The sequence below is a fragment of the Sphingopyxis panaciterrulae genome, from assembly GCF_014199295.1.
GTDB classification, from domain to species: Bacteria; Pseudomonadota; Alphaproteobacteria; order Sphingomonadales; family Sphingomonadaceae; genus Sphingopyxis; species Sphingopyxis panaciterrulae.
This window is the reverse complement of record NZ_JACIJH010000003.1, coordinates 1-111,297: the sequence shown is the minus strand read 5'-3', so window position 1 is coordinate 111,297 and position 111,297 is coordinate 1. Positions and strand designations below refer to the sequence as shown.

Sequence of the window (111,297 nt, the reverse complement as noted above, 5' to 3'; positions counted from 1 at the left end):
CTGTATCGTCTATAACAAGGACGTGTTCGAGGATTTCGCCGCGCCCAAGGGTGCCGAGGACCGCCAGCTCTGGCTGAAGCAGGGCGAACCGATGCTCTTTGCCAAGGGCGCGAAGGGCATCGCGCTCGACAATGAAGCCCTCGAGCTCAAGGTCGTAGACGTGATCGACGGCGACTGGCAGACCGCGGGCGTGATCGTCCATGACGCCACCAACCGCAGCGTCGCGCACATGCTGGTCGAAATGCGCTTCGGCGAATTCCCGATGGCGCTCGGCGTCCTCTACGACGACCCGCGCCCGACCTTCGAAGCTGACGTCTGGCGGCAGAACGAGGCGGCGGCCGAAGGCAAGACCGCCGACCTCCAGAGCCTGCTCAAGAAAGGGCAGACCTGGACAGTGAAAGAGGGCGGACCGGACCTCTGAGCTTGTTGCGGCGGCTGGGTGATCGGCACGATAGGCGGCGATGGATAATCTGACGCACAGCCTGGCCGGTGCGGCGCTGGGGCAGATGGGGCTCAAGCGCCGGACCGGATTGGCCATGCCGACGCTGATCCTGGCGGCCAATCTGCCTGATATCGACGCGGGCTGCGCCGTCTATGGCATCGAATCGCTCGCGATGCGGCGCGGGATCACCCATGGACCGGTCGCATTGCTGGTGCTGCCGTTGCTGCTGTGGGCAGCGATGCTGGCGTTCGACCGCTGGCAGGTGCGGCGCGGCAAGCGGCCAGCGGATCGCTTGCCGATCCACAAGGGCTGGCTGCTCGCGCTCGCCTATCTGGGTTGCCTCAGCCATCCGGCGTTCGACTGGCTCAACAATTACGGCATCCGTCTGCTCGAACCGTTCAGCTCTCGCTGGTTCTACGGCGATATGCTGTTCATAATCGACCCGTGGATCTGGATCGCGCTCGGCCTGTCGGTCTGGCTGTCGCTGCGCCGCGAGCGCGCCGGGATGGCCCGATGGACCCGGCCGGCGTGGACCGGCTTCGCCGCGGTTTGCGCCTATATCCTCGCCAATGGCCTGATCACCGGGCGCGCCGAGGCGCAGGTCGCCGATCTGCTGCGCCGACAGGGGCAGGGCGATGCGCTCGTCGTCGCCAGCCCGCCGCCGCTCGCTTTCTGGAAGCGCGATGTCTTCTGGCGCACCAGTGGCCGGTACGGCAGCGGCACCTACGTGCTCGGCGCGGGCGGCACGGTCGAACCCGGCGTGCCCACCGGCATGGGCGACCTGCGGCTTCGCCTGTGGGCAAGCACGAATCCCGCTGCGCGTGCCTTCCTGTTCTGGGCGCGGATGCCGGTGGCGACGCGCGACGGCGACGCCTTTGTCCTCCACGACCAGCGTTACATGCAGCCGCTCGCCCGCGACCGCTTCATGGTGCGGGTGACCGCGCCGCGCCCCAGCACCGCGCTCGACGAGATGTGACGCCACGACGCCGCGCGACAGGTGATTGTCACGCCGCGATATTTGCGGCAGGAAGAGGCTATGAACACGCATGTCAGTCCCCGGCGCGGCAACGAACTGCTGCGCGCGGACCGGGCATATCGCTCGGGCGGCGGACTGGCGTGGCTGCTGGCGCGCGCGCCCGCGGGGGTCTTCCACCGCATGCTCGACCGAATCGACGCCGGCCTCGCGCTCGGGACGATCGAGGGGCATCTGCCCGACGGCGGCATTCGTATTCTCGGCGGGCGCGGCAAGGGGCCGGTTGCCATCGTGCATCTTCATCACTGGGCGGCGCTGGTGCGGCTGGCACTGTCGGGCTCGGTCGGCTGGTATCGCGCGTGGGAGAAGCGCGAATGGTCGTCGCCCGACCCGGTGCCGCTGTTCGACCTGTTCATGCGCAACGGCCGGTCGCTCGGCCGCGTCGCTCGCGCGCGGGGCCCGTGGCGCTGGGTGAACGGAGCGGTCCATGCCTTCAACCGCAACAGCCGCAGCGGAGCGAAGCGCAACATCCTTGCCCATTATGATTTGGGCAATGATTTCTACCATTTGTGGCTCGATGCGGGGATGAATTATTCAAGCGCGCTTTTTGTCCACCCCGACCTGACGCTCGAAGACGCGCAGGAAGCGAAGGTTGATGCGATCCTCGACCGGCTCGACCTGCGCTCGGGCGGCCGGCTGCTCGAGATCGGTTGCGGCTGGGGCGCGCTGGCCGAACGCGCGATCGAACGGCACGACGTCCTCTATACCGGCATCACCCTGTCACCCGCGCAGGCCGAGGTGGCGGCTGCGCGTGTGGCGGCGGTCGACCTGGGCGGCCGGTCGCGGATCGCGCTTTGCGACTATCGCGATGCCGAGGGCCCCTATGACGCGATCGCCAGCGTCGAGATGGTCGAGGCGGTGGGCCAGGCCTATTGGCCGGCCTATCTCGACGCGATCGCACGCCTGCTGCGCCCCGGCGGCCGCGCCGCGATCCAGTATATTCTGATCGACGACGCGCTGTTCGATGCCTATGCGGCGGGCAGCGATTTCATCCAGGCCTATATCTTCCCCGGCGGCTGCCTGCTCTCGGAAAGCCGCTTTCGCACGCTCGCCGAGGAGCGCGGACTCGCCTGGCGCGACGTGCGCCGCTTCGGCGGCGACTATGCCGAAACGCTGCGCCAGTGGCGCGAGCGGTTCGACACGGTCGTCGAGGCAGGCAAATTGCCCGCGGGATTCGACGAACGTTTCGTGCGGCTCTGGCGCTATTATCTGCAATATTGCGAAGGCGGCTTTCGCGGCGGCGGGATCGACGTCGCGCAGGTCACGCTTGAAAAGACGGTCTGAAAGAAAAGGGGGAGGAACTATGCGACACTATCTGGCGGCGGCGACGCTGCTGTGCGCGGCGATGGGCGGCATCGGCCCCGCCGCGGCCCAGACCGCCCTAACATCGACGCAAATGACCACCCCCTTGCCGGAGGATTTGAACGTGCTGTTTTGGAGCCAGGACCAACGCGACGCCGCTTTCCGGACGATGGAGACGGTTCCGAAGGTGGTCGTCCACACGATCGAGGCAGGCGGCACCGCCTATCCGCTAACCGAAGGCAAGCCGATCGCCCTCGACCTCGATGTCGATGCCTATATGGCCGCGCAGCGCAACGCCGGGCTCATCATCATCCAGGACGGCAAGATCCGGCTGGAGAAATATAAGCTCGGCTATGGCCCTGAAGGACGCTGGACCAGCTTTTCGGTCGCGAAGAGCTTCACCTCGACCCTCGTCGGCGCCGCGGTGAAGGATGGCTATATCAAGAGTCTCGACGACAAGGTGTCGGCCTATATCCCCGGCCTGAAAGGGTCGGCCTATGACGATGTCAGCGTGCGGCAACTGCTCACCATGACCTCGGGCGTCAAATGGAACGAGGATTATACCGATCCCAAGTCCGACGTCGCGCAGTTCAACCTGCAGGCGCCGGTGCCCGGCGAGGACATAACCGTCAGCTATATGAAGCGCTTGCCGCGCGAAGCGCCCGCGGGATCGAAATGGGTGTACAAGACCGGCGAGACCAATCTGATCGGCGTGCTGGTATCGAGCGCGACCGGCAAGACGCTGTCGGCCTATCTGTCCGAAAAAGTCTGGAAGCCCTTTGGCATGGAAGCCGACGGTGTGTGGATGCTCGGACCGACGGGACACGAGATCAGCGGCTGCTGCATGTCGGCGCGGCTACGCGACTATGCGCGCTTCGGCCAGTTCATCCTCGGCGGCGGCGTCGCGGGCGGCGAGAAGGTGCTGCCCGACGACTGGCTCGCCGCGGCGACGACGAAGCAGGCCGACATCGACCTGCCGGACCGGGGCTACGGCTATCAATGGTGGACCAACGATGACGGCAGCTTCGCCGCACAGGGCATCTTCGGCCAGGGCATCTTCGTCGACCCCACGCGCAAACTGGTGATCGCATCGAACGGCAACTGGCCGACCGCGACCGACCCTGAAGGTGTCGGGACCGCGCGCGAAACCTTTTACAAGGCGGTGCAGGCGGCGGTGGACCGGGAGGCGGCGGACTGAATTCCAATCCGTTCGGCCCGACCTGATCCGGGGTTGTCGAAGCACAAACGAATTTTGCTGAACGCGGCCTGTGCGTTGTCAGGCCGTGGCCTCGACCGCAGCCAGCCCGGTGGCTCGCTGGGCCGTCCAGGCGGCGACTAGTGGAGCGACGACGCCGAGTACCATCATCCACCAGCTATCGGCGAGCGTCGCGGCGCGATAGAGGCCGGCGCCGATCACCGCGCCTGCGACGATCCATCCCGGTCCCGGCCGTGTCGAGGTGCGCATTGCGAGCCAGCCGCCGGCGAAGGTGCCGACCAGCCAGCCGACGATCAGCGCGACGGTCGCCCCGACAGGGATCAAAATTTCACCGGTTGCGGGATCATAGGCCTCGGGCGCCAGTTCGCCGCCCGCATATTGCGCGAGCAGGATCAGCGCGAATGCGACGAGGATGCCGATCGCGGTCGCGACGAGGGAGCGGAGAAATGTGCTGGCCATGCCGATGCCTTTTGCAGAATGCGAAACCGGTCGCCCTTCTACGCCAGGAAAGCAAAGATCGCGTTAAGCCCCAGAACGGGCCTCAGCCCATCACCTTGGGCAGCGCGTGGAAATCGGTGCTGTCGAATCCCTCGACCATCAGGTTGGCGACGAATTCGCCGACCGCCGCCGGCTCCTTGATGCTCTGCGGGTCCTCGCCGGGATAGGCGCGCGCGCGCATCTGGGTGCGGGTGCCGCCGGGATCGAGGATCGCGATGCGAACATTGGAGATATTGCGCATTTCGGCGCCATAACTCGTCACCAGCACCTCGAGCGCCGCCTTCGACGCCGCATAGGCGCCCCAATAGGCGCGGGGGGTCCGCGCGACGCCCGTCGACAACGCGAGCAGGCGGCCGTTCGCGGCGCGGCGCAGCAGCGGGTCGAAATTGGCGATCAGCGCCTGCTGCGCGATCAGGTTCAGCGTCAGCAGCCGGTTGAATTCCTTGCCGTCGATCGCCGCGACCGGGGTTAGCGTGCCCAGCATCGCGGCGTTGAGCACCAGCATGTCGAGATGCTGCCAGCGTTCGGCCATCGCGCTCGCCAACCGGGCGATGCTGTCGCCGTCGGTCAGGTCGAGCGGCGCGATCGTCGCGCTGCCGCCGATGCCGTGGATGCGATCCTCCAGGTCCTCTAGTCCGCCCGCCGTGCGCGCGGTGACCACGACATGCGCGCCGCGCGCCGCCAGCGAATAGGCGATCGCCTCGCCGATGCCGCGGCTCGCCCCGGTGACGAGCGCCACCTGGCCCGCCAGTTCCTCACTCAATTTGCTCATATTGTCAGACAACCCGTTCGGCCAGCAGCGAAAATTGATCCTCCAGCGCATGCTCGTCGAAATCGGTCAGCGTGGTCGGATAGGCGCCCGTGAAGCAGGCGTCGCAATATTGCGGAACATCGTCGTTGCGCTTCGCTTCGCCGAGCGCGCGGTAGAGGCCGTCGATGGTCAGGAAAGTCAGGCTGTCGGCATTGATGAAATTCGCCATCTGGCCGATGGTCATCTGCGCCGCGAGCAGTTTGGCGCGTTCGGGCGTGTCGACGCCATAGAAGCAGCTATGCTGCGTTGGCGGGCTGGCGATGCGCATATGCACTTCGGTCGCGCCAGCATCGCGCATCATCTGCACGATCTTCAGGCTGGTGGTGCCGCGGACGATCGAATCGTCGATCAGTACGACGCGTTTGCCGTGGATCAGCGCCTTGTTGGCATTGTGCTTGAGCTTGACGCCGAGGTGACGGACCTTGTCGCCGGGCTGGATGAAGGTGCGCCCGACATAGTGCGAGCGGATGATGCCGAGTTCGAAGGGAATGCCCGATTCCTGAGCATAGCCGATCGCCGCCGGGGTTCCCGAATCGGGTACGGGGATGACGAGATCGGCCTCGACCGGGTTTTCGCGCGCCAGTTCGGCGCCGATTGCCTTGCGCACCGAATAGACGCTGGTGCCGTCGACGATCGAATCGGGGCGTGAGAAATAGACATATTCGAAGATGCACGGGCGTGCCGGCCGTTCGGCGAACGGATGGTGCGAGGTCAATTCGCCGTCGCGGACAATGACGAGTTCGCCCGGTTGGACCGAACGGACGAATTCGGCGCCGACGACATCGAGGGCGACCGTTTCCGACGCGAAAATATAGCCGTCATTGAGCTTGCCGATGACGAGCGGGCGGATACCGAGCGGATCGCGGCAGCCGATCATGCCTTCGGCGGTCAGGACGATCAGCGAATAGGCGCCCTCGACCTGCTTCAGCGCGTCGATGAAGCGGTCGAGCAGGGTGCGATAATTGGACGTCGCGACGAGGTGGATGATGACCTCTGTATCGCTGGTCGACTGAAAGATCGAGCCGCGGCGGACGAGCAGCTTGCGAAGCGCCATCGCATTCGAGATGTTGCCGTTGTGCGCGACCGCGAAGCCGCCGGTGGCGAGGTCGGCGAACAGCGGCTGGACGTTGCGCAGTGCGGTCTCGCCGGTCGTCGAATAGCGGACATGGCCGATCGCCGAGGCGCCCGCGAGCTGACGCATGATGTCGTCGCGGTCGAAATTGCCCGCGACATGGCCCATCGCGCGGTGGGTATGGAATTCCTTGCCGTCGAAGCCGGTGATGCCCGCGGCTTCCTGTCCGCGATGCTGCAGTGCGTGGAGGCCGAGCGCGACCACCGCAGCGGCGCTGTCGGCGCCATGGATGCCGAAGACGCCGCACTCCTCGCGGAGCTTGTCGTTGTCGAAAGGATGGGTCGTCAGCATGATGATCCGGGGTGTTGGAGCGGCAACTGGCGCGCATATAGGAGCGCTGGAGGGAAATGTCGCCCCCTTGTTTGGACTCTATTTCCGGCAGCCCCTTTGCACGTCCGGTTTCGCTGCCCTAAAGCGGCGCCATGGACCAGCCGCGCGACACCACCGACCGCTTCGCCCCGCGCTTCGACGTCGCCGGGCTCGTCACCGCCATCGTCGTCGATGCCGACACGCGCGCACTGCTGATGGTCGCGCACATGAATGACGTGGCGATCCGGCTGACGCAGGAAACGGGACAGGCGCATTTCTGGTCGCGCTCGCGCGCCGCGCTGTGGCGCAAGGGCGAGACCTCGGGGAACGGGCTGGCGCTGGTCGAGATGCGCGTCGATTGCGATCAGGATGCGCTGCTGCTGCTGGTGCGGCCCGCTGGCCCAGCGTGCCACACGGGGCGTCGGTCCTGCTTCTATCGCCGGGTCGACGCCGACGGAGCGCTGACCTTTCTGGACGACGATGCGCAGAATTAGCGCCCTTCTCGCGGTCGGCCTGCTGCTCACCGGCTGCAACCGGCCTGCATCCCAAGCGGCCGACAGCCCGATCGACGCGCGCAACCCGCTTGAGGTCGCGGCGCGTCAGCGCGGGGTCGTGCAGGCCGAGGCGAGCGACCCGACCGGTGTGTTCGAGCGCCGGCACGAACTCGGCCGCGACGCGATGTGCGTCGTCCCCGACGGCGCCGGACAATGGCGTTTCGCGCTGGCCGCGGCGTTCGGCAGCGCGCTGTCGTGCCGGGCCGAAGGGCGCATCGCACGCGAGGGCGACGGCTGGCGCTTCACCTTTGCGGGCGTGCAGGATTGCAGCGTACTTCTGCATGAGGAAGAGGATGAACTGCGCCTGCCCGGCATGCTGCCGACGCAGTGCGACAGCCTTTGCGCCGGCCGCGTTTCGTTGGCGGGTTTGCGACTGCCGCGCGCGAGTTGGTCGGCGGCGGACGCGAAGAGCTTGCGGATGCGCGACGAAGCGGGCAATATGGTCCGGCCGTGCGGTGGCTGATCCCGCCGGTTTCGCCCAAGGGCGAGCCTTGACGTTCACGTCAACGGAAACTAATCCTGTCATTCATGTCAGACGAATACGGCCACGCCCATATCGACACGCCCGATCATCTTGGGCGCGAGCAATATAGTATTACCGATTTGTCGACCGAGTTCGGCGTCACCGCGCGCGCGCTGCGCTTCTATGAGGACGAGGGGCTGATCAGCCCGTCGCGCAAGGGTCTGTCGCGCATCTATTCGAAGCGTGACCGGGCACGGCTCGCCTGGATATTGCGCGCCAAGCGCACCGGCTTCAGCCTCGCCGACATCCGTGAGATGATCGACCTTTACGACGTCGGCGACGGCCGCAAGCTGCAACGCCTGGTCACGATCGAGAAATGCCAGGAGCGTATCGCGCTGCTGCGTCGCCAGCGCGATGACATCGACAGCGCGGTCGAGGAATTGACGCGCTTCATCGATACGGTGAAAAAGGCCGACGCCAAGGAAAAGGCCGGCTGACCCGGAAACACCCTCCCCGGGCAAGACAATTCGCTGCTTCCCTCTGATTTTATCGGAAAGATTTTGCATGCTCGTCTATCACGCGCCCGTCAAAGACACGCTGTTCCTACTCAACGAAATGCTGGGGATCGAGCGTTACGCCAACCTCCCCGGCTTCGCCAACGCGACCCCCGATCTGGTCGAGGCGGTGCTGAGCGAGGCCGGAAAATTCTGCGAGGAAGTGCTGTTCCCGCTCAACTATTCGGGGGATCAGCAGGGCTGCACCCGGCAGGACGACGGTAGCGTGACGACGCCCGACGGCTTCAAGGAGGCCTATAAGGCCTATTGCGAGGCGGGCTGGACGCTGCTGACCCAACCCGAGGAATTCGGCGGGCAAGCGCTGCCGCACGTCGTCGGCTTTCCGGTCGAGGAATATCGTATGGCCGCCAACCAGGCCTTCGCCATGTACCCCGGCCTGACGCAGGCGGCGGTCGCCGCGATCCTGGTAAAGGGATCGGACGAGCAGAAGGCCACCTATGTCCCCAGAATGGTGTCGGGCGAATGGGGCGGCACGATGAACCTGACCGAGCCGCATTGCGGCACCGACCTCGGCCTGATCCGTACCCGCGCGGTGCCGAACGGCGACGGCAGCCATGCGGTCACCGGCACCAAGATCTTCATCTCGTCGGGCGAGCATGACCTGACCGACAATATCGTCCACCTGGTGCTCGCGAAGACCCCCGACGCGCCCGATAGCGTCAAGGGCATCTCGCTGTTCATCGTGCCCAAGTTCCTCGTGAACGAAGACGGCTCGCTCGGCGAGCGCAACAGCCTTTCCTGCGGCTCGATCGAGCACAAGATGGGCATCCACGCCAATGCGACCTGCGTGATGAATTACGACGGCGCGAAGGGCTGGCTGGTCGGCGAGGAGAACAAGGGACTCGCCGCGATGTTCGTGATGATGAACGCCGCGCGCCTCGGCGTCGGCATTCAGGGGCTGGGGCAGGCCGACATCGCCTGGCAGAATGCGGTCCAATATGCACAGGACCGCCGCCAGGGCCGCGCGCTGACCGGCCCCGCCGACCCGCAGGAAAAGGCCGATCCGTTGTTTGTCCACCCCGACGTGCGTCGCATGCTGATGGACGGAAAGGCCGTGGTGGAGGGACTGCGCGCACTGTGCCTGTGGGGCGCCTTGCAGGTCGACCTGTCGCACATGGCGGAGAGCGAGGAGGAACGGCAGCAGGCCGATGATCTCGTCAGCCTGCTCACCCCCGTCATCAAGGGCTATGGCACCGACAAGGGCTATGAGGTCGCGACCAACGCGCAGCAGGTGTTCGGCGGCCACGGCTACATCGAGGAACAGGGCATGAGCCAATATGTCCGCGATGCCCGCATCACCATGATCTATGAAGGCGCCAACGGGGTTCAGGCGATGGATCTCGTCGGGCGCAAGCTCGCGCAGAACGGCGGCCGCGCGGTGCAGGCTTTCTTCGCGGTCGTCGACGCCGAATGCGCCGCAGCGAAGGACGGCGAACTCGCCGATTTCGCGAGCCGGCTCGAAAAGGCGAACGGCGAACTCAAGGCCGCAACGATGTGGTTCATGCAGAACGGCATGACCGATCCGAACAATGTCGGCGCGGGCGCGCATCATTACATGCACATCATGGGCATCGTCGCACTGGGCCTGATGTGGCTGCGCATGGCAGAGGCGGCGCAAAAGGCGTTGAACGAAGGGCGCGGCGACAAGGCCTTCCTCGAAGCCAAGCGCGTCACCGCGCGCCACTTCGCCGAGCGCTTCATGCCCGACGCGGGCGCGCTCCGCCGCAAGATCGAGGCGGGCAGCGAGGCTATGATGGCGCTGACCCCCGAACAATTCTTCGCCGCCTGATGGTCTGGCCACGCAACTATTGTCGTCGCCATGCGTGGCGTCGGCGATGAGCGAGGCCGACCTTACCCCCATCGTCGAGACGGGACGCAATTGCTGGCGGATCGAACGCGCGAGCAAGGCGCGGATGATCGTCGACGCCGCCGATTATTATGCGCTGCTCGCCCGGCTGATGGAGGGCGCGAAGGAACGCATCCTGCTGATCGGCTGGGATTTCGACCCGCGCATCGCGCTGACCCCGGATGAGGACGGTCGCGGCGAGGCGCTCGGCCATTACATGCTGCGGCTCGCGAAGAATTGTCCCGACCGCGACATCGACATCTTGCGCTGGAATTTCGGCGGATTGAAGCAACTCGTCATGCCGCGCATCGTCGCGATGCTGCTGCGCTGGAAGGTAACGCGCTCGATCAGCTTCCGGCTCGACAGCGCACATCCCGTCGGGTGCAGCCATCATCAGAAGGTCGCGGTGTTCGACGACCATCTCGCGGTGTGCGGGGGCATCGACGTCGGCGCGCAGCGTTGGGATACGCGTGGGCACAAGGACGGCGATCCGCGCCGCTGCACCCCCAGCGGCAAACCCTATATGCCGTGGCACGATTCGACGATGATCCTCGCAGGGCCCGTCGGCGAGGCGCTCGCCGACCTGGGCAACGAACGCTGGCAGCGCGCGACGAACAGGCCGCTGCGCGACCTGAGCGGCGTCGGGGAAAGCTGGCCCGACGACCTCGACCCCGATTTCCGAGACGTCGAGGTGGCGATCTCGCGCACCCGCGCCGAATATGACGGCTTCCCCGAAATCCGCGAGATCGAGCGCCTCTATCTCGACCTCATCGCGGGCGCCCGGCGCTTTATCTATTTCGAGAATCAATATTTCACCTGCGGCAAGATCGCCGCCGCCATCGCCGAACGGCTGGACGAGGACGATCCGCCCGAATTCGTGATGGTCATGCCCAAGACCGCCGACGGCTGGCTCGAGCAGATGGCGATGGATGCCGCGCGCGTCGAACTCGTCCGCGCCATCGCGAAATCCCGGCACGGCGACCGGCTGCGCATCTATGTGCCGCACACCGAACAGGGCGATCCCATCTATGTCCACGCCAAGACCGCGATCGTCGACGACCGATTGATCCGAGTCGGATCGGCGAATCTGAACAATCGCTCGATGGGGCTCGACAGCGAATGCGATGTCACCATCGACGCCGCCCTGTCGGCGAACCGCGGCGTCGAACCGACGATCCGGCGCCTGCGCGAATCGCTGATCGCCGAGCATCTGGGGGTGGAGCCGGGGGGCGTTGCGCGGCTGTTCGACCGCAGCGGTTCGCTGATCGAAACGATCGAAGCGCTGCGCGGCGATGGCCGCTCGCTGGAACTGCTCGACCTCGTCGCACCGGGGCCGTTCGACGAATTCATCGCCTCGAACGAACTGCTCGACCCGACCAGCCCCGATGCGATGTTCGAGGGCATCGCCGAACGCGGGCTGAAGAAAAGCTGGCACCGCGGCAGAGCCTGGATGGCGCGTCGGCGCCCGTTTCGGCGACATGGGTAGCAACAAACCGTAGCCCTGAGCCTGTCGAAGGGTGCTTCTCTGACAAGCGCCCTTCGACAGGCTCAGGGCTACGGTATTGATCGAACCTCAGTCCGCCAGCGACAGGATATGCCGCGCCTGCTTCAGGTGCGGCGCGTCGACCATCTTGCCGTCGATCTGCAGCACCCCGGCGCCGGGGTTGGCGGCGAAGGCGTCGACGGTCGCCTGCGCGCGCGCGACCTCGTCGGGCGAGGGGGTGAAGGCGGCGTTGATCGGCGCGACCTGCGACGGGTGGATCGCCATCATGCCGGTGAAACCGTCGCGCCGCGCGCGGGTTGCATAGGCCGCTAGCCCCGCTTCGTCCTTGATCGCCGGAAACACCGTGTCGATTGCTGCGACGCCCGCGGCGTGGGCGGCGAACAGCGTCAGGCTGCGCGCGACCTGATAGGGCTCGGTATAGCGCCCGTCGGCTTCGCGGCTCGCCGCGGCGCCGATCGCCGCGGGCAGGTCCTCGGCGCCCCAGGTCAGGCCGACGAGGCGGTCCTTCGCTTCGCGATAGCTGCCGAGGGTGAAGATCGCCGCCGGCGTTTCGGTCGCAATCGGCAGGATGGCGGGCAGCGAAGCGCCGTCCTTCGCTTCGCTGCGCAGGATGGTGTCGAGTTGCGCGATGCTCGGCGCGCCCTCCGCCTTCGGCAGCATGATCGCGTCGGGCCGCGCGCCGACGACCGCGGCGACGTCGGCGGCGGTCATATGGCCATCGAGCGGGTTGACGCGCACCAGCGTCACCACTTCGCGCGGTCCCGCCAGATAGTCGGCGACGGCGGCGCGCGCCGCCTCCTTGTTCGCGGGCGGCACCGAATCCTCGAGGTCGAGGATGATCGCATCGGCGCCCGACGTTGCCGCCTTGGCAAAACGTTCGGGGCGGTCGCCGGGGACGAAGAGCAGGGAACGGAGGCGCATCAGGCGTCTTTCTTCTTTATCAGCGCCGATCGTTCGCATTGGCAGACGATCTCTTCGCGCTGGTTGATGCAGCGGTGCAGGAACGTCACGATACCCGCATTCGGCCGTGACCGCGATTCCTTCAGACCAATGATCTCGCTGGTTGCACGCAGCGTATCGCCCAGGAACACAGGTTTCGGCATCACCAGCTTGTCGTAACCGAGGTTGGCGACCAGCGTGCCGAGCGTCGTGTCGCCGACCGACAGCCCGACCATCAGGCTGAAGGTGAAGGTGCCGTTGACGAGAATCTGCCCGAACTCCGACGCCTTCGCCGCCTCGATGTCGAGGTGCAGCGGCTGTGGATTGTGCGTCATGGTGGTGAACAGCAGATTGTCGGTTTCGGTCACCGTGCGCCGGATGTCGTGGGCGATGCTGTCGCCGATCTGCCATTCGTCGAAAAATTTGCCTGCCATGGTCAGTCCCTCAGATGCAGTTTCATGCCGACATGGCTCTGGACGAAGCCGAGCCGGGCGTAAAAGCGGTGCGCGTCGGTGCGGCTCGCCGACGAAGTGAGCTGGACCAGCTTGCAATCGCGCGCGCGGCACTGGTCGACCGCCCACAGGATCATCCGCTCGCCGAGCCGCTGGCCGCGCAGGTCGCCGACGATACGCACCGCTTCGATCAGTCCGCGCCAGCTTCCGACGAAGGATAGGCCCGGCAGAAAGCCGAGTTGCATCGTGCCGACGACGCGGCCGTCCAGTTCGGCGGCGATCAGGCGCTGGTTGGGATCGGCCTCGATCGCATCGAACGCCGCCAGATAGCGCGGGTCGCCGGGGTCTGCCTTGCGGTCTGGCGGGATGGTCTCCTCGGCAAGCATCGCGAGGATGGCGGACAGGTCCGCCCGCGTCGCATCGCGCAGGATGAGTTCGCTCATTCCGCCGCCTCGATCCGCGCCAGCAGCGCCTCGACCTGCACCTGCTCGCCGGGCGATGCGTTGAGTTCGGCGACGATTCCGTCGAAGGGCGCGGTGAGCGTATGCTCCATCTTCATCGCCTCGAGCGTCAGCAGCCTCTGCCCCTTGGTCACCGCATCACCGGCGGATACGTCCACCGCGATGATCTTGCCGGGCATCGGCGACAGAATCGCGCCGTCGCCTGCGACACTTCCGGCGGCGCCTACGGCGCGCCACGGCGACAATTGCCAGACCGAGCCGCTCTCGGCGACGAGCATGGCGGATGCCGGTTCGTCGGTTCCGGGACCGTGGAGTGCGACATCGACGCGCTTGCCGTCGAGCAGAAAGGGAGTGGTGCGGACATCGGGCGCATTGAGCCGGAAGCCTGCTTGGAGCGAGCGCGGCACCATCGCCATCGCCGCGTTGGTCAGCGCTTGCGGCGACGGCTCGGGCTCGGCCGTCATCGCGTCGCCATCGCGGCCGATCAGTCCGGTATCGACCTTACCCGCGACGAAATCAGGGTGATCGAGCGCGCGGATCAGGAAGGCCGAATTGGTTTTCACCGGCCAGACCGCGCTATCCTCCAGCATCTCTGACAGCGTTTCGCGCGCTTCGTCGCGGGTCTCGCCATGCGCGATGAGTTTGGCGATCATCGGGTCATAGAAAGGCGATACTTCGGTGCCTTCATGAACGCCGGTATCGACGCGGCCGAAATCCTCGGGAAGCTGGAACAGCTCCAGCGCGCCGGTCGAGGGCAGGAAGCCCTTCGCTGGATCTTCCGCATAAAGGCGCGCCTCCATCGCCCACCCATCGATCGCCAGCTCGTCCTGCGCCAGCGGCAGCGGCTCGCCGCTCGCGACGCGAAGCTGCCATTCGACCAGATCGACGCCGGTGATCTCTTCCGTCACCGGATGCTCGACCTGTAGCCGCGTGTTCATTTCCATGAACCAGATGCGGTCGGCGCGCAGGCCTTCGGACGCATCGGCGATGAACTCGATCGTCCCCGCGCCGACATAATCGACCGCCTTCGCGGCGCGCACCGCGGCGGCGCACAGTTCGGCGCGGGTCACCTCGTTCATGCCGGGAGCGGGGGCTTCCTCGATCACCTTCTGGTGGCGGCGCTGCAGCGAACAGTCGCGCTCGAACAGGTGGACGACATTGCCATGGGTGTCGCCGAATACCTGTACCTCGATATGGCGCGGGGTCAGGATATATTTCTCGATCAGCACATGGTCGTTGCCGAACGACGCCGTCGCCTCGCGCTGGCACGAGGCGAGCGCGTCGGCGAAGTCGGCCGCCGCATCGACCTTGCGCATCCCCTTGCCGCCACCGCCCGCGACGGCCTTGATCAGCACCGGATAGCCGATCTCGGCCGCTTGTTCGGCGAGGAAGGTCGCGTCCTGATTTGCGCCCATATAGCCCGGCGTCACAGGGACGCCCGCCTCGGCCATCAGCGTCTTGGCGGCGTCTTTCAATCCCATCGCGGTGATCGACGCAGGTTTCGGTCCGACCCACACCAGCCCGGCATCGATCACGGCCTGCGCGAACTCCGCATTCTCCGACAGGAAACCGTATCCGGGATGGATTGCCGCGGCGCGGCTCGCCTTCGCCGCAGCGATGATCTTCTCACCAACCAGATAGGATTCGCGCGCCGGCGACGGCCCGATGTGCACGACCTCGTCGGCCTCACGCACATGCAGCGCCTTGGCGTCAGCATCCGAATAGACCGCAACGGTCCTTATGCCCATCTCGCGCGCGGTGCGGATGATACGGCAGGCGATCTCGCCGCGATTGGCGATGAGGAGGGATTGGATCATTGCCCCGGACATCCCGTTTTGCGCTGCGTCCAGGTGATATTGAGGACGCGCCAAGCCCCGTTCTGCTTCACCAGGTCGACGTGATTGACGCCGCAGTGCGACAATTTTCCGTCGAGCATGAAGACATAGGGCGACCATATCATCGCGATCGGCCCCTCGACATGGACGTGGGGATCGACCAGCTTTTCGACCGGGGCGCCCGGGATACCGGGCAGGCGGCCGGCGAATTCGCTCCAGGTGCTGAAGTGCAGCTTTTCCTTGCCGTCGGCGCCGATGGTCGCAGCCGTCGCACGCCCGTCGGCGATCGTGACGGCTGCCATCGCCGAGGGGTCCTTGGCGGCAAGAGCGTCGAACATGCGATCAACGGTATCGAGCACGGCCTGCGCTTCAGCATCGGCGCCGTGCTTCTCATGCTGCGCGAAGGCGGGCGTGGCAGCGCATAGCGCGAGTGCAAAAATCGTTTTGAGATACATCGTCCGTCCCTTCACATCCTGAACACGCCGAAGCCGCGATCCTCGACCGGAGCGTTCAGCGTCGCGGCGAAGGCCAGCCCCAGCACGTCGCGCGTCTGCGCGGGGGCGATGATCCCGTCGTCCCACAGGCGCGCGGTGGCGTGATAGGGGTTGCCTTCATCCTCATAGGCCTGGCGGATCGGCGCCTTGAACGCTTCGGCCTCCTCCGGCGTCCATGTGTCGGCGTCGCGGTGGACGGTTGCCAGCACCGACGCCGCCTGCTCGCCGCCCATCACGCTGATCCGCGCATTGGGCCAGGTGAAGAGGAAGCGCGGGGAGTAAGCGCGTCCGCACATGCCGTAATTGCCCGCGCCGAAGCTGCCGCCGATCAGCACGGTGATCTTCGGCACCGTTGCCGTGGCGACCGCGGTCACCAGCTTCGCGCCATGCTTGGCGATCCCCTCGGCCTCATATTTGCCGCCGACCATGAAGCCGCTGATATTCTGGAGGAAGAGCAGGGGGATGCGCCGCTGCTGCGCCAGTTCGATGAAATGCGCGCCCTTGACCGCGCTTTCGCTGAACAACACGCCATTGTTCGCGAGGATCGCGACCGGGATGCCCCAGATATGCGCGAAGCCGCAGACAAGCGTCGCGCCATAGGCCGCCTTGAACTCGTGGAACTCGCTGCCGTCGACGATCCGCGCGATGACTTCGTGCACGTCATAGGGCGCGCGCACGTCCTGCGGGATGATGCCGTAGAGATCTTCGGCATTATATTTGGGCGGGCGCGGGTCCTTCATTGCCACCTCGAACCCGTTTTCGACGCCGAAGGTCGAAACGATGTCGCGGACGATCGTCAGGGCATGTTCGTCATTCTCGGCAAGATGGTCGACGACGCCCGATTTCCTGGCATGCAGGTCGCCGCCGCCGAGATCCTCGGCGCTGATCTCCTCGCCCGTCGCCGCCTTCACCAGCGGCGGGCCGGCGAGGAAGATCGTACCCTGATTACGGACGATCACCGTCTCGTCGCTCATCGCGGGAACATAGGCACCGCCCGCGGTGCAGCTTCCCATCACGCACGCGATCTGCGGGATGCGCTTCGCCGACATGTTGGCCTGATTGAAGAAGATGCGCCCGAAATGGTCGCGGTCGGGAAATACCTCGGCCTGATGCGGCAGGTTCGCGCCGCCGCTGTCGACGAGGTAGATGCAGGGCAGGCGGTTCGCCTCGGCGATCTCCTGCGCGCGAAGATGCTTCTTCACCGTCATCGGATAATAGGTGCCGCCCTTCACCGTCGCGTCGTTGCAGACGATCATCGCCTGCCGGCCCGACACGCGGCCGATTCCGGCGATCATCCCGGCGCCCGGAACCGCACCCTCATACATATCGCAGGCAGCAAGCTGACCGATCTCGAGAAAGGGTGAACCGGGGTCGAGCAGCCGCTCGACCCGCTCGCGTGGGAGCAGCTTGCCACGGCTGGTGTGTCGCTCGCGCGACTTCGCGTTACCGCCGAGCGCGGCTTCGGCGACCCGCGCGTACAACTCGTCCCTCAGCGCCCGGTTGTGCGCGGCATTGGCGTGAAAGCCCTCGCTTTCCGGCTGGATCATGGTTTGCAGGACCGGTGCGCTCACTGACGTCTCTCCTGTTGTTGGCTGCGGGTTAGACGGCCGCCTGTCGATTGAAAAGCGTCGCAGGCCGAAAATGGTTGGCATTGAAACCGGATCGTCACAGGCCTATTCCCCATCGCACAATTCCAGACATTGAGGTTCCTGCCCATGAAAAAAGCCGCTCTCATCGTCCTCCTGTCCGCCGCCACCGCGCTGGCCGGGCCCATCGCCTGCTCGAGCGGCAAGGACAAGTCGTCGGCCACCTATACTCTCGGCACCGAGCTCGGCATCAACAAGGCCGCGATGGACACGGGCGTGAAGCCGGGCAACGACTTCTATGCCTATGCGAACGGAAACTGGCAGAAGACGACGGAAATCCCGGCCGATCGTGCGTCGACCGGCGCTTTCTACACGGCCTTCCTCGAAACCGAGAAACGCAACCGCGAACTGATCGATTCGATCGTCAAGGGGCCGGTCGACAAGGGCAGCGACCAGGCCCGCATCGCCAATTTCTACAAGGCCTATATCGACACGAAGGCGATCGACGCAGCGGGCATGAAACCGGTGCAGGCGGACCTTGCGCGCTTCGATGCGATCGCCGACAAGACCGCGCTGTCGAAGGTGCTGGGCGAGCAGGTCCGCGCCGACGTCGATCCGCTCAATGCGACCGACTATCGCACCGAAAATCTTTTCGGCATCTTCGTGACGCAGGGTCTGGCGACGCCGGGCGAGGTGCTGCCCTATATGCTGCAAGGCGGCCTCGGTCTGCCCGAGCGCGAATATTATCTGTCGTCCGACCCGAAGATGGCGGGCATCCGCGACGATTATAAGGCCTATATCGCCAAGCTGCTGACCGCTGCGGGCATCGCCGATGCCGATGCGAAGGCGGCGCGCGTCTATGACCTCGAAATGAAGATCGCCAAGGCGCACGCGACGCGCGAAGAGAGCGAGGATTTCACCAAATCCGCGACGGTCTGGGCCAGGGACGACTTTGCGAAGAAGGCGCCGGGCATCGACTGGCCGGCCTTCTTCGCGGCGGCGCAGCTCGACGGCGCGTCGAAGGTCGCGGCCTATCATCCGGGCGCGATCACCGGCCTGTCGGCGCTCGTCGCGTCGCAGCCGCTCGACACCTGGAAGGACTGGCTGACCTTCCACCAGATCAACAGCCATGCCGACGTGCTGCCGAGCGCGATCGACAACGCCCATTTCGCTTTCTATGGCACGCGGCTTGCGGGCACGCCGCAGCAGCGCAGCCGTGACAAGCGGGCGCTCGCGGCGCTCGACACCTATCTCGGCGACGCGGTGGGCCGCGCCTATGCCGAGAAATATTTCCCCGCCTCGGCCAAGGCCGAGGTCAGCGACATGGTCGACGGGATCAAGGCGGCCTTTGCCAAGCGCGTCAACACGATCGACTGGATGGCGCCCGAAACCAAGAAGGAAGCGCTGAAGAAGGTCGAGACCATCGTCGTCGGCGTCGGCTATCCGGAGACGTGGCGCGACTATGGGAGCTACAGCGTCGCCGCCAACAGCGCCTATGCGAACGAGATCGCGGGGCAGAAGGCCGAATATGCGCACCAGCTTGCCAAGATCGGCAAGCCGATGGACCGTGCCGAGTGGTGGATGACGCCGCAGACCGTCAACGCGGTCAATCTGCCGGTGCAGAATGCGCTTAACTTCCCGGCTGCGATCCTGCAGCCGCCCTTCTTCAATCCTCAGGCCGATCCCGCCTATAATTACGGCGCGATCGGGGCGGTCATCGGTCACGAGATCAGCCACAGCTTCGACAATAACGGCGCGGCGTTCGATTCGACCGGTGCGCTGCGCAACTGGTGGACTGCGGCGGATCTCAAGAAGTTCGAGGAAGCGGGGACGGCGCTTGCCGACCAGTTTGACCAGTATAAGCCTTTCCCGGACCTCGCGGTGAACGGCAAGCTGACGCTGGGGGAGAATATCGCCGACGTCGCAGGGCTTCAGGCGGCCTATGACGCCTATCGCGCGTCGCTGGGCGGCAAGGAGGCGCCGGTAATCGACGGCTTCACGGGCGACCAGCGTTTCTTCATTGCTTATGCCCAGACCTGGGCGACGAAGACGCGCGACGCGGCGCTGCGCCAGCAGGTTGCGACCGACGGCCACGCGCCGGGCATGTACCGGGCGCTGACGGTGCGTAACCTCGATGCGTGGTACAAGGCGTTCGACGTCAAGGAAGGCGACGCGCTCTACCTGCCACCCGAAAAGCGCGTTCGCGTCTGGGGTTGATCCACGGAGCATGGCGGGGCGGTCAGTCCGTCCCGCCGTCGCCGGGCGCCGCCGGCGGCTTTTCCTTCAGGATCAGGTAGCGATAGACGCCGACGCAGTTGATGATCAGCAGCGCGATATTCTGCCATCCGATGCCTTCGCTGTCGGACTGGAGGAAGCCCCATGCGATCAGCGCGATGCTGCTGGTGACGAAGATCACGAACGCCCAGCCGGTCCAGCGCCGCCCGAGGTTCAGCGAGACGAGCAGCGCCGCCAGCGTCGCGGCGCCGGCGCCATAATATTGCAGCGCGTCGAGCAGCGTGTCACTCATGAGCCGGCCCCGATCAGCGCGAACAGGCCCGCCGCGCTCAGCACCGGCCAGGCGATGTGGCGCCCCCGCGTATAGGCCGCGTTGAACAGGCCGGTTGCGAGCCAGGCGCCGCCGATCACGGCGATCAGCGGCTTCGGCGTTCCCGGCCAGGCAACCGCGGCGGCCGAGACCAGCATCAGCACGGACGTCGCATGCCAGGCGAAACGCAGGATGCTGCGAACCAAGGCGTCGCCCAGCACGCCCTCGCGCATCTGCAGCAACGGCACGATCAGTCGCCGCGTCCCGAGGACCGAATGCACGAAGGCGGCGGTCGTCATCGCTCCGGCCGACAGCCAGAGCCAGATCACGCGCCGGCGCCGATCAACTCGCGCCCGATCAGCATCCGGCGGATCTCGTTCGTCCCCGCGCCGATGTCGAGCAGCTTGGCGTCGCGCCAGTAACGCTCGACCGGCCAGTCCTTCGTGTAACCCGCGCCACCGAGCGCCTGGATCGCCTCGCCCGCGACCTTCACCGCGCTCTCGCTTGCGAGCAGGATCGCGCCCGCGGCGTCGAAGCGCGTCGTCCGCCCCGCGTCGCAAGCCTTGGCGACATTATAGACATAGGATCGCGCCGACTGCAGCGCGACATACATGTCGGCGACCTTCGCCTGCATGAGTTGGAACGAGCCGATCGGCTTGCCGAACTGCTTGCGCTCGCGGACATAGGGAATGACGGTATCGAGGCAGGCCTGCATGATGCCGAGTTGAAGCCCCGCGAGGACGACGCGCTCATAATCGAGCCCCGACATCAGCACGCCGACGCCGCCATTCTCCGGACCCATGATCTGTTCCTCGCCGACTTCGCAGTCGGTGAACACGAGCTCGGCGGTGGGTGAGCCGCGCATCCCCACCTTGTCGATCTTTTGCCCGATGGCGAAACCCGGCATGTCCTTCTCGATCAGGAAGGCGGTGATGCCGCGCGATCCCGCTTCGGGGCTGGTCTTGGCATAGACGACCAGCGTGTCGGCATGGCTCGCGTTGGTGATCCAGAATTTCGTGCCGTTGAGGACGTAGCCGCCCTGTACCTTCTCGGCCTTCAGCTTCATCGACACGACGTCGCTGCCCGCGCCGGCTTCGGACATGGCGAGGCTGCCGACATGCTCGCCGCTGATCAGTTTCGGGAGATATTTCGCCTTCTGCTCTTCATTGCCCCAGCGGCGGATCTGGTTGACGCACAGGTTCGAGTGCGCACCATAGCTGAGGCCGATCGCGCCCGAAGCTCGCGACACTTCCTCGACCGCGATGACATGTTCCAGATAGCCGAGCCCGAGTCCGCCCCATTGCTCCTCGACCGTGATGCCGTGGAGGCCGAGTTCGCCCATTGCCGTCCACAATTCATCGCGCGGAAACCAGTCCTCGCGGTCGGCGCGGTCGGCGAGCGGAGCGATCTTTTCGTCGGCGAAGCGAGCGGTGGTCTCGCGGATCATATCGGCGGTTTCGCCGAGCGCGAAATCGAAATCGGGGGTGGCGCGCATGGTCAGCCTTTCGGTCGAGGCGGCAAGGATGCCGCACTCATGCCCGAAAGTCGAACCATATGAAAATTGAAATCCCATGCGACAAGACATAAGAAAAATTTATGATAAAGCGATCGCACATCCGCCAGTTCCTCGCCGTCGTCGACGCCGGCAGCTTCACCCAGGCGGCCCAGCATATCCGCGTGACCCAGCCCGCGCTGTCGATCGGCGTGGCCGAGCTCGAGCGGCAGGTCGGGGCGCCGCTCTTCATCCGCAGCCGACGCCAGATCCGGCTGACCGAGGCGGGCGGCCGCTTTCTCCTCATCGCGCGCGATCTGGAACGCGGTTTCCGCGCCGCCGACGGCTTCGGGCGCCAGACGGAAACGATGGTGCCCCTGTTGCGGATCGGTGTGATCCGGTCCGCGCCGGGGGAGTTCCTGCAGCGGCTCGTGGCCGAATTCGCCCGGAGCTTTTCGATCGAGATCGTCGAGGGCAGCGATGCCGAACTGCGCGCGGCGCTCGCCGGCGGACGCATCCAGGCGGCGCTCGTCCCGCTCCGGGCGGGAGAGGGCGGGGCGCAGTCGGCGATGGCGCTTTACGAAGAGCCGCTGGTGATGCTGGTGTCCGACAGTCATGCTCTGGCCGGGCGCGGCGAGGTCACGCCCGAGGAACTGGCCCCCGAAACGATGATCGCACGCCGCTCGTGCGAATGGCTCGACGCGACGAGCCGCTTCTTCACGCGCCATCGGGTCCGGCCGCGCTTTTCGCTGCGCAGCGACAGCGACGACCGCTGCCTCCGCATGGTGGCGGCGGGGATCGGTATCACCACCGCCCCGCTGTCGCTGGCTATCGAGGGGACGGTGCCGCTCCGTATTGCCGGATATGATTTCCGGCGCGAACTGGGATTGCTGCTCGCGCCCGACTGGATGGCGCTTCCCGATATCGTGGATCGTCTGGCCGCGCGGCTACCGGCGATCGAGGCGCTCGCGCGCGACTGGCACCACGCAAGGGTCGAACGGGCCGCGTGACGCTGCAAGCCTGTCTTGGCCGGGGGAAAGGCCATAGTGTTTGCGTCGCCCGGCATGGCATTGCAAGGCGATACGGTCGGGACCGTCGAGGGCTGCCGGGTTCCCATTTGGGAATTCTGCCCGCCGCGCAAGCGGCTATAGCGGCGGTGTCGTGGACAGAAAGGACCAAAACGTGCCGTTCCCTGCTTCGGCGGAATTGACTCATCTGGACCGGCTGGAGGCCGAGAGCATCCACATCATGCGTGAGGTGATGGCGGATGCGGCGCATCCGGTGATGCTCTATTCGGTGGGCAAGGACAGCGCGGTGATGCTGCATCTGGCGCGCAAGGCCTTTTATCCGTCGCCGCCGCCCTTTCCGCTGCTGCATGTCGACACGACATGGAAGTTCCGGGCGATGTACGAACTGCGCGACCGGATGGCCGCGGAGAGCGGGATGGACCTGATCGTCTATCAGAACCCCGAGGCGAAGGCGCGGGGCATCAACCCATTCGACCATGGCCCCTTGCACACCGACATGTGGAAGACCGAGGGACTGAAGCAGGCGCTCGACCTCCACGGCTTCGATGTCGCCTTCGGCGGCGCGCGGCGCGACGAGGAGAAGAGCCGGGCGAAGGAGCGCATCTTCTCCTTCCGCACCGCAAGCCACGGCTGGGATCCCAAGCAGCAGCGGCCCGAGCTGTGGAACCTCTACAACGCCCGGAAAGCCAAGGGCGAGAGCATCCGCGTCTTCCCGATCAGTAACTGGACCGAACTCGACATCTGGCAATATATCGCACGCGAGCAGATCCCCATCGTGCCGCTCTATTTCGCGGCGCCGCGTCCGACGGTGGAGCGCGACGGGCTGCTGCTGATGGTCGACGACGACCGCTTCCCGCTGCGCCCCGGCGAGGTGCCGGTGGAGCGCTCGATCCGCTTCCGCACGCTGGGCTGCTACCCGCTTACCGGTGCGGTGGAGAGCGAGGCGGCGACGCTGCCCGAAGTGATCCAGGAGATGCTGCTGACCACGACGTCGGAGCGGCAGGGCCGGGCGATCGACAAGGACGGCGGCGACGCGTCGATGGAGAAGAAGAAGCAGGAGGGGTATTTCTGATGGCCCTGCGCTGCCTTCCTTTTTCCGTTCGCCCTGAGCTTGTCGAAGGGCCGCTCTTTCTTTCAGAAGAAAAGAACAGGGCTTCGATAAGCTCAGCCCGAACGGCATTTGTGTGCGGAACTAGCCAATGACCGACCCTGTTTATGTCACCGACGCGTTGATCGCCGAGGATATCGAGGCCTATCTCGCGCGGCACGAGCAGAAATCGCTGCTGCGGTTCATCACCTGCGGCTCGGTCGACGACGGCAAGTCGACGCTGATCGGGCGGCTGCTCTATGACAGCAAAATGATCTTCGAGGATCAGCTTGCGGCGCTCGAGGCCGACAGCAGGCGCGTCGGGACGCAGGGGCAGGAGATCGACTTTGCGCTGCTCGTCGACGGCCTTGCCGCCGAGCGCGAGCAGGGGATCACGATCGACGTCGCCTATCGCTTCTTCACGACCGAGAAGCGCAAGTTCATCGTCGCCGACACGCCGGGGCACGAACAGTACACGCGCAACATGGTGACCGGCGCGTCGACCGCCGATCTTGCGGTGATCCTGATCGATGCGCGCAAGGGCGTGCTGACCCAGACGCGCCGCCACAGCTTCCTCGCGCATCTGCTCGGTATCAGGCATATCGTGCTCGCGGTGAACAAGATGGACCTCGTCGGGTACGACAAGGGCGTTTTCGACCGCATTACCCTTGCTTACCGCGCCTTTGCGAGCGAGATCGGCATCACGAATTTCACCGCGATCCCGATTTCGGGGTTCAAGGGCGACAATATCGCCGCGGCGTCGGCCAACACGCCCTGGTACAAGGGGCCGGCGCTGATCGAGCATCTGGAAGGTGTCGAAGTTGCCGCGCAACGTGAGGTCGAAAAAGAATTTCGTATGCCGGTTCAATGGGTTAACCGGCCAAACCTTGATTTCAGGGGATTTTCCGGGCTGATCGCGGGCGGGCGCGTCCGGCCCGGCGACGCGGTGCGCGTCCTGCCGAGCGGCAAGACGACCCGGGTCGGGCGGATCGTGACGCTGGACGGCGATCTGGACGAGGCCGCCGCCGGCCAGTCGGTGACGCTGACGCTGACCGACGAGATCGACTGTTCGCGCGGCGATGTCATCGCTGCCGCCGACGCGCCGCCCGAAGTTGCCGACCAGTTCGAGGCGACGCTCGTCTGGATGGCCGACGAGGCGATGATTCCGGGCCGCGCCTATTGGCTGAAGCTGGGCACCCAGTCGGTGTCGGCGACGGTGCAGGCGCCCAAATATGAGATCAACGTCAACACGCTCGACCATCTGGCGACCAAGACGCTGGACCTGAACGGCATCGGCGTGGTCGAGGTTTCGACCGACAAGCCGATCGTGTTCGAGGCCTATGCCGACAACCGCGCGCTCGGCGGCTTCATCCTGATCGACAAGCTGACCAACGCGACCGTTGCGGCGGGGATGCTGCACTTCAGCCTGCGCCGCGCGCAGAATGTCCATTGGCAGGCGACCGACATCGACCGCGACATGCGGGCGGACATGAAGAACCAGCGGCCCGCGCTGCTGTGGTTCACCGGGCTTTCAGGGTCGGGCAAGTCGACGATCGCCAATCTGGTCGAGAAGAAGCTGCACCGGATGAACCGCCACAGCTTCCTGCTCGACGGCGACAATGTCCGCCACGGGCTCAACCGCGATCTGGGCTTCACCGAGGCCGACCGGATCGAGAACATCCGCCGCGTCGGCGAGGTGGCAAAGCTGATGAGCGATGCCGGCCTGATCGTCATCACCGCCTTCATCTCGCCGTTCAGGGCCGAGCGCGAGATGGTGCGCGCGATGCTGCCCGAGGGCGAGTTCCTGGAAATCTTCATCGACACCCCGCTCGAGGAAGCCGAGAAGCGCGACGTCAAGGGGCTCTACAAGAAGGCGCGCGCCGGGCAGCTCAAGAATTTCACCGGCATCGACAGCCCCTATGAGGCGCCCGAGAACCCCGAAATCCGCATCGACACCACCGCGATGACGCCCGAACAGGCCGCCGATGCGATCATCGACCGGCTGTTGGGGTAGAGAGGCTTGCGTTCGTCATTCGGGCGGAGACGGGGATCCGCGTCCTTCCCGTCCCCCATGTCACCCTAAACTCGTTCGGCGATTATCTCCGCGACAGCCCGTAATTCCCCCTTCGTCATTGCGAGCAGCGGTGCGACGAAGCAATCTCCAGCCATCGACAAGGCAGGACGACTGCTGGAGATTGCTTCGCTCCGCTCGCAATGACCGCCCCCCCATTGCCACACCGCCGTGGCTCGCCTAGTCCGTTGCATCGAGAAACCGAATAACGGGAGATGCGCGATGACCGACCTGCCTGACACCAATTTGACCATGCTGACCCTCGCCAAGCCCGAGGGCGAGCTGGAAGTGTCGTTCGAACGCCGACCCATGCCCGACCCCGCGCCGCACGAGGTGCTGGTCCGGATATTGGCGACCCCGATCAACCCTTCGGACCTGGGTCTGCTGTTCGGGGCGGCCGACATGACGAGCGCGCGCGCCGCGACGCGCGACGGGCTGCCGGTGGTCACCGCCGACATTCCCGCGCCGGGCATGCGCGCGATGGCGGGCCGCGTCGGCGAGGCGCTGGCGATCGGCAACGAAGCGTGCGGCGAGGTGGTGAAGGCGGGGTCGTCGCCCGAGGCGCAGGCGCTGCTCGGCAAGACGGTCGCGCTGATCGGCGGCGAGATGTATGCCGAGTATCGCTGTCTGCCGGCACAGATGTGCATGGAACTGCCGGGCGGCACCGACCCGAAGGACGGGGCATCCTGTTTCGTCAACCCGCTGACCAGCCTCGCCTTCACCGAGACGATGCGGATGGAGGGGCATAGCGCCATCGTCCATACCGCGGCGGCGTCGAACCTTGGGCAGATGCTGGTGAAGATCTGCGCCAAGGATGGCATCCCGCTCGTCAACATCGTGCGCAGCGAAGCGCAGGTGGAAATATTGAAGGGGCTGGGCGCCGCGCATGTCGTCAACAGCAGCGACGCCGATTTCCTCGACCGGCTGACCGCCGCGATCGTCGAGACCGGCGCGACGATCGGCTTCGACGCGATCGGCGGCGGCAAGCTGGCGAGCCAGATTCTCGCCTGCATGGAGGCGGCGGCGGTCCAGCGGATGACGACCTACAGCCGCTATGGCTCGGACTCGTTCAAGCAGGTCTATATCTATGGCGCGCTCGACGTGGGGCCGACGGTGCTGAACCGCAGCTTCGGTTTTTCCTGGTCGCTGTCGGGCTTCCTGCTGACGCCTTTCATGCAGAAGGCGGGGCCGGAGGTCGTGGGGCGGATGCGCCAGCGCGTCGTCGATGAGCTGACGACGACCTTCAAGAGCCATTACAGCCACGAAATCTCGCTGACCGACGCGCTGTCGCTTGAAACGATCGCGAACTACAATGCCAAGCGGACGGGAGAGAAATATCTGATCCGGCCATAGGCGGAGGGGGCCGTCGGGAGCGATCGGTTGCGGACATATGCCATGTGATCCCCGGCCGAAGGCCGGGGTCCGGAGTGCGACTGCATAGCGCCGGCTCTCCGACGCCCTGGACCCCGGCTTTCGCCGGGGATCACGAGAGGATTTCCGATAGAAACGCCATTCTTCTTTCATCGTCACCCCGGACTTGATCCGGGGTCCCGCTGGATGGCGAAACCAGTCGATGCCTTGAAAAAGCGGGATCCCGGATCAAGTCCGGCATGGCGAATGTCAGGACGCGGCCGGTTGACGACGATCGGCATTTCATAACTTGTCATTCCCGCGGAAGCGGGAACCCAGAGCGTGCGTCGGCTGACCCCACTCTGGGTTCCCGCTTTCGCGGGAATGACAAAGGTGGGGGATGGCCGCTTACCGCTCCGAAACGGTCGCTCGCTTTTACCGCTTCATGCACTGGCGCGTGTCGTCGCGCTGATATTCGGCGCAGTTCCACAGCGCCTTTTCGAATCCGGCCTTGTCGTCGCGCAGATAGGAAAAGGTCATCGCCGCGCGCTGGGTCGCGCTCATTGCGTCGCCCTCGGGCTTCAGCACCGGGTTGGTCCAGCCCATCAGCTTGCAATATTCGCGTTCCCCGCACAGCCGCAGGGCGAGGGTGACGAAGCTTTCGGGCGGCGCCCGGCGGTCGAGCTGGATATAGATGCTGTCGCGCGGCGCGTCGCTCGCGTCGCTCTGGCCGGAGACGATGCGCGGCTCGCCGACCCCGGCATCGGTGTCGACGCCGGCCAGTTCGATCGGCGGGCCGCCGGCGTGGGCGAGCGAGATCGCCGCCAGCGGCGCTTCGACCGGGTCGCGGCCGAGCACCGCGCCGCGGAAGGCGCCGGGCGTGCCCCAATAGCCTGGCCAGCGGAAGAAGAGATGGGTGTCGACGATCGCGATCTTTTCGAGGCTGTCGCTCCAATAAGGGCGCACCCAGTCGGTATGATAATGGGTGGCGAGGCCCACCGCCGGATCGACGAGGCCGGCGAGCATCATGCCGGCATTGTCCTGCGCCCGCTTCCACGCTGCGTCCGAATAGCGGCGCGCGAGCGCGCCGTCGCAGGTGAAGGTGAACTGGCAGCCGGTCGCGCGGTCCGACCCCTGAAAGACCACCTCGCAGATGCTCTTCGGGAAAGCGGGATGGCGGACGCGGTTGATGACGACCTGCCCGACCGCAAGCTGGCCTTTGCTGTCGTCGCCCGCTTCGTAAAGCATCGCCGCCGCCATGCAGTCGCGGGCGCGGGCGCGATTGCCGGGGTCGCCCGGATAGACGAAGGGACGGGCCGGCTTGAAATCCTTGGCGATCAGCGGGACGCGCGCATTGGCGGTCCGCGCATCCTCGACCGTGACCGGCGCCAGCTCCATCGGCGCGACCTCGGGAACCACCTCTGCCGGCGGCGCGACCGGATGCTGCCGGCTCCGCGCATCCTTGCCGCCGCTACCGGGCGCGCTTGCGTAGAGCACGCCGGCGATCGCTGCCAATGCCAGCAGCGCGAACAGCCAACCCGATCCTTCGCGCCACAGGGGCAACGTCGCTGGCGCCTCGTCCGGACGCATGGCGGGAATCAGATCTCCGGCAGGAAATCGGGCACCGACAGATAGCGTTCGCCGGTATCGTAGTTGAAGCCGAGGATACGGCTGCCCTGCGGCAGGTCGGGCAGCTTCTGCGCGATTGCGGCAAGCGTCGCGCCCGACGAGATGCCGACCAGCATGCCCTCCTCGCTGGCCGAGCGTAGCGCCATCGCCTTCGATTCGGGCGCGTCGACGGTGATGACCCCGTCGAGCAGTTCGGTGTGCAGGTTGCGCGGGATAAAGCCGGCGCCAAGGCCCTGGATCGGGTGCGGCCCCGGCTGCCCGCCCGAAATGACGGGCGAGGAGACGGGCTCGACCGCATAGACCTTCAGATTGGGCCAATGCTGCTTCAGCAACTGGGCGCAGCCGGTGATGTGCCCGCCGGTGCCGACGCCGGTTATCAGCACGTCGATCGGGCTGTCCTTGAAATCGGCGAGAATTTCCGCCGCGGTGGTGTGCAAGTGGACGTCGACATTGGCGTCATTCTCGAACTGCTGCGGCATCCAGGCGCCGGGCGTGGTCTCGACCAGTTCGATCGCGCGCTCGATCGCGCCCTTCATGCCCTTTTCGCGCGGCGTCAGGTCGAAGGTCGCGCCATAGGCAAGCATCAGCCGCCGCCGCTCGACCGACATGCTTTCGGGCATGACCAGGATCAGCTTGTAACCCTTGACCGCGGCGGCCATCGCCAGACCGATGCCGGTGTTGCCCGACGTCGGCTCGACGATGGTGCCGCCGGCCTTCAGCAGGCCGTCGCGCTCGGCCGCCTCGATCATCGCGAGGCCGATTCGATCCTTGATCGATCCACCGGGGTTGCTGCGTTCCGACTTGATCCACACCTCCGCGTCGGGGAACAGCCGCGCGACGCGGATATGCGGGGTATGGCCGATGGTCTCGAGGATCGAATTGGCTTTCATCGTCGCTGTACACCTTCTTGATAGTCGGACCGGGCTTGATAGCCGAACCGGGGATCGCGCCGCGCAAACCGGTGCGGCCAGTCGCCCGATCGCGCCCAGAGCCGTTCGTTCGCGAGCGCCGGGGGCGGCGCGGGTTGTAACGAGGCGAGCAGATACTGTCCATAAGGCCAGTCGCCGAGCGCGGAGTCCGCATTGATATGGCCGAAGGGTCCGGCATTGACGAAGCGCGCGCCCCACTGGCGCGACAGGCGCCAGACGTGGGCGGTGGCGGCGTAGGGATCATTCTCGCTCGCCACGGCGATGAAGGTCTGGCGCGGCATCAGCATCGGTGCGGCGGTGAAGCTCTTCAGCCGCCCGCGTTCGGGAAGCCGCGCCAGATCGGGCGGCGCGACGAGCAGCGCGCCCGCGATCCTCGCCCGCGCAATGCCGCCCGCCTGCGCGAACCAGTGCGCGAAGGCATGGCAGCCGAGGCTGTGCGCGGCGACCAGCACCGGTGCGCTTTCGGCGTCGATCGCGTCGGCGATGCGCGCGACCCATTCGCCTTGGTCGGGATCGTCCCACGCGCCGAGATCGACTCGCTCGCTGTCGGGGAATTTCCGTTCCCACAGGCTTTGCCAATGGGTCGGGCCGCTGTTGTGAAGGCCCGGAATCGTCAGGATTTTATGATGGATGCTGGAAGCATGCATGGCGGTCGCTCCATATCGGAATGAAGAGGAAACCGCGGTGACGGGTAGGGGAGATATAATTCAACTAAAAAAATTGACAATAGAATTCAGGCGAACGGAAGCGAACGCGCGGCGAGCCGATGGCCTATTGGAATTGCGGCTCGAAGGTTCGTGCGCGGCGCAGTTCGGGAAACAGCCACGACCAGAGCGCGGTCACGCCGACCGCCGCCGCGCCGCCGATCACCACCGCGCCGATCGGGCCGAGCACGGCCGCCATGGCGCCGGCGCGCATCTCGCCGAGCTCGTTCGAGGCCGACACGGCCAGACCCGACGCCGCGCTGACGCGGCCGCGCATATGGTCGGGCGTGTTGAGCTGGATCAGCGTCCCGCGCACGAAGACCGAGAACATGTCCGCCGCGCCCATCACGACGAGCAGCGCGAGCGACAGGGCGAAGCTGTTCGAAAGGCCGAAGCCGACGGTGACGGCGCCGAAGACCGCCACCGCCCACAGCATCTTGACCCCGACGTTGCGCTCGATCGGACGGATGGCGAGGCCGAGCGCGACGAGCGCCGCGCCGACCGCCGGGGCGGCGCGCAGGAAGCCGAGCCCCTCTGACCCGACGTGCAGGATATCGCGCGCATAGACGGGCAGCATCGCCGTCGCGCCCGCGAGCAGCACCGCGAACAGGTCGAGGGTGATGGTGCCGAGCAGGAAGCGCTCGGTCCAGACGAAATGCAGCCCGTCGATCATCTCGCGCAGCGGGTGTCGCCGGACCTCGGGCGGTGGCGGCTGGACCGGGCGGACGCGGCTGAGGGTGAAGGCCGATACCGCGAGCGAGGCGACCGCGAAAACATAGACCGAGGTCGGGTGCGCGGCATAGATCAGCCCGCCGGCAGCGGGACCGATCACCGACGCCGACTGCCAGGCGATGCTGCTCATCGCGATCGCGCGCGGCAGCACGGCGGGCGGCACGATATTGGGCGCGATCGCGCTCATCGCCGGGCCGGAGAAGACGCGTGCGACGCCGTGCAGCGCCGCGAGGCCGAACAGCAGCGGCAGCGTCAGCCCGCCGATCCAGGTGAACCAGCCGAGCATCGCGGCGATGCTGATGTCGATGAGGTTGGAGAAGATCGCGACGCTCCGCCGCTCGAAGCGGTCGGCCGCCCAGCCGGCGATCGGCGTCAGCACCGCGAGCGGCACGAACTGGACGAGGCCGAGCAGCCCGAGCTGGAACGACGCCTCGCGAATCGTCATGCCATAGTCGCTGCGCGCCGTGTCGTAGAGCTGATAGCCGATCACCACGACCATCGCGATCGTCGCCATCACCGCGGTGAAGCGCGCGACCCAATAATAGCGATAGTCGGTGAAAGCGAGCGGGGAAGGCGCGCTGGACGGAGTGTCGGGCGGCAGCACGGGGTCGACGGAAGGGGGAGGGGGAATGGTCGCCATCGCGGCTTCGCCTTAACGGCTTTTTTGCGCCGCACCAGAGGCGAATGGCCTGCCGTTCGTCGATTATCGGATGCGGCGGGGCGGGCGGGATGGCAGAACCCGGCCATCGAACAGAGGGAGAGAATGGGATGACAGGCAAATTCGCCCGCTTCGGCGGGGCCGCGCTGGCGAGCGCCTTGCTGGTGCTGACGGCGTGCAATGCCAGCGGCAACAAATCGGCAAGCGCGCCGGGCGCCGAAACGTGGAGCGAATTCCGCGACGATTTCCTCGACGGCTATTTTCCGCTCAATCCCACCTTTGCCGTCTATCAGGGCAAGCATGAATTCGATGGCCAGCTTCCCGACTGGTCGCCCGAGGGGATCGAAAAGCAGGCAGCATTCCTGGAGAAGACGATCGCCGACGCCAAAGCCTTCGACGGCGCCATGACCGACCGCGAGCGGTTCGAGCGCGACTATCTGGTCCATGTCGCCCAAGGGCAGCTCTTCTTCCTGCGCGATACCGATTTCGCGGAGAAGAACCCCGCTTTCTATGTCGGCGCGCTCGACCCCAACGTCTATATCGCGCGGCCCTATGCCGACCCCGCGACGCGGATGAAGGCCTTCATCGCCTATGCCGAAAAGATCCCGGCGGTCGCCGCGCAGATCAAGGCCAACCTCAAGCTGCCGCTGCCGGCGACCTATGTGAAATTCGGTACCGCCGGTTTCGGCGGTTTCGCGGACTATTATACCGGCGATGCCAAGGCCGCCTTCGCCGAGGTCAAGGACGAGGCGCTGCAGAAGCGGTTCGACGAGGTCGCGGGCGAGGCTGCTGCGGCGATGAAGGATCTGGCGACCTATGTCGGCTCGCAGCCCGGCACCACCGGCGGCTATGCCCTTGGCGCCGATAAATTTTCGAAGATGCTGCTGACCAACGAAGGCGTCGACACGCCGCTCGACGAACTGGAGCGCATCGGCGAGGCCGACCTCAAGCGCAATCAGGACGCGCTCAAGGCCGCCTGCGCGACCTATGCCGCGGGGGCGACCATCGCCGACTGCATGAAGAAGATGAACGCCGACAAGCCGGCCGACGGCCCCGTCGCCGAGGCGCGGCGCCAGCTTCCCGAACTGCGCGCCTTCCTGGTTGAGAAGGATCTGGTGTCGATTCCCGGCACCGAACAGGCACAGGTCGAGGAATCTCCCCCCTATAACCGGCAGAACAGCGCCTATATCGACATTCCCGGGCCCTATGAGAAGGGCCTGCCTTCGGTCTATTACATCTCGCCGCCCGACCCGAGCTGGGACAAGGCGACGCAGGATGCGTTCGTGCCGGGCAAGAAGGACTTGCTGTTCACCTCGGTGCATGAGGTGTGGCCCGGGCATTTCCTGAATTTCCTCCACTCGAACCGCGCGGATAGCATTTTCGGCAAGCTGTTCGTCGGCTATGCCTTTGCCGAGGGCTGGGCGCATTATGTCGAGGAAATGATGTGGGATGCGGGGCTGGGCAACGGCGATCCCGAAACGCATATCGGCCAGCTATCGAACGCGCTGCTGCGCAATTGCCGCTTTCTGTCCGCGATCGGCCTGCACACCAAGGGCATGACCGTCGCCGAGAGCGAAAAGATGTTCAAGGACCAATGCTGGCAGGACGAGGGCAATGCCCGGCAGCAGGCGGCGCGCGGTACCTATGATCCGCTCTATCTCAACTATACGCTGGGCAAGCTGATGATCCGCAAGCTGCGCGACGACTGGACCGGGGGCGACCGGACGAAGTGGAAGGCCTTCCACGACGAATTCCTGTCCTATGGCGGCCCCCCGATCCCGATGGTGCGCCAGGCGATGATGAAGGAGGACGCGCCGCACGCGGTCTTCTGAAGAAGAGGGATTCAGGCGGCCGGCGCGCGCAATCGGGCGATGAAGAAGCCGTCGAGCCCGCCCGCTTCGGCCAGCATGCCGGGGAGGGGGCGGACGAAACCGCTTGCGTCGGGCGCGATGCCGGGCGGCAGTTCGTCGGCGCGGGCGGGGTCGACCGACCAGCCCTTGTGAGCGGCGAGGAAGGCGGGGATCTGCTCCTCGCCCTCGGCGCGCTCGAGTGAGCAGGTCGCGTAGACGAGCGTACCGCCGGGCTTCACCCATGCCGCGGCACGGGCAAGCAATTCGGCCTGCAATTCGGCCATGTCGGCGATCTGCCGCGCCTCGATGCGGTGCAGCACGTCGGGATGGCGGCGGAAGATGCCGGTCGCCGAGCAGGGCGCGTCCAGCAGGACCGCGTCGGCGGGCGCGTCGGGCTGCCAGCGACGGATGTCTCCCTGCACGACGTCGGCGGCGAAGCCGGTGCGCGCGAGATTGTCGCGCAGGCGCGCAAGGCGCCTGGCGCTCGCATCGACGGCGATCACATCCCAGCCCGTCGCGGCGAGTTGCATCGTCTTGCCCCCCGGCGCGGCGCAGAGGTCGAGAATGCGGCGGCCCTTGCCGTCGCCCAGAAGGCGCGCCGCCAGGCTGGCGGCGAGATCCTGCACCCACCAGCCGCCGTCCCGAAAGCCCGGCATGTCGGCGACCGCGCGGCCGCGCGGCAGGCGGCGATGCCGGGGCGCCATCACGCGAGCCTCGTTCCATTCCGCGGCTGCCGGCTCCGCGGCGAAGCTGAGGTCGATCGGCGGCGGCGTGCTCCACGCCGCGGCGGCGGCATCGACCATCGCCGTGCCCCATTGCGCGGCCCAGCGTTCGGCGGCGGGTGCGGGAAGGCGCGCCGTCGCGGGCAGGGTCCAGTCTTCCTTCTGAGCGCGCGACAGGAGAGCGTGGACCAGTCTTCGCGGCCCGCCGGCGACGAGCGGCAGCGCGGTCGCGACGACGGCGTGGCCCGGGCTTTTCAGCACGAGCAGTTGCGCGAGCGCGAGCCGCAGCACGGCGCGCGCCTTCACATCCTCGGGCAGGATCTCGCTGGTTGCCCCGTCGATCAGCGCGTCGATATCGACCATCCAGCGCATCGCTTCCGACACGATGGCGATCGCGAAGGCGCGGTCGGCGGGCGCCAGCCCCTGCGTCGCGGCATGAGCGGCGATGTCGAGCGGCTCGCCGCGGCGCAGCACGGCATCGAGCAGGCGCAGCGCGGCGCGGCGCGGCGCGGTGCCGGGCGGGTCGGCCTGCGGACCCTGCTGGCGCCGTCGGTCAGCCACGGGGCATCCGCTCCCAGCGGTTGGCGCGGGGCGCAAAAGCGTCTATTCGAGTCACCGATTATTCCTTTTTCGGGCGCCAGCATATGACCGACCAGAATGACAGCAGCATCGGCGGCACGCCGCGCGCGACCCGGCGCCCGACGCATGTTCGCGCGCCGGCGGACTGGACCGCCACGCCGATCCCGAAGCCGGAGCCGATGCGCGAGGAGGCCGATGAGGCGCAGCCCGGCGGGCGCAATCCCGTGCGCTATGGCGACTGGGAGTATAAGGGACTCGCGATCGATTTCTGACGGACGACGCGGCCCGGTTCAAAAGGGATTCATTCGCGCGTTCACGCCACTGCGGTCGACGAACTGGTGTTTGAGCGCCGCAAGAATGTGGACGACGACCAGTGCGAGCATGGTCAGCCCCATCAGTTCGTGCCTGTCGTGCATTGTATCGGCGAGCGCCTTGTCGGGGCCGACGAGCGACGGGAGATCGAACAGGCCGAAATAGTCGATCGGACGATCGGCCGCCGACATCCACAGCCACCCCGACAGCGGCAGCAGGATCAGCAGCGCATAGAAGAGGAAGTGCACGATCTTGCTGAGCGGTCGTTGCCACGCGGGCACGGCATCGGGAAGTGGCGGGACCTTGTGGCCGAGGCGCCAGACGATCCGCACGATCGTCAGCACCAATATGGTGACGCCAAGCGCCTTGTGGACGCCCATTGCCGCCATATGCGTGGGGCGTGGCAATCCTTCGGTCAGCATGGCGAGACAGATGTTGGCGATGACCGCCAGGCCGATCAGCCAATGGAGCCATATGGCCACCTTCGTATAGCGCGGACTGGCGGTCGTTCCCGCGCCCAATGCGATTGCGTCAGTGGCCATATCTCTCCCCTCAGACGGTCGGAGCCTCCGTCACGAGCTGCATCTTGCCACTTTTTACCTGTTCGGCAAACACTTCGCGCATCAGTTGCAGCGAGAAGAGGTGCGCGAAGATCAGGCCGAGCATCCCGCTCTGCATCATCTTGCGCAGCACGTCGCCGCGCAGATCGCGCAGCTTGGTCTCGTCGACCATCTGGAAGCCGCGGTAGATATAGGGCTGCTGACCGCCGTCGCCGGGGGTGATGCTGACCTCGCCGTCCATCAGCAGGTCGGCCTTTTTCAGCTCCTCGACGAACATGCCGGTGCGCTGACCCGCTTCCTCGAAATTCTTGCAGAATTCGAGGATGCCGTTGGTCGCCTCCGACGGCTTGCCGTCTTCGAACAAGAGGTCGCCCTCGTCGAACTTGCCGATGGCGCCCGAGGTGGGATCGAAGCAGAGCGACAGTTCGTCCGAATCCGGGCGCAGGCGCGCGAGCAGGAACGGATAGCGGCGGATATAGGCGGGAACATAGACCGGGTTGAGCAGCTTGCCCTCGTCGTCGACGAAGGTGTTGATACCCTCGTTAAGCCCCATGAGCGCGAGCGGTACCGGGTTGTCGCCGGCCGAAAAGACGATCGGATAGAAGCGGCACGCCTGCGTGAACTCGTCGGTGGTCAGCGGCACGGCGTGCTGGCCGACGAGGAAATTGGCGTTGTCCATCATGCGGACGCGGAAGTCGGCGTGATCGACGCTCGAGAGCGGCGCGAGGTCCTGATAGAAGAGCGGCAGATTGGGGTTGGCGGGCGCGGTGGCCATGATCGAACTCCGAAACGGGGACCCGCCAGCCGGGTCCGAAAAAGCGAATGCCGCGCCTTATTGGGCTGCGCGCGACGGCGCAAGGGGGCGATGCGCTTTTCCGCGGCTTTCCGCGCTCGCGCGGTCAGCCGATCAGCTTGCCCGGATTGAACAGGCCGGCGGGATCGAGGCCTGCCTTCACCCCGCGCAGCGCCGCCAGGCGAGCGGGGCTGTCGAGCTCGGCGAGCAGGTCGCGTTTCAACTGTCCGATGCCGTGTTCGGCCGAGATCGATCCCCCGAGTTCAAGGACATGGCGGTAGACGAGGCGGCTGGCATCCTCGCCATGCGCGGCCAGCCACGCCGCACCGTCCACGCCCTCGGGCGGCTGGACATGGTGATGGACGTTGCCGTCGCCGAGATGGCCGAAGGACAGCGCGCGGATGCCGGGGAAGGCGGCGGCGAGGCGGCCCGGATTTTCGGCAATGAAGCGCGGCATCAGGTCCACCGGGACGCTGACATCGTGCTGGAGCGCCGGGCCGTCGGCGCGCTCCGCCTCCGAAATCGAATCGCGCAGGCGCCAGAAGGCATCGCTCTCCGCCTCGTTCTTGGCCAGGACCACGTCGCCGATCAGCGCGGATTCGAACGCTGCGGCCAGTTCGGTTTCGAGACGCGCGTCGAGATCGTCGTCCGCTTCGCCCGCGAGTTCGACGAGCGCGTACCAGGGATGCGGCGGGTCGAGCGGCGCGCGGGTCTGCGGGATATGGCGGAGCACGGCGTCGAGGCAGCGATGGGGGATAAGCTCGAACCCTTCGAGCGAAGGGCCGAGCGCCGCGTCGAGGCGGCGCAGGAGTTGCAGCGCCACGTCCGGCGACGCGAGGCCGATCCATGCGGTCGCGCGCGCGGCGGCGGCGGGGACGAGCCGCAAGCAGGCGGCGGTCACGATGCCGAGCGTTCCCTCCGCGCCGCACAGCAATTGCTTGAGATCGTAACCGCGGTTGTCCTTCTTGAGCGGCGCGAGGCCATCGAAGACCGAGCCGTCGGGCAGCACGGCCTCGACCCCGGCGACGAGCGCGCGCATCGTGCCGTGGCGCAGTACCTGGGTTCCGCCGGCGTTGGTCGAGACGAGGCCGCCGATGGTGGCAGAGCCCTTGCCGCCGAGGGTCAGCGGAAAGCGCAGACCGTGGTCCAGTACCGCGTGATGGAAATTTTCGAGGATCATGCCCGCTTCGACGACCGCGAGCTGCGCCTGCTCGTCGATCGCGCGCAGCCGGTTCATGCGCCGCAGGCTGAGAAGGAGCTGCGTTCCGCTGCTGTCCGGGGTCGCGCCGCCGACCATGCCGCTGTTGCCGCCTTGCGGGACAAGTGCGGCATCCTCCTGAGCGCAGAGGCGAACGACGGCGGCGACCTCCCCGGTCGTCGCAGGCGACAGCATCGCGGCGGCGCGGCCGTGATATTTGCCGCGCCAGTCGGTTAGCCAGGGTGCCATCGCATCCGCGTCGTCGCTGAAGCCCTTGTCACCGAGCAGCGCCTGCAAGCGGTCGAGAAGCTGGGGAGAGGGCGGGCGGGGCATGGCGATCTGTTCCAATCGGGTCGTCGCGGCTTGACAGCGGCGAGAGGAGGCAATTCATTTCTTGTTCAAGCGCGCATGTTAAGGGGGCGATGAACGAATAGCATCTATTCGTCCAGCGGGCATCGGGTGTGGGAGCCAAGGGTGAGGGATTTCGACTGGATCGGCGCGAAAGGCGCTACCCCGCGCAGGTGCTGAGTTCCGCCATCCTGATTCTGGCGGCCGCGGCGCCGGTCGCGGACAGCGATGCGTCGATCGCGCCGCCGCCGCCCGTCGCCGTCGCCCTGTCGCCGGCGGTGCCGCCCCCTCCGGCGCCCTATTTTCAGGTCGTGATCGAGCAGCAGCTCATCATCCGGGTGCCGGCGCGGCGGTCGCCGCTGACCAATTTCTCTGCCGCCCCCGAACCGCGGACGCGCCTGCGCGACATGCCGGTCGAGTGGAAGGAGAAGAAGGCGCCCAAATGCGTCGCGATGCGCGATATCCGGGGGATGCAGGCGGTCCAGCGCGACAGCATCGACCTGATCACCCGCCAGAACCAGCGGCTGCGCGCCCAGCTCAACCGCGGTTGCCGGGCGCTCGATTTCTATGCCGGCTTCTATATGAAGGGGAACAAGGACGGCCGGCTTTGCGAGGATCGCGACGAAATCCACGCGCGATCGGGCGCGCGCTGCGAGGTCGACAAGTTCCGCTTGCTGGTTCCCGTACCGCGCGACGACGACTGACGCGAAGACGGCGGGCGCGAAAATTCATCCCTTTTCCTTGACTTTTACGCGCCCTTTCCCCAAGGGCCGCGACAGCGACGGCCTGCGTGGGGTGCCGTTGCGACACCAACTCCGGACAAGTTGATCCTATGAAATTTGCCGACCTCGGCCTTTCCGACGAACTTTTGCGCGCCGTTTCCGAAGCGGGCTACGACGAACCGACGCCGATTCAGGCGGGTGCGATCCCGTCGGTGCTGATGATGCGCGACATGATCGGCATCGCCCAGACGGGGACGGGCAAGACCGCGTCCTTCGTGCTGCCGATGATCGACATCCTCGCCCATGGCCGCGCCCGCGCGCTGATGCCGCGCTCGCTGATCCTCGAGCCGACGCGCGAACTCGCGGCGCAGGTGGCCGAGAATTTCGAGAAATACGGCAAATATCACAAGCTTTCGATGGCGCTGCTGATCGGCGGCGTCCAGATGGGCGACCAGGTCAAGGCGCTGGAACGCGGCGTCGACGTGCTGATCGCGACGCCGGGCCGGTTGATGGACCTGTTCGAGCGCGGCAAGATATTGCTGACCGGCTGCAATCTGCTCGTCATCGACGAGGCCGACCGGATGCTCGACATGGGCTTCATCCCCGACATCGAAAATATCTGCACCAAGCTGCCCGCGAATCGGCAGACCCTGCTTTTCTCGGCGACAATGCCGCCGCCGATCAAGAAGCTGGCCGACAAGTTCCTTTCGAATCCGAAGACGATCGAGGTCGCGCGTCCGGCGAGCACCAATGAGAATATCGCCCAGTTCCTGGTCAAGACCAGCGAGCGCGGCAAGCGCGAGACGCTGCGCCGGCTGATCGAGGACGAGCGGATCGCAACCGCGATCATCTTCTGCAACCGCAAGACGACGGTGCGCGAACTCGCCAAGTCGCTGCAGCGTCATCGCTATCGCGCCGGCGAGATTCATGGCGACATGGACCAGTCGAGCCGCATCGCCGAACTCGACCGGTTCAAGACGGGCGACATCAACATTCTCGTCGCCTCCGACGTTGCGGCGCGCGGGCTCGACATCAAGGGCGTCAGCCACGTCTTCAACTTCGATGCGCCGTGGCACCCCGACGATTATGTCCACCGTATCGGCCGCACCGGCCGCGCCGGGGCGAAGGGACGGGCGTTCACGCTGGCCACGCCGTCGGACGACGAGGCGATCGACAATATCCAGAAGCTGACCGGATCGAAGATCGAGGTGCTCGGCCGCAGCGAGCCGGAGGGCGGCGGGGCCGCGCCGGCCGAGGAAGAGCGGGCGCCGCGCGGCAAGCGGAAGGACGAGCGCAAGCGCGCGCCGAAACGCGACGAGGCGAAGGCGAAACCCGCGCGCGACGAGGGTCGCAAGACCGCGCCAAAACCGCGCGACGACCAGGACGGCCCCGACGACGGCTGGAACGGGCCGATGCCCGGTTTCCTGTCGGTCGGTTTCGGCAGCTAAACGGCTTTCCCGGCCTTAGAGCCGGACGAGCATCTTTCCGATATTGGCGCCCGAGAAGAGGCCGAGGAAGGCGTCGGGCGCCGCTTCCAGCCCGTCATGCACGGTTTCGCGCATGGTCACCGCGCCGCTGGCGATCAGTCCGGCCATGTCGGCGTAGAATTCCTCCATGCAGTCGAAGAACTGGTCGGTGTAAATGAAGCCTTCCATGCGGATTCGCGCCGGAATGGCGCGGACCAGATAGTTCATCTGTTGCGGATGGCCGTCATTGTAGACGTCGATCATGCCGCAGATGGCGAAGCGGGCGAAATCATTGGCCGTCGCGAAGGCGGCGTCGAGATGGTCGCCGCCGACATTGTCGAAATAGACGTCGATTCCCGGCTTGCCGAGCGTATGGAGCGCGGCCGCCAGCCCGTCGAGCACCGGCCTGGCCTTGTAATCGACGGCAGCATCGGCACCCAATTCCCTGACCCAGGCGCATTTTTCAGCGCCGCCCGCTGCGCCGATCACGGTCATCTCGCGCGCCTTGGCGATCTGGACCACCGCCGAGCCGACCGCGCCGGCGGCGGCCGAGACGAAGACGGTGTCGCCGGGTTTCGCGGCGGCGATGCGGAGCAGGCCGATCCAGGCGGTGCCGCCGGTCAGTCCCATATTGTGGAGGAAGGTCTGCGGCGGCATGCCGGCCGCCAGCGCTTCGGCGGGCAGTTTGAAGGGCGACATGTCGAGGCCGATGACCCCGCCGTCGCGCCAGCCGCCCATGTGGAGGATCAGGTCGCCGGGCGCGAAGCCATCCATCCGGCTTTCGACCACCTCGCCGATCGCGCCGCCGGTCATCGGCTGATCGAGCTGGAAGCTGGCGGTATAGCTTTTCGCGTCGTTCATCCGGCCGCGCATATAGGGATCGACCGAAAGCCAGCGGTTGCGGATGCGGAGCTGGTCGCGTTCGAGCGGAGCGTCGGGCAGGTCGCGCAGCGCGAAATCGCTCACCGTCGGGAGTCCTTGCGGACGATTCAGCAGATGCCAGGCCCTCGCCATATGATCTCACCCCCACTTTTTCTTCGGCGGACGGCTCTTTGGTCAGAAAAGCCGTTGCCACTGTCAAGCTGGCTCGTTAAGAGGCCGCCGGTCGCGGGGCCGTAGCTCAGATGGGAGAGCGCTGCAATCGCACTGCAGAGGTCAGGGGTTCGATTCCCCTCGGCTCCACCACGACCCTTTCTCCTTCCTTATCGAACCGTGCCGACCGGGGACAGATTGCGCCGTCCCCGGCCTGTCGTCGTCATGCCGCTGGTGGGGGTGCCGCTTTGCCGCGGCCCGCGAACCAGCTTCGCACCTTCAGCACCGGTCCCGTACGCCAGAGCAGGACCAGCAAGGCGAGGAGCAGCGCCCAGGGCAGGAGCGCGGCGCCGACGACCAGCACGAGGGACAGGAGCAGGCCGCCGCTGCGGGCCAGCATGTTGGCGGCGTCGCTGAACGGGTTGCCATAGCCGATGCCCGGCAGGCCGCCGGTACCGACATAGTCAAAGACCATCGGCGTCGTGGCGAGCATCGCTTCGCCGCTGCGGCGTAGGGTGCGCTCGCTGTCGAGTCGTTCGCGCAGCGCCGCAAGCTGCTGCTGCAATTCGGTGCGTTCGCGATCGCCGAGGCCGCCCTGCTTGAGCCGGGCCTCGAGACGGGCGATTTCGGCGCCGATGTCGGCACTGCGGTGCTGCGAATCGTCGATCTGCGTTCCAACGTCCTCGCCGCTGATCCGCGCCTCGGCGAGCACGCCCTCGGCCTTTTCGACGCTGGCAAGGGCGTCGCGGCCGAACTTGCGGGCGATGGCGGGGTCGAGCTTGAATTCCAGCCGTGCCTCGACCTCATTTTCGCGGACGAGTCGATAGGTCATGCCGGTGATGCGGCAGCGGGCCGTGCCGAGCGTTTCGCAGGCGGCGGCGTGGGTTTCCTGAACCCCAGCGATGCGGTCATCGTCGAGGCGGAAGGCATAGGCATAGTGGAAGGCGACGCCCGGTGCGGCGGTGACCGCGACGTCGGGGCCGCCGGCCGCATCGGCGGCGACTTCGGCCATGGCAGGAGCCTCGTCGGACATCGCATCGTCGGCGCGCCGTTCCGAGCAGCCGATCAGGGCAAGCGCCATCGCGCCCGCCAAGAGCTTGTTTTTCATGAAGACTCTCCCAACTCGCGACTCGTTGGCCGCGGGTGAGGCATATCATAACTTATATGGTAGACAATAGCCTGCCTCCGCGAAGGCGGGGGACGAACGCGGATGGGTGGTGCCGATTTAGAGCGGCGTGCCGTAAACCTGCGTCACTCATCCCCGTTCGCCCTGAGCTTGTCGAAGGGCTGTTCTTTCTTTCAAGCGTAGCAAGAAAAAGGACGGTGCTTCGACAAGCTCAGCACGAACGGAAGAAAGGGTGATGCCGATTTAACCCAAGCTGCCCTAATCCGCCGGAACGAACGGCAGCCAGCGTCGATCCACCTGTTTCAGGCCAGCCGGACGAAGCTGTCGAGGACGCGCTTGGTGCCCGCCTGCTCGAATTCGACCTCCAACTTGTTGCCGTCGATGTCGAGGATCGCGCCATAGCCGAATTTCTCGTGGAAGACGCGCATGCCGATCGCGAGGTCGGCGCGTGGCTTCGCGCCGACCGATGCGGCGGGGGCGCCCTCGGTGGGGGCCGGGGCGCGGGTGATGGTCGAGGATTTCGCCGCGGCGCGCTGCCACGCGGGACCGCGGGTCATCGCGCGGGCGGGGCTGCGTTCGGCGACATGGGCGAAGGGGTCGCCCTGCGCCGACCAATTGGCGCGCCACAGACTCGCGCCGCCGCCGAAGCTGTTTTCGCTGTCGACATGTTCGGGCGGGATTTCGGCGATGAATCGGCTGGGAATGCTGCTCATCCACTGGCCGTAGATGCGGCGGTTGGCGGCGTGATAGATGCTCGCACGCTGCCGGGCGCGGGTGATCGCGACATAGGCGAGGCGGCGCTCCTCCTCGAGGCTGGCGGTGCCGCCCTCGTCCATCGCGCGCTGCGACGGGAAGACGCCGTCCTCCCAGCCGGCGAGGAAGACATGATCGAATTCGAGGCCTTTGGCGGCATGGATCGTCATGATGGTGACGGTCTCGGCCTGATCGTCGTTGTCGCGGTCCATGACGAGGCTGACATGCTCGAGGAAGGCTTCGAGCGATTCATAGTCCTCCATCGCGCGGACGAGTTCGGACAGGTTTTCGAGCCGCCCAGCGGCATCGGCGCTGCGATCGGCCTGAAGCATCGCGGTATAGCCCGATTCGTCGAGGATGAGTTGGGTCAGCTCGGGATGCGGCAGCTCGTTCGCTTTGCTCTGCCAGCCGCGCATCTGGGCGACGAAGTTCGCGAGCTGGCGGCGCGCCTGCGGGGTCAACTCGTCGGTTTCGGTGATCCGCGATGCGGCGTGGAACAGCGGCGCTCGCTCGATCCGGGCGAACTGGTGGATGCGCGCCAGTGCCTTGTCGCCGAGCCCGCGCTTGGGCGTGTTGACGATACGTTCGAAGGCGAGGTCATCGGCAGGCGACTGGACGAGGCGGAGATAGGCGAGGGCATCGCGGATTTCGGCGCGCTCGTAGAAGCGGAAGCCGCCGACGATGCGGTACGGCATGCCGATCGCGATGAAGCGATCCTCGAACTCGCGGGTCTGGAACTGTGCGCGGACGAGGATGGCGGCGCGGTCGAGCGATATACGCTGGCGCTGAAGGTCTTCGAGTTCCTCGCCGATGTGTCGCGCTTCCTCCGGCCCGTCCCACACGCCGACGACGCGCAGCTTGTCGCCCGCGTCGAGCTCGGTCCACAATGTCTTGCCGAGCCGGTCCGAATTCTGGGCGATCAGCGCCGAGGCGGCGGCAAGGATCTGCGGGGTCGAGCGGTAATTCTGTTCGAGTCGGATCACCGTCGCGCCGGGGAAGTCCTTTTCAAAGCGCAGGATGTTCGCGACCTCGGCGCCGCGCCACGAATAGATCGACTGATCGTCGTCGCCGACGCAGCAGATGTTCTTGCGGGCCTGCGCCAGCAGGCGGAGCCAGAGATACTGGCTGGCGTTCGTGTCCTGATATTCGTCGACGAGGATGTATTTGAAGCGCTGCTGATATTGTTCGAGCACGTCGCGGTGGGTTTTCAGGATCACCAGCATGTGGAGCAGCAGGTCGCCAAAGTCGCAGGCGTTCAAGGTCTTCAGCCGCGCCTGATAGAGGGCGTAGAAATGCTGGCCCTTGCCGTCGGCATAGGCCTCGCGGTCCGCGGCATCGAGGTCGGGCGGGGTCAGGCCGCGGTTCTTCCATTTGTCGATCAGCCCCGCGAGCTGGCGCGCGGGCCAGCGTTTCTCGTCGAGTCCCTCGGCCTGGATGAGCTGCTTGAGGACGCGGAGCTGGTCGTCGGTGTCGAGGATGGTGAAATTGCTCTGCAATCCGACGAGTTCGGCGTGGCGGCGCAGCATCTTGGCGGCGATGCTGTGAAAGGTGCCGAGCCACGGCATCCCCTCGACCGCGTCGCCGATCATCCGCCCGATGCGCTCGCGCATCTCGCGCGCCGCCTTGTTGGTGAAGGTCACGGCGAGGATTTCGGACGGCCAGGCGCGCCGCGTCGCGATGATGTGCGCGAGGCGCGCGGTGAGCGCCGCGGTCTTGCCGGTGCCGGCGCCCGCGAGCATCAGCACCGGGCCTTCGGTCGTCAGCACCGCCTGCCGCTGCGGCCCGTTCAATCCTTGCAGATAGGGCGGGTCCGACGGGTGCGGCGGCGGGATGTCGGGCGGCGAGGCGGGGAGGCTGTTCACGCGCGAACGATTAGGGAACAGCGCGGGTGCTGTCCAGTGCGGGACGCAGCGCCCGGCGCGCGTCCGAAGGGGCGAGCCGGTCCAGTTCGTCGAGGGTCGCGAGCGCCATGGCGCGATAGGCGGGAAGCAGGTCGGGGGTGTTGGCGGCCAGCGTCTCGACATGCTCGCCGATCGTCCGGGCGTCGCCGCGCAGCAGGGGGCCGGAGAGGGCGGCGAAGCCACGGCCGAGGCTGTTTTCGAGCGCCGCGCGGACGAGCGGGGCGAGGAGCGCCGCGGGGTCGTCGACGCCGGCGTCGGTGAGCGCGTGCGCGGCGCCGGCGATCAGCGTGACGAGATGATTGGACGCATGGCAGAGGCCGGCGTGGTAGAGCGCGCGGCGCTCCTCCGCGATCTCGACCGCGATGCCGCCGAGCAGCGCGACGAGCCGCGCCGCCTGCTGCGTCGCGGCGTCGGTCGCGCCGGTGATCGCGAAGCGCGCCTGCGCCATGCGGCGGACCTCGGCCGGAGGATCGCCGGTGAAGGTCATCGCGGGGTGGATCGCCGCGGTCGCTGCGCCCGCGGCCTGCAAGGGCGCGAGAATCGCGGCGCCGCTGCGGCCGCTGACGTGGAAGGCGAAGGGGGCATGGCCCGCGGGCAGCGCCGTGGCGAGATCGGCGGCGACCGCGGCCACGGCGTCGTCGGACACGGCGAGGACGAGCAGGTCGGCCGCGGCGAGCAGCGACTCGACCCGCGGCGCGGCGACGGCGCGGCCGATCCGCGCGGCGACCGCCTGCGCCTTGTCGGACGAGCGCGCCCAGAGCAGCGGCGGCGCGGCCGAATGCGGCGCGAGGGCGAGCGCGAACGCCTGTGCGACGCGGCCCGCGCCGATCAGGCCGATCTGGTGATAGGCGGTCATGGGTGGAGGTTTAGTGCGGTTGCGGGGGGTAGCCAATGGGGGAGGCGTCGATCTCCCCTCCCGCTTGCGGGAGGGGTCGGGGGTGGGCCAGCGGCGTTGCAAGAACCCACCCCGCTGCGAGTAGCGAGCAAGCTCGCAACTCTCGCTGCCCCTCCCGCTTGCGGGAGGGGAGATGGGAGTTTCCTTCAAGCGCCTTTCGCATTCCCGCTTGCGCCCGCCTGCCCGATCCGGTCAAAGCGGCGGCGGTTTTCATGACGGAAGGGCGGGGTTTCGTGGATCTGGCACCCTATCGCGCGCATCGGCGCATCCTGGTCGCGAGCCTGGTCGGCACCGCGGTCGAATTCTATGATTTCTATATCTATGGCACCGCGGCGGCGCTGGTATTCGGGCCGCTCTTCTTTCCCTCCGAGTCCGAATCGGCGCAGTTGATGCTGAGCTTCATGAGCTTCGGGCTCGCCTTTTTCGCGCGGCCCGTGGGTGCTGTCGTCTTCGGCCATTTCGGCGACCGGATCGGGCGCAAGTCGACGCTGGTGGCGTCGCTGATGCTGATGGGCGCCTCGACGCTGCTGATCGCCTTTCTGCCGACCTATGCGATGGCGGGGTGGATCGCGCCGCTGCTGCTCTGCACGCTGCGCTTCGGGCAGGGATTCGGGCTGGGAGGCGAGTGGGGCGGGGCGGCGCTTCTCGCGGTCGAGAATGCCCCGCCGGGCTGGCGCGGGCGGTTCGGCATGGCGCCGCAGCTCGGCGCGCCGGTCGGCTTCATCGCGGCGAACGGGCTGTTCCTGCTGCTCGGCCTGTGGCTGAGCGATGCCGAGTTCGCGGCGTGGGGGTGGCGGATTCCCTTCCTGGTCTCCGCGGTGCTGGTCGGGCTGGGGCTGTGGGTGCGATTGAAGATCCACGAGACGCCCGCCTTTGCCGAGGCAATGGAGAGGGAGCCGCCGGTCGGGGTGCCGCTGGGCGCGGTGCTGCGCGATCACGCGCGCGCGCTGCTCGCGGGCACCTTCGCGGTCGTCGCCTGTTTCGCGATCTTCTATCTCGCGACCAGCTTCGCGCTCGCGCACGGGACGACCGCGCTCGGCTATCCGAAAGAGGAATTCCTGCTGATCCAGCTCGGCGCGATCCTGTTCATGGCGGCGGGAATCGTCTTCGCCGGCTATTGGAGCGACGCGGCGAGCGCGCAGCGGGTGCTGAGCTGGGGCTGCGCGGCGACGGTGGCCATCGGCTTCCTGTTCGGGCCGTCGCTGGCCTCGGAATCGTGGGTCGTCGTTGGGCTGGGGCTATCGGCGTCGCTGTTCGTGATGGGGCTGGTCTATGGGCCGCTCGGCGTGTGGCTGCCGGGGCTGTTCCCGGTTCGGGTGCGCTATACGGGCGCGTCGGTGGCGTTCAACGTCGGCGGCATATTGGGCGGCGCGGGGGCGCCGATCGCGGCGCAGTGGCTGAGCGACCGGGGCGGGACGAGCTTCGTCGGGCTGTATCTGGGGGTGGCGGGGCTGCTTAGCCTGCTTGGGCTGTTGCTGGTCCGGGCGCGGGTCGATTGATCCGTCAAAAATGGCGAAGAGGTGCGACGTTACATCGACACTACCTCCTCTTCCGTGGCTATTATGTCGTTTGCAAACACCTGCTTTGGACAAGGTCCGTCTTCTATGACTCGTCACCCTGAACTTGTTTCAGGGTCCATGGCCTGCCCTCGAATTTGGCGCCGCGTGCAAAGAGAGACCTGGCCATGGATGCTGAAACGAGTTCAGCATGACGAAGGCAGAGAGGAAGGGCTGCCTGCGGCCAGCTTTGTATTTGCAAACGATAGGTTCATCTCTTCCGTTCGTGTCGAGCGAAGTCGAGACACGAACGTGGTGGGTCGGATTGAGAGTGCTTGCCCTAGACGCGATGCAGCAGGGTGAGGCGGGCTTTACCGACCTTGCGTTCGGCGTCGATTTCGAAGCCGGCGACCGCGACCGCTTCCCTGTCGGCGGTTTCGATCGAGACCCAGCTTTCGGGGCCGACCCAGCCGAGGCGGGTGAGCTTGTCGAGCGCGACGCTGCCGGCGCCGGTGCCATAGGGGGCGTCGAGGAGCAGCAGGTCGAAGGCGCGCGGCGCGGGGCCGAGGGCGAGGACCGAGCCGGCGCGGACGTCGGCGCGGCTCGCGGCGCCGAGCGCGGCGAGATTTTTCCTGAGCGCGTCGAGCGCGTCGCGATCCTGCTCGCCGAACAGGCAGTGCGCGGCGCCGCGCGACAGCGCCTCGATGCCGAGCGCGCCCGACCCCGCGAAGAGATCGGCGACATACAGCCCCTCGAAGTGGCCGAGCCGGCTCGCGAGCATCGAGAAGAGCGTTTCGCGCGTGCGGTCGGCCGTGGGACGGGTGGCGTCGTTTTTCGGCGCGAGCAGCTTGCGGCCGCGCCATTCGCCAGAAATCACCCTCATTTTTCGAGCCGGCGGCGGAACTGGAACAAGGCGTCGCGTGGGACGATCTCGACCTGCCCCGTGTCGAGGCCGGCAATGCTGAACTCGCCGTAGCGAGTGCGGATCAGGCGGCTGACCTGGAGGCCGAGATGTTCGAGGACGCGGCGCACCTCGCGGTTCTTGCCTTCCGTCAGCGTCAGCTCGATCCACTGGTTGCGTCCGGTACGGCGTTCGAGGTTGGCGTCGATCTTGCCGTAGCGGATGCCGTCGATGGTGATGCCCTCGACCAGATCCTCGAGCTGCGTCTGGCTGATGTCGCCGAAGGCGCGCGCGCGATAGGTGCGCTCGACCCCGCTCGCGGGCAGTTCGAGCTGGCGCTTGAACGCGCCGTCGTTGGTGAGGAGCAGCAGCCCTTCGGTATTATAGTCGAGTCGACCGACCGGCATCAGGCGCGGCAGGCCCTTCGGCAGCATGTCGTAGATCGTCTTGCGCCCCTTGGGGTCGCGGGCGGCGGTCAGGCAGCCGGCGGGCTTGTGGAAGCGGTAGAGACGGGTCGAGACGGGTTTGGCGACCGGGTTTCCGTCGACGGTGAGGCCGTCGAGCGAGGCGAGCAGCGGCGCGGGCTGGGCGACGGTTTCGCCGTGGAGCGCGATGCGCCCCTCCTCGATCATCCGCTCGACGTCGCGGCGCGAGCCGACGCCGGCGCGCGCGAGCAGCTTGGCGATGCGTTGCGGGCCGTCGTCGGCTTCGGGCTCGGCGGGCGGTTTGCGAGGAGGCTGGGCGGCGCGCGCGGCGCGGCGGCCGCGCGGGGCGGGGCGGTCGGGCGCGATCCGGGGAGGGCGGCGGGTCGTCATCGGAACGGAAAGGCTTTCTGCGTCGTTTTTCGGGAAGAAGGTGTTGCGCTGAGGCCACGCTCATAGCCGGAAAAGCATCGCTTCGTCGATGGCAAGTCGAAGCGATATTGCACCACCGGCGGGAGCGCGTCATGGCGCGGTGGAACGGAGTTTCTATGCTCTTTGCGTCTCGCCCGTCGTGCATCAAGCGGCTGCTGGTCATCGAGGATGATCCGCTGGTCGCGTTCGATTACGAGCATACGCTGCAACATGGCGGCTATGATGTCGTCGCGACGGTCGATTCGGGCGAGGCGGCGGTGGCGGTAATGGCGGCCGAGGCGGTCGACGCGATCGTGCTCGACCTGGGCCTCGCCGGCCATTTGAGTGGGCGCGAAGTGGCGCGGCTGGCGCGCGATCGCGGCGTCGCGGTGCTGCTCGTCACCGGCCAATGTCCTGATGATGCGGGCGAGATCGCGCTCGCCTGCCTGAACAAGCCGCACAGCCCCGCGGCGCTGACCGGCGCGCTGCGCGCAATCGAGACGATGATCTGTAAGAACAAGGCGCCGCGCAAGGTGGCGGGGTTGCAGACCTATTGGCAGCCGAAGGCGGCTTAGGCTCCGTACTCAATTGCAGCGGCGTCGAGGCGCCCAAATGGCGAACAGATCGGGCCGAAAGACGCGCCGCGAGGGCTGGTTGCCCTTGCAAGCGGCTTTCGGGCCGAGATGGAAGCCATTTGGGCGTCCCGAAGGAATTTGATCAAAATGGCCCATTGCTTCGTCGAGAAGTCTTGAAATATCGACATATGTCTTCGCCTTCTCTCCTCGCACTGGGCCATTTTGCTTCAAACCTCGACGACGCTGCAATTGAGTACGGAGCCTATAGGTCCTGTCCCTCCCCCTTGATGGGGCAGACAGCGAAACTTGCCAGCTTGCTGGCTAGTTGCAGCAGAGGGGGTGTGGTCGCGGGCTGAAGCGACGGTGCGATGACGCACCTCACCCCCATCCAACTGCGCCTAATCGCTTCGCGACAAGGCTTCGTATCCTTCTCCCATCAAGGGGGAAGGACAGGCTCTCGTCCCCGCGGCTTGTTTCGGGGGCGCGGGCGATGTTATTCGCCGCTTGCGACGGGGATGGACGGGAGATGAGGGGATGCGAGTCCTGCTCGGCGTGGGAGGCCTGCTGCTGCTGGCGGGGGCGGTGCTGATCCTGGGCCTTTCGCATATCGCGGCGACCGCGAATCATGCGCACGCGGCGGCGCCGCGGCTGGTGCTGGTCGAGCTGTTCACGAGCCAGGGCTGTTCGTCCTGCCCGCCCGCCGACGCGCTGCTCGCCCGGCTCGACGCGGCGGGCGAGGTGGTGGCGCTGAGCCGGCCGGTGACGAGCTGGGACGAACTGGGGTGGACCGACACGCTGGCGCGCGGGGGCAACGACCGGTTGCAGCGCGACTATGCGGCGCGCGATATTCCCGGCAGCGGCGCCTATACGCCCGAAGTGGTCGTCGGCGGGACGGCCGCCGCGGCGGGCGCCGATGCGGCGGCGCTGCGCGGCCTGATCGCGGCGCAGCGCAAGGCGGGCGCGATGACGCTGGCGCAGGAGGGCCGGGAGGTCGTCGCCTCGGCGGCGCGCGCCAATGTCGAGCTGCGCTTTCTCGCCATCGCGCACAAGGCCGCGGTGGCGGTGGAAAAGGGCGAGAATCGCGGGCGGACGCTCGGTTACACCAATGTCGTTCTGGGCGAGGCGATCCGGCCGTGCGACCCGTCGCTCGCCTGCCGCGCGCCGATTCCGCAATGGATCGCGCGCAAGACCGCCGCCGACCGCTGGGCGGTCGTGCTGCAGGACCGCGACGGCGGCGCGGTGCGCGCCGTGCGCTGGATACGCCCGGCCGCCGAATAGCGGCTTTCCAATTCGGGATCGGGGCTTTAGGCCGGTTGCCGTGCAGAGGAGAGCCGCCCCGAAGGCGCGGCCGAGGGAGGAATGATGCAGCTTGGCCTCGACAGCCTGATCCTGGTGGCGGTGATCGCGGCGATCGTCGGCCTGGCCTTCGTGATTCCGTCCTTCGCACCCTATCGCAAGCCGATGCCGATCGTTGCGCTTCTGCTCGGCATTTCGAGCGGCTTTCCGTTGACGCTGCTGCTCGGCACCATGGCCTATTGGCTGTCGAAGGTGGGGATCGATAAATCGACCATCGGTTTCGCGATCGGGCTGACTACGCCCTATACGCTGAAATTCCTGTGGGCGCCGCTGGTCGACCGGCTGCCGATTCCCGTGCTGACCCGGCTGTTCGGGCAGCGGCGAAGCTGGTTGTTCGTGATCCAGGCGCTGCTGGTCCTCGCGATCTGGCAACTGGGTGCGAGCAATCCGACCAACGACCATCTGGCGCCCTTTGCGCTCTGGGCGATCGTCGTCGCCTTTCTGTCGGCGACGCAGGACATCGTGATCGACGCCTATCGCATCGAGATATTGAGCGACGCCGAACTGCCGCACGGCACGGCGATGAACCAGTTCGGCTATCGCACCGGAAACCTGATCGCGGGGGTCGGCACGATCGCGCTGGCCTCGCCCGAAGGGTTCGGATTGGGATGGGCGACTGCCTATGCCTTTACCGGGCTGGCCGTGCTGCCCGCGGTGATCGGCGCGCTTTTCGCGGGGCCGGGGCGCTTTCACCCGTCGCAGGCGCGCGGCGGCGCCCAGGGGTTCGCCGCGTGGCTCAACGAAACGGTCATCAGCCCGTTCCGCGAGTTTCTGGGCCGGCACGGTGCGGTGCTGATCCTGCTCTTCGTCCTGATCTACAAGGTCGGCGACGCGATGGGGCAGGGGATGCTCAACCCGATGATCGTCGAGCTGGGGTTCAGCGACACCGAATTCGTCGCGATCAACAAGGGCGTCGGCTTTGTTGCCCTGATCATCGGCTCGGCGTGCGGCGCGCCCTTCATCGCCTGGCTGGGCATGGGGCGGGCGCTGCTCGTTTCGGGACTGTTGATGATGTTCAGCAACCTGCTGTTCGCGGTGCTGGCGTCGGTCGGCCATTCGCCGCTGATGCTTGCGCTGGCGGTGGGGACCGAGAATTTCACCAGCGGGATCGGGCTGACCGTCTTCGTCACCTATCTGTCGGGCCTGTCGAGCCTGGCCTATACGGCGACGCAGTTCGCGCTGCTGTCGTCCTTTGCCGCGGTCGGGCGGACGTGGCTCGCGGCGCCGGGCGGCTATGTCGCCGAGACGCTGGGATGGGTGGGCTTCTGGCTGTTCACCGTCGCCATCGCCGCGCCGGGCATGGTCCTGCTGTGGCTGCTGTGGAAGCGCGGCTTCGTCGTCCAGACGGTGCGCCAGCCGAGCACCGAAGACGACGGGCACGAGATCGCGCCGGGCGAGAACGAGCCTATTCCGGCAGTTCCCCGTTGAGGGCGAGCACCGCGCCCGCGAGGTAGAGCGAGCCGGCGATCAGGACGATTTCCGTGGCCGGATCGACCGTCAGGCCGCTTAGCGCCGCCTCGACCGACGCCGCCGGCCGCGCATCGGGGCCGAAGGCAGTCGCGACGTGGTGGTCGTGGCCGGGGACCGGGACGACGGCGATCGAGGCGAGGCGGGGCGCGAGCGGGGCGAGAATCGCGTCGGGATGTTTGTTGGCGAGCATGCCGGTGACGAGGTGGATGCGGCGCGGCTCGGTCGCGAAATGACGGGCGAGCTGGACGCCCGCGTCGGCATTGTGGGCGCCATCGAGCCAGACCTCGGTCGCGGGGGGAAGCAGACCGGTGAGCGGACCTAGCGCCAGCCGTTGCAGGCGCGCGGGCCAGAAGGCGACGGCGACGCCCTGCGCGATCGCCTCGGCGTCGGGTTTGTCGCCCGGCGCGAGGTGGAGCATCGCGATCGCGAGACCCGCGTTGCGCATCTGATGCGCGCCGGCCATGCGGGGGCGCAGCAGGCCAGGCAGCGCGCCGTCCATCGAGGTCCAGCGGAACGCGTCGCCGACCGGCTCGACCGACCAGGCCTCGCCCTCGACGAAGGGGGCGACGCCGGCGGCTTCGGCGCGCGCGGCGATGACGTGGCCGAGCGGCGGCGGATAGGCGAGGGTGGCGAGCGCGGCGCCCGGCTTGACGATGCCGGCCTTTTCCCATGCGATGCGCATCGCGGGCTCGGACGGGGTGCCGTCTTCGGGCGCGAGCAGGAAGGCTTCGTGGTCGATGCCGAGCGAGGCGATGCCGCACACCGCGGGCGGCGGGATGATGTTGGTCGCGTCGAGGCGGCCGCCGAGCCCGACCTCGATGATGCAATCGTCGGCGGGAATGCGCGTAAAGGCGAGGAAGGCGGCGGCGGTGGTGACTTCGAAGAAACTCGCTTGCAGGTCTTCGGCCTTGTCGAGCACCTCGGCAAGGAGCGCGGCGAGGAGGGTGTCGTCGATCAGTTCGCCCGCGAGGCGGATGCGCTCGTTGAAGCGGACGAGGTGGGGGCTGGTGTAGGCGTGGACGCGGCGCTCCTGCGCTTCGAGGATCGCGCGGAGATAGGCGCAGGTCGAACCCTTGCCGTTGGTGCCCGCGACGTGGAAGGTGCGGGGCAGGCGGTTCTGCGGATTGCCGAGACGGTCGCACAGTTCGGCGATGCGTTCGAGCCCGAGGATGTCGCGGCCCGGCGACAGCGCGGCAAGACGGTCGAGCTGGGCCTGGACGGCGGGGTCGGTGCTATGGGCGTGGTCGGGCATTATACAGCTTCGTCATTCCCGCGAACGCGGGAATCCATGGTCGATGTCATCGGTTGAGATCGAACCACAGATCGCGCCAATCGGGATTCTGCGTCTCGATCAGTTCGATTTTCCACGCGCGATTCCATTTCTTGAGCCGCTTTTCGCGTTGTATCGCATCGCGGATATCCTGAAATTGTTCGTAATGGACGAGATGCTTCACCCGGTATTTTTGGGAAAAGCCGGCAAATTGCCCCTCGCGATGTTCGCAGGTTCGCCGGATGAGGTCGTTGGTTACGCCAATATAGATCGTGCCGTTCTTTTGGCTGGCCATGATATAGACGTAATACAATCACGGCACCTCGGGTCATGGATTCCCGCGTTCGCGGGAATGACAAGGTGAGGAGAACGTCCGGGGTCAGGCCGCCTTTTCAGGCGCCAGATAGGCGATCAGGCGGCCGAGCGTCGCGGGCAGGTCCTTGCGATGGACGACCATGTCGATCATGCCGTGTTCGAGCAGATATTCGGCGCGCTGGAATCCTTCGGGGAGCTTTTCGCGGATCGTGTTCTCGATCACGCGCTGGCCCGCAAAGCCGATCAGCGCCTTGGGTTCGCTGATCTGCACGTCGCCGAGCATGGCATAGCTGGCGGTGACGCCGCCCGTGGTCGGATCGGTCAGGAGAACGATATAGGGCAGGCCGGCGCGGCGCAGGCGGGCGAGCGCGACGGTCGCGCGCGGCATCTGCATCAGCGACAGCGTGCCCTCCTGCATCCGCGCGCCGCCGGCGGCGGTGATCGCGACATAGGGGCAACCGCGCTTGATCGCCTGCTCGACCCCGGCGACGAACGCCTCGCCGACCGCGACGCCCATCGATCCGCCCATGAAGGCGAAATCCTGCACGCCGATGACGACCGGGCGGCCGTCGATGCGGCCGAAACCGTTCTGCCAGGCGTCGCGGTCGCCGGTCGAGGCGCGCGCCGCCTTGATGCGGTCGACATATTTCTTGGTGTCGCGGAACTTCAGCGGGTCCTCGGGCGCCGCCGGGGCGGGGAGGATTTCGTGCAGGCCGCCGTCGAAGAGCTGCGCGAACCGCTGTTTCGCGCCGATACGGTCATGATGGTCGCAGCGCGGGCAGACGTTCAGATTCTCTTCCCACTCCTTGACGAAGACCATCTGCTGGCACTGACGGCACTTGTGCCAGAGGTTGTCCGCGGTGTCGCGCTTGGCGGCGAAGGGCAGGGCGTTGCGGACGCGGTCGAGCCAGCTCATGCGGCGTTCTCCTTTGCGCCGTGGATAGCATCGGCGAGGGTGCGGGTGAAGGCTTCGAGCGGGGCGGCCGCCGCCTCGCCATGCCCGGCGATGATCTCGACCAGCGCCGAGCCGACGACCACGCCGTCGGCGACCTTTGCGATCGCGGCGGCCTGTTCGGGGGTGCGAACGCCGAAGCCGACCGCGACGGGCAGGTCGGTCGCGGCTTTCAGGCGCGTCACGGCTTCCTCGATGCTCGCCTGCGCGGCCTGCTGGAGGCCGGTGATGCCGGCGACCGAGACATAATAGAGGAAACCGCCCGCGCCGTTCAGCACGTCGGGCAGGCGCGCGGCGTCGGTGGTCGGGGTGGCGAGGCGGATCGGGGCGACGCCCGCGGCGCGCAGGCTCGGCCCAAGTTCGGCGTCCTCCTCCGACGGGATGTCGACGCAGATGACGCCGTCGACGCCAGCCTTCGCGCATTCGGCGGCGAACCAGTCGGCGCCGCGGATCGTCATCGGGTTGGCATAGCCCATCAGGACGAGCGGGGTATCGGGGTGCCGGGTGCGGAAGGCGGCGGCATGGGCGAAGATGTCGGCGGTCGTCGTGCCCTTGCCGAGCGCGCGCAGGTTGGCGGCCTGGATCGCCGGGCCGTCGGCCATTGGATCGGTGAAGGGCATGCCAAGCTCGATCACATCGGCGCCCCCCGCGACCAGCGCGTCGAGGTTCGCGGCGGTGTCGCCGTCGCCCGCGGTGATGAAGGCGACGAGCGCCGGGCGCGGCTTGGCGAAGGTGGCGGCGAAGCGGGTCATTCGGCCCATCCCTTGTTGGGTTTCGGCCATTGGCGATCGAATATCGCGCCAGCCTTTATGACAGCAAAAGCAATGCCCACGATCATGCCGAGATATTTGCTCCAGAGATGCGGTATTACAAAGCTCGCAAGAAGGAAGACGAGCACAGCCAACCCTAACCCGACGCCGACTTTGAAAATGAACCGAAGGATATTGCGGCTCACAGTTCCACCCCCAGCGCATCGGCGACCGTGAAGATATCCTTGTCCCCCCGGCCCGAGCAATTGACGATGATGACCTTGTCCTTGCCCAGCGTCGGCGCGATGCGTTCGGCGGCGGCGATGGCGTGGGCGGACTCCAGCGCGGGGATGATGCCTTCGAGCCTGGTCAACTTCTGGAAGCTGGCGAGCGCTTCCGCGTCGGTGACGGGTTCGTAGCGGACGCGGCCGATGTCGTGGAGCCAGCTATGTTCCGGCCCGATGCCGGGATAATCGAGGCCCGCCGAGATGCTGTGCGCCTCGGTGATCTGGCCGTCCTCATCCTGTAGCAGATAGGTCTTGTTGCCGTGGAGGATGCCGGGGCGGCCGCCGGCGAGGCTGGCGGCGTGCCTGCGGTCGAGGCCCTCGCCCGCGGCCTCGACGCCGACGATTTCGACCCCCGCATCGTCGAGGAAGGGATGGAACAGACCGATGGCGTTCGAGCCGCCGCCGACGGGGGCGATCAGCATGTCGGGCAGGCGGCCCTCGGCCCGGAGAATCTGTTCGCGCGCTTCGTTGCCGATTACCGACTGGAAGCCGCGGACGAGTTCGGGATAGGGGTGCGGACCGGCGACGGTGCCGATGATGTAGAAGGTGTCGTGGACGTTGGCGACCCAGTGGCGCAGCGCCTCGTTCATCGCGTCCTTGAGCGTCTTCGCGCCGCTCTCGACCGCGATGACTTCGGCGCCGAGCAATTTCATGCGGAATACGTTCGGCTGTTGCCGCGCGACGTCGACCGCGCCCATGAAGATGGTGCAGGGCAGGCCGAACAGCGCCGCGACGGTGGCGGTCGCGACGCCGTGCTGGCCGGCGCCGGTCTCGGCGATGATGCGGGTCTTGCCCATCCGCCGGGCGAGCAGGATCTGGCCGATGCAATTGTTGATCTTGTGCGCGCCGGTGTGGTTGAGATCCTCGCGCTTCAGATAGATTTTCGCGCCGAAGCCTTCGTTGGCGCTCGCGCACAGATCGGCGGTCAGCCGCTCGGCGAGCCACAGCGGGCTGGGGCGGCCGACATAATGTTCGAGCAGATGGTCGAATTCGGCCTTGAAGGCGGGGTCGGCCTGCGCTGCGCGATATTCGCGTTCGAGGTCGAGGATCAGCGGCATCAGCGTTTCGGCGACATAGCGGCCGCCGAAGGCGCCGAAATGGCCGCGCTCGTCGGGGCCGGTGCGGAAGCTGTTGGGAAGGTCGGTCATCGCCCCGCCGCTTTAAGGAAAGCCGCCATCTTGTCCACATCCTTGACGCCGGGCGCGCTTTCGACGCCGGTCGAGACATCGACCAGCGGCGCGCCGGTGGCGGCGATCGCCGCGGCGACATTGGACGGATCGAGCCCGCCGGCGATGCCCCAATCCATCGTGTGGCGATGGTTTTTCAGCAGCGACCAGTCGAAGCGGGTGCCGGTGCCGCCCGGAAGCGCCTGGGCGGGCGCGTCGAACAGGATGCGGTCTGCGATGCCGCGATATTTCTGCATCCGGTCGAGCGTGCCCGCGTCCTTGAGGCCAATCGCCTTCCACGCCTCGATCGGCAGGCGCTGCTTGACCGCGGCGATCCATTCGGGGGTTTCGCTGCCGTGGAACTGGATGATGTCGGGCCGCACGGTCGTGATCGCATTGCCGGTCAGTTCGGGCTGAGCGTTGACGAGCAGCAGCGCGACCTTGACCGCCGAACCCGCGCGCTGGCGCAGCGCCGCGGCGGTGGCGAGGTCGACGTGGCGCTGGCTCGGCTCATAGTGAACGAGGCCGATATGGGTGGCGCCGAGGCGGATGGCGGCATCGACCGCGTCGGGGGTGGTGAGGCCGCAGATTTTCACGAATGGAGGCATAGGTTTCCAACGGTTGCTTTTGCCGTTCGCATCGGGCGAAGTCGAGATGCCCATCGATGGTGCGCAAGGCCGACGGGTGTGTCGACTTCGCTCGACGCGAACGGGTTTTGAGGCGGCTTTCCGGTCCTAAAGCGTCGCTTCGATTTCGCGCGCGGCGAGGTCGGGGTCCTGGGACTGGCTGATCGGGCGGCCGACGACGAGGATCGAGGCGCCGTCGGACAGCGCCTGCGCGGGAGTGACGACGCGCTTCTGGTCGCCGGCCTTGCCGTTCGCCGGGCGGACGCCGGGGACGACGAAGAAGCCGCCCGGCCACGCCGCGCGCGCCGCCTTCACCTCCTGCCCCGAACAGACGATGCCGTCGAGCCCCGCGTCATTGGCGAGGGCGGCGAGGCGGACGACCTGATCGTGCGGGGTGCCGCCGACGCCGATGTCCAGAAGGTCGGGTGTGTCGAGGCTGGTTAGAACCGTGACCGCGACGACCTTTGTATTGAGGCCCGCGGCCGCCTTCGCCTGTTCGAGCATCGCACGGCCGCCCGCGGCGTGGACGGTGAGGACTGCGGGTTCGAGGGGGCGCAACGCCTGAATCGCCTTGGCGACGGTGTTCGGAATGTCGTGGAGCTTGAGGTCGAGGAAGATCGGCAGGCCGAGCTTCGCCATCTCATGGACGCCGTGATGGCCGTTGGCGCAGAAGAATTCGAGCCCGAGTTTGAGCCCGCCGACGTGATGGCGCACCTTTTGCGCCAGCGTCTGCGCGGCGTCGAGGTGCGGGGTGTCGATGGCGAGATAGAGCGGCGATGTCATGGCGCGTCCGTCATTGGGTGTCGAAGGGCGAAGGCGGAATATCGTTGACCGGCGTGGCCTGCGTCGGTGCGGGCGGCGGCGGGGCGGGAACCGGGTCGGCGGGGCGGTTGGCGAGGGCGCGCATGTCGGCGAGCTGGCGCTCGCTGGTGTCGAGCCGCCGCTTGAGCGACCAGCGCGTCGTGCGCAGCGCGATCCACATCGGCAGGCTGCCGAGCAGGAAGGCGACGACGATCAGCACCGGCAATTTGGTGTCGAGCACCTGGCCGGGCCAGATGGTGACCGTCACCGGATTCCAGTTCGCCATCGCGAAGATGACGATGATGATGGTCACCAGGACCCAGATGATCGTGCGAAGATATCCCACTTCGTTGCTCCTCGGTCGCCCCGGCTTTAGTCAGTAGGCGAGTTTTTCGTGCGTTTCCAGTCGGAGTGAATGGTGCTTCGCTGGCGGGCGGAGCCAAGCAAGCTCTCGTCGTTCCCGCGAAAGCGGGAATCTCGCTCTTCTCGGGCCTTCGGGCTTTTGTGTGAACCGGAGAATCCTGCACAAACGCACGAATACGCGAGAGGAACCGGAAGAATCAGGGGGACTCCCGCTTTCGCGGGAATGACGAATGGAAAAATTCAAACGCCTGCTATTCTTCGCCGAACACGCGGGCGAAGATCGTGTCGACCTGTTTCATGTGATAGCCGAGGTCGAACAGATCGGTGAGCTGGTCGGCCGACAGGCGGGCGGTGACGTCGGGGTCGGCCTTGAGCAGGTCGAGCAGCGACAGCTCGCCGTCCGATTCCCACACCTTCATCGCGTTGCGCTGAACCAGCGCATAGCTGTCCTCGCGGCTCGCGCCCGCCTGCGTCAGCGCGAGGAGGACGCGCTGCGAGTGGACGAGGCCGCCCATACGGTCGAGATTCTTCTGCATCCGCGCGGGGTAGACGAGCAGCTTGTCGACGACCCCGGTGAGCCGCGCGAGCGCGAAGTCGAGGGTGATCGTCGCGTCAGGGCCGATGAAGCGCTCGACCGACGAATGGCTGATGTCGCGCTCGTGCCACAGCGCGACACTCTCCATCGCGGGGATGGCCGCGCTGCGGACCATGCGCGCGAGGCCGGTCAGATTCTCGGTCAGCACCGGGTTGCGCTTGTGCGGCATCGCCGACGAGCCTTTCTGCCCGGGCGAGAAATATTCCTCCGCCTCGAGCACCTCGGTGCGCTGGAGGTGGCGAATTTCGACCGCGAGCCGCTCGATCGACGAGGCGATGACGCCCAGCGTCGCGAAAAACATCGCGTGGCGATCGCGCGGGATGACCTGGGTCGAGACGGGTTCGATCGCGAGACCCAGCTTTGCGGCGACATGCGCCTCGACGCGCGGGTCGATGTTGGCGAAGGTGCCGACCGCACCCGAGATGGCGCAGGTCGCGATCTCGGCGCGCGCGGCGATCAGGCGCGTCTTGCAGCGCGAAAATTCGGCATAGGCCTCGGCGAGCTTGAGACCGAAGGTGACGGGTTCGGCGTGGATGCCGTGGCTGCGGCCGATCGTCGGGGTCAGCTTGTGCTCGTAAGCGCGGCGCCGGATCGCGGCGAGCAGCGCATCGAGGTCGGCAAGCAATATATCGGCCGCCTGCGTCAATTGCACCGCGAGGCAGGTATCGAGCACGTCGCTCGACGTCATGCCCTGGTGCATGAAGCGCGCTTCCTCGCCGACATTTTCGGCCACCCAGGTCAGAAAGGCGATGACGTCGTGCTTGGTCACCGCCTCGATCGCATCGATCGCGGCGACGTCGATCGCGGGATTCGTCGCCCACCAGTCCCACAGCACCCTGGCGGCGGATCGGGGCACCGTGCCCAGTTCGGCGAGCGCGTCGGTCGCGTGCGCCTCGATCTCGAACCAGATACGATAGCGATTCTCGGCCGACCAGATCGCGGTCATGTCCGGTCGGGCGTAACGCGGAACCATTGAATTTCCTTCCTTCTGTGGCGCTTTACCGGAAAATCGCACCAGATCACGGCAGGGCGCGCCCTAGCAGGGGCGAGGCGTTTTTCCAATCGGGCGTGGCAGGCAACTTTTGCCGCGCCCGTCCGGTTGATCCCATGCCCCTTCGATAAACAGAGCCGGCGGCGGATCGCAGCATTGATCGTCTGCCGGATATCAGGAGATTATCCATGTTGAAACAGATGCTTTTGATCGGTGCGGCCGCGATGAGCTTTCCGGCACTGGCGCAGGAAACGCCGCCCGCCGGCGACGACATGACGACGCCGGGCCAGCCGGTGCCGACCGACCCGACCATGCCGCCGAGCGATCCGACGACGACTCCGCCGACGGACCCGACGACGCCGCCCACCGATCCGACGATGCCGCCGAGCGATCCCACGGCTCCGCCGAGCGATCCGAGCACGCCGCCCAGCGACCCGACCGCGCCGCCCCCGGGCGACACGGCCACGCCGCCGGCCGATGACAGTGCTTCGTCGAGCGGTGCCGCGACGCCCGAACAGGTCGCGCAGATCGTGAACCAGGAATTCCCGACCTATGACGCCGATACGTCGGGCGATTTGAGCGAAACCGAATTCGCGACCTGGATGACCAAGCTGCGCACCGCCACCGACCCGACGGTCGATCCGCAGTCGGAGCAGGTCAAGACCTGGATCGGTCAGGCTTTTGCCGCCGCCGATGCCGACAAGTCGGGCGCGGTGAGCAAGGAAGAGCTGACCGGCTTCCTGTCGCGGGGCGCTTAAGCGCCTTGGACGGGGTGGTGCAGCCGTCGGGCATGGTCCGGCGGCTGCATCCGCGTTTCGCCCTCAGTCCTGTGTCATTGCGAGCGAAGCGAAGCAATCCGGCACGGTTTACGCCACCCTGGATTGCTTCGCTTCGCTCGCAATGACGTTTCCGTGTGTCAGACCGGACCTCACCCCGCGATGGCGGAGCGGGTTACCTTGACGATCGACAGGCGGCGCTGTTGTCCGTCGCGGTCGGGCCAGAGGATCGACTGACCTTCGCGCATGCCGATCAGGCCGGCGCCGATCGGGGTCATGATCGAGATACGGCCGGCCGCGATATCGGCATCGACAGGGTAGACGAGTTCGACCGTGCGCGACTGGCCATTGCCTTCGTCGACGAACTCGACGCGGCTGTGCATGGTCACGATATCGGCTGGAATCTTGGCCGCCGTATAGATTTTGGCCCGGTCGATTTCCTGCAGCAGCAATTCGGCCAGCGCCGGCGACTGGTCCTGCCGAGCGAGCGCGAGGTCGGTCAGCGTGTCGGCTTCGCTGTCGATCATGTGGATGGGCGGCCGCTTGGCCGGGGCACGCTTGGTCATCGCAAAAGGCTTTCGAACGAGGGCAGCACGCGCTGCCGCATCAAGAACATGTCTGAAGATACTGTGGCAGTCGGACCCCGGGTTCGGGGCGCAACGCTCCGGACCCGGGGCTAAAGGCCCGCGAGCATTTGACCCGCATGCGAGTGGAGGCGGGAGGAGGAAGTGCGACTCTGCATCGCGGCATGATGTGCGCCTTTGCAGGGCAAGTCAAACGGATCGCGCGAAGGCTCGTTCACTTCTTCGTCACCTCGAACTTGATCCGGGGTCCCGCTTTTCGGGCGTCGCTGAGCGGAATCCCGGATCAAGTCCGGGGTGACGATGCCGGTCAAACACGTGGCGTTGCCGCCGCCACAGGCGTCAGAGCAGGCCGAGGGCGCGGAGGCTGCGGTAGCCGGTGCCGCCGATGATGATATGGTCGTGGACGGCGATGCCTAGCCTGGCCGCGGCCTCGGCGATGTCGCGGGTGATCGCGATGTCCTGGCGGCTCGGTTCGGGATTGCCGCTGGGGTGATTGTGGACGAGGATGAGTGCGGCGGCGCCGAGTTCGAGCGCGCGCTTCACCACCTCGCGGACATAGATGGCCGACTGGTCGATCGAACCTTCGCTCACCAGCTCGTCGCGGATCAGCATGTTGCGCGAGTTCAGATAGAGGACGCGTACCCGCTCGACCTCGATCGGCGCCATATCGGCGCGCAGCCAGTCGAGCAGCGCATCCCAACTTGAGAGCAGCGGCTTGTCGCGGAACTCGCCCTTCAGCATCCGCAGGCTGGTGGCCTGGACGATCTTGAGCGCCGCGACCGCGGTGTCGCCCATGCCGGGGACGCGGCGGAGCGATTCGGGGTCGGCGGCGACGAGCTGCGCGAGCGAGCCGAATTCGCGCAGCAGCGCTTTCGCCAGCGGCTTGGTGTCGCGGCGCGGGATGGCGAGGGCGAGCAGATATTCGACGAGTTCGTAATCGGCCATGCCGTCGGCGTCGCCGCCGAGCAGCCGCGCGCGCAGCCGGGCGCGGTGGCCGGCGTGGTCGGGTGCAGGGGCGTCGGGCGCGTCGGCCATGGTCCGGGGCATAACCAGCTTGTCGGTGACGCTCAACGGTCATAGACAGGAAAGACGGCAATGCGGACCCATTTCGTGCAGCGAAATCCGGCGCCCGGCGTTGCCGTCCCGAACGGGGCTTCGAAGGCGGACAGATTGCACCTCATGACGTCATCGGCAGCTTTTCGTTTCCTTTTCCCGATTTTTCGCCCGATCGATCGCAGGGTGGCGCGGTGGTGAGCGAGGCCGCCGACCGGCCGCGACCGAAGCGGCTGTTCAGGAAGCGCTGGCTGACCGCCGGCGCGGTCGGCGTGCTCGCGCTCGGGCTGTGGATGGGGCGCGTGCCGCTCGCCGACCGCTTCATCCGGGACCAACTCGACAGCCGCGACATTCCGGCGCGCTATACGATCGACGCGATCGGCTTTCGCACCGAACGGCTGGTCGATGTCGTGATCGGCGATCCGAAGCGGCCCGACCTGACCGCGCGGATCGTCGAGGTGTCGATCGGCTATGGCTTCACCGGCCCCTATGTGTCGGAGATTCGTGCCGACGGGGTGCGGCTTTACGGGCGCTTCGTCGATGGACAGCTTTCGCTGGGCACGCTCGACAAATTCCGCGATCCCACCGACACGACGCCCTTCGCCTTGCCCGACCTGTCGGCGGTGCTGACCGACGCGCGGGCGCGGGTCGAGACGCCGTGGGGCGATGTCGGCGCGGCGCTGACCGGACGCGGTAATCTGCGCAAGGCCTTTGCCGGCAAGCTCGCGCTCGTTGCGCCGCGGGTGCGTGCGGCGGGGTGCAGCGCCGAAGGCGTGAGCTTCTATGGCGACGTACGGATACGCGATGTGCGGCCGCAACTCGCTGGCCCGCTGCGCGGGGCGAGCCTGTCGTGCGGCGATGGCGGCGTGACCGCGGCATTGCCGCAGATCGCGCTCGACCTGTCGCTGTCCGAGGATCTGACGAACTGGCGCGGTAGCGCCGACGCCGCGATCGCGCGCCTGGCGGCGGGCAGCGCCGGGGCCGAGCGGCTGGGGGTGCTGGCGCGCTTCGAGGGCGATGCCGAGCGTACCGCGCTCGACGTCGAGGCGCACATGGCGCGGCTCGGCGCCGGCGCGTTCGCGGCGGACAGCGTCGACCTGACCGCCAAGGCGACTGTCGGCCGCGCGGCGCCCAGCGTCGCGGGCGAGGTTCGCTTTGCAGGGGCGCGGGCGAGCGAAGCGTGGCGGCGCTCGCTGGCGGTCGGCGCGAAAGGGCTGGCGGGCAGTCCGGTCGGCCCGCTCGCGGACAAGGCGGCGAAGGCGGCGGCGCGGCTGTTCGCGGACGCCGGCGGCGAGGCGAAATTCGCGCTGACGGGGGCGGGCGAGGCGGCGCGGCTCGACCTGATCGCGCCGGCGCTGACGAGCGCGAGCGGCGCCTATGTGACCGGCGATGACGACAGCCGTATCGGCTGGCTGTTCGCGGCATCCCGGCCCGCGATGGTCGCCGCAGGCGGCTGGCGCTTCGGCGGCGGCGATCTGCCGACCGGATCGCTGACGCTCGCCGCGCGCGCCGACGGAAGTGTGAGCGGCGAGGCACGCTTTATCCCCTATACCGCCGACGGGGCGCGGCTGGCGCTCGATCCGGTGCGCTTTTCGGGCGGCAAGGGCGGCGCGATGCGCTTCGCGACGCGCGCCGAACTGTCAGGGCCGCTCGCGGACGGCCGCGTCGAGGGGCTGGCTTTGCCGCTGGCGGGCGTGATTGCGCCGACCGGCGATATCGCGCTCGCCAGCGGCTGCACGCGGGTGACGGCGGCGCGGGTCACGGTCGCCGGCTTTCGCCTCGCGCCAAGCCGCATCGACCTGTGCAGCCGGCCCGGCACGCCGCTGCTCAGCGCCGGTGCGGGGGGGCTGAAAGGCGTGATCCGGGTGCCGGGTGTCGCGCTGCGCGGAACGAGCGGCACGACGCCCTTCGCCTTCGACGCGGGACGCGGCGAAATCGACCTTGCCGCGATGCGCTGGGCGCTCGCGGAGGCCGAGGTGCGGCTGGGCGAGGGCGACAGCGTCACCCGTTTCGCCGCCGGGCGGATCGACGGGCGCGCGGCGGCGGGCGGCATGGCGGGTACGCTGAGCGAGGCCGAAGGAAAGATCGGCGCGGTGCCGCTGAATCTGTCGCGAATCGCGGGCGACTGGCGCTGGGCGGGCGGCGCGCTGACGCTCGACGGCGGACTGCGGCTGACCGACACCGCCGCCGACCCGCGCTTCTTTCCGCTCGTCGGCCAGGATGCGCATCTGCGCTTCGCGGACGGCGCGATCGACGCGATCGCAGGCTTCGGCGAAGAGAAGACGGGCCGCAAGGTGCTCGACACGGTGATCCGCCACGAACTGGGCGCCGGGACCGGCTTCGCCGACCTGAAGGTCGATGGGCTGCGCTTCGACGACGGGTTTCAGCCCGACCAGCTCACCCGCCTCGCGCTCGGCGTCGTCGCCGACGTTCAGGGCGCAGTCGTCGGCAGCGGGCGGATCGACTGGACCCCCGAGGGCGTGACCAGCCGCGGCACCTTTGCCACCGCCGATGCCAATCTCGCTGCCGCCTTCGGCCCGGTGACGGGGCTGACGACGACGCTGACCTTCGAGGATCTGATCGATCTGCGCAGCGCCCCGTCGCAGGTCGCGACGGTGGCGGAGATCAACCCCGGCGTTCCGGTGACCGGCGGCACGATCGAATATCGGCTGCTCGGCGACAATCGCATCCGCATCGAGGGCGGGCGCTGGCCGTTCGCGGGCGGCGAGCTGGTCCTGCATCCGGCGACGCTCGACTTCAACGCCGACGAGCCGCGCCGCCTGTCGTTCGATCTGGTCGGGGTCGATGCCGCGGTGTTCCTGCAGCAATTCGGGTTCGAGAATATCAACGCGACGGGCAAGTTCGACGGCACGCTGCCGGTCGAGTTCGGCGGGCTGGGCGGACGGATCGTCGGCGGGCGCATCGATTCGCGCGGCGGCGGCACGCTGGCCTATGTTGGCGAATTGTCGAATCACGACCTGGGGACGATGGCCAATTTCGCATTCGGCGCGCTGCGCTCGCTGAAATATGACGATCTGTCGATCCTCCTGAACGGGGACCTCGACGGCGAGATGGTGACCGATATCCGCTTTGGCGGCGTGGGGCAGGGCGAAGGCGCGACGCGCAATTTCCTGATCGACCAGGTCGCGAAACTGCCCTTCGTCTTCAACGTGAAGATCCACGCCCCCTTCCGTCAGCTCATCACCTCGGCCAAGGGGTTTTACGACCCGACGGTGGTGATCGAACAGAATTTGCCGACCCTGCTGCGCGTGCAGGAGCAGGTCGACGCCGCCAAGGCGGGCGCGGAAACGCCCGTTCAGCCTTCAGAAAGCGAGCCAGTGCCATGATCTTATCGAACAAGGACGAAAGGAGGCTGACCATCGGTGGCCGAACTCTGGCGATCCTCTGCGCCGCGGCGGGCCTGTCCGCCTGTGTGCAGGTCGATACGCCCGACAAGCCGATCGAGATCAACCTCAACATCAACATCAAGCAGGAAATCGTATACAAGCTTGATGGCGATGCGAAGAAACTGATCGAGCAGAATGGCGACATTTTCTGACCGATCGCGACCATGGGGTAGAATGACGATGCGTTGGAACAAGGGAAATATCGGGCTGGCGATGGCCGCGGTCGCAGCGACCGCCGCGGTGGCCGTCCCCTCGGCAATGGCGCAGCGCGATCCCGCCTATGAGCAGGCGCGCGCGAGCGGCGAGGTCGGGGAGCAGCCCGACGGCTATCTGGGATTCGTGACGACGCCGAACGCGCAGGTCCGCGCCCTCGTCACCGACATCAACATCAAGCGCAAGGCCGCCTATACCAAGGGCGCGCCGCAAGGCAGCACGGTCGAGCAGTTCGCGTTCGCCACCGGCTGCAACCTGATCGCCAAGACCAGGCCGGGCGAGAAATACAAGGCGCCCGACGGACGCTGGCTGACCCGCGACAGCGCTCCGCCGGTCCGCGACACGCGCTGTCCCTAAGCTTTATCGTTTTTCAAGGACGCCCGCGGGCGTCAATGCCGCCGCGCCCCTAAACGCGGCGGCATTTTTTGTTGGGCGTGTGGAGTGCGAAGGGGAGAGCCGGCTGCAAATCTACGTCACCCCGGACTTGATCCGGGGTCCCGCTTTCTACCGTTGCTGAGCGGGACCCCGGATCAAGTCCGGGGTGACGATGGGTTCCTTTCTTTGCGTCTTCGCGTCTTTGCACGCAATTCGGCGCCTTCCGGCCGACGGCTTGCCGCAGCGCAGCAGAGCATTGACTTCATGGGGCGGCATTCCTAAACGGGCCGCGCCTTAGGGGTCCCCCGATTTTTCGGGCCTTTTTTCGCAGGCGGAATCGGGTAATTCCGATTTCGTTTCAGGAGGATGGCGGGAAGATGACGGGGAATGGCAGCGATCCGGAACCAGCTTCGGAGGATTCGCGCCTGGTCTCGCTCGAAGAGCGATTGGACCGGGCCGAAGCCGCAGAAGCGAAACGGAGCGGGGTCAAGGCGCCCGAATCCGATGCCAATTACCGGCTCGGAAACCGGGTGCTGGCCGAATTGCTGGGCGGAATGCTCGGCGGGGCGTTGATCGGCTGGCTGATCGACCGCTTCGCAGGGACCGCCCCCTGGGGTTTGTTGGTGATGCTGGCCCTCGGGGTCGTCGTCGCCTTCAGGAATATCTTCCGGATCGCCAATGCGGCCTCGCGCGGCAAGAACGGTTCGGAATAGGTCAGGTTCAGCCCGGCGGCGCGATGGCCCCAGGGATAGTTTGGAGTGACGCGCGTGTCTGCTGAGGCCGGTAAATTCGACCCGATGCACCAGTTCACCGTCGAACCGATCGCGAAGCTGTTCGCGGCGGGCGGGAACGAGGTGTGGCTGACCACCAGCGCGGTGTGGATGGGCGCGGCGGCGATCATCCTGTGGCTGTTCATGCTCGGCGGCATGAAGCGCCAGCTCGTCCCCGGCCGCTGGCAGATGGCGGTCGAAGGCTTCACCGGCTTCGTGTCGTCGATGATGGCGACGAACATCGGGCCGGAAGGACGCAAGTACACGCCCTACGTCTTTTCGCTCTTCATGTTCATATTGTTCTGCAACATCCTGGGAATGGTGCCTTTTGCGCTGGGCGGCGTGCATCCGCTGACCGTCACCAGCCACTTCACCATCACCGGCGTGCTCGCGGTGCTGTCCTTCTCGATCGTGCTGGTCGTCGGCTTCTGGCGCCACGGGCTGCACTTCTTCTCGCTGTTCGTGCCGCACGGCACCCCCTGGCCGATGATCCCCTTCATCGCGCCGATCGAGTTCGTGTCCTTCATGGTGCGCCCGTTCAGCCTTGGCCTGCGGCTGTTCGTCGCGATGACCGCCGGGCATGTGCTGATGGAGGTGTTCGCGAACTTCATCGTCCAGAGCTCGGCCGCCGGCGTCGCGATCGGCCTGCCCGTCGGCCTTGCCAGCATGGCGCTGATGATCGGCATCAGCGCGCTGGAGCTGCTGGTCGCCGGCATCCAGGCCTATGTTTTCGCCCTGTTGACCTCGCTCTATATCAACGACGCGGTCAACCTTCACTAATCGTTTAAAATCCAATCTTTATCGCAAGGAGTTAAGTTCATGGACGCACAAGCAGCGACGCTCATCGGTGCCGGTCTCGCCGCGATCGGCGCCGGCATGGCCGCGATCGGCGTGGGCAATGTTTTCGGCAGCTTCCTGGAAAGCGCGCTGCGCAATCCGGCGGCGGCCGACGGCCAGCAGGGCCGCCTGTTCATCGGCTTCGCCGCGGCGGAGCTTCTGGGCCTGCTGTCGTTCCTGATCGCCATCCTTCTCTATCTGAAGGCGGCCTGACGCTGGCGCCGCGCGCGTCCGGTTCCGCCGGAAGCGCGCCGCCGCCCGTTCGATGCGCGCTTGCGCGCATCGGTTCGTCGTCAATCGGAAGAAGTCAAATGCCACAGATCAACCAGCTCGCGGAAAACTGGTATTTCGCCTCGCAGCTCTTCTGGCTCGCGCTGATTTTCGGCGCGGTCTTCGTGGTGATCGGTCTCGGCATGTATCCGAAGATCGAGGCGACGGTCGACGCACGCGATCGCAAGGTCGCCGACGATCTGGCTGCCGCCAAGGCGGCGCATGCGGCGGCGGACCATCTGGAAGACCAGTATCGCCAGCAGAACGACGCCGCGCGAGCCGCGGCGCAGAAGGCAGTGCAGGACGCGAAGGACAAGGCGGCGCGCGACGCCGAAAAGCGCCTCGCGAAGATCGATGCCGAGCTTGGCGGCAAGATGGCGGCGGCCGAGGCCGACGTCGCGGCGGCGCGCAAGTCGGCGATGGCCGAGATCGAATCGGTCGCGGCCGAAGCAGCGGGCGACCTCGTCGCCAAGCTGTCGGGCGTGACGGTCGCAGCCACGGACGCCAAGGCGGCGGTGAAGGCGGTGCTTCATGGTTGAACTGATCCTGTCCGAGGCCGCAGGCGCGGCGCACGGCGGCGGCGCCCTGTGGTCGTCGCCAAGCTGGTGGGTCGCGTTGGCGATGACCATCTTCCTTGCGGTGCTGATCTGGAAGAAGGCGCCGGCCGCGCTGGGCGCGATGCTCGACAAGCGCATCGCGGAGATCAAGCAGCAGCTCAGCGAGGCTGAGCAGCTTCGGCTCGACGCCGAATCGCTGAAGGCCGAGTATGAGGCGAAGCTGGCCGACGCCGCGAAGGAAGCGGGCGAACTGCGCGCCCGTGCCGAAGCCGAGGCCGAGGCGCTCGTCGCCAAGGCGAAGGACGACGCAACCGCATTGATCGCGCGCCGCAAGCAGATGGCCGAGGACCGCATCGCCGCGGCCGAAGCCCAGGCGCTGAGCGAAGTCCGCACCGCGGCTGCGAAAGCCGCGACCGACGCGGCGGCGAAGCTGATCGCCGACAAGCATGACGCCAAGGCCGACAAGGCACTGGTCGATCAGGCGATCGCGGCGGTTGCCAAGGGCTGATCGTCTCGTCAGGCGCGGCCTGAAAATATTGCTGACACAGGCGCCCGCGGATTTCCGCGGGCGTTTTGTTTTTGGGAGTCCGGGCTCACCCTCTCTCCCTTGAAGGGGAGAGATACGGAGGCTTGTCGGCTTGTCCGAGCGGCCCCCCTGATGGGCTTGAACCGAAGCCCTGAGCTTGTCGAAGGGCGCCTATCGACGAGAAGCGCCCTTCGACAGGCTCAGGGCTTCGGTGAGGACCGATTCAACCTGAACGGGACAGACTTTAGCCGCAGTTGAGAGGGGAGGCGGTGCCATCATGGCCCCCTCTCCCAACCCTCTCCCCTGAAGGGGAGAGGGCTAACTGGTTTCAAATCCCTCGACCCTATGGCGACCCGCATCGGCTTCGCCTACATGCGACATCATGGTTCGCCCCAATGCTCCCGACCGGTTCAACGAAGAGAAGGCCACCTACGTGATCCGCGGCAGCGGCGAGGAGGGGGACAAGCCCGACCTCGAGCGCGGTGCGGGGGTCATTCGCGGGGTGGTGCGGAAGCTGCCGGTGCGGCCCGGCGTCTATCGCATGCTCGATGCGCGCGGCGATGTGCTCTATGTCGGCAAGGCGCGGGCGCTGAAGAATCGCGTGACCAATTATACGCAGGTCGCGCGGCTGCCGCAGCGGCTCCAGCGCATGGTCGCGCAGACGCGGGCGATGGAGATCGTCACGACGAACAGCGAGGCGGAGGCGCTGCTGCTCGAGGCGCAGCTCATCAAGCGCTATCGCCCGCCATACAATGTGCTGCTGCGCGACGACAAGAGCTTTCCCTTCATTCTGCTGCGCGCCGACCATGACTTTCCGCGCGTCCAGAAGCATCGCGGTGCGCGGCGCGCCAAGGGGCACTATTATGGACCGTTTGCGAGCGCAGGGTCGGTGAACCGGACGCTCAACGCGCTGCAGAAGACCTTTCTGCTGCGAAGCTGCACCGACAGTTTCTTCGCCAACCGCTCGCGGCCGTGCCTGCTCTACCAGATTCGTCGCTGCTCGGCGCCGTGCGTCGGGCGGATCGGCAAGGATGAGTATGCCGAACTGGTGAGCGACGCGCAGGATTTCCTCGAAGGGCGCTCGACCGCGGTGCAGAAGCGGCTCGGCGATGCGATGACCCGCGCGGCCGAGGCGATGGATTATGAGCTGGCGGCGGTGCTGCGCGACCGGTTGAAGGCGCTGACCTTCATCCAGGGCAGCCAGTCGGTCCACGCGGACGGGCTGGGCGACGCCGATGTTTTCGCGCTGGCGGCGAAGGGCGGGCAGCTTTGCGTCGCGGGCTTCTTCATCCGCGGGGGACAGAATTGGGGGCATCGCAGCTTTTTCCCCGCGCATATCGCCGGGGTGCCCGAGGACGAGGTGATGGCGAGCTTCCTGATGCAATTCTATGAAGGCGTGCCGCCGCCGAAGCTGATCCTCGTCGACCGCGAGCCCGCCGAATGCGCGCTGCTCGCCGAGGCGCTGGGCGAGACGGCGGGGCGCCGGGTCGAGATCAGCGTGCCGCAGCGCGGCAACCGGCGCCGCCTGCTCGAACAGGCGGTGCGCAACGCGGGCGAGGAGCTCGACCGGCGGCTCGCGGAGAGCAGCAGTCAGGCGAAGCTGGGGCGCGAGCTGGCCGAGCTGTTCGATCTCGACGAGGCGCCGCAGCGCATCGAGATATATGACAACAGCCATATCCAGGGCACCAATGCGTTGGGCGCGATGGTCGTCGCGGGGCCGGAGGGCTGGATCAAGGGCGCCTATCGCAAGTTCAACATCAAGCGCGCCGAGACGCAGCCCGGCGACGATTTCGCGATGATGCGCGAGGTGTTCCAGCGCCGCTTCGCACGCGCGCTGGAGGAAGATCCCGAACGGACGAAGGGCGAATGGCCCGATCTGGTGCTGATTGACGGCGGCAAGGGGCAGGTGTCGGCGGTGTCGGCGGTGTTCGCCGAGCTGGGGATCGACGATCTTCCTTATGTCGGGGTCGCCAAGGGCCCCGACCGCAACGCCGGGCGCGAGACTTTCTATCTGCCCGACGGGCGCGAGTTCACGCTGCCGCCGAACAATGCGGTGCTCTTCTATATCCAGCGGCTGCGCGACGAGGCGCACCGCTTCGCGATCGGCGCGCACCGGCAGAAGCGCGCGAAGGCGATGGGATCCTCACCGCTCGACGAGGTGCCGGGGATCGGCCCGGCGCGCAAGAAGGCGCTGCTGATGCATTTCGGCACCGCGCGCGCGGTGCGCGGGGCAAGCCTGGAGGATCTGAAGCGTGCGCCGGGGGTGAGCGCGGGCGTCGCGCAGGCGGTGTATGATTATTATCATGCGGGGGGATGAGAACGGTTAAGCCCCTCCTCTTCAGAGGAGGGGGCAAAAAGGGAAGGATAGCTTATGGACTTCGCCGCCATGATGCCGCTGGCCGGGACGCTGGGCGTGACCATCCACGAGGGCAGCAAGGAATGTGTCGCCGGCAAGCTTCCCGTGCGGGTCGACATCTGCACCGCGGGAAACATCGTCCACGGCGGCGCGATCATGGCCTTTGCCGACTGCCTGGGCGCGGTCGGGGCCTTCCTGACGCTGCCAGAGGGAGCCAGCGGTACGACGACGGTCGAGAGCAAGACCAATTTCCTGGGCGCCGGGCCGGTGGGATCGGTGCTGGTCGGCGAAGCCACGCCGGTGAAGGTCGGCAAAAGGCTGTCGGTCTGGCAGACGCGCATCCGCACCGAAGAAGGAGCCGAGGTCGCGCTGGTCACCCAAACGCAGATGGTGCTTTGGCCGTCCTGAATGCCGAGGCGATCGTCTGCGCGGTGCGCCCGCATGGCGAGCATGGCGCGATCCTGCGCGCGCTGACCCGCGAGGCGGGGCTGGTCGCGGGCTATGTGCGCGGCGGGCGATCGCGGCGGCTGCGGCCGATCCTGATGCCGGGTAATCTGGTCGCGCTGGAACTGCGGGTGCGGACCGAGGAGCAACTCGGCGGAGCGACGGCCGAACTGCTGGCGAGCCGCGCGCCGTTGCTTGCGGAGCCGCTGCCCGCGGCGGCGATCGACTGGGCGGCAAGCCTGACAGCCGCGACGCTGCCCGAGGGGCAGCCCTATCCGGCGCTTTACACCGCGCTGTCGGCGCTGCTCGATGCGATTGCGGTGGCGCCCGCGGCGCGGTTGTGGGCGGCCGCACTGGCGCGTTACGAGCTGCTGCTGCTCGCCGATCTGGGCTTCGGGCTGGCGCTCGACGCCTGCGTAGCGACGGGCGGGACCGACGATCTCGCCTTTGTCAGCCCGCGTTCGGGGGGTGCGGTGAGCCGCGCGGCGGCTGCGGGTTACGAGCCGCGCCTGTTCCACCTGCCGCCCTTTCTGCGCGGGGCAGACGCCGATCCGACGCTGGGCGACGTGCTCGACGGGCTGGTCGTCACCGGGCATTTCCTGGGCCGCGACCTGCTCGACGGGCGCAACCGGGACTTGTTCGCCGCGAGGGAAAGATTGGTCGATCGGCTCAACAGGGCGGTTGCGTGACTCGGTCGGGCTGCCTAGAGGGGCAGCGTCAAACCAAGGCCATCCGTCCTTTCCGTTTGTGCTGAGCTTGTCGAAGCACCGTCCTACCCTGGCGGCGTTGGAGACAAGAGCGGCCCTTCGACAAGCTCAGGGCGAACGGGCATTTAGTCCCGTGGCGCTTGAAGGTGAAAAGGGCGAAGCGTTGAATATCCTGCTGCTGGCCGGCGACGGCATCGGTCCCGAAATCATGGCGGAGGCGGAGAAGGTGCTGGGCGCGCTCGCGCTGCCGGTGACGCTCGACCGCGCGCTGGTCGGCGGGGCAGCCTATGAAGCGACCGGGCACCCGCTTCCCCCCGAGACGCTTGCCAAGGCGAAGGCGACCGATGCGCTGCTGTTCGGGGCGGTCGGAGATCCGCGCTTCGACAATGTCGAGCGGCATCTGCGGCCCGAGCAGGCGATCCTGGGGCTACGCGCCGAACTTGGCCTGTTCGCCAATCTACGGCCCGCCAAGCTGTTCGCGGGGCTGGAGGACAGCTCGGCGCTGCGCCCCGAGGTCGCGTCGGCGATCGACCTGCTGATCGTCCGCGAGCTGAACGGCGACGTCTATTTCGGCGAGAAGGGCACCCGCACGACGCCGGGCGGCGAGCGTGAGGGCTTTGACGTCATGTCCTACAGCGAAAGCGAGGTGCGGCGGATCGCCCATGTCGCTTTCCAGGCGGCGCAGGGACGGGCGAAGCGGCTGTGCTCGGTCGACAAGGCGAATGTGCTGGAGACGTCGCAGCTCTGGCGTGACGTGGTGATCGAGGTGGCGAAGGATTATCCCGACGTCGCGCTGACCCATATGTATGTCGACAATGCCGCGATGCAGCTTGTCCGCAACCCCGGCCAGTTCGACGTCGTCGTCACCGGCAATCTGTTCGGCGACATCCTGTCGGATCAGGCATCGATGTGCGTCGGGTCGATCGGGCTGCTCGCGTCGGCCTCGCTGGGCGAGGGGCGGCTGGGGCTATACGAGCCGATCCACGGCAGCGCGCCCGATATCGCGGGCAAGGGCATCGCCAATCCGCTCGCCATGATCCTGTCGCTCGCCATGCTGCTGCGCCATTCGGGCGGCGACGAGGCGAGCGCGGCGCGGATCGAGGCGGCGGTGGCCAAGGTGCTGGCCGACGGGTGCCGCGGCGCCGACCTGGGCGGCACCATGGGCACCGCGGCGCTGGGCGATGCGGTGGTGGAGGCGCTGGGCCAGAATGATCCCTGACTACCGTCAGCCCTTCGACAGGCTCGCAGGCTACGGTAGGTTTCCGATGGTGATTTGCAGGACACGGACAGGATCATGAAGAAAAAGACGGGTTTCGATCGCGACACGACGCGTAACTGGCACCCCGCGACGCGGGCGGTGCGCGGCGGGACATGGCGCAGCGAGCATGGCGAGACGTCGGAGGCGCTGTTCCTGACCTCCGGCTACAGCTATGACAGCGCCGAGAGCGTCGCGGCGCGCTTCAGCGGCGACGAGGTCGGCATGACCTATTCGCGGCTCCAGAACCCGACCGTCCAGATGCTCGAGGAACGGATCGCGCTGATCGAGGGCGCCGAGGCGTGCCGGGTACAGGCGAGCGGCATGGCGGCGATGACCGCGGCGCTGCTGTGTCAGCTTTCCGTCGGCGACCATGTCGTCGCGGCGAAGGCGGCGTTCGGGTCGTGCCGCTGGCTGGTCGATACGCTGTGCCCGCGCTTCGGGATCGAATCGACCGTGGTCGACGGCCGCGATAATGACGCCTGGGAAAAGGCGATCCGGCCCAATACCAAGGTCTTCTTCTTCGAGACGCCGGCCAATCCGACGCTGGATATCGTCGATTTGCAGCATGTTTGCGGCCTCGCGCGCGCGCATGGGATCACCAGCGTCGTCGACAATGCCTTTGCGACCGCGGTGCTTCAGCGCCCGCTCGATTTCGGCGCCGACGTCGTTGCCTATTCGGCGACCAAGCTGATGGACGGGCAGGGCCGGGTGCTCGCCGGCGCGGTGTGCGGCAGCGCGACGTTCATCAACGACGTGCTGCTGCCCTTTCAGCGCAACACCGGGCCGAATCTGTCGCCGTTCAACGCGTGGGTGGTGCTCAAGGGCCTCGAAACGCTCGATCTGCGCGCGCGGCGCCAGTCGGAGAATGCGCTGGCGGTCGGCAAGGCGATCGAGGGGCGCGTCGCGCGGATGCTGCACCCGGGGCTCGCCAGCCACCCGCAGCACGAGCTGGCGATGCGCCAGATGGAGGCCGCCGGGCCGATCTTCGCCTTCGAGCTGCCGGGCGGCTCCGAGCAGGCGATGGCCTTCCTCAACGCGCTGGAACTGGTCGATATCAGCAACAATATCGGCGACGCGCGCAGCCTGTGCTGCCACCCGTGGACCACGACCCATTATGGCGTCAGCCCCGATGTGCGGCGCGACATGGGGGTCGACGAGGGCCTGCTGCGGATCAACATCGGCCTGGAGGACCCGCGCGATGTCATCGCCGACCTCGACCGGGCATTGACCAGCGTGGGGCTATAGGCGACCTTATGGGTGTGATGATCGACTCCTTCTTCCCCTTCGCGGCGACGACCGGGCCGATCACCGTGCGCGTCTCGGTCAGCTATCTGCCCGAACAATCGCACCCGGCGCTCGGGCGCTGGTTCTGGGCCTATCATGTGCGGGTGGAGAATGAGGGCGACGTCGCCGCGCAGCTCATCAGCCGTCATTGGCGGATCAGCGACGGGCACGGCCAGGTCAGCGAGGTCGAGGGCGAAGGCGTCGTCGGCGAACAGCCGCTGATCGCGCCGGGCGGGTCGTTCGACTATGTGTCCGGCTGTCCGCTGGCGACGCCCGAGGGGGCGATGGTCGGCAGCTATATGATGGAGATGGGCGACGGGTCGCAGATGCTGGTCGCGATCCCGCAATTCCCGCTCGTGGCGCCCGCGACCGCGTCATGAAGCGTACCCATCTGCCCCTGAACGCGCTGCGCGTCCTCGATGCCGCTGCCCGGCACCTGAGCTTCACGCGCGCCGCCGACGAACTGGCGGTGACCCCCGCCGCGGTCGGTCAGCAGATCCGCGCGCTCGAGGATATGCTGGGCGTCGTGCTGTTCCGCCGCACGCCCAAGGGGCTGGAACTGACCGGCGAGGCGACCGCCGGGCTCGACGCGCTGCGGCAGGGCTTTCTGCAGTTCGAGGAATCGGTGCGGGCGATGCAGGCGGGGCAGTCCTCGCAGTCGCTGACCATCGCCGCGCCGCGCGACCTGACCGCCAAATGGCTGGCACCACGGCTCGCGCGCTACAGCCAGCAGGCGCCCGATGTGCGCTTCACACTGGTGTCGGCCGACGGCGGTATCGATTTCACCGAGGCGAACCTCGACCTTGCCATCTTCTGGACCGACGGCGCCGGCGAGCATGAGGGCGTGCAACTGTCCGAGGCGGCGATGGTCACCGTCGCGGGACCGGGGAGCGAGAGCGACACGCGCATCGCGTGGCCCGGATGCCCGGTCGAGGACGGCGAACCGGCGCTGCGCCTTGGCGATGCGGGGCTGGCGATCGACGCGGCGGCGAACGGATTGGGACAGGCATGCGTTCCGGCAATGCTCGCCGAGGCCGACCTGGCCGCCGGCCGCGTCCGGCAGCTTGGCGAACTGCTGGCTACGAAGCGCGGCTATTGGCTGGTCGCGCCGACCCCACAATGGCGGCAGGCGAAGGTCAAGGCGCTGGTCGCGGCGCTGACGGCGGCTGGCTGAGAAACCCCCTCCCTCTTATTCCGTTCGTGCTGACTCCGGATCAAGTCCGGGGGAAGCACTGTCCTTGCGGCGCCCAAAAGAAAGAACGGCCCTTCGACAAGCTCAGGGCGAACGGAATTGATAGCGGCGCTGCTATTTCGCCGCGAGCGCCAACAGACGGGTGACCATACCGTTCAGCGTTTCCGCCGCGACATCGGTATCGGGGTTGTTCCAGCTTGCAGTGACGACGACATATTGGCCGTCCGATTTGCGCTGTCCGAACAGGCTCATCGAGAGGACGCCGAGTTCGGAGCCGCCCTTGTAGCCGAGGTAGCGCCAGTCGGCGGCCGCGATGGGGCCGACGCCGTTGTTGATCGCGAGCGCCGCCATCGCCTGCGGCGAGTTCCGGGCTTTCAAATCGACCAGCACGCGCGCGAGGTCGCTCGGCGTCGCGAACCATTCGAGGCTGTCGATGAAGCGCGGCTTGCCGCCGAAGCTCACGCCGTCGACATTGGCGAGTACGAGTCGGTCCGCGTTCGCGTCGAGCAGTCCGCGCTGCGCGCGGTCGTCGGCTGCGATGAATTTCGTGCGCAGGTCGGCGAAATTATTGCCCTTGAGCGCGAAGGCCTCGACGGTGGTGAGGAAGGGGATGTTGCGCGACGGGTCGCTGTGGCCCGCGGCGCGCATCCGCGCCTCGATCGCGTCGCGGCCGAGCAGGTGGATCAGCGTGTCGGTCGCGCCATTGTCGCTGACCGAGATCATCCAGTTCGCCAGCGCCTGCAGCGTGACGGGGGTGTCCTTCGGCCAGTTCGCCGTGGCCGCAGAGGAAAAGCTGAGATGCGAAAGCGGCACGACATCGGACCAGTGGCGCTTGCCGGCGGCGACTTCGGCCGCCAGCTCGTCGAGAATATAGAGTTTGAAGGTCGATCCGATCGCAAATTGCCGGTCGGCGTTGGCGGCAGCAATCGGCCTGATCGCGTCTCCGTCGACCTCCGCCACCAGGAACCCCGTCGCGCCGGGAAGTGCGGCGAGTTCGGCGGCGACGCGATCGAAGCTGTCGTCGGCCATGACGACATTCTGGATGCGCAGTCCCTCGACGCGCTGATCCGGGCCTGCACCGACGGCGAGCGCGATCGTGCCGACTCCCTTTTCGAAGCGCAGCTTCACCGTGCCTTGCCGACCGTCGGTCGAGCTGGCCGATTCGACCGCTACCGGCTGACCATATTGCGCGACCAGATTGGCGGTGATCGTCTTGAACTGCGCCTCCGGCACCGCCTGCTGGAACGCCGGCGCGAAATAGTCGGCAAAGGCGAGCTTTCCGGTCATCAGATCGACGAGCTGCGCGGCGCGCGTGTCGAACGGGGTCGCCGCGGCGGGTGCGACGGTCGCGGGGGGCTGCTGCGCCAACGCGGCGGGATTTGGCATCGCGGTTACGGCGGCGAGGGCAAAAGCGGTCAGGAAGCGGGTCATCCATTCTCTCCTTCGGAAGGCGAAGCCGCGTCGAGCCGGGCGATCCGGTCGCGCAGCATGGCGGCGGCGCGGCAGTTGAGCAACCAGACGCCGGCGAAAAGCAGGGTGGGAAGGGCGACGACCGCCGCGAAGCCGATCGGGTTGGCGAGGCCCGAGGCGACGGCCGTTCCGGCGAGGAAGGTCGCGAGGCCCGGGACCAGCGGCGCGAGATACCAGCGGCCGACCCGCGCCAGCATATGCTCCTCGGTCACGAGCCGGGCGCGATAGAAGGCGCGGACGTCGGCGGTCTCGGCGACCGGGTCCGCGCGCGAGGTGCGGCAGGCGAGCTGCCAGGCCACGACGAGCGCGCCGGCGATGGCGAGCAGGCTGCCGATTTTGAGCAGCGGTTCGGGGAGGATGATCGCGTAGAGGGCGAAGATGGCGACCACGGCGCCGACCGCGATATATTCGCGGCGGTTGCGGCGAGCGATCCTGTCGTCGAGGATAGCGGCGCGGCGCTTGACCTCGGCGAGCGGCAGCGGGGCGAGCGCCGCGTCGCCGCTCTGCCACAGGCGATGCAGGTCTTTGTCGTCGGTCATGCTGCGGATCCTTCCGGCGCGAAGCGGCGCGCCAATTTCGCCTTGAAACGGTGAATTTTCGTTGCGACGATATCGGCGGAGACGCCGGTGATCGCTCCGATCTCCGCCCCTGCCACGCCTTCGAGATAGAGGAGCAATATCTGGCGGTCGGGCGGGTCGAGGCGGTCGACGATCGACAGGATCAGGTCCATCGCCTGGCCGCTTTCGGCGGCATCGAAGGGGGAGGGGGCGTCGTCGGCGAGGTCGATTTCGTCGAGGCTGGTCCAGCCGGCGGCGTTCCGGCGGCGATGGGCAATCATGTGCGAGGTCGCGCGGTTGTGCGCGACGCGCCAGACCCAGGTGCTCAGCGCACAGCGGCCATCGAACCGCGCGAAACTCTGCCACAGCGCGATCTGGATATCCTGTTCGAGGTCGCGGCGCAGATCGGGGTCGGCTTCATAGCCGCGCGCCATGCGGGCGAGGGCGGGGCCGAAGCGTCCGATGGCGTCCGCAAAGGCGCGGTCCTGTTCGCGTTCGTCCACATCGCGCTCCGGAATTTCGTGTCGCATGCCCTTTTAGTCGGCGGCGACGGAAATTTCTGACAGGCAGCGCGAATTTTTTCCTCAGGCGTCGATCGCGGCCTCGTCGAGCGTTGCGGCATTGGCCTGGATGAATTGGAAGCGGTGCTCGGGGTGCTTGCCCATCAGCCGGTCGACCAGATCCTTGACGAGATGACGCTCCTCATATTCCTGCGGCAGGGTGACGCGCAGCATCGAGCGGGTCGCAGGGTCCATCGTCGTTTCCTTGAGCTGATTGGGGTTCATTTCCCCAAGGCCCTTGAAACGGCCGACCTCGACCTTCTTGCCCTTGAAGACGCTGGCTTCCAGTTCGGCGCGGTGCGCGTCGTCGCGAGCGTAGGCCGATGTCGCGCCGGCAGTGAGGCGATAGAGCGGCGGCTGCGCCAGATAGACATGCCCCTCGCGCACGATGTCGGGCATTTCCTGAAAGAAGAAGGTCATCAGCAGCGTTGCGATATGTGCGCCGTCGACATCCGCGTCGGTCATGATGACGATCTTCTCGTAACGCAGCCGGTCGGCATCGCAGTCCTTGCGCATCCCGCAGCCGAGCGCGAGCGCGAGGTCGGCGATTTCCTGATTGGCGCGGATCTTGTCGGCGCTGGCGCTCGCGACGTTCAAGATCTTGCCGCGGATCGGCAGGATCGCCTGCGTCTTGCGGTCGCGCGCCTGCTTGGCGCTGCCGCCGGCGCTGTCGCCCTCGACGATAAACAATTCCGTGCCTTCGGGGCCGTCGTTCGCACAGTCCGTGAGCTTGCCGGGCAGGCGCAGCTTGCGCGCGCTGGTCGCGGTCTTGCGCTTCACCTCGCGCTCGGCCTTGCGCTTGAGCCGCTCTTCCATCCGTTCGAGGATCAGGCCGAGCAGCGCGCGGCCGCGGTCCATATTGTCGGAGAGGAAGTGGTCGAAATGATCGCGAATGGCGTTCTCGGTCAGCCGCGCGGCCTCGGGGCTCGACAGACGGTCCTTGGTCTGGCTCTGGAACTGGGGATCGCGGATGAAGACCGACAGCATCATCTCGCCGCCGTTGAACACGTCGTCGGCGGTGATCTGCGCCGCCTTCTTCTGCCCGATCAATTCGCCGAACGCGCGCAATCCCCTGGTCAGCGCGGCACGCAGCCCCGCCTCGTGGGTGCCGCCGGCGGGGGTCGGGATGGTGTTGCAATACCAGGAGTAGCTGCCGTCGGACCACAGCGGCCAGGCGATCGCCCATTCGGCGCGGCCCTGGTCGCCGGGAAAGTCCTGCCGCCCGGTGAAGGGTTCGGCGGTCGCGCATTCGCGGCTGCCGATCTGTTCCTTCAGATGATCGGCAAGGCCGCCGGGGAACTGGAATACCGCCTCGGCGGGGGTGTCGTCGCCGATCAGCTCGGGCGCGCATTTCCAGCGAATCTCGACCCCGGCGAACAGATAGGCCTTTGCCCGCGCCATGCGAAACAGGCGCTGCGGCTTGAAACGGCCGTGCTCGCCGAAAATTTCGGGATCGGGGACGAAGGAAACGCTGGTGCCGCGGCGATTGGGCGTCGGGCCGAGTTCTTCAAGCCCCCCGAGCGGAAGCCCGCGCGAAAAACGCTGGCGATAGAGCTGCTTGCCGCGCGCCACCTCGATCTCGGTCTCGACCGACAGCGCGTTGACGACGCTGACGCCGACGCCGTGGAGGCCGCCCGAGGTCGCATAGGCCTTGCCCTCGAACTTGCCGCCCGAGTGGAGCATGGTCATGATGACTTCGAGCGCCGACTTGCCGGGGAATTTCGGGTGCGGGTCGACCGGCATGCCGCGGCCGTTGTCGATGACGGTCAGCCGGTTGCCGGTGTCGAGAACGACCTCGATACGGCTCGCATGGCCTGCGACCGCTTCGTCCATGCTGTTGTCGATCACCTCGGCGGCGAGGTGGTGGAGCGCGCGTTCGTCGGTGCCGCCGATATACATGCCGGGGCGGCGGCGAACGGGTTCGAGCCCCTCGAGAACCTCGATCTGCGAGGCGTTGTAGCTGTCGGTCGCGGGCGCGGAGCTGTCGAACAAATCGTGACTCATGCTCCGGCTATAGGAGGGCGGAAACCCCGCTGGCAAGGGCGGTTTTCGGCACCTCCGTCCATCAGCGTCGCGGCCCAGTTCGTCTCATTTCCGTCATGAAACGGAACCCCGTCAAAAGGCTGCGGGTTTTGCAGGAGGCTGCAAAGCCAGTCAAAATATGGAGTAAAACAAATGAAGTTCGCAACTCTCCTCGCCGCCGTGGCTGCCGGCTCGATCACCGCGCCGGCCATGGCTCAGGACCGCGACCCCGCGGAGGATTTCAACGGCCCCTATATCGCGATCGGCGGCGGCGCTTCGCTGCAACCGAACGACAGCGGCGAAACCCTGCTGTTCGATGCCGACGGCGACGGCAATTATGGCGACACCGTTCGCGACGCGAATGGCGCCGACGTCTTTTCGCCGGGATTCTGTGGTGGCCGCGCCACCGGCACCGCCAATCGCGGCTGCGCCAACGACCGCGACGGCGCCGAATATTTCGGACGGATCGGCATGGACCGCCGCATGGGCAATTTCGTCGTCGGCGCGCTGATCGAAGGCGGCCGCAGCGAAGCCAAGGACAGCGTGTCCGGCTTCTCGACCGATGGCGACAGCTATATGCTGACCCGCCGCGGTCAGTATCAGGCCGGTGCCCGGCTGCGCGCCGGCTACACGCCGGGCGGCGGCGCGCTTTTCTATGTCACGGGCGGCGGCGCCTATGCGAAGATGAAGAACAGCTTCGCGACCACCAACGTCGCCAACAGCTTTGCCGACACGGGTAAAAGCAACGCCTGGGGCTATAGCGTCGGGGGCGGGGCCGAGGTGATGGTGACCAACAAGCTGTCGCTGGGCCTCGAATATCTCTACACCGACCTCAAGGACAACGATTATCGGGTCGAGGCCGGGCAGGGTACGGCGCCGGCCAGCGATCCCCTGATCGGGACGAACATCATCCGCGATTCGCAGTCGTTCAAGACGCACAGCGTACGCGGAACGCTGGGCTATCGCTTCTGATCCGTCGGAGGCGAAAAGGAGGCGCCGGACCTGCAAGGGGCCGGCGCCTTTTTTCATGGTTGCGGCTGACCGCCAACCTCTTCTTATCGCGTCACCCTGAAACTGTTTGGCGATTATCCCCGCGACATCCGTAGCCCCCTTCGTCCTTGCGAGGAGCGGTGCGACGAAGCCATCTCCAGCCATCGACAAGGTAGGATGCCTGCTGGAGATTGCTTCGCTCCGCTCGCAATGACGTCTACGGATGCGGAGGGGATACATGCTGAAACAAGTTCAGCATGACGAAAATGGGACTATCTATTCCCCGCCCGGCGCCGCGAAGATCGCGAAATTGCCGTTGGCGCTGCCGACCAGGTGACCGTCCTGATAAAGGCGCGCGTCGATGTTGGCGACGCGCTTGCCGCGGTGGCGCACTTCGGCTTCGCAGGTCAGGCGGCCTTCGCCGACGCGGACATGATAGTTGAACTTGATTTCCAGCGTCGCGCACCACTGGCCGTCGGGCAGCAGGCTGTGCAGCGCGCCGCCCATCGCGGTGTCCGCGAGCGAATAGGCGACGCCGCCATGCGCGACCCCTTGCGGGTTGAAATGGCGGTCGCGGTCGACGTCGATCGCCATGGTGCAGCGGCCGTCGCCGCGCGCGACCATCTGGAAGCCGAGGAAGCGCGCGAACTCGAACTCCTGCCCGAACGGCCTCACCGGACGCCCTTAACGAACGCGAGGGCCGCCGAAGGGCGGCGGCGGGGGCGGGCGGCGCGTGCCGCGCGGCAATTGCGCCTGATAGGCGCGGCCGCAATGCTCGACGCAATAGGGGAAGCCGGGATTCACCGCCTCGCCGCAGAAATGGAAGTCGGGCTCGCCCGGGTGCCCCATCGGCCAGCGGCAGATGCGGTCGTTGAGGTCGAGCAGGCTCGTCTTGTCGGCGATCTCCGGGCTTGGCTTCGCGGGCACGAGGCGGCGCGGCGGCGCGGGCGGGATCGGCGCCTGCTGGTCGCCGGGCCCCTGACGGATGAAGCCGCCGGGGCCGATCGAAACGATGCGCGGCGCGTCGGGCTTGGGAACCGGCGCGGCGCCGTCTGGCGTCGGAGGCGCGGCCACGGCGGGCCGGGGCTCGGGCTTCGGCGGCGGCGCGGCGGGGCGCGGCGCGGCCGGGACGGCAGCGCGCGGAGGCGCGGCGGCGGGCTTGGGTGCGGCGGGGCTTTTTGCGGGTTTCGCGAGCTTGGCGTCGGTCGCCTTCACCGGCGAGGGGCGCGACTTGAGGCCGAGGCGGTGCGCCTTGCCGATCACCGCGTTGCGGCTGACCCCGCCGAGTTCATCGGCGATCTGGCTGGCGGTCAGCCCCTTTTCCCACATGCTGCGCAATTGTTCGATGCGCTCGTCAGTCCAAGACATTCCTTATTCCTCATCTTTCGCGCGAGCGCGGGGCTGCGGCGCCTTGCGCGCGACCCGGACGGATCGCCGCCGCCGCTGGCCCTGCTTGCGGTAAAGTCGGGGAGGCGATAGGCGAGATCGCCATGAACGACCAGCCCCAAATTGCACGCCCCGACTCGGGAAAAGCCGCCGCGCCGCCGCCCTTTGCGGAGCCCGGCGTGCCACATATCCGCACGCTCAACATTCCCGGCTTGCAGGCCCTCTATGTCAAGGAGGTGCGGCGCTTTTTCAAGGTCCAGCTCCAAACTATCTGGGCGCCGGCGGTCACGACCTTGCTGTTTCTTGTGATTTTCACCGTCGCGCTGGGCGGGGCGGGGCGCAAGGTCATCGGGGTTCCCTTCGCCGATTTCGTCGCGCCGGGGCTCATCATGATGGCGATGCTGCAGAACAGCTTCGCCAATGCGAGCTTTTCGCTGCTCGTCGGCAAGATCCAGGGCACGATCGTCGACTATCTGATGCCGCCGCTCGCGGTCGGCGAGCTCATCATCGCGCTGATCGGCGCCGCGATCAGCCGCGCGGTGCTCGTCGGGCTCGCGCTGTGGGCCGCGATGCTGCTGTGGCCCGGCGTCCATGTGATGCCGCAGCATCCGTGGGCGGTGGCGGTGTTCGGGTTGCTGGGGGCCGCGATGATCGGCTTCCTGGGGCTCATCACCTCGGTCTGGGCCGAGAAATTCGACCATGCCGCCGCGGTGACCAATTTCGTCGTGACGCCGCTCGCGCTGCTGTCGGGCACCTTCTACTCGGTCGACCGGCTTGCGCCCTGGTTCCAGTCGGTCGCGCACGCCAACCCCGTCTATCACGCGATCATGGGCTTTCGCTATGGCTTCATCGGGTCGGTGGATTCGACGATGGCGCATCCGGTGGCGACTGCCGTCGCCTTCCTCGTCGCGGTCAACATAGTGCTGGGAGCGATCACCTATCGCCTGCTCGCCACGGGATGGAAGCTGAAGGCCTGACCGGCGCGCTGCGCTTGCGCCCGGATGAACGGCGCGGCCTTTTTGCGACAATTTGCGACAATTTTTCGTCCACACGGCAACGGACTGGGACAAACGCCCCCTAGAACGCCGTCATCGGGACCCGGCGCTTGCGCTGCGACGGTCCCCTGACAAGGAGTTCGTTACGTGAAGAAGAGCATGATCTTTCTGACGCTGGGCGCCGCGATGATCGCCGCGCCGGTGTTCGCTGCCCCCGGCGGCAAGATGGGCAACGCCGACGGCAATGGCGTGCTGACCCGCGCCGAGGCGCAGGCGCATGCGGATGCCATGTTCGCCAGGATGGACGCGAACAAGGACGGCAAGGTCGACGCCGCCGACCGCGAGGCCGCGCGCGCCGCGATGCAGGCCAAGCGCTTCGCTTCGTTCGACGCGAACAGCGACGGCAGCATCAGCAAGGCCGAATGGGACCAGCATGGCGCCGACCGCCAGGCGAAGCGCGCCGAATGGAAGCAGAAGCGCGCCGCCGCGACCCCCGAGGCGGGGGATGCCGAAAAGGGCAAACGCCACGGGATGCGCGGCCATCGCGGCATGCGCGGTGGGCATCACGGCATGCGCGGCGGCCACGGCATGATGATGAAGGCCGACACCGACGGCGACAAGGCGATCAGCCAGGCCGAATTCCAGACCGCCGCCCTCGCGCGTTTCGACGCGCAGGACGCGAACAGGGACGGGCAGGTGACGGCCGAGGAACGCAAGGCGACCCGCGAGGCGAAGCGCGCCGAGTGGCAGGCCAAGCGCGCCGAACGGAAGGCGCAGCGCGCCGCCGCGCCGCCGACCGCGCCCGCGAACTGATCTGACGGGCGGGCGGCGGCAACGGGCAGGCTCTCCCCCTTCCACCCGGCATTGCCTTTGCCGCCGTCCCCTGCCAGCTATCGCCCACCGGTCGACGAGACCGGTGGGCGAACTATTGGTGATGAGATGACCGACAGCGACACCCCGCGCATCCTGCTGATCGACGACGAGCCGTCGATCCGCGAGCCGCTGGGCGAATATCTCGAGGCGCAGGGCTTTGCGGTGAGCGCGGCGGAAAGCGCTGCGGAGGCGCGCTCGATCCTGCGCGCGCAGGGCGTCGACCTGGTCGTCAGCGACATCATGATGCCCGGCGAGGACGGACTGTCGCTGACCCGCCACCTGCGCGAGACGAGCAGCATTCCCGTCATCCTGCTGACCGCGCGCGCCGAGGATACCGAACGGATCATCGGGCTGGAGATCGGCGCCGACGACTATGTCGTCAAACCCTTCAACCCGCGCGAACTGGTCGCGCGCATCCGCACCGTGCTGCGCCGGACGCAGGCGAACGGGCGCGCGCTCGACCCCGGTGGCACCAGCTATGCCTTCGGGCCGTGGGTGCTGCGCGAGGTCGAGCGGGTGCTGGTCGACGAGGCGGGGCGCGAGGTCGCGCTGTCCTCGGGCGAATATCATCTGCTGCACGCGCTGGTGCGCCACCCGCGTCAGGTGATGAGCCGCGACCGGCTGCTCGACATGGTGCGCGGGCGCGAGGCCGACATCTTCGATCGCGCAATCGACAATCTGGTGAGCCGCCTGCGCAAGAAGATCGAGGAGGACCCGGCCCGGCCGCAGTTCGTCAAGACCGTGTGGGGCGGCGGCTATACGCTGGCGTGCGAGGTCAAGCGGCTGGGGCCGGCGTCGTGACCCTGCGCCTGTGGCCGAAAAGCCTGATCGGACAGCTTGTCTTCGCGGTCGCGGCGACGCTATTCGTCGCGCAGGCGATCAACTTCGCCCTGCTCGTTCGCGGGCAGAAGCAGCAGGCGCTGGCGCATGGCGGCGGCATGGCGGTGGCGCGCATCGTCGACGCGGTCGAACGCGACCGGCGCGGAGAGCCCGAGCAGGACGTGGACGACCGTCACGCGCGGCACGCGCGGGTCGAGAAGCTGCGCGTCTCCGAAACGCCACCGCACGAGCCGCGGCGCGCGGTGCGTCGTGCCGATCTGGCGGACTATGTCGCCGGATTGATGGCGGAGGCCGAGGTGCCCGCCGATTCGATCGAGGCATGGGCGCTGCCGCCGCGCGAGCGGGCGCAGCGACGAACGGACTTTTCGGGGCAGACGGTTGTCGTCGTGGCCCGGGTCGATGGACGCTATTATGCCGTGCGCAGCCGGCTCCCGCCCGAGGGCGTCCGGCTGCAGGGCTTTCTCCTCTGGCAGACGCTGTCGCTCTATCTGCTGCTGCTGATCCCGATCCTGTTCATCGCGTGGCGCGCCGCGCGACCCTTGCGCGACCTGACCCGCGCGGCGCGCGCCAATCCGGCGCTGCGCGACACCACGCCGCTCGCCGAGCGGGGACCGTCGGATGTGCGCGACCTGATCGCCGCCTTCAACGCTTATCGCGCGCGGATCGCGGCGATGTTGAGCGACAAGGACCGGATGCTCGGCGCGGTCGGCCATGATCTTCGCACCCCGCTCGCCAGCCTGCGCGTGCGCGTCGAGCAGATCGAGGACGAACGGCTGCGCGACAAGATGATCGCCTCGATCGAGGAGATGACCGCGATGCTCGCCGACATATTGGCGCTCGCGCGGTCGGGCTCGGGCAATGAGGCGCGCGAACCGGTGGCGCTGCGCGCGCTGGTCGAGGGCCTTGCCGCCGACTATCGCGAGCAAGGTCGGGACGTCGTGACGGCCGAGGTCGCCGACGCGGTGGTGACGGCGCGTCCGGTGCTGCTGCGCCGCGCGCTGCGCAACCTGATCGACAATGCGGTCGCCTATGGCGTGCGCGCGCGGCTGTCGGTCGCGGTCGGGGACGGCGAGGCGCGGGTCATCGTCTCCGACGACGGGCCGGGGCTGAGCGCCGAGCAGATTCGCGACCTGATTGAACCCTTCGCGCGCGGCGAGGAATCGCGCAACCGCGCGACCGGAGGCGTCGGTCTCGGCCTGTCGATCGCGCGCGAGATCGCCGAGGGCGAGGGCGGTACGCTGACGCTCGCGCGGCGCGCGGAGGGCGGACTCGATGCGGTGATCGCGCTACCCGCGATTTGATCGACACCCCAGCGTGCGCGGGGGTGTCGAGCGCGATCAGGCGTAGATCGCGATCCCCTGGCTGCCGCTCATCACCGGCTCACCGGCGCGGTTCCAGATCATCATGTCCTGCACCGAAAAACCGGCGCGCGCATAGCCGGTCCTGGCCGACAGCAGCCACCAGCCGTCGTCGGTGCGTGGGGTGCCGGTCAGCATGTTGACCGTCCAGTTCATCGAACTGATCGGCCCGAATTCGGTGAACAGCGCCATCGCCGCGGGCGGCAGTGCGTCGCCCATCGCGAGCAGCGCGATCATCGGATGACAGACGGGTTCCTCGACGAAGCGCACCCAGGTCAGATATTCGCCGACCTCGCTCTTCCAGTCGAAGCGCGGGCCGGTGGTCGGGCGCATGTCGAAATGGCGCGTGAAGCTGGGCCGCACCTTGTGGTCGGGGACGGGCTTCAGCGTTTCGGGGGCAGGGACGTCGGGTATCGCCAGGCGGTTATGATCGAGATGGCTCGCTCGGTCGCCGGAGAAGGCGAAGAGGGCCGCGGTGCCGAAGCCCATGTCGCTCATCACGCCGGCATCGACGAACAGGCTCGATTTCGAGCGGCGAAGCTCGCGCGTCGTCACCGTGCAATCGCCGCCGACCGGGCCGACGAAACTGATCTGGGCATAGCGCAGCGGCGTTTCGGTCGGACGCAGCGCCAAAGTCGCGGCGAGCGCGACCGCCGAACTGATCCCGCCATAGGCCGTGCGGCCCTGCATCCAGCCTTCGTCGATATGCGCGGTCGCGGTGCCGTTTTCGGTGCGCAGGGTGGCGAGGAGGGTGTCGAGGGCCGAGGGGAAAGGGGCAGTCATAGTGTCATTCACCATAAATCCGTTCGCCCTGAGCTTGTCGAAGAGCCGTTCTGTCTTGGATATCAAAGGAAGAACGGTGCTTCGACAAGCTCAGCACGAACGGTTGAGGGGTCAATCCTCGAGCCGGAACGTCAGGCCTGCATTCGCCGTCAGCCGGTCGATCAACGCCTGCCCGAGCAGCGCGCCCGGCGTCCACACGCCGCCTTCGCCTTTGGTTTCGAGCAGCGCCATGCCGGTTTCGGCGAGCATCTTCGACGTCGAGCCATAGCCGGGGTCGCGGTCGCCCTGCACGCTGGCGCGGACCGTTGATCCATCGGGATATTCGCCGATGAAGAGTATATCGTAGAACCCCTTTTCGCGCTGCTCCTTGCTCGGGCCTTCGCCGGGCTGAAGCTTCGCGTCGCCGAACGGATTGGCCTTCGCCATCGCTTCGGCCATCGCCTTGCCGGCGTCGCCGATCGTCGTCATCACCATCTCGTCATAGACGAGATCCTCGCCCCATGGATGGCCGAGCAGGAAATTGGTGCGGTGGACGTTCTTGGTGTTGATCGGCGCCATCACGAAGGGTGCGGTCCAGGTGCCGGTCGCGGGATCATATTCGGGAACCAGCCCGCTCGGCTGGTGCGGTCCTTCGAACCCGGGCGTCAGCGCAAAGCTCGACTTGAGCAGCAACGCGAGCGACGGTTTCTTCGCCACGGCCTTGAGGGTCTCGGTCAGGCTCGCGATCGTGCCGCCCGAGGCGCCGCCCTGCATCTTGCGCACCCGGCCCTTGACGCGCGGCGCGGGCTTGCCGTGACGCTTCACAGCCTCGGCCTGAAGGAACAGCACGCCGAGATCGAAGGGGATCGAATCGAAGCCGCATGAAAAGGTGATGCGCGCGCCCGACGCCTTCGCCGCGTCCTGATGCGCGTCGATCATCTCGCGCATCCAGCCGGGTTCGCCGCACAGATCGGCATAGGCCGTGCCCGCCTTCGCGCAGGCCGCGACGAGAGCGTCGCCGTAAAGCTGATAGGGACCGACGGTGGTGAGCACGACCCGGGTCCGCGCGGCCATCGCGTCGAGGCTCGCGGGATCGCTCGCGTCGGCGACGACGAGCGGCGTGTCGGCGGGCGCGCCGATCAGGTCACGCACCTCGGCGAGCTTGTCGGCGCTGCGTCCCGCCATCGCCCATTTGGGCGCGTCCTTCCGTCCGGCGTAATGCTCGGCCAGATACTCCGCGACGAGGCGCCCGGTGAACCCCGTGGCGCCATAGACGATGATGTCGAACTCGCGCGTATCGACCACGCCAACCTCCCTTTACGTAAACGTTAAGTGGAGGCTAGCGCAGGCGGAGAGCGATGCCAAGCGGCGAGATTATGAGAGATCAGATATGATTACCCGTCATTGCGAGCGAAGCGAAGCAATCCAGAGCGGTTTACGCGCATTCTGGATTGCTTCGCTCCGCTCGCAATGACGATTCAGGCTCTAGCGGCGCCAGAAGGGACGCTTCTCGACGACGACGGGTGGTTCGCCCGCGACTTCGGCGCCGCCCTCGGCGCGCGCGGCGCGCAATTCGGCTTCGCTCGCGCGGCGTTCGGCGTCGTGTTTGGCGAGTTCGTCGCGGCGGCGCTGGCGTAGCGCGTCATAACTCCAGCGGGTGTTGCCATAGCCGAACAGGCAGAGCAGCCCGCCCGCGATCGCGAGATTCTTCATCGCCATCGTCGCCTGCATCGGGTCGGCGAATTCGCGGTGGAAGAACAGGATAGTCAGCAGCACGAAGACCGCGAGCAGGATCGACCACAGCCGCGTAGCGACGCCCAGGGCGAGACAGGCGCCGGCGAGCAGTTCGAACAGCCCGGTCGGTATGGCAAGGCCGGCGGGCAGGCCCGCGGCGACGATCATCGCATTGGTGTCGGCGACATGGATCAGCTTGTTGACCCCCGACACCAGAAAGATGACGGCGATGAACAGGCGGCCGATGAAGACGGCGATCATGGACATGGAGGCATCCTCCTTCGTTCGCGCCCCGTCCGCTTGTCCAGTCAGGACGCGCAGGGTGCGAGGAGGTTCCGCCCGTCAGCGCGGCGCCAAGGTGAGACTTTCGACCGCGCAGTCGCCGCATGCGACCGCGCGCAGGATCAGCGGCGTCGTTCCGGCGGGAAGCGCGACGCCGGATATCGCCACATCCTGCCACTCGGTCGAAGCGGGCAGGGCGATCCGCCGCTCGCCGAGCGCGATCGTGCCGCCCTTCGCGGACCGGGCGCGGATCGTCGCGGTCCAGTGCCCGGCCTGTGCCGCCTCGACGCTGTAGCGCATCCACTCGCCGGTCACGAAGTCGACGACAGCCGGGCGACTATCGGCTTCTCGCGCGATGTCGACGCCGTCGTTGCGGTAGGTCACGCCATTGTTCCAGAGCACGCGCTCGCCACCGGTCGCGACATGATAATTGGCGTCGACCGTGTCGGCATAGGCGACGCCCGCCGGGCCGAGGTCATAGTCGGCGGCGCGGATGGTGAGCGGCGCGGTACCGAGCCGATGGCGGACGAACGGCCGCGCGCTCGCGTCGTGCGGCTGGCGCAGCATCGCGTCGACGACGTCGGGATGCGGAATATTCCGCTCGAACCGGCTGTTCTCGGCGAGTTTAATCATCGCGGCATAGGCGGCGTCGGGGTCGGGTTTCGGTCCCTTGCCGGTCATCCAGGCGACGACCGCCGCCCAGCCAGGGCCGGGGTCGATTTCGAGCGGCTGGTTGAAGCCGATCTTCTTGAGCGGCCAAAAGGCCCAGCCGATGCCTTCGCCCTCGACCAGCGCGATCGCGTCGCGGAACCAGACATTACTGTTCTCCCCGGACTCGCCGAGCCAGATCGGGCGACCATAGCTGTCGCGCAGCGCGACGATATCGGCGATGCTCGCAGCGTCGTTGCGGTTCCAATATTTATGGAAGCTCAGCACCATATTGGCGTCCCAAGCGGGCGGCAGGCCCTTGTAGTTGTTGCCCCAGCAATTGCCCTCGACGATCACGACATGCTTCTTGTCGACCGCGCGGATCGCCGCGGTGATGCGCTGCTGCAGGCCCCAGACCGCCTTGTTCTTCGTCTCGTCGCAGCCATTGCCCTCGCCCGGCGTCGCGAAGCTCCAGTTGGGTTCGTTGATGAGGTCGTAGCCGCCGATCCACGGCTCGTCCCGGTAGCGGGTTGCGAGCTTCTCCCACAGGGCAACCGTCTTGCGCTGATTTTCCGCGCTTTCCCACAGCGAGGGCTTCGCCGGATCACGGTCGGAAATCGCGAGGTCGTTGCCTTGCCCGCCCGGCGCGGCGTGGAGGTCGAGGATCAGATAGATGCGGTTCGCCTTGCTCCACGCAAGCAACCGGTCGATGCGCCGGAAGCCCTCTTCGAGCCACGTATCTTCGCCGGGCGCCGCTTCCCTGTCGGCGGGGAGGGTGAGCTGGTCGAAATGGATCGGCAGCCGCACCGAGTTGAAACCCCATGTCGCCATCGCCGCGATGTCGGCCTCGGTCGTGTGATTGTCGAGCCACGCGCGGTAGAAGTCCGCCGTCCGCTTCTTTCCAACCAGTTCGACGAGCCTGGCGCGGATGCGATGCTGCTGTCCGATCTCGCCGAGCTGCAGCATATAGCCTTCCTGCAGCATCCATCCGCCGAGACCCATGCCGCGGAGGACGATGGGCTCGCCGCTGCCATTGACGATCCGGGTGCCGTCGACCTTCAGGAAACCCTCGGCGCGGGCGGCGGTGGCGGAAAGCAGCGCTGCCAACAGGAGCGCGATCGCGCGGAATGTCATGGTCTCGTTCCCGATCTAATTTATGAGAACGTTATCATTGTCGATGCTGAACGCAACAATGTTCGTCATTTCGAGGAGCCGAAGGCGACGCCTCAATCTCCAGCCATCGACTTGGTTTTATGTCGATAGCTGGAGATTGCTTCGCTGCGCTCGCAATGACGAATTTGAAGTCAAAGCTTCGGCAGCGTCACGCCCTTCTGCCCCATATATTTGCCCGCGCGGTCGGCGTAGCTCGTCTCGCAGGGCTCGTTGCCTTGCAGGAACAGGAACTGGCACGCGCCCTCATTGGCATAGATTTTCGCGGGCAGGGGGGTGGTGTTCGAAAATTCCAGCGTCACATGACCTTCCCAGCCGGGCTCGAGCGGGGTGACGTTGACGATGATGCCGCAGCGCGCATAGGTGGATTTTCCGAGGCAGATGACGAGTATGTCCCTCGGGATACGGAAATATTCGACCGTGCGGGCGAGCGCGAAGCTGTTCGGCGGGATGATGCACACGTCGGTCTTACGGTCGACGAAGCTGTTCGACGCGAAATCCTTGGGATCGACGACCGCGCTGTCGACATTGGTGAATATCTTGAATTCGGGCGCGACGCGCGCGTCATAGCCGTAGGAGGAGAGGCCGTAGCTGATACAGCCGTCGCGGCGCTGCGCCTCGACGAACGGCTCGATCATGCCCTGCGTCCGGGCGGCGTCGCGAATCCATTTGTCGGAAAGAATGGCCATGGCTTCTCTTGTCGGCGCGGCGCGCGTTGCGCAAGCGGTCAGTCGGGGATGAGGCCGAGATCCTTCGGCCCGAACGCCGCGGGCAGCAACTCGCTCAGCCGATAGCTCTTGACCGCGCTGCCGTCGCCTGACGCGCAGTGGACGAGGATGTCGGTCTTCGACCGCTCGGCCGCTTCGTTCAATATCTGACGGCAGCGGCCGCAGGGATGGACCGGATCGCCGCCGACCAGCGCACTGCCCTCGGGCCGCCCGCCGACGATCGCGACCGCGGCCAACTCACCGATCCAGCCCTCGTTGGCGATCTTGGCGATCGCCGCCGTCTCGGCGCACAGCGTCAGGCCATAGCTGGCATTCTCGACATTGGCGCCGGTCACCACGTCGCCGTTCCGGAGCAGCAGCGCCGCGCCGACATGAAAGCCCGAATAGGGGGCATAGGCGCGCGCCGCGGCATCGCGGGCGGCGGCGATCAGCGCGTCGCGGTCGTCAAACTCACTCATCGTTCATTCCTTCGGGCCGCACGACGTTCCAGCCGACGGTGCCGTCCGCGCCGGACAGTCGCACATAATCATTGGCCTGCCACATCGCCCACGGGTGCGCGCCATAGTCGGGCGGAAAGAAGTCGCGGCGCAGCCAGGTCGTGCGCGCGATGCCGCGCGTCACCTGATAGTCGGCCTCGAAATTCGGGCCGGGCGCGATCAGGCTGCGCTTGCCCATATGCGCCTCGATCTGCGCGAGGAAAGTCGCGAGTTCGCTGAGCAGCAGCGCGCGCGTCGGCCGGTCGGGGCAGCGGTCGTCATAGTCGAGCCAGACCACGGGCGGCAACGCGTCGGCGCGGCGCGGGACGTGGCGGATGAAATTGGCCGCCTGGTCGGTCGCCAGCTTGCACAGGTTGTAGCGGTGGATCGGCCCGGTGCGGATGCCGGCCTCGCGCGCCGCCGCCATGTTGCGCGCATAGATGGGATCGACGCGTGCATCGCCGTCGGTCGCGAAGAGATAGGCGAAGTCGGCGCCTGCCGCCTCGATCGAACCCCAGTGGACGACGCCGTTGCCCGCGTCGATCGTCACCCCCTGCAGCGGATATCGGTCGCGCGGCGGCGTCCAGCGTGCCGCCCACCACAGCGCCGCCCCGGCGGCGAGCAGCAGCAGCGCCGCGATGCCGGCGGCGCGCCACAGCCAGCGGCGCAGAAGCGCGCGCCAGTCGCGCGCCTTGCCGGACCGCCTGCGCTTCGGAAATGTCGCCCCCATCGCCATCGTCAGCTCTTGATGTGGAGCACGCAGATCAGCGTGAACAGGCGCCGCGCGGTGTCGAAATCGACCTCGATCTTGCCGTCGAGACGTTCGACCAGCATCTCCGCCGCCTCGTTGTGCAGCGCGCGGCGCGCCATGTCGACGGTCTCGATCTGCTGCGCGGTCGCCGTGCGGATCGCCTGATAATAGCTGTCGCAGATCGCGAAATAGTCGCGGATCGGCCGGCGAAAGCGCCCGAGGCCGAGGATGACCGATTCGAGCGGCGCCCCGTCCGCGCGTCCGATATCGAACACCAGCCGCCCCTCTTCGACGCGCAGCGTCAGGCGATAGGGGCCGGCATAGCCGTCGGTGTGCACGCGCTGCGGCGCGAAGCGATTCTGTTCGATCAGGTCGAAAATGGCGACGCGACGCTCCTGCTCGACATCGGCATTGCGCCAGACGATCGAGCCCTCGTCGAGCTCGACCGCGATGATGCGCTGCTGGTTGCTGTCGGCTTCGGCCATGATGGCGCCGCTTGTAAAGGCGCGCGTGCGAAGGGCAAGGGGGAGCGGCGTGTCCCCATCCCCTCAGCCCGTTCGTGTCGCTATTTCCCTCAACCCCGTTCGTTTCCTCATTCCTCTCAACCCGTTCATGTCGAGCGAAGTCGAGACACCCATCGGCTTCACACCCTGCTGATGGGGTCTCGGGTGGTGATGCAGTTTGGATTTGGAAGGGGTCATTCCCTGTCTCGTCACCCCGGACCTGATCCGGGGTGACGAAGAAAGCAAAATGCGCTCCTGCTTTCAAACTGTGTCACGACTATGTCTCGATCTCCTTCGACACGACCGGAAATTCGGACTTATCCCCAGAAGCGTTCACGGTGATGACATGGCATGATGCGACACATTCGTTGCACGCGCCCACAGTTCGGCGCATGATGCTTCGCCATGTCCGAAGTCGCCCGCTTTCCTGCCCCGGTCTCGTCCGGGGACGACCGTCAATTGCCCCGCAATATCGAGGCCGAGGCCGCGTTTCTGGGCGCGATCCTGATCGACAATCGAGTCGTCGAGGATCTGCCGGTCCAGTTGAACGCCGCCCATTTCTTCGAGCCGCTGCACGGGCGCATCTTCGCGCAGACGATGGCGCTGATCGAGCGCAACAGCATCGCGACCCCGGTGACGCTGAAGCCCTATTTCGAGAATGACGAGGCGATGAAGGCGGTCGGCGGCGTCGGCTATCTCGCGCAGCTTACCGGCAGCGGCGCCGGGCTGATCGGCGCACGCGACTTCGCGCGGCAGATCTACGACCTCGCGCTGTTGCGCGAACTGGTCGACGTCGGCCGCACGATGGTCGAGGGCGCGCTCGACACGAGCGAGAGCGTCGACCCGCAGGCGCAGATCGAGGAAGCCGAGACGGCGCTCTATCGCGTCGCGGGCGGCGAGTCTGAAATGGGGTCGGTCAAGAGCTTCAACGCCGCGAGCCTCACCGCGCTGCAGGCGGCCGAGCGGGCGCTGAACTCGGGCGGTCACCTGTCGGGGATCACCACCGGCATCGGCAGCATGAACGCCAAGATCGGCGGCATGCACAATTCGGACCTGATGATCCTTGCGGGCCGTCCGGGCATGGGCAAGACCTCGCTCGCCACCAACATCGCCTACAACGCCGCCGAACGCTTCCGCCGCGACGAAGAGGACGGCATTCCGCCCGAGAAGAATATGGGCGCCAAGGTCGCCTTCTTCAGCCTTGAAATGTCGGCCGATCAGCTCGCGACGCGCGTGCTCGCCGAACAGTCGGGCGTGTCGGGCGAGGCGCTGCGCATGGGCAAGATCAGCAAGGAGCAGTTCCAGCAGCTCTCGCGCGCCGCGCAGGAACTCCAGACCCTGCCCCTGTTCATCGACGATACGCCGGGACTGACGATCGCCGGCCTGCGCACCCGCGCCCGGCGGCTCCAGCGCCGCCATGGCATCGGCTTCATCGTCGTCGACTATCTCCAGCTCTTGCAGGGCAGCTCGCGCAGCGGCGACAATCGCGTGCAGGAGATTTCCGAAATTTCCCGTGGCCTCAAGACTTTGGCGAAAGAGCTTAATGTCCCGGTCATGGCCCTGTCGCAGCTCAGCCGCCAGGTCGAAAGCCGCGAGGACAAGCGACCGCAGCTTTCCGACCTTCGTGAATCGGGGTCGATCGAGCAGGACGCCGACATGGTGCTGTTCGTGTTCCGCGAGGATTATTACGTCGCCGCGCGCGAGCCCAAGCGGCCGATCGAGGGCGACGACGTCAAGATCCACGCCGCGCACGAGGAATGGGCGGCCGAGATGGAGCGCGTCTTCGGCCTCGCCGAAGTCATCGTGGCCAAGTCGCGCCACGGCTCGACCGGCAAGGTGCGGTTGCACTTCGAGGCCAAGACGACGAAATTCAGCGACCTCGCCGACGACAGCCGGGCGTATGAGGATTATGAATAGAAACGTCGCCCCAGCGAAAGCTGGGGCCGCTATCGGCAAGAAGGATGCCAGCGGTCCCAGCTTTCGCTGGGACGACATCTTGCTCGATCAAAACGCCGGGTCGTTGGCCGGATCGTCGCCCAGCGGCGTCACCGCTTCGTGGATGCCGCATTCGGTCTTGTCCCAGCCGCGCCAGCGGCCCGCGCGCGGATCTTCGCCCGGTTTGACCTTCGACGTGCACGGCGAGCAGCCGATCGACGGATAGCCTTCGGCCTCGAGCGGATGGCGCGGCAGGTCGTGTTCGGCGAAATAGGCATCGAGCGCATCGCGCGTCCAGTTGGCAAGCGGATTGAACTTCAGCCGGCCCGTGCTCCCGTCGAGCTCGAAGCGCGGCAGGCCCTGGCGCGTAGACGACTGGAATCCCTTGCGTCCGGTGATGGAGGTGTCGAAATCAGCGAGCGCCTTTTCGAGCGGCTTGACCTTGCGAATCTCGCAGCAACCGTCGGGGTCGTAGGACCAGCGCAGCCCGGTTTCGTCCTTCGTCGCCAGTTCCTCGGCATCGGGCGTCAGCGTGACGAGATTCAGCCCCAGCCGCGCCGCGAGCGCGTCGCGATAGGCGAGCGTTTCGGGGAAATGCTTGCCGGTATCGAGGAAGAGCACCGGGATATCAGGCGCGACGCGGGTGACGAGGTGCAGCAGCACCGCGCTTTCGGCGCCGAAGCTCGACACGATCGCCGTGTCGCCGATCAGCCCCGCGCCGAGCACGCTCGCGACCGTCTCCGCCGCGTCCTGGCCGCGGAAGAGATTGTTGAGACGGATGACGTCGGCCTGGGTGAAGCGCGGCGCCACGTCGATCCGGTCGCGGGTACGATCTTCGGGAGGGGTCTTCACCTCAGCCATGCCTCAGCTTCCAGATCGGCACGGCGCCGTCGGCGGCATGCTGATAGACATGCTCGTAACGGCTCAGGCACGCATCGACATCGGCACGGTTGAGCGGCGATTGCGGCGCGAAGCTGTCGATACCGCAGCGGCGCATGAAGAAGATCAAATCGACCAGCACGTCGCCTTCGGCGCGGATTTCGCCCTCATAGCCCGCCTCGCGCAGGATACGCGCGGCGGTGAAGCAGCGGCCGTCGCGAAACCGGGGGATGCCCAGTTCGACCAGCTTGACGCGGTCCAGCACCGGGATCAGCCGCCGCGGGTCCTCGCCCGCCTCGATCCGCACCGCGCTGGCGTCCTCCTGGTCGACGAAGGCGTCGAGCGTGACCGCCGGCTCCTCGATCGGGTCGTCGTTCCGGAAACGCAGGACATCAGCCATAAATAGCCTCCTTGAAGGCGTCGAGGCCGACGCGGCGATAGGTGTCGATGAAGCGCTCGCCGGGGTCGCGCAGCTCGCGATAGCGCTCGATCGCGCGCTCGACCGCGTCGACGACGCCGTCCTCGTCGAAGCCGGGGCCGGTGATCTTGGCCTGCGTCGTGTCCTCCGCGCCCGATCCGCCGAGCAGGAGCTGGTAATTTTCGGTGCCCTTGCGGTCGACGCCCAGGATACCGATGTGCCCCGCGTGGTGGTGGCCACAGGCGTTGATGCAGCCCGAAATCTTGATCTTGAGTTCGCCGAGGTCGAGCTGACGCTCCATCTCGGCGAAGCGCCGCTGGATCTTCTGTGCGACCGGGATCGAGCGCGCATTGGCGAGGGTGCAATAGTCGAGGCCGGGACAGGCGATGACGTCGGTGACGAGGTCGAGGTTGGCATCGGCCAGTCCCGCTTCGTGCAGTGCCTGCCACACCGCATAGAGGTCCTGCTTGCGGACGTGGGGCAGCACCAGATTCTGCGCGTGGGTCACCCGCACATCGTCGAAGCTGTAGCGCTCGGCAAGGTCGGCCACGACCTCCATCTGCTCGGCGGTGGCGTCGCCGCCGATGCCGCCGATGGGCTTGAGGCTGATGTTGGCGATCGCATAGCCGGGCGTCTTGTGCGCGATGACCTGCTGGTCGACCCACAGCGCGAAGTCGGGGTCGGACCGGTCGATGTCGTCGGGCAGCCCGGTCTCGAACGGCGGCGGCGTGAAATAGGCGGCGATGCGATCATATTCCGCCTGCGGGAAGTCGGTGTCCAGCGTCAGGAAATGCTGAAACGCTTCCTCGACCTGACGGCGGAACTCCTCTTCGCCCAGATCGTGGACGAGGATCTTCATCCGCTGCTTGTGGATATTGTCGCGCCGTGCGTGGAGGTTCCACACGCGCAGGATCGCCTGGATATAGGAGAATATCTGCGCCGCGGGGCAGAAATCGCGGATCTTGTACGCGATGAAGGGGGTGCGCCCCATGCCGCCGCCGGCATAGACCTCGAAGCCTTCCTCGCCCGCTTCGTTGCGCACGATGCGCAGCGCGCAGTCGTGCCAGCGCAGCGCCGCGCGGTCGGCGGGCGACGAAATGACGCAAATCTTGAACTTGCGCGGCAGATAGCTGAATTCGGGGTGAAAGCTGGTCGCCTGGCGCAGCAACTCGGCCCAGGGGCGCGGGTCGCAGATTTCGTCGGCGGCGGCGCCCGCATATTGGTCGGCGGAGATGTTGCGGATGCTCTCGCCGCTGGTCTGGATCGCGTGCATCTCGACCGTCGCAAGCTCAGCGAGGATGTCGGGCGCGTCCTCCAGCTTGATCCAGTGATATTGCAGGTTCTGGCGCGTCGTGAAATGGCCATAGCCGCGATCATATTTGCGCGCGATCTCGGCCAGCTTGCGAAGCTGGCGCGAATTGAGCGTGCCATAGGGAATGGCGACGCGCAGCATATAGGCGTGAAGCTGAAGATAGAGCCCGTTCTTCAGCCGCAGCGGCTTGAACTGGTCGTCGTTCATGTCGCCGGCGATGCGGCGGCGCACCTGGTCGCGGAAATCCTCGACGCGCGCGTCGACCATCGCCTGGTCATATTGGTCATATTTGTACATGTCAGATCACCCAGTCGCCGGCCGCGGGGTCGGCGGGTTTCAGGTTGAGGTCGGGGCGCACGGTCGGGCCGCGCGCGCGGATGCGGTCCTTGATATGCGCGGGGCGCGGTCCCTGCGTCGTGTCGATGGCGTCGATCATATAGCCGCCGTTGACGCGGCGCGCGCCTTCCTCGGCGGCGAGGATCGCCTCGCCATGCTCGCCGGCGTCGGCGGCGTCCTCGACATGCACCGACCAGTCGCGGCCGGTCCACCAGATCACGGCCCCCGTCTTCAGGTCGTTTCCGGTCAGTAATCGCATGAAATATCCTTCAATGAAGCGGCGGCGGCGGGCCCGCCGAGGCAGTCGAGCGCGTCGGCGCGGGCGGCGACCTTGCCGACGACGATCAGCGCCGGGCTTTGCACTCGTTCGCGCGCGACGAGGTCGCCGAGGTCGGTGAGCAGGGTCCGCAGAACGCGTGCTTCGGCGGTGGTGCCGCGTTCGACGACCGCGACTGGCAGGCCGGGCGAGACGCCGTCGGCGATCAGCTTGTCGGCGATCGCCGAAGCGGTAGCGAGGCCCATGTAGATGACCAGCGTGCGACCGTGCCCGGCGAGGCCCGACCAGTCCTGATCGGTCAGATCCTTGCACTGGCCGGCGACGAAGCTGACCGCGCTCGCATCGGCGCGGTGGGTGAGGGGGAGCCCCGCCTGCGCGGCGCAGCCGGCGGCGGCGGTGATGCCGGGAACGACCTCGCAGGCGACACCGGCTTCGCGCGCGGCCTCGAGCTCCTCGCCGCCGCGCCCGAAGATGAAGGGATCGCCGCCCTTCAGGCGCACGACCTGCTTGCCGGCCTGTGCCTCGCGGACGATCAGCGCGTTGATCCGGTCCTGCCGCATCGTGTGGCGGCTGCGCTGCTTGGCGACGCTGATCCGTTCGACGTGCGACGGGATCAAGGCGAGCACGCCCGCGCCGACCAATCCGTCGTGAACGACCAGATCGGCGCTGGCCAGCAGCCGCGCCGCGCGCAGCGTCAGCAGCTCGGGATCGCCGGGACCGGCGCCGACGAGCCACAGCTTGCCCGCAGAGGGGAGGGAGGCGGGGGCATGTTCCATGGCGCCGACAATGGTGCGGCGCGGGAAAAATCGCAAAGCAGGCTTTTTTGGATCGGGTGAAGCGAAACTTGCGGGGAAATCTTTCCTCCCCCTCGATGGGGGAGGCAGCGAGACTTGGCGGCTTGCCGCCTAGTCGCAGCGGAGGGGGTGCGGTCTCGGCCTGAAGCCGACGGGGTGTCATGAGACGCACCCTCACCTCCATCCAACGACGCCTAATCGCCAGGCGACAAGGCTTCGTATCCTTCCCCCATCAATGGGGAAGGGTTGGACTCCCGGCCTATATAAACCCCTTGCGCACCAGCTTCGGCCCCTCGTCGTCGTGCAGGCCGACACCGATCGAGGCGCGCAGGGCGTCGCTCTCGCTGCTCGCCACCGGATAGGCGCAATAGTCGGCGGCGTAGAAGGCGCTCGGCCGGTGGTTGCCCGACAGGCCGATGCCGCCGAAGGGCGCGGCGGAGGAGGCACCGTTGGTCGGGCGGTTCCAGTTGATGACGCCGGCGCGCGCATTGGCCCAAAACTGGTCGTAGAGCTGGGGCGTCCCGCCGATCAGCGCGGCGGAGAGGCCGAAGGCGGTGTTGTTGGCCTCGGCGATCGCGGCCTCGAAGCTCTCGACGCGGACGACCTGCAGCAGTGGCCCGAACAGCTCGATATCGGGGCGCTCGGGCATGGCGGTGACGTCGATGATGCCGGGAGTCAGAAAGGGCCGGCCTTCGACCGGACGCGTCATGTGGCGGATGACCTGTCCGCCATTCGACATCAGGATCAGAAAGCTTTCGGTCAGGCCGTCGGCCGCCTCATTGTCGATCACCGGCCCCATATAGGGCGCGGGTTCGGCGTGCGGATGGTCGACGATCAGCCGGCCGGACAGGGTTCGCACCTCCTCGATCAGCGGTTCCGCCATCGCCTGCTTGACGATCAGGCGCCGTGCGTTGGTGCAGCGCTGCCCCGCGCTCAGGAAAGCCGACTGGACGACCAGAATCGCGGCGGTGCGGATGTCGGCGGTGTCCCAGACGACGATCGGGTTGTTTCCGCCCATTTCGAGCGCGAGAATCCTGTCGGGCCGCGCGGCGAACTGGCGGTTGAGGGCGATCCCGGTGCGCGCCGATCCGGTGAACAGCAGCCCGTCGAGGCCGTCGTGTGCGGCCAGCGCCTTGCCCGTATCCGGCCCGCCGACGATCAGGCGCAGCACCTCTTCGGGCACGCCCGCGCTGTGGAACAGGTCGACCAGTTTCGCCCCCGTCGCGGGGGTCTTTTCGGACGGCTTGAACAGCACCGAATTGCCCGCGAGCAGCGCCGGGACGATATGGCCGTTCGGCAGGTGCGCGGGGAAATTATAGGGACCGAGCACCGCGAGCGCGCCGTGGGGCTTGTGACGCACCGCGTTGCGCAGCCCCATCGCGCCCTCGATGCGCCGGTTCGGCGTGCGCTCCGAATAGGCGGTGACCGAAATATCGACCTTGTTGCACACCGATTCGACCTCGGTGCGCGCTTCCCACAGCGGCTTGCCGGTCTCGCGCGCGATCAGGTCGGCAAAGCCCTCCGCCTCGGCCTTCACTCGGTCGACGAAGCGGCGCAGCGTTTCGGCACGATAGGCGAAGGGCCGGGCGGCCCAGCCGAGCCAGGCGGCGCGCGCCGCCGCGACCTCGGCATCGACGTCGCTCGTCCGGCCGCGCCACAGTTCGGCGCCGGTCGCGGGTTCGTGGGAAACCAGCTCCTCGCTCATGACCGCGCTCTTCCGTAATCGAAGCGGGCGGGGCACAGGCGGGCGTTTGTGGCTGGTCGGACCATCCGCCCGCTCTTATCGGCGAAAGCGGGACGCGGCAACCGCCGCGCGCCGCCGCGACGGATCGCTTGCGCCGCGCGCGCGCCTTGGCGATAGATGCGCGCGCCACGCGAAGAAAGGGACGGAGCATTTCGGTCAGCGAAGACATCGGCAGCGACGCGAACGCGCATCAAGACGGCCAATGGGACGACCATTATTGGTGGTCCGCCGACGGGGTGCGGCTGCACGCGCGCATCTATCCCGGTCCCGCAGCGGCGGCCGATGCGCCGCCGCTGCTCTGCATGCCCGGCCTCGCGCGCAATGCCCGCGATTTCGAGGCGCTCGCGCCGCATGTGGCGCGGTCGCGCAAGACCATCGTCGTCGAATTCCGCGGGCGCGGCGATAGCGCCTATGCCAAGGACCCGATGACCTATGTCCCGCTCACCTATGTGCAGGACGTCGTTGCCCTGCTCGACGAGCTCGCGATCCCGCGCATCGCGACCATCGGCACCTCGCTCGGCGGGCTCGTGTCGATGTTCCTCGCGGCGAGCCTGCCCGACCGGATCGTCGGCGCGGTGCTCAACGATGTCGGGCCGGAACTGGAGAAGGCGGGGCTCGACCGTATCCGCGACTATATCGGCGTCGGCGGCAGCCAGCCGACGTGGATGCACGCCGCGCGTGCCTATGCCGAGCTCAACGGCGCCATCTATCCTGCATATGGCATCCACGATTGGCTGCGACTGACCAAGCGGACGCATCGGCTGACCCCCGAGGGGCGCGTGATCGCCGATTACGACAAGCAGATCGCGGCGCCGCTGCGCCTCGCGGGCGACGCCGCCGGCATCGACCTGTGGCCTGCCTTCCGCGCCTTCGGCGACAGCCCGGTGCTGATCCTGCGTGGGCGGCTTTCGGACATATTGGCGAAACCGGCGGCGGCGAAGATGGCGGCCGAGCTGCCGCGTGCCCGGCTGGTCGAGGTGGCAGGCGTCGGCCATGCGCCGACGATGGACGAACCCGACGCGCTCGTCGCCATCGACGCCTGGCTCGCGGAGCTTCCGGCCCAGTGAGCGAAGCGGGCGCACCCTGGCCGATCCGCATCCTGCACCTGCATTCGAGCTTCTCGCTCGGCGGCAAGGAGGCGCGGGCGGTACGGCTGATGAACCTGATGGAGGATCGCGCCCATCATACCATCCTGTCGGCCATGCCCGACGCGCTGGGCGCGCGCGACGCGATCGCGCCAGGGATAAGGGTCGATTTCCCAAAGGATGCGCCGCCGCTCCACGGCCGCCCGTCGCTGCCGCGCTATCGCGACCTCGCGCGCTACATGCGCGGTTTCGACCTGCTGCTCAGCTATAATTGGGGCGCGATGGACGGGGTGATGGCGCATCGCCTCCACCGCGGGCGCATCCCAGCGCGCCTGATCCATCACGAGGACGGGTTCAACGAGGATGAGAGCGTCCGGCGCAACTGGAAGCGCAACCTGTTCCGCCGCCACGCGCTGCGCCATGTCGCGGGCGTCGTGGTGCCATCGGCCCTGCTGCAACGGATCGCCGCCGACGAGTGGAAGGTCGGTGCGCGTACCCATCTGATCTGCAACGGCATCGCTATCGCCGCCTATGCGCGCGGCCCCGACGTGCCGATCCCCGGTTTCGAGCGTCGTCCGGGCGAGGTGGTGATCGGCACCATGGCCGGGCTGCGCAAGGTCAAGGATCTGCCGCGCCTCGTCCGCGCGGTCGCAACACTGCCGCCGCATGTGCGGCTGGCGATCGTCGGCGAGGGCCCCGAACGCGCGGCGATCGCGGCCGAGGCGGCGGCGTGCGGCATGGCCGATCGGCTGGTCCTGCCCGGCTTCATGGCTCAGCCCGCGCGCTGGATCGGCCATTTCGACCTGCTCGCCCTGTCGTCGCTCAGCGAACAGGCGCCGATTTCGGTGATCGAGGCGATGGCGGCGGGCCTGCCCGTCGTCAGCCCCGCCGTCGGCGACGTCGCGGCAATGGTCGCCGACGAAAACCGGCCCTTCATCGCGGCGGACGAAGCCGCCTTCCGCGCCGCGCTCGCCCGCATGGCCGGCGATGCGGCGCTCCGCACGGCGATCGGCGCGGCGAACCGGCGCGCGGCCGCCCAACGCTTCGACGAATCTACCATGGTCGATTCCTATGAAAAGCTCTATGCTCGGGCGCTTCAGGGGTATGGCCCTTTCAGCGGACGCTGGATTGGCTTCGATTGACAAAACGCGCCGTCTTCCGCTTACGGAAACGGCAATCGGGGGCCGGCGCGCGATGGTGCGACCGGTGGAGAGAAAGAGGTTGAACGTGTTCAAAGGTTTGAAGCCCATCCTTTACGGCGGACGCGAAGTCTGGCCGCTGGTCGAGGGGGGTAAGGGTGTATCGGCGACCAATCATATGTCGAGCGGCGCCTGGGCGGCGGCGGGTGGCATCGGCACCGTGTCGGCGGTCAATGCCGACAGCTATGACGCCGAAGGCAAGATCATCCCGCAAATCTATCGCGCCCTGACGCGCCGCGAGCGCCATGAGGAACTGGTCCAGTACGCGATCGACGGTGCGGTCGAACAGGTCCGGCGCGCCTATGACGTCGCGAGCGGCAAGGGCGCGATCAACATCAACGTGCTGTGGGAAATGGGTGGCGCGCAGCGCGTGCTTGAGGGCGTGCTCGAAAAGACCCGTGGCCTGGTCACCGGTGTCACCTGCGGCGCCGGCATGCCTTACAAGCTCAGCGAGATCGCCGGGCGCTACAATGTCCATTATCTGCCGATCATCTCGTCGGCGCGCGCCTTTCGCGCGCTGTGGAAACGCGCCTATCACAAGGTCGCCGACCTGATGGCGGCCGTGGTCTACGAGGACCCGTGGCTCGCCGGCGGCCACAACGGCCTGTCGAATGCCGAGGATCCGCTGATCCCCGAAGATCCCTATCCGCGCGTCAAGGCGCTGCGCGCCACGATGCGCGCCGAAGGGATCGCCGACACGGTGCCGATCGTCATGGCGGGCGGCGTCTGGTATCTGCGCGACTGGGAACATTGGATCGACAATCCCGATCTTGGCCAGATCGTCTTCCAGTACGGCACGCGGCCGCTGCTGACGCAGGAAAGCCCGATCCCGCAGGAGTGGAAGGACCGGCTGCGCACGCTCGACGAGGGCGATGTGCTCCTCCACCGCTTCTCGCCCACCGGTTTTTATTCGAGCGCGGTGCGCAACCCCTTCCTGCGCGACCTCGAGGCGCGCTCGGAACGCCAGATTCCCTATTCGAAACAGCAGGCCGGCGACCATGTCGTCCAGCTCGACGTCGGGGTGAAGGGCAAGAATTTCTGGGTCACCCCGCACGACCGCGCCCGCGCGCGCGACTGGTTCGCCGAAGGCTATACCGAGGCGCTGAAGACCCCCGACAACACCGTCGTCTTCGTCACCGAAACCGATAAGGGCACGATCCGCAAGGACCAGGCAGACTGCATGGGCTGCCTGTCGCACTGCGGCTTTTCGTCTTGGAAGGACCACGACGATTATTCGACCGGCTATCTCGCCGACCCGCGCAGCTTCTGCATCCAGAAGACGCTCCAGGACATCGCGCACGGCGGCGACACCGAACAGAATCTGATGTTCGCGGGCCACGCCGCGTTCAATTTCAAGACCGACCCCTTCTATTCGAACAACTTCACCCCGACGGTGAAGGAACTCGTCGACCGGATTTTGACGGGGGATTGAGGTTCCCCGTCATTGCGAGCGTAGCGAAGCAATCCAGGGGCGGTCATGCGCCAACGTCAGCCGGCGGTCTATATCATGGCGAGCAAGCGGAACGGCACGCTCTATACGGGCGTGACGTCGAACCTGCCGCGGCGTGTGTGGCAGCATCGCGAAGGGGCGGGCGGATTTTCCGAACGCTATGATTGCAGGTTGCTCGTCTGGTTTGAGATGCACGGGACGATGGAACTGGCCATCGTGCGCGAGAAACAGATCAAGGCCGGGAGTCGCGCGAAGAAGCTGAAGCTTATCGAAACGGAAAATCCGCTCTGGCGGGATCTGTGGCCCGATATAATCGACGGAGCGGAATGACGCTCTGGATTGCTTCGCTACGCTCGCAATGACGAGGCTTTATGAAGTTCCGTCATTGCGAGGAGCGCAGCGACGAAGCAGTCCAGAGCGGCTCCGTGCAACGTCAACGATTCAGGCCCACCCCTCCAGCACCTGGTCGGGCGGGCGGTGCCCGTCGCTCCAGGCGCGGATATTGGCGACGACCTTGTCGCCCGACGCCTCGCGCCCCTCGATCGTCGCCGAGGCGAGGTGGGGCAGCAGCACCGCATTGTCGAGCGCGAGCAGTTCGGGATCGACCTTCGGCTCCTGCGCATAGACGTCGAGTCCCGCGCCGGCGATCCGCTTGCTCTTGAGCGCGGCGATCAGCGCCTTTTCGTCGACGATCTCGCCGCGCGCGGTGTTGATCAGATAGGCGGTGGGCTTCATCGCCGCGATCCGCGCCGCGTTCACCATCTCGTGCGTCTCGCCGGTATGCGGGCAGTGGATCGTCACCACGTCGCTGATCCGCATCAGCGTATCGACGCTGGCGTGATAGTTCGCGCCCAGTTCCTCCTCGATCGCGGCGGGCAGGCGCTTGCGATTGTGATAGTGGATCGACAGGCCGAACGCCCGCGCGCGGCGCGCGACCGCCAGCCCGATGCGCCCCATGCCGATGATGCCGAGCAGTTTCCCGCCGACCCGGCGGCCCAGCATCGTGCTCGGCGCCCAGCCTTCCCATGTGCCGGAGCGCATCAGCTTCTCGCCCTCGGCCAGGCGGCGCGGGACCGACAGGATCAGCGCCATCGTCATGTCGGCGGTGTCCTCGGTGAAGACGCTGGGCGTGTTCGACACCATGATGCCCTTCGCGCGCGCCGCGGCGAGGTCGATATGGTCGACCCCGGCGCCGAAATTGGCGATCAGCTTCAGCCGCTCGCCCGCCGCGGCGATGATATCGGCGTCGATGCGGTCGGTGACGGTGGGGACCAGCACGTCGCAATCCTGCACCGCGGCCTTCAGTTCGCCTTCCGAAAAGGCGTGGTCGCGCGCCGACAGCACCACTTCGAACAATTCGGCCATGCGCGCCTCGACATGCGGCATCAACTGGCGGGTGACGATGACGCGCGGGCGCTTCGGGCGAGGGGAATCGGGCATGGCCGCCGATAGAGCGCGCCCGCGCGCGAGGGTCAAGGGGCGCCTTGCCGGAAAGCCTGTGGACGAACCGCCGCTGCCCCCGTTCGGCCAGTTGAAAAGCCCTGCGGAGTTTGACAAGAGGAAGCCATGAAAATCCGCCACTTGCTTGTCGTCTTTGCGGCCGTCGCCGTTGCCGGGCCGGGCATCGTCATGGCGGTCGCCGATTTCGCCCCTGCCGCCGCGCAGGCGGCTGAGGAGGTGCAGGTGCCTTACTGGGCCTCGATCAGTGTCGACCGGGCGCGGATGCGCAAGGGGCCGTCGCAGGAGGTGCCGGTGCTGTGGGAATATCGTCGCAAGGACCTGCCGGTGCGGGTGATCGCGCGCCACGATCTGTGGCGCAAGGTCGAAGATCCCGACGGCGCGCAGGGCTGGATGGCGGCGCGGCTGCTCAGCCGCACGCGCACCGCGATCGTCACCGGCGGTGTCCGCTCGATGCGCAAGACGGCGAGTCCGAACGCCGCGATCGTCTATCGCGCCGAGCCCGGCGTCGTCGGGCGGATCAGCGATTGCAAGCCCGGCTGGTGCCTGTTCGACGTCAAGGGCCGCAAGGGCTGGATCGAAACCGCCCATATCTGGGGCGACTGAGGCCTGTATGCCGAAAGGGCCGGACGGTCGCCCGCCCGGCCCCCTGAATGGTGCTGGATCGTCCGCGGATCAGAAGAAGCCGCGATAGACCCGGACGACCGCGCCGCTGCGCACATTGACCAGCAGCAGGTCGTTATAATGACGGACATAGCTCAGCCCGGCGCCCGCGCGCGGGACACGCCAGCGCGCATCGTAGTTGAGGCGATAGGCGGGTGTATAATAGCGGCTGTTCAACCGGTTGCCGGCTGCGAAACGGTGATATTTGAACGGCGCGCGCCAGTTCGCATAGCGCTTGTCGCGCTTCCAGTCGCGCCGGTCCTCGCGATATTCCTGGCGCGCATCGCGCAGGTCGCGGCGCTGTTCGCGGACGTCGCCGCGATTGCCGTAACGGACCGCCTGGCGGACGTCGCGCTTCTGTTCGCGAACTTCCTGCCGGTCGCGGCGAAGTTCGCCGGTCTGGGCCTGGGCCACTGCGGGAACCATCATCGCGGCGATCAGGCCGGCGGTGAGAAATTGCATCTTCTTCATTTTGCCATTCCTTGTCTTGCCGTCAGGGGGAGGGGATCTGCCCGATGACAGGGAAAGGAATAGGCGCGGCCGTTTGAACGGACGCGGAATGCCGCGTTTATGCGGCAGACATAAGTGTCGCGAAATGTCGCGTCCGAAGGCGTCCGTCGCCCCTGCCTGTGCAGGGGCGACGCGCGTTCGTCAGATCAGTTCGACCGCCACCGCCGTCGCTTCGCCGCCGCCGATGCACAGGCTCGCGATGCCGCGCGTCTTGCCGTGGCGCTGGAGCGCGGCGATCAGCGTCGTGATGATGCGCGTGCCGCTGGCGCCGATCGGATGGCCGAGCGCGGTCGCGCCGCCGTGGACGTTGATCCTGTCGTGCGATATGCCCAGGTCGTGCATCGCGAACATCGCGACGCAGGCGAAGGCCTCGTTGACCTCGAACAGATCGACGTCGCCGATCGACCAGCCGGCCTTCGCCAGCACCTTGTTGATCGCGCCGATGGGGGCGACGGTGAAATCCTTGGGTTCCTGTGCGTGCGCGGCGTGCGCGACCAGCTTCGCGACCGGCTTGGCGCCCTTGGCCTCGGCGACCGACTGGCGGGTCAGCACGACCGCGGCGGCGCCGTCGGAGATCGACGAACTGGTCGCGGCGGTGATCGTGCCGTCCTTGGCAAAGGCCGGGCGCAGCGTCGGAATCTTGTCGGGATTGCCCTTGCCGGGCTGTTCGTCGGTGTCGACGACGACCTCGCCCTTGCGCGTGGTCAGCGTCACCGGGGTGATCTCGGCCGCGAAGGCGCCGTCGGCGATCGCCGCCTGCGCGCGTTTCAGCGATTCGATCGAATAATCGTCCTGCGCCTGCCGGCTGAGTTGATAGGCGTCGGCTGTCTCCTGCGCGAAGGTGCCCATCGCGCGGCCCGCCTCATAGGCGTCCTCCAGCCCGTCGAGGAACATATGGTCATAGGCGGTATCGTGCCCGATACGCGCGCCCGACCGATGCTTCTTGAGCAGATAGGGGGCGTTGGTCATCGACTCCATGCCGCCCGCGACGACCAGGTCGATGCTGCCGGCGGCGAGCGCCTCGGCGCCCATGATGACGGTCTGCATGCCCGACCCGCAGACCTTGTTGACGGTGGTCGCCTGCACCGACTTGGGCAGGCCGGCCTTGATCGCCGCCTGTCGCGCCGGCGCCTGGCCCAGCCCGGCGGGAAGGACGCAGCCCATATAGATGCGCTCGATATCGTCGCCCTTGACGCCCGCGCGTTCGACCGCCGCCTTGACCGCGGTGGCGCCCAGATCGGTCGCGCTCGCGTCCGACAGCACGCCCTGCATGCCGCCCATCGGGGTGCGGGCATAGGAGAGGAAGACGACGGGATCGGTGGCGGTCATGGGATGAGACTCCGGTGGGGAAAGATAGGTCGGGGGAGGGATTAGCCTTTTTGCTGCACTTGCGAAAGAGACTCTTCCGCGCTGGCGCCTCTACGCGCAGGGCCGATCGCGATTGCCGCGGCATATAGGGAGAAGCTTCCCGAAGCCCGGGCCTTCAGGGAGCGGTCGAGATATGGGAATGGTGAAAAATGGAGGAGAACTTCAGGAATCGAATCTAGCGATCGAGGCCGATACACCGTGCTCAAGAAGGAGAATGTCGAGCCTTTTCTCGACTTCGCCGGGACACGGGAACGGCTCGGAGCCATTGCGAAGGGCGGTGATGCGGCGCAGGCGGCGGCGAGGTTCACCGCATTGATTCTCGTCATAGCGGAAAGGGCCGCTTTTCACCATTCGGCACCCATAAGCGGTAAATCTCCTAACGTTTAGAGTTTCGGACGCCGCCAGGCGTCGGAAAGTCTTCGGTGCCCGAACCGCGGTGGTCATGGGCTGAGCTATGGGGAAAGCTGTTTGGTGC

At 66.9% G+C, this 111,297-nt stretch carries 111 protein-coding genes and 1 tRNA gene (1 of these 112 only partly in view); 50 read left to right on the top strand and 62 right to left on the bottom strand.

Features of this window, described 5'->3' with window-relative positions; translation table 11 throughout:
- The 4 genes in view from FHR21_RS07135 to FHR21_RS07120 are tightly spaced (at most 60 nt apart) and all read left to right on the top strand, a layout consistent with a single transcriptional unit that may run on beyond the window.
- Positions 1–421, top strand: partial view of a 2-oxoacid:ferredoxin oxidoreductase subunit beta gene (locus tag FHR21_RS07135; RefSeq protein WP_184096724.1) — the 3' end only. 614 nt of this gene lie to the left of the window's left edge; only the last 421 of its 1,035 coding nucleotides appear in the window; the start codon falls outside the window, past its left edge; it ends in the stop codon at positions 419–421.
- 40 nt (positions 422–461) lie between these two features.
- A complete protein-coding gene (locus tag FHR21_RS07130) occupies positions 462–1,418 on the top strand; it encodes a metal-dependent hydrolase (RefSeq protein WP_184096722.1) in 957 nt (318 codons plus the stop codon).
- A gap of 60 nt (positions 1,419–1,478) precedes the next feature.
- The gene (locus FHR21_RS07125; protein ID WP_184096720.1) at positions 1,479–2,759 is read left to right on the top strand and encodes an SAM-dependent methyltransferase; all 1,281 of its coding nucleotides are present in this window, start codon (positions 1,479–1,481) and stop codon (positions 2,757–2,759) included.
- Positions 2,760–2,778: 19 nt separating this feature from the next.
- Entirely contained in the window at positions 2,779–3,975 is a 1,197-nt protein-coding gene (locus FHR21_RS07120; protein WP_184096718.1) for a serine hydrolase domain-containing protein, read from the top strand.
- Between the two features lie 78 nt (positions 3,976–4,053).
- Here FHR21_RS07120 and FHR21_RS07115 read toward each other — a convergent pair whose 3' ends face one another.
- The 3 genes from FHR21_RS07115 to purF form a co-directional block, all read right to left on the bottom strand.
- A complete protein-coding gene (locus tag FHR21_RS07115; RefSeq protein ID WP_184096716.1) occupies positions 4,054–4,452 on the bottom strand; it encodes a hypothetical protein in 399 nt (132 codons plus the stop codon).
- Between the two features lie 82 nt (positions 4,453–4,534).
- A complete protein-coding gene (locus FHR21_RS07110) occupies positions 4,535–5,263 on the bottom strand; it encodes an SDR family NAD(P)-dependent oxidoreductase (RefSeq protein WP_184096714.1) in 729 nt (242 codons plus the stop codon).
- 4 nt (positions 5,264–5,267) lie between these two features.
- Positions 5,268–6,725 (bottom strand): amidophosphoribosyltransferase, encoded by a 1,458-nt coding sequence (gene purF, locus FHR21_RS07105; protein ID WP_184096712.1) that lies wholly within the window; start codon positions 6,723–6,725, stop codon positions 5,268–5,270.
- Between the two features lie 131 nt (positions 6,726–6,856).
- Here purF and hisI point away from each other — a divergent pair, with 131 nt between their 5' ends.
- The 5 genes from hisI (at position 6,857) to FHR21_RS07080 (ending at position 11,667) form a co-directional block, all read left to right on the top strand.
- On the top strand, positions 6,857–7,237 hold the full coding sequence (gene hisI, locus FHR21_RS07100; protein ID WP_184096710.1) for a phosphoribosyl-AMP cyclohydrolase: 381 nt from the start codon (positions 6,857–6,859) through the stop codon (positions 7,235–7,237).
- Complete coding sequence (locus FHR21_RS07095; protein WP_184096708.1) at positions 7,224–7,760, top strand: hypothetical protein; 537 nt, start codon at positions 7,224–7,226, stop codon at positions 7,758–7,760. Before hisI ends, FHR21_RS07095 begins: the two co-directional genes overlap by 14 nt.
- A gap of 65 nt (positions 7,761–7,825) precedes the next feature.
- Positions 7,826–8,257: a MerR family transcriptional regulator gene (locus tag FHR21_RS07090; RefSeq protein ID WP_184096706.1), complete on the top strand. Its 432-nt coding sequence runs from the start codon at positions 7,826–7,828 to the stop codon at positions 8,255–8,257.
- Between the two features lie 67 nt (positions 8,258–8,324).
- The gene (locus tag FHR21_RS07085; RefSeq protein ID WP_184096704.1) at positions 8,325–10,124 is read left to right on the top strand and encodes an acyl-CoA dehydrogenase C-terminal domain-containing protein; all 1,800 of its coding nucleotides are present in this window, start codon (positions 8,325–8,327) and stop codon (positions 10,122–10,124) included.
- A gap of 46 nt (positions 10,125–10,170) precedes the next feature.
- Positions 10,171–11,667: a phospholipase D-like domain-containing protein gene (locus FHR21_RS07080; protein WP_184096702.1), complete on the top strand. Its 1,497-nt coding sequence runs from the start codon at positions 10,171–10,173 to the stop codon at positions 11,665–11,667.
- Between the two features lie 87 nt (positions 11,668–11,754).
- Here the strand turns inward: FHR21_RS07080 and FHR21_RS07075 are convergent, their stop codons facing one another.
- Genes FHR21_RS07075 through FHR21_RS07050 form a run of 6 tightly spaced genes read right to left on the bottom strand, consistent with a single transcriptional unit; the run spans position 11,755 to position 17,437 of the window.
- Positions 11,755–12,606 carry an HpcH/HpaI aldolase/citrate lyase family protein gene (locus tag FHR21_RS07075; RefSeq protein ID WP_184096700.1) on the bottom strand — a complete coding sequence of 284 codons (852 nt, stop codon included), beginning with the start codon at positions 12,604–12,606 and terminating at the stop codon, positions 11,755–11,757.
- Complete coding sequence (locus tag FHR21_RS07070; RefSeq protein WP_184096698.1) at positions 12,606–13,058, bottom strand: MaoC family dehydratase; 453 nt, start codon at positions 13,056–13,058, stop codon at positions 12,606–12,608. The genes FHR21_RS07075 and FHR21_RS07070 overlap by 1 nt, the downstream gene beginning before the upstream one ends.
- 2 nt (positions 13,059–13,060) lie before the next feature.
- Positions 13,061–13,519, bottom strand: coding sequence for a GNAT family N-acetyltransferase (locus FHR21_RS07065; RefSeq protein ID WP_184096696.1), 459 nt, complete (start codon positions 13,517–13,519; stop codon positions 13,061–13,063).
- Complete coding sequence (locus FHR21_RS07060) at positions 13,516–15,354, bottom strand: acetyl/propionyl/methylcrotonyl-CoA carboxylase subunit alpha (protein ID WP_184096694.1); 1,839 nt, start codon at positions 15,352–15,354, stop codon at positions 13,516–13,518. The genes FHR21_RS07065 and FHR21_RS07060 overlap by 4 nt, the downstream gene beginning before the upstream one ends.
- Positions 15,351–15,827, bottom strand: coding sequence for a nuclear transport factor 2 family protein (locus FHR21_RS07055; protein WP_184096692.1), 477 nt, complete (start codon positions 15,825–15,827; stop codon positions 15,351–15,353). Before FHR21_RS07055 ends, FHR21_RS07060 begins: the two co-directional genes overlap by 4 nt.
- Positions 15,828–15,838: 11 nt before the next feature.
- Positions 15,839–17,437 carry a carboxyl transferase domain-containing protein gene (locus FHR21_RS07050; protein WP_184096690.1) on the bottom strand — a complete coding sequence of 533 codons (1,599 nt, stop codon included), beginning with the start codon at positions 17,435–17,437 and terminating at the stop codon, positions 15,839–15,841.
- Positions 17,438–17,581: 144 nt separating this feature from the next.
- Between FHR21_RS07050 and FHR21_RS07045 the strand changes: the two genes are divergently transcribed.
- Positions 17,582–19,669, top strand: a complete 2,088-nt coding sequence (locus FHR21_RS07045) for a M13 family metallopeptidase (RefSeq protein WP_184096687.1) — start codon at positions 17,582–17,584, stop codon at positions 19,667–19,669.
- Positions 19,670–19,691: 22 nt separating this feature from the next.
- On the opposite strand, the gene FHR21_RS07040 is transcribed toward FHR21_RS07045, so the two are convergent.
- From FHR21_RS07040 to FHR21_RS07030, 3 genes are read right to left on the bottom strand one after another with little or no spacing between them, the layout of a single operon-like run.
- Complete coding sequence (locus tag FHR21_RS07040) at positions 19,692–19,979, bottom strand: hypothetical protein (protein WP_184096685.1); 288 nt, start codon at positions 19,977–19,979, stop codon at positions 19,692–19,694.
- Entirely contained in the window at positions 19,976–20,326 is a 351-nt protein-coding gene (locus FHR21_RS07035; RefSeq protein ID WP_184096683.1) for a hypothetical protein, read from the bottom strand. The genes FHR21_RS07040 and FHR21_RS07035 overlap by 4 nt, the downstream gene beginning before the upstream one ends.
- Entirely contained in the window at positions 20,323–21,492 is a 1,170-nt protein-coding gene (locus FHR21_RS07030) for an isovaleryl-CoA dehydrogenase (protein ID WP_184097158.1), read from the bottom strand. Before FHR21_RS07030 ends, FHR21_RS07035 begins: the two co-directional genes overlap by 4 nt.
- Before the next feature lie 101 nt (positions 21,493–21,593).
- Here FHR21_RS07030 and FHR21_RS07025 point away from each other — a divergent pair, with 101 nt between their 5' ends.
- From FHR21_RS07025 to FHR21_RS07010, 4 genes are all read left to right on the top strand, one after another.
- Positions 21,594–22,499 (top strand): LysR family transcriptional regulator, encoded by a 906-nt coding sequence (locus FHR21_RS07025; RefSeq protein ID WP_184096681.1) that lies wholly within the window; start codon positions 21,594–21,596, stop codon positions 22,497–22,499.
- 172 nt (positions 22,500–22,671) lie between these two features.
- Positions 22,672–23,589: a sulfate adenylyltransferase subunit CysD gene (gene cysD, locus FHR21_RS07020; protein ID WP_184096679.1), complete on the top strand. Its 918-nt coding sequence runs from the start codon at positions 22,672–22,674 to the stop codon at positions 23,587–23,589.
- Positions 23,590–23,716: 127 nt separating this feature from the next.
- Positions 23,717–25,618, top strand: a complete 1,902-nt coding sequence (gene cysN, locus FHR21_RS07015) for a sulfate adenylyltransferase subunit CysN (RefSeq protein ID WP_184096677.1) — start codon at positions 23,717–23,719, stop codon at positions 25,616–25,618.
- A gap of 279 nt (positions 25,619–25,897) precedes the next feature.
- The gene (locus tag FHR21_RS07010; protein WP_184096675.1) at positions 25,898–27,028 is read left to right on the top strand and encodes a zinc-binding dehydrogenase; all 1,131 of its coding nucleotides are present in this window, start codon (positions 25,898–25,900) and stop codon (positions 27,026–27,028) included.
- Positions 27,029–27,460: 432 nt separating this feature from the next.
- On the opposite strand, the gene FHR21_RS07005 is transcribed toward FHR21_RS07010, so the two are convergent.
- From FHR21_RS07005 to FHR21_RS06990, 4 genes are all read right to left on the bottom strand, one after another.
- Complete coding sequence (locus FHR21_RS07005; RefSeq protein ID WP_184096673.1) at positions 27,461–28,615, bottom strand: cell wall hydrolase; 1,155 nt, start codon at positions 28,613–28,615, stop codon at positions 27,461–27,463.
- An 8-nt stretch (positions 28,616–28,623) separates the two neighbouring features.
- Positions 28,624–29,544, bottom strand: coding sequence for a cysteine synthase A (gene cysK, locus FHR21_RS07000; protein WP_184096670.1), 921 nt, complete (start codon positions 29,542–29,544; stop codon positions 28,624–28,626).
- Positions 29,541–30,230: an RBBP9/YdeN family alpha/beta hydrolase gene (locus FHR21_RS06995; protein ID WP_184096668.1), complete on the bottom strand. Its 690-nt coding sequence runs from the start codon at positions 30,228–30,230 to the stop codon at positions 29,541–29,543. The genes cysK and FHR21_RS06995 overlap by 4 nt, the downstream gene beginning before the upstream one ends.
- 124 nt (positions 30,231–30,354) lie before the next feature.
- Positions 30,355–31,659, bottom strand: coding sequence for an MFS transporter (locus FHR21_RS06990; RefSeq protein WP_184096666.1), 1,305 nt, complete (start codon positions 31,657–31,659; stop codon positions 30,355–30,357).
- A 128-nt stretch (positions 31,660–31,787) separates the two neighbouring features.
- Between FHR21_RS06990 and FHR21_RS06985 the strand changes: the two genes are divergently transcribed.
- Positions 31,788–33,509 (top strand): DUF885 domain-containing protein, encoded by a 1,722-nt coding sequence (locus FHR21_RS06985; protein WP_184096664.1) that lies wholly within the window; start codon positions 31,788–31,790, stop codon positions 33,507–33,509.
- An 11-nt stretch (positions 33,510–33,520) separates the two neighbouring features.
- Here the strand turns inward: FHR21_RS06985 and FHR21_RS06980 are convergent, their stop codons facing one another.
- Positions 33,521–34,810: an RsmB/NOP family class I SAM-dependent RNA methyltransferase gene (locus tag FHR21_RS06980; protein ID WP_338113092.1), complete on the bottom strand. Its 1,290-nt coding sequence runs from the start codon at positions 34,808–34,810 to the stop codon at positions 33,521–33,523.
- 83 nt (positions 34,811–34,893) lie between these two features.
- On the opposite strand from FHR21_RS06980, the gene FHR21_RS06975 reads away from it, so the two are divergent.
- Positions 34,894–35,100, top strand: coding sequence for a DUF1674 domain-containing protein (locus FHR21_RS06975; RefSeq protein ID WP_184096662.1), 207 nt, complete (start codon positions 34,894–34,896; stop codon positions 35,098–35,100).
- 18 nt (positions 35,101–35,118) lie between these two features.
- Here FHR21_RS06975 and FHR21_RS06970 read toward each other — a convergent pair whose 3' ends face one another.
- The 3 genes from FHR21_RS06970 to FHR21_RS06960 all read right to left on the bottom strand — a co-directional run bounded on the left by FHR21_RS06970 (position 35,119) and on the right by FHR21_RS06960 (position 38,024).
- A complete protein-coding gene (locus FHR21_RS06970) occupies positions 35,119–35,682 on the bottom strand; it encodes a cytochrome b (protein WP_184096660.1) in 564 nt (187 codons plus the stop codon).
- Between the two features lie 10 nt (positions 35,683–35,692).
- Positions 35,693–36,475 carry a SapC family protein gene (locus FHR21_RS06965; protein WP_184096658.1) on the bottom strand — a complete coding sequence of 261 codons (783 nt, stop codon included), beginning with the start codon at positions 36,473–36,475 and terminating at the stop codon, positions 35,693–35,695.
- Between the two features lie 124 nt (positions 36,476–36,599).
- A complete protein-coding gene (locus FHR21_RS06960; protein ID WP_184096656.1) occupies positions 36,600–38,024 on the bottom strand; it encodes an FAD-binding oxidoreductase in 1,425 nt (474 codons plus the stop codon).
- 188 nt (positions 38,025–38,212) lie between these two features.
- Here FHR21_RS06960 and FHR21_RS06955 point away from each other — a divergent pair, with 188 nt between their 5' ends.
- Positions 38,213–38,743, top strand: coding sequence for a hypothetical protein (locus FHR21_RS06955; protein WP_338113091.1), 531 nt, complete (start codon positions 38,213–38,215; stop codon positions 38,741–38,743).
- A 128-nt stretch (positions 38,744–38,871) separates the two neighbouring features.
- Complete coding sequence (locus FHR21_RS06950; protein WP_184096654.1) at positions 38,872–40,209, top strand: DEAD/DEAH box helicase; 1,338 nt, start codon at positions 38,872–38,874, stop codon at positions 40,207–40,209.
- Positions 40,210–40,224: 15 nt separating this feature from the next.
- On the opposite strand, the gene FHR21_RS06945 is transcribed toward FHR21_RS06950, so the two are convergent.
- Positions 40,225–41,241 (bottom strand): NADP-dependent oxidoreductase, encoded by a 1,017-nt coding sequence (locus FHR21_RS06945; RefSeq protein ID WP_184096652.1) that lies wholly within the window; start codon positions 41,239–41,241, stop codon positions 40,225–40,227.
- A 95-nt stretch (positions 41,242–41,336) separates the two neighbouring features.
- Here FHR21_RS06945 and FHR21_RS06940 point away from each other — a divergent pair.
- Positions 41,337–41,412 (top strand) — tRNA-Ala (locus FHR21_RS06940).
- Positions 41,413–41,482: 70 nt separating this feature from the next.
- Here FHR21_RS06940 and FHR21_RS06935 read toward each other — a convergent pair.
- From FHR21_RS06935 to FHR21_RS06925, 3 genes are all read right to left on the bottom strand, one after another.
- Positions 41,483–42,367 (bottom strand): DUF4349 domain-containing protein, encoded by an 885-nt coding sequence (locus FHR21_RS06935; protein WP_184096650.1) that lies wholly within the window; start codon positions 42,365–42,367, stop codon positions 41,483–41,485.
- A 320-nt stretch (positions 42,368–42,687) separates the two neighbouring features.
- A complete protein-coding gene (locus FHR21_RS06930; protein ID WP_338113090.1) occupies positions 42,688–45,000 on the bottom strand; it encodes an ATP-dependent helicase in 2,313 nt (770 codons plus the stop codon).
- A 10-nt stretch (positions 45,001–45,010) separates the two neighbouring features.
- Positions 45,011–45,895 (bottom strand): DUF2520 domain-containing protein, encoded by an 885-nt coding sequence (locus FHR21_RS06925; protein WP_184096648.1) that lies wholly within the window; start codon positions 45,893–45,895, stop codon positions 45,011–45,013.
- 278 nt (positions 45,896–46,173) lie between these two features.
- Between FHR21_RS06925 and FHR21_RS06920 the strand changes: the two genes are divergently transcribed.
- Positions 46,174–47,433 (top strand): MFS transporter, encoded by a 1,260-nt coding sequence (locus FHR21_RS06920; protein WP_246427117.1) that lies wholly within the window; start codon positions 46,174–46,176, stop codon positions 47,431–47,433.
- Between the two features lie 337 nt (positions 47,434–47,770).
- Here FHR21_RS06920 and rsmD read toward each other — a convergent pair whose 3' ends face one another.
- Together rsmD and FHR21_RS06910 are read right to left on the bottom strand one after the other, a co-directional pair.
- Positions 47,771–48,313, bottom strand: coding sequence for a 16S rRNA (guanine(966)-N(2))-methyltransferase RsmD (rsmD, locus tag FHR21_RS06915; protein WP_184096646.1), 543 nt, complete (start codon positions 48,311–48,313; stop codon positions 47,771–47,773).
- Positions 48,310–49,146 carry a pseudouridine synthase gene (locus FHR21_RS06910; RefSeq protein ID WP_184096645.1) on the bottom strand — a complete coding sequence of 279 codons (837 nt, stop codon included), beginning with the start codon at positions 49,144–49,146 and terminating at the stop codon, positions 48,310–48,312. Before FHR21_RS06910 ends, rsmD begins: the two co-directional genes overlap by 4 nt.
- A 155-nt stretch (positions 49,147–49,301) precedes the next feature.
- Between FHR21_RS06910 and FHR21_RS06905 the strand changes: the two genes are divergently transcribed.
- From FHR21_RS06905 to FHR21_RS06895, 3 genes are all read left to right on the top strand, one after another.
- Entirely contained in the window at positions 49,302–49,739 is a 438-nt protein-coding gene (locus FHR21_RS06905) for a response regulator (RefSeq protein ID WP_184096644.1), read from the top strand.
- A gap of 534 nt (positions 49,740–50,273) precedes the next feature.
- Positions 50,274–51,017, top strand: coding sequence for a DUF1223 domain-containing protein (locus FHR21_RS06900; RefSeq protein ID WP_184096643.1), 744 nt, complete (start codon positions 50,274–50,276; stop codon positions 51,015–51,017).
- Positions 51,018–51,101: 84 nt separating this feature from the next.
- A complete protein-coding gene (locus tag FHR21_RS06895; RefSeq protein WP_184096642.1) occupies positions 51,102–52,523 on the top strand; it encodes an AmpG family muropeptide MFS transporter in 1,422 nt (473 codons plus the stop codon).
- Here FHR21_RS06895 and FHR21_RS06890 read toward each other — a convergent pair.
- The 10 genes from FHR21_RS06890 to purB all read right to left on the bottom strand — a co-directional run bounded on the left by FHR21_RS06890 (position 52,501) and on the right by purB (position 60,662).
- On the bottom strand, positions 52,501–53,817 hold the full coding sequence (locus FHR21_RS06890; RefSeq protein ID WP_184096640.1) for a bifunctional folylpolyglutamate synthase/dihydrofolate synthase: 1,317 nt from the start codon (positions 53,815–53,817) through the stop codon (positions 52,501–52,503). The genes FHR21_RS06895 and FHR21_RS06890 overlap by 23 nt on opposite strands.
- A gap of 46 nt (positions 53,818–53,863) precedes the next feature.
- A complete protein-coding gene (locus tag FHR21_RS06885) occupies positions 53,864–54,148 on the bottom strand; it encodes a GIY-YIG nuclease family protein (RefSeq protein ID WP_276569250.1) in 285 nt (94 codons plus the stop codon).
- A gap of 66 nt (positions 54,149–54,214) precedes the next feature.
- Positions 54,215–55,066: an acetyl-CoA carboxylase, carboxyltransferase subunit beta gene (gene accD, locus FHR21_RS06880; RefSeq protein ID WP_184096638.1), complete on the bottom strand. Its 852-nt coding sequence runs from the start codon at positions 55,064–55,066 to the stop codon at positions 54,215–54,217.
- Positions 55,063–55,854 (bottom strand): tryptophan synthase subunit alpha, encoded by a 792-nt coding sequence (gene trpA / locus FHR21_RS06875; protein ID WP_184096636.1) that lies wholly within the window; start codon positions 55,852–55,854, stop codon positions 55,063–55,065. The genes accD and trpA overlap by 4 nt, the downstream gene beginning before the upstream one ends.
- Positions 55,851–56,057 (bottom strand): hypothetical protein, encoded by a 207-nt coding sequence (locus tag FHR21_RS06870; RefSeq protein ID WP_184096634.1) that lies wholly within the window; start codon positions 56,055–56,057, stop codon positions 55,851–55,853. The genes trpA and FHR21_RS06870 overlap by 4 nt, the downstream gene beginning before the upstream one ends.
- On the bottom strand, positions 56,054–57,286 hold the full coding sequence (gene trpB, locus FHR21_RS06865) for a tryptophan synthase subunit beta (RefSeq protein WP_184096632.1): 1,233 nt from the start codon (positions 57,284–57,286) through the stop codon (positions 56,054–56,056). The genes FHR21_RS06870 and trpB overlap by 4 nt, the downstream gene beginning before the upstream one ends.
- Positions 57,283–57,912 carry a phosphoribosylanthranilate isomerase gene (locus FHR21_RS06860; RefSeq protein ID WP_184096630.1) on the bottom strand — a complete coding sequence of 210 codons (630 nt, stop codon included), beginning with the start codon at positions 57,910–57,912 and terminating at the stop codon, positions 57,283–57,285. Before FHR21_RS06860 ends, trpB begins: the two co-directional genes overlap by 4 nt.
- 126 nt (positions 57,913–58,038) lie before the next feature.
- Entirely contained in the window at positions 58,039–58,713 is a 675-nt protein-coding gene (gene pyrF, locus FHR21_RS06855; protein ID WP_184096628.1) for an orotidine-5'-phosphate decarboxylase, read from the bottom strand.
- A gap of 10 nt (positions 58,714–58,723) precedes the next feature.
- A complete protein-coding gene (locus tag FHR21_RS06850) occupies positions 58,724–59,077 on the bottom strand; it encodes a lipopolysaccharide assembly protein LapA domain-containing protein (protein ID WP_184096626.1) in 354 nt (117 codons plus the stop codon).
- Positions 59,078–59,345: 268 nt separating this feature from the next.
- Complete coding sequence (purB, locus tag FHR21_RS06845; RefSeq protein WP_184096625.1) at positions 59,346–60,662, bottom strand: adenylosuccinate lyase; 1,317 nt, start codon at positions 60,660–60,662, stop codon at positions 59,346–59,348.
- A 206-nt stretch (positions 60,663–60,868) separates the two neighbouring features.
- Here purB and FHR21_RS06840 point away from each other — a divergent pair, with 206 nt between their 5' ends.
- Complete coding sequence (locus FHR21_RS06840) at positions 60,869–61,438, top strand: EF-hand domain-containing protein (RefSeq protein ID WP_184096624.1); 570 nt, start codon at positions 60,869–60,871, stop codon at positions 61,436–61,438.
- 170 nt (positions 61,439–61,608) lie between these two features.
- On the opposite strand, the gene rnk is transcribed toward FHR21_RS06840, so the two are convergent.
- Together rnk and radC are read right to left on the bottom strand one after the other, a co-directional pair.
- Positions 61,609–62,022, bottom strand: coding sequence for a nucleoside diphosphate kinase regulator (gene rnk / locus FHR21_RS06835; protein WP_184096623.1), 414 nt, complete (start codon positions 62,020–62,022; stop codon positions 61,609–61,611).
- Positions 62,023–62,379: 357 nt separating this feature from the next.
- A complete protein-coding gene (gene radC, locus FHR21_RS06830) occupies positions 62,380–63,075 on the bottom strand; it encodes a RadC family protein (RefSeq protein ID WP_184096622.1) in 696 nt (231 codons plus the stop codon).
- A 215-nt stretch (positions 63,076–63,290) separates the two neighbouring features.
- On the opposite strand from radC, the gene FHR21_RS06825 reads away from it, so the two are divergent.
- From FHR21_RS06825 to FHR21_RS06755, 15 genes are all read left to right on the top strand, one after another.
- On the top strand, positions 63,291–66,440 hold the full coding sequence (locus FHR21_RS06825; RefSeq protein ID WP_338113088.1) for an intermembrane phospholipid transport protein YdbH family protein: 3,150 nt from the start codon (positions 63,291–63,293) through the stop codon (positions 66,438–66,440).
- Complete coding sequence (locus FHR21_RS06820) at positions 66,437–66,652, top strand: YnbE family lipoprotein (RefSeq protein WP_184096621.1); 216 nt, start codon at positions 66,437–66,439, stop codon at positions 66,650–66,652. Before FHR21_RS06825 ends, FHR21_RS06820 begins: the two co-directional genes overlap by 4 nt.
- A 22-nt stretch (positions 66,653–66,674) precedes the next feature.
- On the top strand, positions 66,675–67,070 hold the full coding sequence (locus FHR21_RS06815) for a YdbL family probable chaperone protein (RefSeq protein WP_420825272.1): 396 nt from the start codon (positions 66,675–66,677) through the stop codon (positions 67,068–67,070).
- Between the two features lie 395 nt (positions 67,071–67,465).
- Positions 67,466–67,801, top strand: a complete 336-nt coding sequence (locus FHR21_RS06810; RefSeq protein ID WP_184096618.1) for an AtpZ/AtpI family protein — start codon at positions 67,466–67,468, stop codon at positions 67,799–67,801.
- A 54-nt stretch (positions 67,802–67,855) separates the two neighbouring features.
- Positions 67,856–68,638: a F0F1 ATP synthase subunit A gene (locus tag FHR21_RS06805; protein ID WP_184096616.1), complete on the top strand. Its 783-nt coding sequence runs from the start codon at positions 67,856–67,858 to the stop codon at positions 68,636–68,638.
- Positions 68,639–68,677: 39 nt separating this feature from the next.
- Positions 68,678–68,908, top strand: coding sequence for a F0F1 ATP synthase subunit C (locus tag FHR21_RS06800; RefSeq protein WP_067108963.1), 231 nt, complete (start codon positions 68,678–68,680; stop codon positions 68,906–68,908).
- Positions 68,909–69,006: 98 nt separating this feature from the next.
- Entirely contained in the window at positions 69,007–69,504 is a 498-nt protein-coding gene (locus tag FHR21_RS06795) for a F0F1 ATP synthase subunit B family protein (protein ID WP_184096614.1), read from the top strand.
- Positions 69,497–70,030: a F0F1 ATP synthase subunit B family protein gene (locus FHR21_RS06790; protein WP_184096612.1), complete on the top strand. Its 534-nt coding sequence runs from the start codon at positions 69,497–69,499 to the stop codon at positions 70,028–70,030. Before FHR21_RS06795 ends, FHR21_RS06790 begins: the two co-directional genes overlap by 8 nt.
- 400 nt (positions 70,031–70,430) lie before the next feature.
- Positions 70,431–72,365: an excinuclease ABC subunit UvrC gene (gene uvrC / locus FHR21_RS06785; RefSeq protein WP_184096611.1), complete on the top strand. Its 1,935-nt coding sequence runs from the start codon at positions 70,431–70,433 to the stop codon at positions 72,363–72,365.
- Positions 72,366–72,419: 54 nt separating this feature from the next.
- Positions 72,420–72,812, top strand: a complete 393-nt coding sequence (locus tag FHR21_RS06780) for a PaaI family thioesterase (RefSeq protein ID WP_184096609.1) — start codon at positions 72,420–72,422, stop codon at positions 72,810–72,812.
- Positions 72,800–73,537, top strand: coding sequence for a DNA repair protein RecO (gene recO / locus FHR21_RS06775; protein ID WP_184096607.1), 738 nt, complete (start codon positions 72,800–72,802; stop codon positions 73,535–73,537). Before FHR21_RS06780 ends, recO begins: the two co-directional genes overlap by 13 nt.
- A 181-nt stretch (positions 73,538–73,718) precedes the next feature.
- Positions 73,719–74,774, top strand: a complete 1,056-nt coding sequence (gene leuB / locus FHR21_RS06770) for a 3-isopropylmalate dehydrogenase (RefSeq protein WP_184097148.1) — start codon at positions 73,719–73,721, stop codon at positions 74,772–74,774.
- 75 nt (positions 74,775–74,849) lie between these two features.
- Positions 74,850–76,058: a trans-sulfuration enzyme family protein gene (locus FHR21_RS06765; protein ID WP_184096605.1), complete on the top strand. Its 1,209-nt coding sequence runs from the start codon at positions 74,850–74,852 to the stop codon at positions 76,056–76,058.
- Between the two features lie 17 nt (positions 76,059–76,075).
- Positions 76,076–76,477, top strand: coding sequence for a Co2+/Mg2+ efflux protein ApaG (gene apaG / locus FHR21_RS06760; RefSeq protein ID WP_184096603.1), 402 nt, complete (start codon positions 76,076–76,078; stop codon positions 76,475–76,477).
- On the top strand, positions 76,474–77,271 hold the full coding sequence (locus tag FHR21_RS06755) for a LysR substrate-binding domain-containing protein (protein WP_184096601.1): 798 nt from the start codon (positions 76,474–76,476) through the stop codon (positions 77,269–77,271). The genes apaG and FHR21_RS06755 overlap by 4 nt, the downstream gene beginning before the upstream one ends.
- A 132-nt stretch (positions 77,272–77,403) precedes the next feature.
- Here the strand turns inward: FHR21_RS06755 and FHR21_RS06750 are convergent, their stop codons facing one another.
- The 4 genes from FHR21_RS06750 to parE are packed head-to-tail and all read right to left on the bottom strand — an operon-like array spanning position 77,404 to position 81,880.
- On the bottom strand, positions 77,404–78,720 hold the full coding sequence (locus FHR21_RS06750; RefSeq protein ID WP_184096599.1) for a serine hydrolase: 1,317 nt from the start codon (positions 78,718–78,720) through the stop codon (positions 77,404–77,406).
- Positions 78,717–79,298: a hypothetical protein gene (locus FHR21_RS06745; protein ID WP_184096597.1), complete on the bottom strand. Its 582-nt coding sequence runs from the start codon at positions 79,296–79,298 to the stop codon at positions 78,717–78,719. The genes FHR21_RS06750 and FHR21_RS06745 overlap by 4 nt, the downstream gene beginning before the upstream one ends.
- A complete protein-coding gene (locus tag FHR21_RS06740) occupies positions 79,295–79,846 on the bottom strand; it encodes an RNA polymerase sigma factor (RefSeq protein WP_184096595.1) in 552 nt (183 codons plus the stop codon). Before FHR21_RS06740 ends, FHR21_RS06745 begins: the two co-directional genes overlap by 4 nt.
- A 54-nt stretch (positions 79,847–79,900) precedes the next feature.
- A complete protein-coding gene (gene parE / locus FHR21_RS06735) occupies positions 79,901–81,880 on the bottom strand; it encodes a DNA topoisomerase IV subunit B (RefSeq protein WP_184096593.1) in 1,980 nt (659 codons plus the stop codon).
- A gap of 171 nt (positions 81,881–82,051) precedes the next feature.
- Between parE and FHR21_RS06730 the strand changes: the two genes are divergently transcribed.
- Positions 82,052–82,870, top strand: a complete 819-nt coding sequence (locus FHR21_RS06730; RefSeq protein WP_184096591.1) for an outer membrane protein — start codon at positions 82,052–82,054, stop codon at positions 82,868–82,870.
- A gap of 294 nt (positions 82,871–83,164) precedes the next feature.
- On the opposite strand, the gene FHR21_RS06725 is transcribed toward FHR21_RS06730, so the two are convergent.
- Positions 83,165–83,563 carry a hotdog fold thioesterase gene (locus FHR21_RS06725; RefSeq protein WP_184096589.1) on the bottom strand — a complete coding sequence of 133 codons (399 nt, stop codon included), beginning with the start codon at positions 83,561–83,563 and terminating at the stop codon, positions 83,165–83,167.
- 9 nt (positions 83,564–83,572) lie between these two features.
- Positions 83,573–84,256 carry a GcrA family cell cycle regulator gene (locus tag FHR21_RS06720; RefSeq protein ID WP_184096587.1) on the bottom strand — a complete coding sequence of 228 codons (684 nt, stop codon included), beginning with the start codon at positions 84,254–84,256 and terminating at the stop codon, positions 83,573–83,575.
- A 122-nt stretch (positions 84,257–84,378) separates the two neighbouring features.
- Here FHR21_RS06720 and FHR21_RS06715 point away from each other — a divergent pair, with 122 nt between their 5' ends.
- From FHR21_RS06715 to FHR21_RS06700, 4 genes are all read left to right on the top strand, one after another.
- Positions 84,379–85,251: an ABC transporter permease gene (locus tag FHR21_RS06715; protein WP_184096585.1), complete on the top strand. Its 873-nt coding sequence runs from the start codon at positions 84,379–84,381 to the stop codon at positions 85,249–85,251.
- A 165-nt stretch (positions 85,252–85,416) separates the two neighbouring features.
- Positions 85,417–86,082 carry an EF-hand domain-containing protein gene (locus tag FHR21_RS06710; RefSeq protein ID WP_338113086.1) on the top strand — a complete coding sequence of 222 codons (666 nt, stop codon included), beginning with the start codon at positions 85,417–85,419 and terminating at the stop codon, positions 86,080–86,082.
- 126 nt (positions 86,083–86,208) lie between these two features.
- On the top strand, positions 86,209–86,943 hold the full coding sequence (locus FHR21_RS06705) for a response regulator (protein WP_184096583.1): 735 nt from the start codon (positions 86,209–86,211) through the stop codon (positions 86,941–86,943).
- The gene (locus FHR21_RS06700; protein WP_184096581.1) at positions 86,940–88,283 is read left to right on the top strand and encodes an ATP-binding protein; all 1,344 of its coding nucleotides are present in this window, start codon (positions 86,940–86,942) and stop codon (positions 88,281–88,283) included. The genes FHR21_RS06705 and FHR21_RS06700 overlap by 4 nt, the downstream gene beginning before the upstream one ends.
- A 36-nt stretch (positions 88,284–88,319) precedes the next feature.
- On the opposite strand, the gene FHR21_RS06695 is transcribed toward FHR21_RS06700, so the two are convergent.
- The 8 genes from FHR21_RS06695 to FHR21_RS06660 form a co-directional block, all read right to left on the bottom strand.
- A complete protein-coding gene (locus FHR21_RS06695) occupies positions 88,320–89,123 on the bottom strand; it encodes an acyl-CoA thioesterase (protein ID WP_184096579.1) in 804 nt (267 codons plus the stop codon).
- A gap of 111 nt (positions 89,124–89,234) precedes the next feature.
- Positions 89,235–90,407 (bottom strand): saccharopine dehydrogenase NADP-binding domain-containing protein, encoded by a 1,173-nt coding sequence (locus tag FHR21_RS06690; protein ID WP_184096577.1) that lies wholly within the window; start codon positions 90,405–90,407, stop codon positions 89,235–89,237.
- Between the two features lie 180 nt (positions 90,408–90,587).
- Positions 90,588–91,103, bottom strand: a complete 516-nt coding sequence (locus tag FHR21_RS06685; RefSeq protein ID WP_184096575.1) for a DoxX family protein — start codon at positions 91,101–91,103, stop codon at positions 90,588–90,590.
- A 75-nt stretch (positions 91,104–91,178) separates the two neighbouring features.
- The gene (locus tag FHR21_RS06680) at positions 91,179–92,900 is read right to left on the bottom strand and encodes a cellulase family glycosylhydrolase (protein WP_184096573.1); all 1,722 of its coding nucleotides are present in this window, start codon (positions 92,898–92,900) and stop codon (positions 91,179–91,181) included.
- Between the two features lie 170 nt (positions 92,901–93,070).
- A complete protein-coding gene (gene dcd, locus FHR21_RS06675) occupies positions 93,071–93,625 on the bottom strand; it encodes a dCTP deaminase (RefSeq protein ID WP_184096571.1) in 555 nt (184 codons plus the stop codon).
- 38 nt (positions 93,626–93,663) lie between these two features.
- A complete protein-coding gene (locus FHR21_RS06670) occupies positions 93,664–94,122 on the bottom strand; it encodes a cytidine deaminase (RefSeq protein WP_184096569.1) in 459 nt (152 codons plus the stop codon).
- Positions 94,115–94,876, bottom strand: coding sequence for a glycoside hydrolase family 25 protein (locus FHR21_RS06665; RefSeq protein ID WP_246427102.1), 762 nt, complete (start codon positions 94,874–94,876; stop codon positions 94,115–94,117). Before FHR21_RS06665 ends, FHR21_RS06670 begins: the two co-directional genes overlap by 8 nt.
- Before the next feature lie 2 nt (positions 94,877–94,878).
- Positions 94,879–95,376, bottom strand: a complete 498-nt coding sequence (locus FHR21_RS06660; RefSeq protein ID WP_184096567.1) for a UPF0262 family protein — start codon at positions 95,374–95,376, stop codon at positions 94,879–94,881.
- A gap of 423 nt (positions 95,377–95,799) precedes the next feature.
- Here FHR21_RS06660 and FHR21_RS06655 point away from each other — a divergent pair, with 423 nt between their 5' ends.
- A complete protein-coding gene (locus FHR21_RS06655) occupies positions 95,800–97,311 on the top strand; it encodes a replicative DNA helicase (protein WP_184096565.1) in 1,512 nt (503 codons plus the stop codon).
- An 87-nt stretch (positions 97,312–97,398) separates the two neighbouring features.
- Here the strand turns inward: FHR21_RS06655 and FHR21_RS06650 are convergent, their stop codons facing one another.
- The 6 genes from FHR21_RS06650 to astD all read right to left on the bottom strand — a co-directional run bounded on the left by FHR21_RS06650 (position 97,399) and on the right by astD (position 103,050).
- A complete protein-coding gene (locus FHR21_RS06650; RefSeq protein WP_184096563.1) occupies positions 97,399–98,190 on the bottom strand; it encodes a phosphoadenylyl-sulfate reductase in 792 nt (263 codons plus the stop codon).
- On the bottom strand, positions 98,183–98,608 hold the full coding sequence (locus FHR21_RS06645; protein ID WP_184096561.1) for a DUF934 domain-containing protein: 426 nt from the start codon (positions 98,606–98,608) through the stop codon (positions 98,183–98,185). Before FHR21_RS06645 ends, FHR21_RS06650 begins: the two co-directional genes overlap by 8 nt.
- Positions 98,601–100,235, bottom strand: coding sequence for a nitrite/sulfite reductase (locus FHR21_RS06640; RefSeq protein WP_184096559.1), 1,635 nt, complete (start codon positions 100,233–100,235; stop codon positions 98,601–98,603). Before FHR21_RS06640 ends, FHR21_RS06645 begins: the two co-directional genes overlap by 8 nt.
- 1 nt (position 100,236) lies before the next feature.
- A complete protein-coding gene (locus tag FHR21_RS06635) occupies positions 100,237–100,533 on the bottom strand; it encodes a DUF2849 domain-containing protein (RefSeq protein ID WP_184096557.1) in 297 nt (98 codons plus the stop codon).
- Positions 100,521–101,327 carry a uroporphyrinogen-III C-methyltransferase gene (gene cobA / locus FHR21_RS06630; protein ID WP_184096555.1) on the bottom strand — a complete coding sequence of 269 codons (807 nt, stop codon included), beginning with the start codon at positions 101,325–101,327 and terminating at the stop codon, positions 100,521–100,523. The genes FHR21_RS06635 and cobA overlap by 13 nt, the downstream gene beginning before the upstream one ends.
- A 277-nt stretch (positions 101,328–101,604) precedes the next feature.
- A complete protein-coding gene (astD, locus tag FHR21_RS06625) occupies positions 101,605–103,050 on the bottom strand; it encodes a succinylglutamate-semialdehyde dehydrogenase (RefSeq protein ID WP_184096553.1) in 1,446 nt (481 codons plus the stop codon).
- 206 nt (positions 103,051–103,256) lie between these two features.
- Between astD and FHR21_RS06620 the strand changes: the two genes are divergently transcribed.
- The 4 genes from FHR21_RS06620 (at position 103,257) to FHR21_RS06605 (ending at position 107,153) form a co-directional block, all read left to right on the top strand.
- Positions 103,257–104,156 (top strand): alpha/beta fold hydrolase, encoded by a 900-nt coding sequence (locus FHR21_RS06620; RefSeq protein WP_184097142.1) that lies wholly within the window; start codon positions 103,257–103,259, stop codon positions 104,154–104,156.
- Positions 104,153–105,316, top strand: a complete 1,164-nt coding sequence (locus FHR21_RS06615; protein WP_338113085.1) for a glycosyltransferase — start codon at positions 104,153–104,155, stop codon at positions 105,314–105,316. Before FHR21_RS06620 ends, FHR21_RS06615 begins: the two co-directional genes overlap by 4 nt.
- An 85-nt stretch (positions 105,317–105,401) precedes the next feature.
- Positions 105,402–106,805: a nitronate monooxygenase gene (locus FHR21_RS06610; protein ID WP_184096551.1), complete on the top strand. Its 1,404-nt coding sequence runs from the start codon at positions 105,402–105,404 to the stop codon at positions 106,803–106,805.
- A 45-nt stretch (positions 106,806–106,850) separates the two neighbouring features.
- Entirely contained in the window at positions 106,851–107,153 is a 303-nt protein-coding gene (locus FHR21_RS06605; RefSeq protein ID WP_184096549.1) for a GIY-YIG nuclease family protein, read from the top strand.
- 111 nt (positions 107,154–107,264) lie between these two features.
- Here the strand turns inward: FHR21_RS06605 and FHR21_RS06600 are convergent, their stop codons facing one another.
- On the bottom strand, positions 107,265–108,263 hold the full coding sequence (locus FHR21_RS06600) for a 2-hydroxyacid dehydrogenase (RefSeq protein ID WP_184096547.1): 999 nt from the start codon (positions 108,261–108,263) through the stop codon (positions 107,265–107,267).
- A 126-nt stretch (positions 108,264–108,389) separates the two neighbouring features.
- Between FHR21_RS06600 and FHR21_RS06595 the strand changes: the two genes are divergently transcribed.
- Complete coding sequence (locus tag FHR21_RS06595; protein WP_184096545.1) at positions 108,390–108,887, top strand: SH3 domain-containing protein; 498 nt, start codon at positions 108,390–108,392, stop codon at positions 108,885–108,887.
- A gap of 69 nt (positions 108,888–108,956) precedes the next feature.
- Here FHR21_RS06595 and FHR21_RS06590 read toward each other — a convergent pair whose 3' ends face one another.
- The 3 genes from FHR21_RS06590 to FHR21_RS20660 form a co-directional block, all read right to left on the bottom strand.
- Complete coding sequence (locus tag FHR21_RS06590; RefSeq protein WP_184096543.1) at positions 108,957–109,415, bottom strand: RcnB family protein; 459 nt, start codon at positions 109,413–109,415, stop codon at positions 108,957–108,959.
- Between the two features lie 180 nt (positions 109,416–109,595).
- Positions 109,596–110,783, bottom strand: a complete 1,188-nt coding sequence (locus tag FHR21_RS06585; protein WP_184096541.1) for an acetyl-CoA C-acyltransferase — start codon at positions 110,781–110,783, stop codon at positions 109,596–109,598.
- Between the two features lie 201 nt (positions 110,784–110,984).
- The coding region (locus FHR21_RS20660) for a hypothetical protein (RefSeq protein WP_221235060.1) at positions 110,985–111,297 on the bottom strand (313 nt) is incomplete at its 5' end.

Excerpts from the sequence above, each read along its gene's own strand:
- FHR21_RS06800 (WP_067108963.1), top strand. The coding sequence starts at position 68,678 with ATGGACGCACAAGCAGCGACGCTCATCGGTGCCGGTCTCGCCGCGATC.
- FHR21_RS07130 (WP_184096722.1), top strand. The coding sequence starts at position 462 with ATGGATAATCTGACGCACAGCCTGGCCGGTGCGGCGCTGGGGCAGATG.
- FHR21_RS06950 (WP_184096654.1), top strand. The coding sequence starts at position 38,872 with ATGAAATTTGCCGACCTCGGCCTTTCCGACGAACTTTTGCGCGCCGTT.
- FHR21_RS07090 (WP_184096706.1), top strand. The coding sequence starts at position 7,826 with ATGTCAGACGAATACGGCCACGCCCATATCGACACGCCCGATCATCTT.
- FHR21_RS06745 (WP_184096597.1), bottom strand. The coding sequence starts at position 79,298 with ATGACCGACGACAAAGACCTGCATCGCCTGTGGCAGAGCGGCGACGCG.
- FHR21_RS06815 (WP_420825272.1), top strand. The coding sequence starts at position 66,675 with ATGACGATGCGTTGGAACAAGGGAAATATCGGGCTGGCGATGGCCGCG.
- FHR21_RS06590 (WP_184096543.1), bottom strand. The coding sequence starts at position 109,415 with ATGAAGAAGATGCAATTTCTCACCGCCGGCCTGATCGCCGCGATGATG.
- FHR21_RS06960 (WP_184096656.1), bottom strand. The coding sequence starts at position 38,024 with ATGCCCCGCCCGCCCTCTCCCCAGCTTCTCGACCGCTTGCAGGCGCTG.
- FHR21_RS06605 (WP_184096549.1), top strand. The coding sequence starts at position 106,851 with ATGCGCCAACGTCAGCCGGCGGTCTATATCATGGCGAGCAAGCGGAAC.
- FHR21_RS06965 (WP_184096658.1), bottom strand. The coding sequence starts at position 36,475 with ATGGCCACCGCGCCCGCCAACCCCAATCTGCCGCTCTTCTATCAGGAC.
- hisI (WP_184096710.1), top strand. The coding sequence starts at position 6,857 with ATGGACCAGCCGCGCGACACCACCGACCGCTTCGCCCCGCGCTTCGAC.
- FHR21_RS06660 (WP_184096567.1), bottom strand. The coding sequence starts at position 95,376 with ATGGCCGAAGCCGACAGCAACCAGCAGCGCATCATCGCGGTCGAGCTC.
- FHR21_RS06820 (WP_184096621.1), top strand. The coding sequence starts at position 66,437 with ATGATCTTATCGAACAAGGACGAAAGGAGGCTGACCATCGGTGGCCGA.
- apaG (WP_184096603.1), top strand. The coding sequence starts at position 76,076 with ATGATCGACTCCTTCTTCCCCTTCGCGGCGACGACCGGGCCGATCACC.
- FHR21_RS06720 (WP_184096587.1), bottom strand. The coding sequence starts at position 84,256 with ATGTCTTGGACTGACGAGCGCATCGAACAATTGCGCAGCATGTGGGAA.
- FHR21_RS07085 (WP_184096704.1), top strand. The coding sequence starts at position 8,325 with ATGCTCGTCTATCACGCGCCCGTCAAAGACACGCTGTTCCTACTCAAC.
- FHR21_RS07125 (WP_184096720.1), top strand. The coding sequence starts at position 1,479 with ATGAACACGCATGTCAGTCCCCGGCGCGGCAACGAACTGCTGCGCGCG.
- purF (WP_184096712.1), bottom strand. The coding sequence starts at position 6,725 with ATGCTGACGACCCATCCTTTCGACAACGACAAGCTCCGCGAGGAGTGC.
- uvrC (WP_184096611.1), top strand. The coding sequence starts at position 70,431 with ATGGTTCGCCCCAATGCTCCCGACCGGTTCAACGAAGAGAAGGCCACC.
- FHR21_RS06665 (WP_246427102.1), bottom strand. The coding sequence starts at position 94,876 with ATGGCGATGGGGGCGACATTTCCGAAGCGCAGGCGGTCCGGCAAGGCG.
- FHR21_RS06900 (WP_184096643.1), top strand. The coding sequence starts at position 50,274 with ATGCGAGTCCTGCTCGGCGTGGGAGGCCTGCTGCTGCTGGCGGGGGCG.
- FHR21_RS06595 (WP_184096545.1), top strand. The coding sequence starts at position 108,390 with ATGAAAATCCGCCACTTGCTTGTCGTCTTTGCGGCCGTCGCCGTTGCC.
- accD (WP_184096638.1), bottom strand. The coding sequence starts at position 55,066 with ATGAGCTGGCTCGACCGCGTCCGCAACGCCCTGCCCTTCGCCGCCAAG.
- FHR21_RS07065 (WP_184096696.1), bottom strand. The coding sequence starts at position 13,519 with ATGAGCGAACTCATCCTGCGCGATGCGACGCGGGCGGACCTGTCCGCC.
- FHR21_RS06640 (WP_184096559.1), bottom strand. The coding sequence starts at position 100,235 with ATGTACAAATATGACCAATATGACCAGGCGATGGTCGACGCGCGCGTC.
- rnk (WP_184096623.1), bottom strand. The coding sequence starts at position 62,022 with ATGACCAAGCGTGCCCCGGCCAAGCGGCCGCCCATCCACATGATCGAC.
- FHR21_RS07025 (WP_184096681.1), top strand. The coding sequence starts at position 21,594 with ATGATAAAGCGATCGCACATCCGCCAGTTCCTCGCCGTCGTCGACGCC.
- FHR21_RS07040 (WP_184096685.1), bottom strand. The coding sequence starts at position 19,979 with ATGAGTGACACGCTGCTCGACGCGCTGCAATATTATGGCGCCGGCGCC.
- purB (WP_184096625.1), bottom strand. The coding sequence starts at position 60,662 with ATGGTTCCGCGTTACGCCCGACCGGACATGACCGCGATCTGGTCGGCC.
- rsmD (WP_184096646.1), bottom strand. The coding sequence starts at position 48,313 with ATGAGGGTGATTTCTGGCGAATGGCGCGGCCGCAAGCTGCTCGCGCCG.
- FHR21_RS06705 (WP_184096583.1), top strand. The coding sequence starts at position 86,209 with ATGACCGACAGCGACACCCCGCGCATCCTGCTGATCGACGACGAGCCG.
- FHR21_RS06680 (WP_184096573.1), bottom strand. The coding sequence starts at position 92,900 with ATGACATTCCGCGCGATCGCGCTCCTGTTGGCAGCGCTGCTTTCCGCC.
- FHR21_RS06975 (WP_184096662.1), top strand. The coding sequence starts at position 34,894 with ATGACCGACCAGAATGACAGCAGCATCGGCGGCACGCCGCGCGCGACC.
- FHR21_RS06765 (WP_184096605.1), top strand. The coding sequence starts at position 74,850 with ATGAAGAAAAAGACGGGTTTCGATCGCGACACGACGCGTAACTGGCAC.
- FHR21_RS06715 (WP_184096585.1), top strand. The coding sequence starts at position 84,379 with ATGAACGACCAGCCCCAAATTGCACGCCCCGACTCGGGAAAAGCCGCC.
- FHR21_RS06730 (WP_184096591.1), top strand. The coding sequence starts at position 82,052 with ATGAAGTTCGCAACTCTCCTCGCCGCCGTGGCTGCCGGCTCGATCACC.
- cysK (WP_184096670.1), bottom strand. The coding sequence starts at position 29,544 with ATGAAAGCCAATTCGATCCTCGAGACCATCGGCCATACCCCGCATATC.
- FHR21_RS07110 (WP_184096714.1), bottom strand. The coding sequence starts at position 5,263 with ATGAGCAAATTGAGTGAGGAACTGGCGGGCCAGGTGGCGCTCGTCACC.
- FHR21_RS06650 (WP_184096563.1), bottom strand. The coding sequence starts at position 98,190 with ATGGCTGAGGTGAAGACCCCTCCCGAAGATCGTACCCGCGACCGGATC.
- FHR21_RS06750 (WP_184096599.1), bottom strand. The coding sequence starts at position 78,720 with ATGACCCGCTTCCTGACCGCTTTTGCCCTCGCCGCCGTAACCGCGATG.
- FHR21_RS07005 (WP_184096673.1), bottom strand. The coding sequence starts at position 28,615 with ATGCGTCCGGACGAGGCGCCAGCGACGTTGCCCCTGTGGCGCGAAGGA.
- FHR21_RS07095 (WP_184096708.1), top strand. The coding sequence starts at position 7,224 with ATGCGCAGAATTAGCGCCCTTCTCGCGGTCGGCCTGCTGCTCACCGGC.
- FHR21_RS06685 (WP_184096575.1), bottom strand. The coding sequence starts at position 91,103 with ATGTCCATGATCGCCGTCTTCATCGGCCGCCTGTTCATCGCCGTCATC.
- FHR21_RS07045 (WP_184096687.1), top strand. The coding sequence starts at position 17,582 with ATGAAAAAAGCCGCTCTCATCGTCCTCCTGTCCGCCGCCACCGCGCTG.
- FHR21_RS07075 (WP_184096700.1), bottom strand. The coding sequence starts at position 12,606 with ATGCGCCTCCGTTCCCTGCTCTTCGTCCCCGGCGACCGCCCCGAACGT.
- FHR21_RS06840 (WP_184096624.1), top strand. The coding sequence starts at position 60,869 with ATGTTGAAACAGATGCTTTTGATCGGTGCGGCCGCGATGAGCTTTCCG.
- radC (WP_184096622.1), bottom strand. The coding sequence starts at position 63,075 with ATGGCCGACGCGCCCGACGCCCCTGCACCCGACCACGCCGGCCACCGC.
- dcd (WP_184096571.1), bottom strand. The coding sequence starts at position 93,625 with ATGGCCATTCTTTCCGACAAATGGATTCGCGACGCCGCCCGGACGCAG.
- FHR21_RS07115 (WP_184096716.1), bottom strand. The coding sequence starts at position 4,452 with ATGGCCAGCACATTTCTCCGCTCCCTCGTCGCGACCGCGATCGGCATC.
- FHR21_RS06795 (WP_184096614.1), top strand. The coding sequence starts at position 69,007 with ATGCCACAGATCAACCAGCTCGCGGAAAACTGGTATTTCGCCTCGCAG.
- cysN (WP_184096677.1), top strand. The coding sequence starts at position 23,717 with ATGACCGACCCTGTTTATGTCACCGACGCGTTGATCGCCGAGGATATC.
- FHR21_RS06860 (WP_184096630.1), bottom strand. The coding sequence starts at position 57,912 with ATGCCTCCATTCGTGAAAATCTGCGGCCTCACCACCCCCGACGCGGTC.
- FHR21_RS06890 (WP_184096640.1), bottom strand. The coding sequence starts at position 53,817 with ATGCCCGACCACGCCCATAGCACCGACCCCGCCGTCCAGGCCCAGCTC.
- FHR21_RS06695 (WP_184096579.1), bottom strand. The coding sequence starts at position 89,123 with ATGACTGCCCCTTTCCCCTCGGCCCTCGACACCCTCCTCGCCACCCTG.
- astD (WP_184096553.1), bottom strand. The coding sequence starts at position 103,050 with ATGAGCGAGGAGCTGGTTTCCCACGAACCCGCGACCGGCGCCGAACTG.
- FHR21_RS06635 (WP_184096557.1), bottom strand. The coding sequence starts at position 100,533 with ATGCGATTACTGACCGGAAACGACCTGAAGACGGGGGCCGTGATCTGG.
- FHR21_RS06985 (WP_184096664.1), top strand. The coding sequence starts at position 31,788 with ATGACAGGCAAATTCGCCCGCTTCGGCGGGGCCGCGCTGGCGAGCGCC.
- FHR21_RS06655 (WP_184096565.1), top strand. The coding sequence starts at position 95,800 with ATGTCCGAAGTCGCCCGCTTTCCTGCCCCGGTCTCGTCCGGGGACGAC.
- FHR21_RS06740 (WP_184096595.1), bottom strand. The coding sequence starts at position 79,846 with ATGCGACACGAAATTCCGGAGCGCGATGTGGACGAACGCGAACAGGAC.
- FHR21_RS06990 (WP_184096666.1), bottom strand. The coding sequence starts at position 31,659 with ATGGCGACCATTCCCCCTCCCCCTTCCGTCGACCCCGTGCTGCCGCCC.
- FHR21_RS06585 (WP_184096541.1), bottom strand. The coding sequence starts at position 110,783 with ATGACCGCCACCGATCCCGTCGTCTTCCTCTCCTATGCCCGCACCCCG.
- FHR21_RS06970 (WP_184096660.1), bottom strand. The coding sequence starts at position 35,682 with ATGGCCACTGACGCAATCGCATTGGGCGCGGGAACGACCGCCAGTCCG.
- FHR21_RS06895 (WP_184096642.1), top strand. The coding sequence starts at position 51,102 with ATGCAGCTTGGCCTCGACAGCCTGATCCTGGTGGCGGTGATCGCGGCG.
- FHR21_RS06780 (WP_184096609.1), top strand. The coding sequence starts at position 72,420 with ATGGACTTCGCCGCCATGATGCCGCTGGCCGGGACGCTGGGCGTGACC.
- FHR21_RS07010 (WP_184096675.1), top strand. The coding sequence starts at position 25,898 with ATGACCGACCTGCCTGACACCAATTTGACCATGCTGACCCTCGCCAAG.
- FHR21_RS07055 (WP_184096692.1), bottom strand. The coding sequence starts at position 15,827 with ATGTATCTCAAAACGATTTTTGCACTCGCGCTATGCGCTGCCACGCCC.
- FHR21_RS06995 (WP_184096668.1), bottom strand. The coding sequence starts at position 30,230 with ATGCATGCTTCCAGCATCCATCATAAAATCCTGACGATTCCGGGCCTT.
- FHR21_RS06925 (WP_184096648.1), bottom strand. The coding sequence starts at position 45,895 with ATGACCGCCTATCACCAGATCGGCCTGATCGGCGCGGGCCGCGTCGCA.
- FHR21_RS07060 (WP_184096694.1), bottom strand. The coding sequence starts at position 15,354 with ATGATCCAATCCCTCCTCATCGCCAATCGCGGCGAGATCGCCTGCCGT.
- cobA (WP_184096555.1), bottom strand. The coding sequence starts at position 101,327 with ATGGAACATGCCCCCGCCTCCCTCCCCTCTGCGGGCAAGCTGTGGCTC.
- FHR21_RS07120 (WP_184096718.1), top strand. The coding sequence starts at position 2,779 with ATGCGACACTATCTGGCGGCGGCGACGCTGCTGTGCGCGGCGATGGGC.
- FHR21_RS06905 (WP_184096644.1), top strand. The coding sequence starts at position 49,302 with ATGCTCTTTGCGTCTCGCCCGTCGTGCATCAAGCGGCTGCTGGTCATC.
- FHR21_RS06790 (WP_184096612.1), top strand. The coding sequence starts at position 69,497 with ATGGTTGAACTGATCCTGTCCGAGGCCGCAGGCGCGGCGCACGGCGGC.
- FHR21_RS07080 (WP_184096702.1), top strand. The coding sequence starts at position 10,171 with ATGAGCGAGGCCGACCTTACCCCCATCGTCGAGACGGGACGCAATTGC.
- FHR21_RS06945 (WP_184096652.1), bottom strand. The coding sequence starts at position 41,241 with ATGGCGAGGGCCTGGCATCTGCTGAATCGTCCGCAAGGACTCCCGACG.
- pyrF (WP_184096628.1), bottom strand. The coding sequence starts at position 58,713 with ATGACATCGCCGCTCTATCTCGCCATCGACACCCCGCACCTCGACGCC.
- FHR21_RS06755 (WP_184096601.1), top strand. The coding sequence starts at position 76,474 with ATGAAGCGTACCCATCTGCCCCTGAACGCGCTGCGCGTCCTCGATGCC.
- FHR21_RS07030 (WP_184097158.1), bottom strand. The coding sequence starts at position 21,492 with ATGCGCGCCACCCCCGATTTCGATTTCGCGCTCGGCGAAACCGCCGAT.
- trpB (WP_184096632.1), bottom strand. The coding sequence starts at position 57,286 with ATGACCGACCTTCCCAACAGCTTCCGCACCGGCCCCGACGAGCGCGGC.
- FHR21_RS06810 (WP_184096618.1), top strand. The coding sequence starts at position 67,466 with ATGACGGGGAATGGCAGCGATCCGGAACCAGCTTCGGAGGATTCGCGC.
- FHR21_RS07070 (WP_184096698.1), bottom strand. The coding sequence starts at position 13,058 with ATGGCAGGCAAATTTTTCGACGAATGGCAGATCGGCGACAGCATCGCC.
- trpA (WP_184096636.1), bottom strand. The coding sequence starts at position 55,854 with ATGACCCGCTTCGCCGCCACCTTCGCCAAGCCGCGCCCGGCGCTCGTC.
- parE (WP_184096593.1), bottom strand. The coding sequence starts at position 81,880 with ATGAGTCACGATTTGTTCGACAGCTCCGCGCCCGCGACCGACAGCTAC.
- FHR21_RS06935 (WP_184096650.1), bottom strand. The coding sequence starts at position 42,367 with ATGAAAAACAAGCTCTTGGCGGGCGCGATGGCGCTTGCCCTGATCGGC.
- FHR21_RS06910 (WP_184096645.1), bottom strand. The coding sequence starts at position 49,146 with ATGACGACCCGCCGCCCTCCCCGGATCGCGCCCGACCGCCCCGCCCCG.
- FHR21_RS06600 (WP_184096547.1), bottom strand. The coding sequence starts at position 108,263 with ATGCCCGATTCCCCTCGCCCGAAGCGCCCGCGCGTCATCGTCACCCGC.
- FHR21_RS06645 (WP_184096561.1), bottom strand. The coding sequence starts at position 98,608 with ATGGCTGATGTCCTGCGTTTCCGGAACGACGACCCGATCGAGGAGCCG.
- FHR21_RS06670 (WP_184096569.1), bottom strand. The coding sequence starts at position 94,122 with ATGAGTGAGTTTGACGACCGCGACGCGCTGATCGCCGCCGCCCGCGAT.